The sequence below is a fragment of the Curtobacterium sp. MCPF17_003 genome, from assembly GCF_003224385.1.
GTDB classification, from domain to species: Bacteria; Actinomycetota; Actinomycetes; order Actinomycetales; family Microbacteriaceae; genus Curtobacterium; species Curtobacterium flaccumfaciens.
The window spans coordinates 396,738-509,750 of sequence record NZ_QKLC01000001.1 but is presented as its reverse complement, the minus strand read 5'-3'; the positions used below and the strand labels follow the sequence as shown (position 1 = coordinate 509,750).

Here is a 113,013-nt window from a genome sequence, read left to right as displayed (position 1 = left end):
CCCCTCGACCGACTTCGGCAGGTCGAGGTGCGCCACGAACCGGACGTCGGGCTTGTCGATGCCCATGCCGAACGCGATGGTCGCCACCATGACGACACCGTCCTCGCGCAGGAACGTCGACTGGTTGCGGGCACGCACCCGGGCGTCGAGGCCCGCGTGGTACGGCAGGGCGTTGATCCCCTGCTCGGCCAGGGCCGTCGCGGTGCGCTCGACGGAGTTGCGGGACAGGCAGTACACGATGCCGGCGTCGCCGCTGTGCTCCGTGCGGATGAAGGTGAGCAGCTGCTGCAGCGCGCCGGTCTTCGGCTCGATGCGGTACTGGATGTTCGGCCGGTCGAAGTCGGCGACGAAGTGCGCGGCGTCGTCGAGGCCGAGCCGGGCGGAGATCTCGCGGTGGGTCTGCGGCGTCGCGGTGGCGGTCAGGGCGATGCGCGGCACCGTCGGCCACCGCTCGTGCAGGACGCTCAGCTCGAGGTAGTCCGGGCGGAAGTCGTGACCCCACTGGGCGACGCAGTGTGCCTCGTCGATGGCGAACAGCGAGACGCGCGCCCGGTCGAGGAGCGCTCGGGTGGACTCGAGCCGGAGCCGTTCGGGCGCGAGGTAGAGCATGTCGACCTCGCCCTGCACCACGGCACGCTCGACCCGGGACCGTTCGTCGGGGCCCTGCGTGGAGTTGAGGAACGCGGCCCGGACCCCGTTCGCCGCCAGGGCGTCGACCTGGTCCTGCATGAGGGCGATGAGCGGCGACACCACGACCCCGACGCCGTCACGGACGAGCGAGGGCACCTGGTAGCACAGGGACTTGCCGCCACCGGTCGGCATGAGCACGAGGGCGTCGCCACCGGCCACCACCTGGTCGATGATGGCCGCCTGCTCACCACGGAAGGCGTCGTAGCCCCACACGCGGTGCAGCACGTCGAGCGCAGCGGCACGGGGTGCGGACACGGCAGCGGGAGCAGACACGGCAGCGGGCGCGGGCGTGGTGCTCATGCCACGAGCCTACGGGCGACCGGCGACACCCACCGCACTGTCCACAGCACCGTCCGTGCCGGAGTCGGCACGGTGGTCGGAACCGGCCACGTCGTCGGCGCGGGCCGGCGTGGTCGCCCAGCCCGTGCCTCCAGGCCGGGTCCAGCGAACGCCGCTCGCCCAGGCCGGGGTCACACCGCGGAACCGGGGTGCCTCGTGCCCGGCGAACCGGCGGTCCAGCTTCCGCCACCACGCCAGGAACTCGACCATGGCCCAGAACGCGAGCGACGTGCCGAGGGTGACGAGGGTCCCCTGCCACGTGCCGTTCGCGTCCGACGAGGTCAGGTCGACCTTCGACCAACCGGGCGCCTGCAGCACGAAGATCATGATGTTGTTGAAGGCGTGCTGCAGGACCGTGGCCTCGAGCCCGCCGGTCCGGAGGACGATGATCGCCGCGATCAGGCCGAACGAGCCGACGTCGAGGATGCCCCAGACGTTGTAGCCGTTCGGGATGTGCAGCACCGCGAAGACGACCGTCGAGACCGCCACGGCGATGATCGTGCCGACGCGACGCGGGATCCACGACGCGACGGTCTGCATGAGGAAGCCGCGGAAGATGTACTCCTCGGCAGCGCCCTGGAACGGGACGAGCAGGACGACGAGGACGATCGTCAGGGTGAGGGTGCCGAGGGAGACCGTCGACTGGCCGATCGCGTCGTGGTTCCAGGCGAAGCCGCCGTCGGTCGTGATCATCCCGCCGTCCCAGAACAGGCCGGTCTGGACGACGAACATGACCGCGGCGATGACGAGCGTCGGCAGCAGACACCACGCCGTCCAGGCCCACCGGACCCGGAAGCGCGTCGACGACAGGATGCCGGCCGGTCCGATCCGCGCGATCTTCACGGCGAGCAGGATCCCCGGCAGCAGGACCACGAGCGACACCAGGGTCAGCGAGAGGGTCAACGGATCGGTCGGGTCGAGGGCACCGCTCTGCAGGTCGTCGAGCAGGCCGTACAGCCCGGACGCACCCCCGACCGCGGCGACCGGGATGAAGTAGGCGACCGTGATCAGGATCTGCGACACGAGGTACCACCCCGCCAGGAACGCGAGCGCCACGAGCGGCCGCCACCACCTCCAGCGCGCGTCGATCCGGGGCAGGCGCTGGTAGGGAACACTCACGCACCGCAGGCTACCGCGCGGGGCAGGATGGGAGCCGTGCTCACCGTCCTGTTCGGCCTGTCCGGCGCGATCGTCTACGGGTTCGCCGACTTCCTGGGCGGCCTCGCCTCGCGCCGGGTCCGGCCGGTCGTCGTCGCCGCGGTGGCGGCCGCGATCGGGGTCGTCCCGTTGCTGGTCGGCCTGGTGGTCCTCGGTGGCGTGTTCTCGTGGCCGGCCGCGGTCTGGGGTGCGGTCGCGGGGCTCTCGGGCGGCGTCGGGGTGCTGCTGCTCTACGCGGCACTCGCGATCGGGCCGATGAGCGTGCTCTCCCCCGTCACCGCCGTGTTCGCAGCCGTCGTGCCGGTGCTCGTCGCGGTGCTCCGCGGCACGGTGCTGTCACCGGTGGCCACCGGGGCGCTCGTGGTCGCGGTCGTCGCGGTGGTCCTGGTCGCGGTGGTCCGGGACGCCTCGGGCGCACGGCTGACCGCCCGAGGCGTGGTCGCCGCCGCCGTCGCCGGGTGCGGCTTCGGCGGGATCGTGCTGGCCTACGACATGACGCCGTCGGACTCGGGCGTCGCACCCCTCGTGGTCGCGCGGGTGCTGCAGGCGGTGCTGCTGGGCGCGGCGGCGATCGTCGTCGTGCTCCGGACGGGAGGCCCGGTGCACGCCCCGACGGCGACGGCCCGCTCCGACGGGGCTGCCGCCGTCCGCGAGCCTCGGTCGGGTCGCGCATGGGGTCCGCGGCTGCTGGTCACCGTGGCCGTGTGCGGCGTCTTCGACGCCATGGCGAACGTCTTCATCCAGGCGGGGCTGCACAGCAGCGACGACCCGGCGACCCTGCCCGTCGTGAGTGTGCTCAACGCGCTCTACCCGATCGGCACGGTGGTGCTGGCCGGCGTGGTGCTCCGGGAACGGTTGACCGCGCAGCAGTGGATCGGCATCGTGCTGGCGTTCGTCGCGTCGGTGGCGCTGGCGCTGGCGTAGCGCGCGGCGCGGTCAGGCGTCGGGGATGAGGCGCTTGCCGAGCGAGACCGTGCGGTCGTCGGTGTAGCCGAGGGACGCGTAGAACCCGAGCACCTGCTCGTTGCCCGCACGCACCTGCAGGTTGAGCTTCGGGCAGCCGAGGTCGGTCAGGAGCCGCTCGAACTCGGCCATCAGGGTGCGACCGAGGCCGGAGCCCTGCAGGTCCGGGCGCACGGCGAGGTAGTTCACCCAGCCGCGGTGCCCGTCGAAGCCGGCCATGCCCGCGGCGACCACGTCGGTGTCGGCGGTGTCTGTGTCATCGCCGTCGGTGCCGTCCGGCTCGGCGACCAGGAAGAGCTCGGGCTGGACGGTCAGCTTGCGCTCGATGTCGCGCCGGGGGTCGTTCCAGGGGCGGACGAGCCCGCAGGATTCCCACAGTGCGACGACCGCGTCGGTGTCCTCGGTGCGGAAGGGGCGGATCCGGTACTCCATGCCCCCACGTTAACGGGGGTGGGGAGAACGTCGTCACCGGCCTGTCGTCGTGATCTGATAGACCTGTCCGACCACCCAGCCGATCAGGAGCCCCGTGACCGCACACGACACCATCCCGTCGCGCCGCAGCGCACGGGACGACGAAGCCGGCTCGCGGTCCCGGCGTTCCCCGCGCAGACGCCAGACGGTCGGCGGCGCGATCGTGTCGCTCATCGCCGAGTTGCTCATCATCGCGGGCGCCGGCACCGGCCTGTACGTCGTGTGGACGGCGTGGTGGACCGACGTGGTCGCCGTGAACGAGCAGACGAAGCTCGTGCAGGGCCTCGACCAGGTCAAGACCCCGAAGGTCGAGGGCACCGAGCACCGCGGCACCGCACCCGTGCTGGACGAACCGCCGGCGTTGTCGGACGTGTTCGGGACGATGCAGATCCCCCGGTTCGGCAACGACTACAACCGGCCGATCGGCGAGGGCACGGATCGTGAGAAGGTCCTCAACACCATCGGGCTCGGGCACTACCAGGGCACCGCGATGCCCGGTGCACCCGGCAACTTCGCCGTCGCCGGACACCGGGTCACCTACGGCAAACCCCTCAACCAGATCGCGGAGCTGAAGAAGGGCGACTCGGTCGTGGTCCGGGTCACCGACGCGAAGACGAAGTTCGACGTCTGGTACGTCTACAAGGTCACCGACAGCCAGATCGTCACGCCCGACAAGATCGAGACGATCGCGCCGGTGCCGAACAAGCCCGGCGTGGAACCGACCGCCCAGGACCGCTGGCTCACGCTGACCGCCTGCCACCCGATGTGGTCGGCGGCGGAGCGGTACGTGACGCACGCGAAGCTCGACTACTGGATGCCCGCGTCCGAGGGCACCCCGAAGGAACTCTCGGAGACGGCCAAGTGATCTTCCCCCTGGTCTGGCGGCTGCTGCCCGGCCCCACCGCCCTGAAGGTGCTCGAGCTGCTGGTCCTGCTCGCGGCGATCGTGTTCGTGCTGTTCCAGTGGGTGTTCCCGTGGATCGCAGCGGACATCCTGCCGCCGCCGGACGGCACGGTGGGGGCCACGCCGACCCCGTAGCGTCTGGTCTGGTCTGGTCAGACCGTGGTCGTCACCCGCGACCCGCCGGTCGGGGTGCGGCGCACGGCGATCCGCTCCGGGATCCGCTGCTTGAGTTCTTCGACGTGGCTGACGATCCCGACCTGTCGCCCGCCCGCGGTCAGTCGGGACAGCTGCCCGATGACGTCGTCGAGGGTCTCGGGGTCGAGTGTGCCGAACCCCTCGTCGACGAAGAGCGTGCCGAGCGACACCCCGCCGGCCTCGGCCTGCACGACGTCGGCCAGCCCGAGCGCCAGGCACAGTGACACGGTGAACGTCTCGCCGCCCGACAGGCTGCGGGGGTCACGGACGGTGTCGGTCGTGTGGTCGTGCACGGCGAGGGCGAGCCCCGTCCGTCGCGACCGTGACCCGGATTCCCGTTCGTCGGAGGTCTCGATGGTGAACCGCCCGGCGAGCATGCCGCGCAACCGGTCGTTCGCCGCCGCCACGACGTCCTCGAAGCGCCGCATGAGCACGTAGGTGCCGAGCGTGATGCCTGTCGGGTTGACCGAAGCCACGCCGTTCGCGACGTCGGCGAGCCGTACGACGGCGCGGCTGCGGGCCGAGGTCTCCTGTCGCGCACGGACGGTGCGGTCGACCTCGGTCGCACACTGCTCGACGGCCTCGGCGCGGTGCGCTGCGGTCACCGCGAGCCGGATGGCTTCGTCGAGCTCGGCCGTCGCGCGGACCCGTTCGGCCTGCGCCGCCGGCACGTCGAGCTGCTCCGGATCGTCGTCGGCGGCCTGCACCACCGCGGGGTCGTCGAGCCCTGCCCGCACGACGGCGCGTTCGGCCTCGGCTGCGCTGATGCTGCTGCGGAAGCGCGCGACGGTGTCGGGGTCGAGCAAGCCGGCGCGTGCGGCATCGACGTCGGGGAAGGCCTGCACGTCGAGGACCCGGGCCACCTCGGCGCTGCGCTCGTCGCGGGCTCGGGCCGCGGCCGCCGCACGGTCGTCGGCCTCGGCGACGGCGCGGAGCACCGTCAGCCGCCCGTCGAGCTCGTCGACCACGGCACGGAGCGAGACAGGGGCGCTGCCGTCGTCGCTGTCGAGCAGTGCTCCGAGCCGGTCGATCGCCTCGTGCACCGATCGCAGGTCGGCCTCGAGCCGCTCGGCATCGGAGGCCGCGGTTGACGCGAGCACCGTGCGCCGGGCGTCGAGATCGTTCCGCTCACGCTCGAGCGCCCGGGTCGCGGTGTCGTGCGCCGTCCGCTCGCGCTCGTGCTCCAGCACCAGCGCCGCAGCGTCGTGCGCCGCTAGGACCCGCTCGTCGGCGGCCACCGCCATCGCGTCGAGGGCGATGGTGTCGACCGTGCCGACGACGCCGGTCAGTCGGAGGTGCTCCGCACGTTCGACGGCCAGGTCGGCCGCGGCGTCGGCGAGCTGCTGGTCGGCCCGACGCGTGGCGTCGCCCGCGGACTCCACCGCTTGGATCGTCGGGTGGTCGTCCTGCGGCGCGGCCACCGACGGGTGCGCGGTCGACCCGCAGACCGGGCACGGGTCGCCGGGGGTCAGCGCGGCACCGAGCTCTCCGGCGAGCCCGGCGATCCGGCGCTCGCGCAGGGAACGTTCGGCATCGAGCGCCTCGGTGGCCCGACGGCGGGCATCGGTCACGATGCGTTCGGCATCGGCGACGCGCTGCTCGGCGCGGTCGCGCGCGGCCAGGTCGGCACGGAGCGACTGCACCCGAGCGACCTCGTGCGCGGCGGCGTCGGCGTCGGCAGCGGTCGCCGAGGCGGTCCGGGCGGCCTCGACGATCCGTGCTCGTTCCGACGGCCGTGCCTCGAGCGCGGTGTCGAGGGCGGCGAGGTCGTCGGTGAGTCGCGATGCGGTCGCGGTGGCCTCGGCGATCGCGGTGCGCCTGGCATCCGCTTCGGCCTCGACCGCGACGAGGTGCCGGACGTCGGACAGGGCGTCGGTCAGCGTGTCGCGGCGCCGGACGATCTGCTCTGCGTCGACGGCGGAGAGCGCGTGCTGGTCGCGCAGCCGGGCCGCTGCCGCGGCGGTGTCGTCCGCCCGTACGGTTGCGGCGTCGAGGCCGTCGGCCACCGCGGCGACCCGGGCGGCGCGATCGGCCGTCGCGACCGCGGCCCGTGCCTGCTCGATCGCCGGGGCGTCTTCGTCGAGGAGCGCCTGCCGCCGCAGCAGCGCCGCTCGTCGCTCGAGGGCGGCCGCACGGGCCGTCACCGATCGTTCGTGCTCGGTCGCCGCCGTCGCAGCGGCAGCCGCAGCCGTCCGGGCTGCCCCGGCTGCGTCGGCCGTCGCGCGGAGGAACGCCACCGTGTCGGGGACGACGGACTCGTCGGCATCGGCGAGGTCCGCCGCCTGCGCGAACCGGGCCAGGGCGTCGCGGACGCGGTCGTCGGCTCCCTCGACCTCGGCCTGCACGGCTCGGCGGCGAGCGGCGAGTTCGTCGGCGGTGCGGTCGTAGACCTGGGTGCCGAACAGCGACTGCAGGAGCTTCCGGCGGTCTTCACCCGGGGAGCGGAGGAACCGTGCGAACTCACCCTGCGGCAGCACCACGGTCTGCAGGAACTGCGCGCGGTCGAGCCCGACGATCCGGGCGATCTCGACCCCGACCTCGGGGATGCGGGACGACATGGGTTCGCCGGCGACGTCGGTGGGCGCGGCGAGTCGGAACAGCTGCACGGACGCCTGCTGCTTCACCGTGCCGGTCCCCCGCTGCTTCGGGCGGTCGTACTGCGGGGTGCGCCGGACCCGGAACATGCCTGCACCGGTCTCGAACACGAGCTCGACGAACGGTTCGACCGCGGGGTCGGCGTGCTGGCTGTGCAGCCGGTCGGAACTGGCGTCGGAACCGGCGAGTCCGCCGTACAGGGCGAACACGACGGCGTCGATGATCGTCGACTTGCCGGAACCGGTCGGCCCCTCGAGCAGGAAGACCCCGGACGCGGCCAGCGCCGCGAAGTCGATCGTCACGAGGTCGGGGTACGGCCCGATGGCGCGCAGTTCGAGTCGGTGCAGGTACATCAGCGGTCCCCCTCGCGCTGCAGGGCGAACGCCGCGGCCTCGTACGCCTCGGTCAGCACCGCCCGTTCGTCGTCGTCGGGCAACCCGCCGGTGGCGAAGGCCACGAAGTCGCCGGCGACCTCGACCGGGTCGGACGTGGCGGTGACGGCCCGCGCGGCGGTGGCGGCCGGCCGGTCCGCCGGCTCGTGCGTGATCGCCAGGGCGTGCGGGAAGAGGTCCTTCACGCGGGCGTACATGCGTTCCGGGTGCACGGTGTCGGTCACCGCGACGCGGACCCAGGCGTCGGCATCGGCCCGGAACTCCCCGGACTCGATGGCGTCGATGCTGCCCCGGACGTCGACGAGCCGCCGCGGCACCGGGGTCGGTACGAGCTCGACAGTGACGGCACCCACCGCGTCGAGGTCGGCGATGGTCACGGACTTCCGCTGGTGCCGCTCGCCGAACGAGAACGCCAGCGGGGACCCGGCGTACCGGATCCGGTCGTCGTCGCCGACGCGCTGCGGGCCGTGCAGGTGCCCGAGGGCGACGTAGTCGAACCCGTCGAACACGGACTCGGCCACACGGTCGACCCCGCCGACGCGGATGTCCTGCTCGCTGTCGCTCGGGTCGGCGCCCCCGACGAAGGCGTGTGCGACGACGACGCTCCGGGTGCCGGCCCGCGTCTCGAGGTCGGCGCGGATCCGTTCGGTGGCGGCGTGCACGACGGCGTGGTGTGAGCGGGCGAGGGGTTCGTCGGGGACCGCCGCCAGGGCGTACCGCGTGAGGTCGGGGTGCAGGTACGGGATGCCGTACACGGCCACCGGGCCGTCCTCGTCGGTCACGAGCACCGGATCGGCCACGTGTCCGGGCTCGGCGAGGATGCGCACGCGCTGCCCCATCACGCCGGCCCCGAAGCCGAGCCGCGCGGCGGAGTCGTGGTTGCCCGGCGTGAGGACCACCGTGGTGGTCTCGGCGAGGCGCTCGAGCACGCGGGAGAGCATGCGGACGGCGTCCACCGGCGGGATCGCGCGGTCGTAGACGTCGCCGGCGATGACGACGAGGTCGACCGCCCGTTCGCGGGCGAGGTCGACGAGCCAGTCGGTGAACGCGGCCTGGTGCTCGAGCAGGTCGGCACCCAGCAGTGTGCGGCCGAGGTGCCAGTCGCCGGTGTGCAGGATCCGCATGCGGCCACGGTAACGCCGGCCGGGGACATCCCCGGACACCTCGCGGTGCCCTGTGGACAACGGATCAGGAGTCAGTTCGCGCAGCTCAGGTTCGTGCCGACGAGCGCGGTCTGGATGCGCGCCGTCGCCGTGCTGTCGACGTGCCAGGAACCTGCCCAGTTGGTGCGGATCTTCACGATGACGACCGCACCGAGGGTCAGGATGCCGCTGCCCGTGACCCGGATCGGTGCCGTGCTGCCCGCCGGTCCGGTCGCCGCGATCGTGTTCGCGTTCGTGTTGAGCACCGAGAAGGACGTCGCGGGCGGCCCGTTGTACGCGAAGCCGATGTTGACCGAGCCGTCACCGTTCGGGGTGCAGGTCAGCGCGGTGGCGGGGGTCGCCGTGCCCGCCGAGAAGGTCGCCGTCGGTGCGACGGTGGTCCGTGACCACGGGGCCGCGTCCGCCGCTCCGGGCAGCAGGACGCCGGCGGCCGCAGCGAGCACGAGCACCGCGGCGCCCCCGCTGACGCGGCGAAGCCGCCGCACGCGACGCGCTCGTCGACGCGACGCGCGACGGGTGAGGACGGTGGACGAAGCGGTCTGGAGGCCCGTGGCGGTGCCGTCCCGCGCCTCCCGGCCGTCTTCGGCACCGTCTGCCGGACCGGCGGCGTCATCCGGACCAGCCGCGTCGTCCGGATCACCGGCTGCGCCGTCGGTGTCGTCGTCGGCCTCGACGAACCGCCGGAGCGACCCGTCGATCGTGCAGAGCGCGAGCACCGCGGTCAGGCCGAGCGCGAGCATCGCGACCAGGCCCCACTCCCCGGCGCTGATCCACCGGATCGGCGTCCCGATGAACGGGATGCGCAGGAAGGCGACGCCGTGCACGGCGGAGCGCTCGATCGGCGTGGAGTCCTGCTGGGGGTTGGCGTCGCCCTTCGTGACCATGGTGCCGCGCGGGCCGTCCTCGACGTAGCGGTGCATGCGCAGGTGGTCCGGCTGATCCGGGTCGTCGGCCAGCAGGACCTTGCCCGTCGCGATCTCGCCCGAGCCGACCGGACGCGAGACGACCACGTCACCGGGGACGATCCGCGGCTCCATCGAGCCGGTCATCACGGTGGTCGGTTGCCACCCGATGAGCGCCGGCGCGGCCGCCCAGAGCGCGAGCCCGAGCAGCGTCGCGACCACACCCCGGGCGAGGGTGGCGACGACGACGCGCCCCCAGTCGACGGCGTCACGGACCGCTGCGTGCGGTGCGGGACCACCGTGCACTGCGATGCTGCTCATGACTGCCTTCGACCGGGGGCGCGTTGCGGGGAGGGAACGGACGGGGCTGGTTCGGCCCCGGTCCCGACTCAGCTGTTCTGGGCCTCCCAGGTGAAGCCGAGGGCTGCGGTGCCGCCCTGCACGGTGTTCGGGGCGGTGCTCGAGACCGTGTAGGTGACGCGGTAGACGCGCGTCTCGGACGCGGTGCCGGTCGGGGCCCAGGTGCCGACGCCGGTCGCGTAGTTGGTCGAGGCGGCGCCGAAGCCCGCGACGGTGCCGCTGTAGAGCGAGCCACCCGTGGCGGCCGGGGTGAAACCGGAGCAGGAGCCGAAGCCGCCGCCGGTGCCCTGCTCGATGGTCAGGTTGACGTTCGCCGCCAGGTCCTTCGTGGTCGAGACGTTCGTGCCGTAGAGCTTCACGGCCGAGGGCAGCGAACCGGTCGAGGTCACCGCGATGCAGTTCGCACCGGTCGAGCCGGGCTTCAGGTTGTTCGCCGTGAACAGCGCGGTGTTGTTGTCGTCGTCGGACAGGGCGACACTGCCGGCCGTCCAGTTGTTCGTCGGGTTGACGGTGGTCGAGGAGAAGGCCGCGTACGAGGCCGTCGAGACGACGACCCCCGAGGCGACGAGGGCGGCGGGGATGGCGATCCAGGCGGCGAGGCGGGCAGCACGAGGCGTGACACGAGACATGGTTGGACTCCGTGAGGAAGAGATCTGATCGGTGGTTCGGACGGGCCCGCGGTGGTTGGTCGCGCTACGTGCCGAGGTGGTACGACGATCAAGCTACTTGGCCCTCGAGCAGCTCACAAGACCTGAGGTGTCCCCACTGATGGGGGTATCTTGACGAGTGAGTTACTTGTTGACTGAAGTTCCCAACCTGTACCCGAGAAGAGCTCCCATGACGGACACCGACCCGGTCGTCCTCCCCCCGCACGCACCTGCCGTCCCCGCGGCGCGCGTCGCCCCCACCACGCCGCCGGCACCGGTGTCGCCCGACGTCACGGCGCTCGACCCCGTCACCGCCGACACGGACCGCGACGCCGACCTGCCGCGACTGCTCACCGCCTTCCGGGTGCTCCAGACGCAGCACGCGCGCGTCCTGCACCACGAGAGCACGATCCGCGGGCTGAACGCCACGGACACCCGCTTCGTGTTCTTCCTCAGCGCCGCCGACGGCCACGGCGTGACCCCGAAGCAGGCCGGCGAGTACCTCGAACTCACCACCGGTGCGATGACGTCGCTGATCGACCGGCTCGAGAAGCACGGACACCTCGAGCGTCGCCCGAACCCGGAGGACCGCCGGAGCGTGCTGCTGCACCTCACGCCGTCGGGCACGGCGGTCGCCCACGAGGTCGGCGCCGTCTACTCCGACGCGTTCCGGCAGGTCGTCGCACCGTCGGACCGCGCCGTGGTCGCCGCCGCCTTCGAGGGGCTCGGTGCCGCCCTGGAGCGCCACCGCCGCAGCGCCGCCGTGTGACAGCGGGTGTCACGGTCCGCGCGTAGCGTGAGCGCCATGACCCCCTCTGAACTCCTCATCGAAGCGTTCTCCCGCGTCCCCGAGACGGTCGAGCGGGCCGTCGACGGGCTCTCCGAAGACCAGCTCGCGACACGACCGGCCGCCGGGGCGAACACCCTCGCGTGGCTCGCGTGGCACATCGCCCGTGGCCAGGACGTGCAGATCGCGGAGCTCGCCGGCTCCGAGCAGGTCTGGACGGCGGACGGCTGGTACGACCGGTTCGGGCTGCCGTTCCCGGCCGAGGCGCTCGGGTACGGCATGTCCCGCGACGACGTCGGGCGGGTGCGGGCCTCTGCCGAGCTGCTCACCGGGTACCTGCGCGCGGTGCACGAGCGCACGGTCGCGTACCTCGGCACGCTCGGCCCGGACGACCTCGACCCCGTCGTCGACGACGCGTGGGACCCGCCCGTGACGGCCGGCGCGCGACTCGTGAGCATCCTGGACGACTGCACGCAGCACGCCGGGCAGGCCGGCTTCGTGCGCGGGCTGCTGTTCTTCAACCGCTGAGCGCGCGCGGTCGGTCGCTCGGCCGCTTCGTGAGCAGCAATGGTCGGGTCCGACGTCGCGACCCGACCATCGGTGCTCACCATGTGACGGACGGGAGGCCCGGTACCAGCTGGTACCGTCCCTCCCGTCACGGCCGTCATGCCGCTGGCGCGTCACGCCGGTACCGGCGGGTGGGGCCCACCTCCCGTCACGGCCATCATGCCGCTGGCGCGTCACGCCGGTACCGGCGGGTGGGGCCCACCTCCCGTCCGTCGTGTGGTCGCGACTAGCGCGCGGCGAGCTCCGACACGATGCCGTCACCGGGTGCGGCCTGCACCAGGTCCGCCTCGATCTCGGCGCGCTCGAGGATGCCCTCGATCTTGCGGATGCGGCCACGCGGAACGATCGTCACGACCGTGCCCTCCTTGCCGGCACGACCCGTGCGGCCGGAGCGGTGCATGTACGCCTTGTAGTCGTCCGGGGCGTCCGCCTGCACGACGAGCGAGACGTCGTCGACGTGGATGCCGCGGGCGGCGACGTCGGTGGCGACGAGCACGTTCACCCGGCCGCTCGTGAGCAGCTGCAGGTTGCGCGTGCGGCGCGACTGGTTCAGGTCGCCGTGGAGCGAGGTCGCGCGGATGCCGGCGTCCTCGAACTGGTCGGCCAGACGCTCGGCGTAGGCGCGGGTCCGGGCGAAGACGATGGTCTTGCCGTCGCCGGCGACCAGCTCCTCGAGGAGACGGTCCTTCTCGCGCTGCTCGACCACGAGCACGCGGTGGTCGATGGTCGAGGACGCCTGGTCCTCACCCGCGACCTCGTGCACGCTCGGCTCGTGCAGGAACTGCTCGACGAGCGCCGCGACCTGGGTGTCGAGCGTCGCGCTGAACAGCAGCTTCTGCGCGCGGTTGCCCTGCGGGGTGACCTCGGCCGTGGCGGAGAGGATCTCCTGCACCGGCTCGAGGAACCCGAGGTCGCACATGTGGTCGGCCTCGTCGAGCACGGAGATGATGACCTCGCTGAGGTCGAGCTTCCCCTTGTTCATGAGGTCCTGCACACGACCGGGGGTGCCGACGATGATGTCGACGCCGCGCTCGAGCGCGCCCTCCTGACGGCCGTAGGGCACGCCGCCGTAGATCTGCGTCGTGAACAGGCCGACCGAACGCGCGATGGGCTGCACGGTGCGGTCGATCTGCAGGGCGAGCTCACGGGTCGGCGCGAGGATGAGCGCACGCGGAGCGCGGCCCATCTTGCGCTTGGTGCCGCCGCCGTGCTCCATGAGCTTCTCGACCAGCGGCGCACCGAAGGCGATGGTCTTGCCGGAGCCGGTGCGGCCGCGACCGAGGACGTCCTTGCCGGCGAGCACGTCGGGGATCGTCGCCGCCTGGATCGGGAACGGGCTCGAGGCGCCGAGCTCCTGCAGGGCGCGGGAGATGTTGCCGCCGATGCCCAGGTCGCCGAAGGTCACGCCCTCGACGTCGGCCGCGATGGTGGCCTCGGCCTGGAGCTTCTCGAGCTTGACGTCGTCGGCCGGCACGAACTTGCCGCGCTCGGGCTCGTCGAACGAGCGGCGCGGGGCGCGGTCGGTGCGGTCGTCGCGGTCGAACTTGCGCGGGGCGCGGTCGTCACGGTCGAACTTACGCGGGGCGCGGTCGTCGCGGTCGAACGAGCGACGCGGGCGGTCGTCGTTGTCACGACGGGGCGCACGGTCGTCGCGGTCGAACGAACGACGGGGGCGGTCGTCGTTGTCACGACGGGGCGCTCGGTCATCGCGGTTGAACGAGCGCGGTGCACGGTCGTCACGGTCGAAGCGACGCGAACGGTCGTCGTTGTCACGACGCGGCGCACGGTCGTCACGGTTGAAGCTGCGCGGAGCGCTGGGCCCCTGCGAGCCGGTTCCGGCGCGACGCGGAGCTTGCGGAGCGTCGGGACGGCCGTGCGAGTAGGGAGCGTCACGGTCGAAGCGACGCGGACGGTCGTCGTTGTCACGACGGGGCGCACGGTCATCGCGGTTGAACGAGCGCGGTGCACGGTCGTCACGGTCGAAGCGACGCGGTGCTCGGTCATCGCGGTCGAACGAACGACGCGGACGGTCGTCGTTGTCACGACGGGGCGCGCGGTCGTCACGATCGAAGCGACGCGGGGCGCGGTCATCACGGTTGAAGCCGCGGCCGCCACGGTCATCGCGGTCGGGGCGACGCTGCCCGCCGCTGTCACGCGGCTCCCAGTTCGGGCGGGCCGGACGCTCGCCCTGCGACGAGCGGCCGCGACGCTCCTCGGCATCCCAGCGCTGCTTCTGGCGGGGCTGCGACGGGTCGGCGGCGCGGAACCCGCGGTGCTTGCTGCTGCGGGCGGCGGGGGTGCCGTTCGGGTGGCGGACGCGGTCGGAGGCGCGGTTGTCCGCGCCGCCCTTGTTGTACGGGGCCATGGCTGCTTTCTCGGGTGCGCAACGTACCGCAGCGCCCGACAGCGACATCGGCGGGGGCTGCTTGCGGAGAGGGGGTTCATCCCGTCGCGAGTCGACGTGATTCCAGCCCTCGAGCAACACACACCCAGCAGAATTTCCGTGATCACAATGTCACGACGTCGAAGGCCGACCGAGCGAGTCTACGCGAGCCGGTGCCCTGACGCCAGCCCCGCGCGGTCCGGCGGCGGCGTGCCGGGCGCGGGACGGGCCTCCAGTCCGGTGGTCGCGCGCTCAGGACTCCGCGAGCCGACGACGCTGCTCGGCGACGTCGAAGTCGGCCTTCGGCCAGGACAGCTGCATGTCCTCCAGCGCCCGGAGCAGGAGCTGCTGCACGGCGAGGCGGGCGTACCACTTGCGGTTCGCGGGCACCACGTACCAGGGAGCCTGCGGGGTCGAGGTGCGGTCGAGGGCGATCTGGTACGCCTGCTGGTAGCGGTCCCAGAGCAGGCGGTCGTCGATGTCGGCCGGGTTGAACTTCCAGTGTTTGTCGGGGCGGTCGAGCCGGTCGCCGAGGCGCTCGCGCTGTTCGTCCTTCGAGATGTGCAGCATCACCTTGACGATGGTCGTGTCGGCGGCGGCGAGGCCGTCCTCGAAGGCGGTGATCGCGCCGTACCGGCGTTCGATCTCGTCCGGTGCGGCGAGCCCACGGACCCGTTGTGCGAGCACGTCCTCGTAGTGCGAGCGGTCGAACACGCCGAGCTGTCCGGCCGCGGGGAGCTGTCGTTCGATGCGCCAGAGGAAGTCGTGCTCGCGCTCCTCGGCCGTCGGGGCCTTGAAGCCGGCGTAGCGCACCCCGTTCGGGTCGACCGCACCGACGACGTGCGAGACGATGCCGCCCTTGCCCGCGGTGTCCATGGCCTGCAGTACGAGCAGCACCCGGCGCTCGTCACCGGCGGTCGACGCCGCGTACAGGCGCTCCTGCAGGGCGGCGAGACGGGAGGCGCCGGCGGCGAGGGCTTCGAGGCCGTCGATCTTGCGACCGGGGAAGCCCGGGGTGTCGTCCGGGTCCACCTGGTCGAGGCGGAACCCGGGTTCGACGCGGAGCAGTGGTTCGGGATCGGCGTTCCAGGCCTTGCGACTGCTCACGGGTCCTCCTGCGGTGCTCCGGTCGGCGGCTGCCGTGCTCATCCTCGCACTGCCGCTGATCGTCCGCTCGGGTGACGTGGGCGGCCGCCGGTGCGGCTAGCGTTGACGTGATGAAGTCCGGCCGCCGCTCAGTGCTCGCGCTCGTCGCCGCGGTCGTGGCGCTCGGCGCGATGGCGTCCTGCAGCACGGACCCGGTCGGCGACGAGAACGCCACGGTGACCGCGGACAGCATCATCTACCCGCTGTCGCTGCGGTACCACGGCATCGACGTGGTGGCGGACGTGCCCTACGGCACCGATCCGCTGCAGCGCCTCGACGTGTGCCTGCCGGCCGACAGCGACCCCGCGACGACGGCGACCCCCACCGCGACGCCGTCGGCCACCGCCGACCCCGATGCCCGAGCGGTCGGGGCCACCACCGGACGCCCGGCGGTCCTGATGATCCACGGCGGCAGCTGGTCGCACGGTGACAAGGCGACCGCCGCCTACCGGTCCGTGTGCAAGTACCTGGCATCCGAGGGCTTCGTGACGTTCAACGTCGACTACCGCCTGGCGCCGACCGACCCGTTCCCGGCCGGGCTCGACGACGTCCGCCGTGCGCTCGACTACGTGTTCCGTCCGGCGACGCTCGAGACCTACGACGTCGACTCCCAGCGCGTGGGCGTGTTCGGCGGGAGCGCCGGCGGCAACCTCGCCGCGATGCTCGCGGTCACCGACCACGACTCCGCCGCGTACGCCGACGGCGACCGGATCCGTGCCGTGGTCGACCTGAGCGGGCCGACGAACCTGACCACCCGGTCCACCGAGCCCGACGGGGTCTCGGCGGCCTTCCAGCGCAAGCAGCTGCTCTACCTGGGGTGCCGGTCGTACGCCAGGTGCCCGGCGGCCACCCGGGCGTCGCCGGAGTTCCACGTCACCTCGGACACCGCTCCGTTCTTCATCGGGCACTCCACCGACGAGTTCATCCCGATGTGGGAGTCGCAGGAGTTCGCCGCGACGCTCCGGTCCCACGACGTCCCGGTGACGTTCGTGGCGGTCGAGGGCACGGCACACTCGATCGCCCAGCTCGACGAGGCGATGAGCCGCCGCGTGGCCACGTTCCTGCGGACGCAGCTGGGCTGACCGCGCGAGCTGACCGGCTGACCACGCGAGCTGACCGGCTGGCCTCGCAAGGCGACCGGCCGCGTGCCCCGGGTGGGTGCCACCCGGAGTCGGGACTGCCGCTGTCGAGCCCCCGGCCGCAGACTTCGGGGGTGACCGACACCTCGACCCGCCCTGCCCGCGCCGCTGCGACCCGCTGGGACCGCCCGGCGCTGCAGACGTTCGGGGAGCTGCTGCTCGGGCTGTCGTTCGTCGCCGCGGTGGCCTTCGGCGGGTACGCCTCGGTCACCGGGCAGCTGGCCGTCGTGTCGCAGGGCGCCGCCGTGGTGTTCCTCGTGACGCTGACCCTGGTGCTCGTGTCGTGGTTCCGAGCGGTCGAGCGCGAGGAGCGGACCGAGCGTGTCGTCGTCTCGCCCCTCGCCGCCATCGACGCCGAGTACCGCCGCTAGGCAGCGCTGCCGGAACGCGCCGCCCGTCGCCGCTGCCGTTCCCGCCGGAGCTCCACGCGTTCCTGGCGTCGCTCGGCGCGCGCCTGCTTCCGGGTCTTCCCCGCGGCGATCCGGTCGTCGTTGCGTTCGCGAGCCCGCTCGACCACGAAGTACAGCGCCGGCAGCACCACGAGCGTCAGCAGCGTCGAGGACACCAGGCCACCGATCACGACCAGTGCCAGCGGCTGCGAGATGAAGCCGGACTTGCCGGTCAGCCCGACCGCCATCGGCAGCAGCGCGAAGATCGTCGCCATCGCCGTCATCAGGATCGGACGGAGGCGTCGTGTCGCGCCCTCGATCAACGCCTCGCGCACCCGCAACCCGCGCCGTCGGTACTGGTTGACGAGGTCGATGAGCACGATGGCGTTCGTCACGACGATGCCGACGAGCATGAGCAGACCGATCAGCGACGCGACGCCGATCGGGACGCCCGATGCGATCTGCAGCAGGATCGCGCCCGTCGCCGCGAACGGCACCGACACGAGCAGCAGCAGCGGCTGGAGCAGGCTCCGGAACGTCGCGACCATGATCACGTAGACGATCAGCACGGCGACCAGCACCGCGAGCCCGAGCTGCGAGAACGCGGACGACTGGCTGGCGGCGACACCACCGATCGAGGCGGTCGCGCCCTTCGGCAGGTCGAGCTCGTCGACGGCGGTCGTGACGGACTGCACGGCCGCACCGAGGTTCGTGGCGTCCGGCGTCACGGTGATCGTGGCGGTGCGGGCCGCGTTCGTCGTGGTGACCGTTGTCGGTCCCTCGGACTCCTCGACCGTGGCGACGTCGGACAGCGGGACCGTGCCGGTGCTCGTCGGGACGTCGAGGGCACGGAGTGCGGCGATGGTGGTCGGCGGCTCGGGGTCGGCGATGTAGACGTCGAGCGTCGCGTCGTCGATCTCGATGCTGCCGGTGTCCCGTGGCGAGACCGCTGCGGCGACGAGGCCACCCACCTGCGTCTCGGTGAGGCCGAGTGACGCGGCCTTCTGGCGGTCCACCCGGACGGCGAGGAACGGCTCCGCCGCGGACAGGTTGCTCGTGGCGCCCGTGGTGTCCGGGACCGACCGCATGGTCTTCAGCACCTGACGCGACGCCGTCTCGAGCTGCGCCTGGGTCGGCGCTGTGACGTCGACCTCGATGTCGCTGCTGCCGCCGAACCCGCCGCCGGAGGACGCGATGGTGACCTCGCCGACGTCCTCGATCGCACCGATCGACTTCCGGGCGTCGGCCTGGATCGTCGGCTGGTCGGCCTCGGCATCGGTCGTGACGGCGTACTGCACCGAGGCGCTGCCGCCCCCGCCGAACGCCGCCTGGATCGACTGGCCGCTCGTGCCGATGGTGGTCTGCACGGTCTCGACGCCGTCGACGTCCTGCAGTGCCCGCTCGACCTTGCGTGCGGACTCGGACTGGACGGCGAGGCTGGAGCCGGCCTTCAGGTCCTGCGTGACCGTGAAGGTGTTCTGCCCGGAGTCGCCGAGGTAGTTCGTGGTGACGAACGGCAGCGTGGCCACCGTTCCGCCGAGCACGATCACGGCGAGCAGGACGACGACGACCGGCTTCCGGACGACCCACCGGAGCACCGGCAGGTAGACGCGGCGCAGACGGTCGGCGGTTCCGGCGTCGTGCAGGTCCGCGGCGGAGGCGAGCACGCCCTCGGACCGGTCGTGATCGTGCCCGGCGACGCCCGCCGACGGCGCTGCATCCGCTTCCGAGTCCGCTGCCGTCGTCGCATCGCCCGGCTTCGCCTTCGGCGGGCGCAGCCACCAGTACGCGAGCACCGGGACGATGGTGAGCGAGACGAACAGCGACGCGACGAGCGCCAGGGTGACCGTCACGGCGAACGGTCGGAACAGCTCCCCCACGAGTTCAGCGACGAAGGCGACCGGCAGGAACACCGCGACGGTCGTCAGCGTCGACGCGGTGACCGCTCCGGCGACCTCGCGCACGGCGTCCCGCACGGCACGGCCGCGGTCGACGCCGGGGAGCATGTGCCGCTTGATGTTCTCGATGACGACGATGGAGTCGTCGACCACGCGGCCGATCGCGATCGTGAGGGCCGCCAGCGTGATGATGTTGAGCGTGTACCCGGCGGCGCGCATGCCGATCGCGGCGAGGAGCACCGACGTCGGGATCGAGATCGCGGTGACGAGCGTGGAACGCCACGACAGCAGGAACACCAGGATGACGATCACCGCGAAGGCGAGCCCGAGCAGGCCTTCTTCGGCGAGGGAGTCGATGGACTGCTGGATGTAGGGCGCCTGGTCGAAGACGACGGTGAAGCGGGGGTCACCCTCGATCTTGTCCTCGATACCGGGCAGGGCGTCGCGCACGGTCGTCGAGACGTCGACGGTGTTGGCTTCCTGCGTCTTCGTGATCGAGATCGTCAGGGCCTGCTGGCCGTCCACCCGGCTGATCGAGGTGCGCGGCGACTCGGTGATGGCGACCTTCGCGACGTCACCCAGGGTGGTGTCCGTCGGCGTGGCCGCGGTCGTGGACCCGCCAGTCGCGGCGTCACCGGTGGGGGCGGTGTCGGTCGCCCCGGTGCCGGTCGCACCCGTGTCGCTTCCGGTCGCACCGGCGCCGGTCGCACCCGTACCGGCGGCACCCGCAGCCGTGCCGTCACCGGACGACGTCGTCCCGTCGGCGGCACCCGACCCGGATCCGTCCGAGCCCGACGAGCCCGAAGAACTCGACGAGCTCGTCAGCGGCAGCGCGCGGATGTCCTCGAGCGAAGCGATCCGCTCACCCGTCTGCACCGACAGGGTCGAGCCGTCCTCGGTGATGGTGCCGCCGGGGATCAGGGTGCCGTTGTCGTCGAGCGCGTCCGAGATCGCCGTCTGGGTCAAGCCGCGGGCGGCGAGCTCGTCCTGGTCCGGCGTGATGACGACGCGACGGCCCGGGTTGCCGAAGACGTCCGCCTGCCGCACGCCGTCGAGCTTCTCGAGGTCGGGGATCGCCGAGGCCTGCAGCCGGTCGACGAGCTGCTCCTGGTTGCCGGACGCCGAGACCGCGACCTGCAGCACCGGCAGGTCGTCGAAGGACCCGGTGACGATCTGCGTCTGCACCGAGTCGGGCAGCGACAGCGCGTTCACCGCGGTCTGGATCTTGTCCTCGGCGCTGGCCAGGTTCGATCCGTACTGGAACGACGCCGACACCACGCTCTGCCCGGTGGACGAGGTCGCACTGGTCGACTCGAGGTCCGGGACGACCTGGATCGCCTGCTCGATCTTCGTCGAGACGTCGTTCGACACGACCTCTGGCGTGGCTCCGGGGTAGGCGCTGACGATCGCGACCTGCGGGAACTCGACGCTGGGGATCAGCTCCTGCTTGAGACTCGAGAGCGCGATGCCGCCGAAGACCGCGACCACGATCGTGACGAGCGCGATGAGGGCCCGGTTGCGCAGGCTGAAGACCGAGAGGAGGTGCACGTCATCGATCCTCGCAGGACCGACCGACGAACGTTCGGCTGGCAGCCAGAACCCGCCGTCGGATCAGAACCCGCCGAGCAACAGGTACGCCCCGAGCACCGCGACGGTCCCGACCACCCCGGTGCCGAGCGCCACCACGCGCGCGACGGGTGAGCGGGTGCCGAGGACCCCGATGCCGAGGAGCACCACCCCGACGACGATCTCGACGACCCAGGTGACGTGCCCGGTCGTCGCGGCGACCTGCAGCAGCCCGCGGATCCCCTCACCGACGAGCACCGCGGCCGTCACACCGAGCGCCCCCGCGCGCCACCGGGCGTCGCGGGACCGCACCGCCACGGCGACCGCCCCGGCCAGCAGCCCGGCCGGCACCCCGAGCAGCACCCACGGGTTCGTGATCGACAGCACGTCCGGGAACCCGCGCAGGACCGTCGTGGCCCAGTACCCGACGTGCATGAGCTCGAGGAGCACGACGCCGAGCACCATCGCGAGCGGCAGGGCGACGCGGCCCGCTCGTGCTCCGGCCGCCAGGCACAGCAGCGCCGCGACGAGGAACCACGGTCCGGCCGAGTTCGACACGGAGGCGAGTGCGGGCACCGCCTGCCCGAACGACGTCAGGACGCCGGCCAGGACCGCCCCGCTCAGCGCGATGGTGACCCGCACCACGGCGGGGACCGGCGCGGGCGGGTCGACGGGCGTCGGCACAGCGGAGCGGGTTCCGGCGGACAGGGTCGCGTTCATGGCTCCAGCCTCGCCGGACCCCACCGACGCCGCATCACCCCGGGGAGCGAGAACCCCGGACCCGGCCTCACCCCAGAGGATGACACCGAGCCCCCGGCGCACGACACCGAGCCGCGGCGCATGACACCGAGCCCGGCGGATGACACCGAGCCCGAGAGCCCGACGCACCTCTTAGACCACCGCCGCCAACGACCCCCGCACCCCGGTCGACTCGCCACCGACCCGCTCCCACGCACGCGACAGCACGTCGACCAACCGCCCCCGGTCGGCCGGGGCCATCGTGAACGGCACCCGCAGGAACCGCTCGAACCCGCCGTCCGGCCCGAACACCCCGCCCGAGGCCAGCACCACGCCCTCGGCCCTCGCGGCGAGCACGAGCGCGCTCGACACCGGCCGGCCGAGCCCGACCCACGTCGTCAAGCCGCCCGCCGGCGCCGGGACGTCCCACTCCGGGAGCCGCGCCCGGAGCGCCCCCACGACCGCGTCGCGACCTTCGCGCAGGGACGCACGCCGCGCCTCCAGGACGGCCGCCGTGCGCGGGACCAGCTCGCGCACGACCAGCTGGTCGAGCACGGGGGTGCCGAGGTCGCCCGTCGGGCGGGCGAGCAGCAGCCGCTGCAGCAGCGCCGGGTCGGCACGGATCCAACCGATCCGCAGCCCGCCCCAGAAGACCTTGGCGGCGGAACCGATCATCACGACCGACGCCCCCGACGGGTCGGCCGCTGCCAACGGCGGCGACGGCGAACCGTCGATCCGGAGCTCCCCCATCGTCTCGTCGGCGATGACGGTCGTGCCGACCGAGGACGCGACCGACAGCAGGAGCTGGCGGGTCGATGCGGACATGGTCGCACCGGTCGGGTTGTGGAGCTCGGGCATGACGTACGCGACGGAGGGCGCGGTGCGACGCAGCGTCGTCTCGAGCGCGGCGGCGTCCCACCCCGTCCGCGCATCGACGGGGACGCCGACCAGACGGCCGCCGGCCTCGCGGAAGGCCTCGTGCGCGTGCGGGTAGGTCGGGGACTCGACGAGGACGGCGTCGCCACGGCGGACGAGCACGCGCGCGAGCAGGGCGATGGCGTGCTGCGCGCCGATGGTGACGATGACCTGGGCGGGCTCGGTCGGCAGTCCGCGCTCGGTGTAGCGCGCTGCGATCGCGGCGCGGAGGCCGGGGTCGCCGACGGTGTCGTAGCCGATGCCGGCGAGCGCGGCGGGCACGTGCCGGACCGCCCGCTCGACCGCCTCGTCGATGCCGGGGGCCGCGTGCAGGGCCGCCTTGCGCAGGTCGAGCAGGTCCCCCTCGACGACTCCGCCCAGGCGTTCGGGGTCGGGCCGGCCGACCAGGTCACGGGGCAGGTGGACCACGCTGCCCGAGCCACGGACGGACACCAGGAACCCGTCGGAGCGCAGCCGGGCGTAGGCGTTCGCGACGGTGGTGCGTGAGACACCGAGGGCTGCGGCCAGGCCGCGCTCGGCCGGCAGCCGGACGCCCTGGGCGACCCGACCGTCGATGACGAGGACCCGGAGGGCATCGGCGAGGGCCTCGTAGGCCGGAGCGTCGGTGCTCGCGCGCCAGTCGGTCAGCAGGTGGGCGGCGGCACGGGCACTGATCAGGACAGGGGGCACGGGTCCACGGTAGCGCGATTGGCTCTCGACCAGCAGGCCAATCTGTCGGGACGATGGCCACATGCCCCGCCGCACCGCCCTCACCCTGCGCTTCGTCCAGCTCTTCGTCGGACTGTTCCTCTACGGCGCCTCGACCGCACTGCAGGTCCGCGCGGTGGTCGGCGTGAGCTCGTGGACCGTGCTGACCCAGGGGCTCGAGAACGTCGTGCCGTGGTCGTTCGGGGTCATCACGGTCGTGTCGAGCGGCGTCATCCTGCTGCTGTGGATCCCGCTGCGCCAGAAGCCGGGCATCGGGACGCTGCTGAACGCCCTGGCGATCGGGCCGAGTGCCGACCTGGTGCTCTGGCTGGTTCCGGAGCCGTCGGGGCTCGTCGCCCGGATCGGGCTGTTCGCCGCGGGACTCGTGCTGCTCGCGATCGCGACGGCGTTCTACATCGGTGCGGGGTTCGGCACGGGCGCGCGGGACGGCCTGATGGTCGGGTTGCACCAGCGGCTCGGCTGGCCGATCTGGCTCGCGCGGACCCTGGTCGAGGTCACCGTGGTGATCGTCGGGTGGATCCTCGGCGGGGACGTCGGCGTCGGCACCGTCATCGCGGCGTTCGCGATCGGCCCGATGGTCCAGCCGCTCATGCCGCACTTCCGCCGGTTCCCGTGGAGCCCCGAGCGCACCGCCGCAGCGCCCGGCGTCGCAGCACCCGCCCTGGAGGCCCGCCCCACCCCCGCCACGCCCGCTTCGTGAGCAGGGACGGTCGGGTCCACGGCGCCGACCCGACCAGTCCTGCTCACGATCGCCCGGCGATCGCCCGGCGATCGTGTGCGACCCCTTGCGGCCGTAGGGAACGCGATATAGCGTGACCTGCACAGACGCGATACATCGCGAGTTCCAGGAGGCAACATGGCGCAGGAGAAGTGGCTCGTCGACGAGCCCAAGGTCATCGACACCGGCATCGTGCGCACCGTGCGTGTCGGCCTCGTCGGCGGGCAGGTGGACGTCGTCGCGCACGACGAACCCACGGCCCGGGTCGAGATCCACAGCGTGTCCGGCAAGCAGATGCTCATCGAGGTCGACGGCGACACCCTCACCGTCGACCACCCCCAGGTCCGGTGGGACGACCCCATCGGGTTCCTGAAGTCCTTCCGCGGCAAGGCCCACGCCGACGTCAGCATCCTGGTCCCCCGCGACGCCGGCATCACGCTCGGTGTCGTCTCGGCCGGTGCGCTGCTGTCCGGCACGAACCGTGGTGCCACGCTCAACACGGTGTCCGGCGACCTGGTCGTCGACGGCGTCGCGGGTGACGTCACGGTCAACGCCGTCTCGGGCGCCACCACGATCCGCGACCTCGACGGCGCGCTCGCGGTGCACACCGTCTCCGGCGACGTCGTGGCCACCGGCGAGATCCCGCGGTTCCAGGCCGACGGTGTCTCAGCCGACGTCGTGCTCGACCTGCACGGGGTCCCCGAGTCCGCGCGCGTCAACACGGTGTCCGGGTCGGTGAGCGTCCGCCTGGCGGACGGCGTCGCCTACAAGTGCACGGTGAACACCGCGACCGGCAAGCTGCAGTTCGACGACGCCGAGATCCGCGGGGTACGCGGTTCGTACGTCAAGCAGGGCGGCGAACTGTCCGGCCAGTGGCTCGACCTGCGGGTGAACTCCGTCTCCGGCGACATCGCGGTGCTGCACGCCCCGCCGGTCGCCGAACCTGCACCCCCGACGACACCGACCACCCCGACCAACGAGAGCGAGGTGCCCGAATGAGCCCCGTCTTCGCCCACGGTCACCTGCGCCTCTACCTGCTCGTCCTGCTGGCCGACCACCCGATGCACGGCTACGAGCTCATCCAGGCACTCGGCGACCGCTTCGGCGGCACCTACGTGCCGAGCGCCGGCACCGTGTACCCCCGGCTCGCCAAGCTCGAGGACGACGGCCTGGTCACCAAGACCGCCGACGGGCGCAAGACCGTCTACGCGATCACGGACGCCGGCCGTGCCGAGCTCGCGGCGCGTGCCGACGAGATCGCCGCGGTCGAGTCCGGCGTGAGCGACTCGGTGAAGTCGTTGGCCGACGGCGTGCGCGCCTCGGTCGGCGAGGCCATGCGCTCGCTCCGTGCCGACCTGGCCGCCGCAGCCGAGAGCCCGGCGACCGGTTCCGCCGAGGAGCCCGTGTCCGTGCCGTCGGACAGCGCCCGCGCCCTGCGCGAGCTCGAGATGGCCCTGTCGTCGTTCCGGCAGCAGGTGCGTGCGGACCTGCGCCGTCGGGCGACCCGCGGCACGCTCGGTGCGGACACCGTGACGCGGCTGCGCGACGGCCTGGAGGCCCTGCGCAAGTCGCTCTGACGGCCGGCGGCCGACAGGCGGTCGCGACCACGGGCCTCCCGGCCGTCACCGGGACCGCCCGCGGAACCAGGTTCCGGACACAGCACCGTGCAGATGCGCGGTGCCGTGTCCGGAACCTGGTTCCTCACCGTCCCGCAACCGGTGGGTCGACGACCGACAGCCGCGTCGGCGCGAAGCCGGCGAACGCCTCGGCCGCAGTCAGGGGTTCCCCGTGCTCGACGCGCGCCACGGTGGTGCGCACCGCCGCGAGCTGCCGGGCCAGCCGGTCCCGTTCGTGCTCCAGCCACGTCAGGTGCGCCGTGAGCGCCGCGACGTCGTCACCCTCGTCGTCGAGGCGTCGCGCGATCTCCGGCAGTCCGAGTCCGAGTCCGCGCAGCAGCAGGATCCGCTGCAGCCGGACGAGCGCGCGGTCGTCGTAGCGCCGGAGCCCGCCCGCGCCGACGGCGGTGGCCGGCAGCAGTCCGACGGCCTCGTAGTGCCGAAGGGTCCGACTCGAGACGCCGGCGGAACGCGCCACCTCGGTGATGGCGTGGGGAGCTTTCGCAGCTGCGTCGTCCGGGCCTGTCGATCCGTTCATGCTGGCGACTGTACTGGTTGACGCTGCGTCAACGGCAAGGGGTGGGCGGCACCCAGGGTCGAGCGCCCGTGGGCACCCGGGAATATGCGGCAGGCGAACCGTGTTGACTCGCGCCCGGAACTGAGTAGGTTTGCCGCTCGTGACGAACGAGATCCGGTCGTTGAAAGCACGACTGATCGGGGATCCCCTCCCCTCTGAGAAGCTCGAAGGACAGCTCCTCCCGAAGCACCTGGCCCTGCCGATCTTCGCGAGTGACCCGCTGTCCTCTGTCGCGTACGCGCCGCAGGAACTCCTGATGATCCTGCTGCTCGGCGGCATGGCCTTCCTGACGTTCGCGCCGTGGGTCGCCGCGCTCGTCGTGCTGCTGCTCGTGGTCGTCGTCGCCTCGTACCGGCAGCTCATCAAGGCGTACCCGTCCGGCGGTGGCGACTACGAGGTGGCGCACCGGAACCTCGGTGAGAAGGCCGGGCTGGTCGTCGCCAGTGCGCTGCTCGTCGACTACGTGATGACGGTGGCCGTGTCGGTCGCCTCCGGTGTCGACAACATCATCTCGGCGCTGCCGATGCTCGACCACTTCCGCGTCGAGCTCGCCCTGCTGTTCGTCGTGCTGCTCGCCGCCGCCAACCTGCGGGGTGTGCGGGAGTCGAGCAAGGCCTTCGCGATCCCGACGTACCTGTTCGTGGCGAGCGTCTTCGTGATGGTCGTCACCGGGCTCGTCCGGGTGGCAGCGGGCAACGCCCCGGTCGCGGAGTCCGCTGCGTACACCGTGCAGAACGTGGAACACACGACGCAGGCGGCGTTCATCCTGCTGCTCCTTCGCGCCTTCGCCTCGGGCTGCTCGGCCCTGACCGGCGTCGAGGCCATCGCGAACGGTGTGCAGGCGTTCCGCCGGCCGAAGATCAAGAACGCGCAGGCCACCCTGGTCGCGATGGGCGGCATCGCGATCGTCCTGTTCATCGGGCTCATCACCCTGGCGCTCGTGTCGCACGTGCACTACGCCGAGCGTGCCTGCGACCTGCAGGGCTTCGCGAACTGTGCCACCACGCCCCAGCGCTCGCTCATCGCGCAGATCGCTGCGGCGACCTTCGGCAACAACTCGGTGCTGTTCTTCGTCATCCAGGCGACGACGGCTGCGGTCCTGCTCCTCGCGGCGAACACGGCCTTCAACGGGTTCCCGCTGCTCGGCTCGATCCTGGCGCGCGACTCGTACGCTCCGAAGGCGCTCTCGACCCGCGGCGACCGCCTCATCTACTCGAACGGCGTCATCGTCCTCGCCCTCGTCGCCGCGGCGCTGCTCGTGGTCTACCGGGCGAACGTCACGAGCCTCATCCAGCTCTACATCATCGGTGTCTTCGTGTCGTTCACGCTCGGGCAGACGGGCATGGTCGTGCACTGGACGCGGCTGCTTCGGGCCGACCGGGACCGGGACGGGTCGCCCGCTGCTGACGACGAGCCACCCGTGAACCGCGGGCAGGTCGTCCGCTCCCGAACGATCAACGCGATCGGCGCCACCTTCACCCTCGTGGTGCTCGTCATCGTCACGATCACGAAGTTCACCCACGGGGCCTGGCTCGTGTTCCTGATCATGCCGGTGCTGTACGTGCTGATGCTCGGCGTGAACCGGTACTACCGCGACGTCTCGCACGAGATCGAGGCCGACGTCGAGACGAAGTTCGGCGCCACCGGCGACCACGCGATCGTCCTGGTGAACAAGCTGCAGAAGCCCGTGCTCAAGGCGCTCGACTACGCGGTCGCCGCGGAGCACGCGAGCATCGAGGCGGTGCACGTCGCGATCGACGACGCCGAGTCCCAACGCCTGCGCGACCAGTGGGCGGAGTACGGCATCCAGGTGCCGCTGACGATCGTGCCGAGCCCCTACCGCGACATCTCGATGCCGCTGATCAAGTACATCAAGGCACACCGGCACGAGCACGGCTCCGAGGTCGTCACCGTCTACACCCCGATCTTCATCGTCGGGCACTGGTGGGAGGGCCTGCTCCACAACCACCGCGGTCGCCGCATCCGCAAGAAGCTGCTGCTCGTGCACGGCGTCACCGTGGCCCTGGTGCCGTGGCTCCTCGACTCGTCCGAGCTGCTGTACGGCCGACGCTCCCGCCCGCTGCCCGGCCAGGATCGCCGCGGCGAGCCCGTCCGGCCCCCGCTCCGCCGCCCCGCGCAGCCCGCGTCGCCGGCCGAGGCCGCGACCGAGGACCGCCTGCTCCGATCCGCGGAGCGCAACAGCATCCAGCCGCGCCGCGCGACCCGTCCGGCGGGCCCCGCCGAGGGCGTCGACCCCGCGCTCTGCACGGGCGAGATCCACGCCCTCGTACCCTCCCCGCCGCGACGGGGAGCCGACGAGTCGTAGCATGTGGCCCCATGACCATCAGTGACCTGCGGACGTTCGCCACGTTCGACGGACACGGCGGCAAGGTCTCGAAGCGCGTCGAGGTGCTCGACCACGAACCGCCGCCCGGCAGCCCGCTCGAAGGACTCGTCGCCGTGCGGGGCGAGCACCCCCTCGGCGCGCGTGACGAGCGCGCCGCCGACGACTCCGCCGCGCTCTCCCGTGGCGTCCCGAGCGTCGGGTGGGTGGATCCGGCGGCGCTCCGCGACTGGTACCGCCCGGACCGCGTCGTCCTCACCCGGCTCGAGGCGCGGCAGTCCGGCATCGAGCCCGGCGTCTACGCCGACTCCCGTGGGCGCGGTCGCGTCCGGATCGACGGCCTGGAGGCTCACCTCGCCCCCGACGGTCGACCCGCGTTCCGCGCGCTGGCCGGCCCCACCGCCGAGCCCGTCGTCGACGCGCCGCTGCCGACCGACCAGGCCGTCCGCCTGGTGGCGGTGAGCGCTGTCACCGAAGGGCTCGAGGTCGTCACCGCCCCGGTGTCACCGTTCCTGCAGCCCGGCGAGCACCCGGCGTACGGCGACGACGTGGTCGGGTTGCCGCCACGTCCGGCGAGCGGTCACGTCCGGGTCACGGCGTCGGTGCTGCTCGACGGCGAACTGCACGAGGTCGACCGGATCGACGTGCGTGCGGCGACGATCTGGATCCGCCGCGACGACCGCGTCGTGCCGATCGCCACGAGTGCCGTCGGGCCCGACCTGGTGCGGTACGCGGCGACTGCGGTCTGAGCCGCTTCGGGGGACGCCGCTGCTGCGTGTCGTGACGGGGGTGCGGCGTACCGTCGCGGACATGAGTGACGCAGACCGCGACCAGCAGCAGACCCCGGACGCACCGATCCAGGGCGAGACCCTCGGCGGCCCCCGACCCGACCCCTCCACCGACGCGAGCAAGGACCCCGAGCAGTGGGTCACCGGCGACGAGCCGATGACCGGACCGCAGCGCAGCTACCTCGACACCCTGGCCCGTGAAGCCGGCGAGGAGCTCCCCGCCGACCTCACCAAGGCGCAGGCGTCGGAGCACATCGACCGTCTCCAGCAGCAGACCGGCCGCGGCGCCGATTCCTGAGGAGCAGTCCGCCCTTCGGCGGACCGCTGCCTGGGCATGCTCTGAGCGTGTTCTGGCGAAGCGCGGTCAGTCCCCTGTTCGAGGACGATTGGTGACGCGTCACCGGCTACCTTCGTGGCCATGCGAACGACATCGACCTCCATCGGCCTGACCGCGCTCCGCATCGTCCTCGGGGTGGTGTTCATCGCCCACGGCGCCCAGAAGTTCGCCCAGGGCATCCCCGCCGTGGTGCAGGGCTTCTCCGGCATGGGCGTCCCCCTCGCCGAGGTCGCAGCACCCCTGGTCGCCGGCCTCGAGCTCGTCGGCGGCATCCTGCTCGTGCTCGGCGTCGCCACCCGTGTCATCGGCGTGCTGCTGGCCGTCGACATGGTGGTCGCCGGGTTCCTGGCCCACGGCACCGCCGGCTTCTACTCGCAGGACGGCGGGTTCGAGTACGTGCTCGTCCTCGCGGTGGCGTCGTTCGCCGTGGCGTTGACCGGGCCCGGGCGGTTCTCGCTCGACGCCCTGGTGCTCAAGTCGTCGCGCCGTCGTCGTGGCGTCGAGGGACCCCTGCCCGCCTGAGCCGCGCGGCTCGTCCGGTGCGAGGTTCCGTCGCTCGTGCGAGCTCACCGGGGCCGCACCGGGAACGGAACCTCGCACCGTTCACGCGGCCCCCTCGCACCGTGCGAGGGGCCGCGCGGCCGTTCAGCCCGCCAGTGCATCCATGACCTGGCGGGCGATGCGCCGTCCGGCCCGGTTCGCACCGATGGTCGACGCCTGGGGACCGTAGCCGGCCAGGAACAACCGCGGCTCCTCGGCCGACCGGCCGTCCTCGACCACCACCCCGCCCGCCGGGGTCCGCAGGTGCAGCGGTGCGAGGTGCCGCAGGTCGGCGCGGAACCCCGTCGCCCAGATCACCGCGTCGGCGCGCACATGGGATCCGTCGGCGGTCCACACGCCGGTCTCGTCCATCCGCGTGAACATCGGCTCGTCACGCAGCACGCCGCGGTCGATGCCGGAGCGGATCCGTCGCGACACCGGGACCCCGGTGCCGCTGACGATGCTCGGCAGGACCTCGCCGGCGCGGGCGGCACGGTCCTGTTCGTCGACGGCGGCCACCGCGGACTCGACGTCGAGCGACGCGGTCCCGGCCCAGACCATCGGGCGCCGGGTGAACCACCGCGTCGAGCGGGCGACGCCGTCGAGTTCGAGCAGGAACCCGATCGCGCTCGTCCCACCGCCCACCACCACGACGTCCTGGCGAGCGAACTCGGTGGCGCTGCGGTACTCGGTCGTGTCGACCTGCCGTCCGCGGAACACGTCGCGGCCCGGGTACCACGGCACGAACGGGGTGCCCCACGTGCCGGACGCGTTCACCACGACCTCGGCACGGATGCGCGTGACGGTGCCGTCGGCGCTCCGGGTCGTGACGCACAGGCCGCCGTCCGCCGGAGCCTCGGCCGCCACGCCGCCGTCGCCGTCGATGCGCGAGACGGACGTCACCGTGACCGGGCGCCGGACCCGCAGGTCGTAGTGCTGCTCGAAGCGCCGGTAGTACTCCCCGACGACGTCCCGGGCGGGCCGTGACCGGTCGGCGTCGTCGAACTCCAGGCCCATCGCGCGCATGCCGGGCAGGTCGTGCACCCGGTGCGCCGCTCCGAGCCGCAGGGCCTCCCACCGGAACTGCCACGCCCCACCGGTGCTCGGCGCGCGGTCGAGGATCACCAGCTCGCTGCCCGGGACGAGCCCGAGGCGACGCAGGTGGTATCCCACGGAGAGCCCCGCCTGCCCCGCACCGATCACCACCACGCGGGCGTGCTGGTCGACCGGGGTCTCGAGGGGTTCCGTCATCACTTCGATTCTGCTGTGCGGGCCAGCCGTCGCGCGACGTCCAGATCGAGGTACATGGTAGAGTGATCGGCAGATTTCAAACCACGAACCGTCTGGTTCCCCGAGTGATCCTCCGTCATTCGCCAGGACCGGACCAGAGCCGAACGAGGGGGTCACGCATGGGGCGCGGCCGTCAGAAGGCGAAGCACACCAAGGTCGCCCGCGAGCTGAAGTACTTCAGCCCGCAGACGAACTACGGTGCGCTCGAGCAAGAGCTCTCCGCCGGACAACACTCCGACGAGAACTACGTCGACCGTTGGGCGGACCAGTACGGTCCGGAACCGGCGGAAGACGAAGACGAGTTCGAGACCCAGGCAGACCAGAACAAGTCCGCCTGACTTCTCTCGCAGTCACGCCGCGCAGCCCTCGGGCAGCGCGGCGTTTCCGCGTGCCCGGACGCCGGACGCGCACAGGCACTCATCGGATCTTCCAGGGCACCCTGCAGCGCGCTCGGGTCCCGGCCGCGAGTGGTCACGACTCCCCGCGCGCAAGACGCCGTGCGGTCGAGAACTGTCGGCTGCAGGCACGCCAGGCGACGGTTCGTGACCGCTCACCGCACGCACCACAGCGAGTCCCCGGCACACCCGCGACGGAGGCAGGGGCCAGGCTGCTCGCATCACACGCACCGGTACCGCGCCCGAGTCCCGGCCTCGAGTGGTCACGACTCCCCGCGCGCAAGACGCCGAGCGGTCACGAACTGTCGGCTGCAGGCACGTTGAACGACGGTTCGTGACCAGTCACCGCACGCAGCACGGCGAGTCCCCGGCACACCCGCGACGGAGGCAAGGACCAGGCTGCTCGCATCACACGCCCCGGTACCGCGCCCGAGTCCCGGCCTCGAATGGTCACAACTCCCCGCGCGCAAGACGCCGTGCGGTCACGAATCGTCGACTGCAGGCCCGCCGAACGACGGTTCGTGACCACTCACCGCACGCTCCACGGCGCGGCGCAGGACCGCGGCGCGGCGGGAGCGGGAGCCCCCGGCCCGGCGCCGCCGAGCTGGTCAGCCCGCGTAGCTCCCGACGAGCCGGACAGCGCCGCCGTCGACACCCTTGGCACCCTGCTCGAACCCGGTCAGGTCCCGCGCGGACGTGGCGATCGTGCCGACGGGCCACGTGGGCATGCCGGCGGCACCGAGTGAGGCGATGACCTCGGCAGCGGCCCCGGCCGAGACGACGGCGAACATGCCGATGCCCAGGTTCCAGGTGCCCTCGGTGTCCTCGATCGGGGTGCCGGCCATGTCAGCCAGGACCCGGAAGACCGGGAGCGGCTGCCAGGTGGAACGGTCGACCTCGACCCAGGAGCCGACGGGCAGCACGCGCGCCAGGTTCGCGGCGATGCCACCACCGGTCACGTGCGAGAGCGAGTGCACCGCGCCCGGGTGCTGCTCGAGCAGGGCCAGGAGCGGTGCGGTGTACAGGCGGGTCGGCTCGAGCAGGGCTTCGCCGACGGAGACCGCGCCGCCGAACCCGACGCCGCTCAGCTCGGGCAGCTGGTCCGTGAAGCCGACGCCCCGCGACGCCAGGATGTGCCGCACGAGCGAGTAGCCGTTCGAGTGCAGGCCCGACGACTCGATCGCCAGGACCACGTCACCGTCCTGCACGAGGTGCGCTCCGAGCTGCGCGTCCGCCTCGACGACACCCGTCGCCGCACCGGCGACGTCGTAGTCGTCCGGGCCGAGCAGCCCCGGGTGCTCGGCGGTCTCGCCGCCGACCAGGGCGGTGCCGGTCTCCGAGCAGCCGCGGGCGATGCCGGCGACGATGTCGGCGATCCGGCCCGGCACCACACGACCGCACGCGATGTAGTCGGTCATGAACAGCGGCTTCGCGCCGACCACGACGATGTCGTCGACGACCATGCCGACCAGGTCCTGCCCGATGGTGTCGTGCTTGTCGATCGCCTGCGCGATCGCGACCTTGGTGCCGACGCCGTCGGTCGAGGTCGCGAGCAACGGGTGTGAGAAGTCCTTCAGGAACGAGACGTCGTAGAGCCCGGCGAACCCGCCGACGCCACCGAGGACCGAGGCGTTGTGGGTGGCCGCGACCGCGGACTTCATCAGTTCGACGGCCAGGTCACCGGCAGCGGTGTCCACTCCGGCTTCGGCGTACGGGTTGGGCATGCGGAGTCCTTCGCGGTGACATGGCAGACTTGTTCGGTACCCCCCGATTCTACGGTCTGGAGCACACCCGCGAATGTGCGGCATCGTCGGCCTTGTTGCGCAGGGCCCCGCCAACCAATCCATCTACGACGCACTGCTCCTCCTGCAGCACCGCGGGCAGGACTCGACGGGCATCGCCACGGTCGAGGGTCACGTGCACCACATGCACAAGACCCGCGGCCACGTGCGTGAGGCGTTCCGCACCCGCGACATGCGTGCCCTCCTCGGCACCATGGGGCTCGGACACGTCCGCTACGCCACCAAGGGCGCCGCGACGAACGAGGAAGAGGCCCAGCCGTTCTACGTGAACGCGCCGTACGGCATCGTCCTCGTCCACAACGGCAACCTCACCAACACGCGGGAACTCACGCGTGAACTGTTCGACATCGACCGTCGCCACCTGAACACGACGAGCGACACCGAGCTCCTGGTGAACGTGCTGGCGCACGAGCTGCAGGGCCAGGTCCGTGGCGCGAACCTCGACCCGGGTCAGGTCTTCGACGCCGTCGAGCGCGTGCACGAGCGGGTCGAGGGCTCCTACGCCACGATCGCGACCATCGCCGGGCACGGGCTGCTGGCCTTCCGCGACCCGTTCGGCATCCGCCCGCTGATCCTCGGCCACAAGTTCGACGAGGCCGGGCAGCCGGAGTGGGTCGTCGCGAGCGAGTCGCTCGTGCTCGAGTCGGGCGGGTACGAGATCGTCCGCGACATCGCCCCGGGCGAGGCCGTCTTCATCGAGATGAACGGCCAGATGCACGCCCGCCAGTGCGCGAAGAACCCGCGCCTGGTGCCGTGCTCGTTCGAGTACGTCTACCTGGCACGCCCCGACTCGGTGATGAACGGCATCTCGGTCTACGACGCGCGTCTTCGCCTCGGCAACCGTCTCGCCGACACCATCGAGCAGTACGCGCCGACCGGTGACATCGACGTGGTGATGCCGATCCCGGACTCGAGCCGTCCGGCGGCCATGCAGGTCGCCCGGAAGCTCGGCATCGAGTACCGCGAGGGCTTCTACAAGAACCGCTACGTCGGCCGCACCTTCATCATGCCGGGGCAGGCGGAGCGCAAGCGTTCGGTGCGCCAGAAGCTCAACGCGATGTCGTCCGAGTTCAAGGGCAAGAACATCCTGATCGTCGACGACTCGATCGTCCGCGGCACCACGAGCCGCGAGATCGTCGAGATGGCCCGGGCCGCCGGCGCGAACGAGGTCACGTTCACGAGCGCCGCTCCCCCTGTCCGGTTCCCGCACGTCTACGGCATCAACATGCCGACGCGCGCGGAGCTCATCGCGCACGACCGGAAGATCCCGGAGATCAACCGCGTGCTCGGCAGCGACCACCTGATCTACCAGGAGGTCGGGGACATGCGGGACGCCATCATCGAGGGCTCCGACGTGACCGACCTCGAGATGAGCTGCTTCACGGGCGAGTACGTCACGGGCACCGTGAGCCCGGAGTACCTGTCCTGGGTCGAGGCGAACCAGCTCAGCTAGGTCGCGTCCGAGACGCGACCACCAGACGGACTGGAGGCCCGGTGCCAGCTGGCACCGGGCCTCCAGTCCGTTGATCGGGAGCGGCTACGGCCGCTGGTCACCGTGGTCGTCGAGCTCGCCGTCGACCGTCTCGGGGGGCAGTTCGACCTCGACGCGCTCCGCCGTCAGGCGGGCCGACCGCCGGGCGTAGACCCGGTCGAACACGACGGCGACGACCGCACCGACGAAGGCACCGATCGTGACACCCCACAGGCTGAAGTAGCCGACCAGGCTGCCGAAGCTGGTCTGGTCCCGCTGGCCACCGAGGTTCATGGTGAGGGCGACCACGACGAGGGTCGCGAGGAATCCGAGCACGGCACCGCCGACGATGAACACGCCGAACTTCGGTGCACGGCGGATGGTGACCTCGTCGGGGCTGGCGACCGCGCTGGGAGCCGGTGCCGGCGTGGGGAGCGGCTGCTCGTCGGGTTGATCGGTGTTGCTCACCCGTCCATTGTCCCCCACTGTGGGACGTCCCGCGGCCTGTGCCCGGCGACCGATCCGGGAGAGGATGGTCGCTACTGGTCGGTATCCCAAGGGGAGGAGGTGTGTCGGATGCGTGAACGAACCGCACCCGCCCGCCGACGCCGACCGACCGCCCCCGCCCGCGTGGCCTGGCCCGTCGCGCAGCGCGTCGAGGAGGACCGCGCCGTCGCCGTCGTCGCCGAGCACCGGTGGAGCGTCGCACTCGTCGGCGCCCCCGGGATCGGCAAGAGCACCGCCGCGGCGCGGGTCACCGACCGCGTCGCCGGTCGCGACGGCACCGGCCGCACGGTCGTCGTGCCGATCACGGCGGTCGCCGCGAGCAGGTCGATGCCCTTCGGCGCCGTCGCCGAGCGCTTCGGCGAGCTGCCGGCGTCCATCTCGGAGCTGTCCGACGACACCGGTGCCGAGCAGCGCCTCCGGGCGATCGAGGACCTCGTCGACCGCGACGTCCTGCTCCGCGTCGACGACGCCGACCACCTCGACGCGATCTCCGCGCGGTACGTCGCCTGGCTGGTCCGCCGGCAGGGCGCCCGGCTCGTCCTGACCTGCCGCGACTTCACGGCGCTCCCCGAGCCGCTCCGCGCGCTGTGGCAGGACGACCTGCTCGAGCGCATCGACCTGCAGCCCCTGGCGCTGCACGAGACCGCGGCACTCGTGGCCGAGGCGCTGGGCTCGCCGCTCGAGAACGCCTCCGCCGAGCGCGTCCACCGCGCCACCGCCGGCAACCCGCTGTACCTGCGCGAGGTGGTCCGCGCGGCACGGGTCTCCGGTGCACTCGACCACACGGCGACCGGGTGGTACTGGCGCGGACGGGTGACCGCGTCGGACAGCCTCGCCGACATGTACCGCACGGAGCTCGGGTCGCTGCCGGAGGACCTGCGCGACGTCGTCGACATCGTCGCCCTCGCCGACCCGATCCCGCTCGCGCGCCTGCTCGGCCTGGTCACCGGCGGGGACGTCGACCGGGTCGTCGCGCTCGGCTTGGTCCGGATCGATTCACTCGAGGACGGCGCCGCGGTCGTCCGGCCGTCGCACCCGCTCGTCGGCGAGGTCATCCGGACCCTGGTGCCGGTGGCCCGGCGCACGGCACTCTTCGCGCGCGCCAACGCCTTCCGCACCGACCGGCCCGAGGGCGCACCGCCCGCAGCACGCCTGCGTGCCGCGCTGTGGTCGCTCGAGTGCGGGGTCCTGCCGTCGGTGGACCAGCTGCTCGACGCCGCGCAGGTCGCCGTGCGGCTGCAGGAGCACGAGAGCGGGATCGCCCTGGCCTCAGCAGCGCTCCGCACGACACTCACCCCGACCGAGCAGGTCACGGCGCACTGCCTCCGCTCGCTGGCGTACTCGTACTCGGACGGCCGTGAAGCCGGCCGCGCCGGCGCCGAAGCCGCTTGGGACGTGGCGAAACGGCACGTCGGCGACGTCACCGACGAGGCCGTGATCGAAGCGTGCGAGACCCTGGCGAACATCCGCCAGTTCCACGACGACGACGTCACGGCGGCGGTCGCCCTGACCGATGCCGCCACGCGCCTGGTGGAGTCCGACGAGGCCGTCGAGCGGCTGCGGCTGCTGCGGATGGCGCACCAGGGCTGGGGCGGAGACTTCGCCGAGGTCCGGGCCGAGATCGAGCGCAGCGGGATCGTGCACGCCCCGACGATGCCGATGTCGTTCCTCGCCGTCGCACCCTGCGCCGTGATGGCGTTGGCGACCGCCGGCCGACTGGACGACGCGTCCGCGCTCGGACACCGCGCCCTGGCCACCGCCGTGGCGCACGTCGAGGCAGCGCCCTGGAGCGTCGGTGAGAACTCCTCCGTCCTGCACCAGGTGCAGATGTGGCGCGGCGACCTGGACGACCTGATCATCGAGGTGCCGGCGGGGCGGTCCAGCCCGTACCTGAAGTACGACTTCACGCTCGAGCTCATCGGCCAGGGCAACCTGGCGATCGCACAGCGCCGCTGGGACGACGCGGTCGCCGCGTTCTCGGCGGCGTGCGAACGGTACGACATCGCCGACCACGGCGGGTTCGCGGCCTACCCCTGGGCACGTCTGGCCCTGGCGCACGCCTACGCCGGACGCCCGGAAGCAGCCTCCAGTGCGCTCGAGCGGGCCCGGACCACCCCGCTGCGGGCGATGCGGATCATCGGCGAGCAGGTCGCCGTGTCGATCGCCTGGACCGAGGCCGTGCTCGGCAACCCGGCCGGACTGCAGCACGCCGACGAGATCATCGAACGCAGCACGGCCAACGGCTCGTGGACGCACGTGATGTACGGGTACGCCCTGCACCACGCGGTCGGCATGTCGCAGGGGCGCGACTCGACCGGTTCGCTCGCGCGGATGCGCGAGGCCGCCACCCGCGTCGACGGACCACTCGCCGCCGCCGTGATCGAGTACGCCGACGCCGTGCGTGCCGGCGATCGCACGCGGGTGATCGCGGCGCAGGGCGTGCTCGCGGCGCACGGTGTCTCGGTGGCCGCCGCGCGCTCGAAACCGCCGCTGACGAAGCGCGAGTACGAGGTCGCCGAGCTCGCTGCGCAGGGGCTGAGCAACCGCCGGATCGCGGAGTCCCTCGGGCTCTCGACGCGGACGATCGACGCGCACCTGTCCCGTGTCTTCGCGAAGTGGGACCTGCACGCGCGCTCGGAGCTCAGCGAGCTGCTCTGAGCTGCTCTGAGCTGCTCTGAGCTGCTCAGCGTTCGGCATCGGCTGTCGCACACGCAAGAACGTTGCGGATTGCAGCACGACGCGCCGCCACGATTGACACGTTGTGTGGAACATCGCGTACCTTGGTGCCTGTCGCCGGGTTCGGACCCGTTCGGGTCGGGTCCGAATCCCGGCGACTTCAAGCTTAGGAACCCGGTCGATGCGGGCGCATCGGTAGGCACTACCTAATTCGCGCGGGAATCCTCCGCGGGCGGCTTCGGGGCGGTTCGGGCAGGCGCGATTCGGTCAGGCGCGGGTGGGTCCGGCGCCGGGGGCGGGCAGCCGGACCGGCAGGAACGCCGTCAGGTCGGCGCGCGAGCCCGAGGCGCTGACGCGCGACTGCGCGACCGCCTCGGCCCAGGTCAGCTCGCCGGACGCGAGCGCGAGCCACGTGGTGGCGTCGGTCTCGACCACGTTCGGCGGCGTGCCACGGGTGTGCCGGGGTCCGGGCACGGCCTGGACGGCGGCGAACGGCGGCACCCGCACCTCGACGCTGTTGCCCGGCACCTCGTCCGCCAGGCACTGCAACGTCCACCGCACCGCGGTCGCGACGGCCGGTCGAGCCGTCTCCCCACGACGCACCGCGGCCAGTGCCGCGCGCCCGTCGGCGTCGTCGATCCTCCTGGGTGGCATCTCCACAGGCTAGCCCTCGCATCGCGGGCGGCGAGTCGGGCTGGGTAGGGTGATCGGGTGCGAATCCTCGTCCTCGGTTCCGGTGCCCGCGAGCACGCGATCATCACGGCCCTCCTCGCTGAGCATGCGGGTCACGTCATCACGGCAGCGCCCGGCAACGCCGGCATCGCCGCCGACGTCGAGACCGTCTCCCTCGACCCCACCAACGGTGCGCTCGTCGCCGAGTACGCGATCGAGAACGACGTCGAGCTCGTCGTCGTGGGCCCCGAGGCCCCGCTCATCGCCGGCGTGGCCGACCCGGTGCGCACTCGCGGCATCCCGGTGTTCGGGCCGGGCAAGGCCGCCGCGCAGCTCGAGGGCTCGAAGGCCTTCGCCAAGCGGATCATGGGCGAGGCCGGTGTGCCCACAGGGCGTCCGGTCTACGCCGGCACGGCGGACGAAGCCGTCGCCGCGATCGACGAGCTCGGCGCCCCGTACGTGGTCAAGGCCGACGGGCTCGCCGCCGGCAAGGGCGTGCTCGTGACCGACGACCGCCAGGCCGCGATCGACCACGCCACCTACTGGCTCCAGCACGGACACGTCGTGGTCGAGGAGTTCCTCGACGGCGAAGAGGTCTCGTTGTTCTTCCTGAGCGACGGGCACGACGTCCGCGCGCTCAGCCCCGCGCAGGACTACAAGCGCCTGGCCGACGGCGACCTCGGACCGAACACGGGCGGCATGGGCGCGTACTCCCCGCTGCCGTGGCTCGCCGAGCGCTGGCCGTCCGAGCAGGCCTTCGTCGACGAGGTCACCGAGCTCGTCGCGCTGCCGACCGTCCGCCGCCTCGAGCACGAGGGCACGCCGTTCGTCGGACTCCTGTACTGCGGCCTCATCGTCACCGAGCAGGGCGTCCGCGTGATCGAGTTCAACGCGCGCTTCGGTGACCCGGAGACGCAGGTCGTGCTCCCCCGCCTGGCCACGCCGCTCAGCGAGCTCCTGCTGGCCGCCGCCACCGGGCAGCTCGGTGCCGTCCCCGCACCCGTGTTCCGCGACGAGGTCGCCGTCACCGTCGTCCTGGCGAGCGAGGGCTACCCGGAGAACCCGCAGACCGGTCGACCGATCACCGGCATCGACGACGCGAACGCCCGCGACGGCGTCTCCGTCGCACACGCCGCCACCGGCGTCCTCGACGACACCCTCGTGGCCACGGGCGGCCGGGTGCTCAGCGTCGTGGCGACCGGGTCCGACTTCGCCCAGGCCCGCGAGCGCGCCTACGCCGGGCTCGGCGACATCACGCTCGACGGCGCGCAGTTCCGCACCGACATCGCCGCGAAGGTCGCGAAGTGACCGCCGCCGCTCCGATCGCCGGCTGGCGGCACGTCTCGTCCGGCAAGGTGCGCGAGCTCTACGTGCCCGAGGGCACCGCGGACCTGGCGAGCGCGTCCGAGCTGCTGCTCGTCGCCTCGGACCGGGTCAGCGCGTACGACTTCGCGCTCGAGCCGCCGATCCCGGGCAAGGGCGAACTGCTGACCCGCCTGTCGCGGTTCTGGTTCACCCAGCTGAGCGACGTCCCGAACCACATCATCGGCCCGTCCTCCGGTGGCACCCCGGTGCCCGCCGAGGTCGAGGCACGGTCGATGCACGTCATGCCGCTGACGATGTTCCCCGTCGAGTGCGTCGTGCGCGGGTACCTGGTCGGCAGCGGCTGGGCCGAGTACCAGGAGACCGGCAGCGTGTGCGGCGTCGCGCTCCCCGCGGGGCTGTCCAACGGTGACCGCCTGCCGGAACCGATCTACACGCCGGCGTACAAGGCGGCCCAGGGCGAGCACGACGAGAACATCTCGTACGAGCAGACCGTCGACCTGGTCGGTGCCGAGACCGCGGCCACCCTGCGCGAGCTCTCGCTGCACGTCTACACCGAGGCCGCGGCCATCGCTCTCGAGCGTGACGTCGTCATCGCGGACACCAAGTTCGAGTTCGGGCAGGACGCCGCCGGCCGGATCCGCATCGCCGACGAGGTCCTGACGAGCGACTCCAGCCGCTACTGGGACGCCCGCTCCGCCGACCGCACCGACTCGTTCGACAAGCAGATCGTGCGGGACTGGCTCAGCGCGCACTGGGATCGCCAGGGCACGCCGCCGGTCCTGCCGGACGAGATCGTCCAGCGAACGGCTGCGCGCTACGCCGAGCTGATCGAGCGCCTCGGCGCCTGACGCCCCGCCCGGTCGGCGCCTGGTGTCGCACGAACGGTCACGACGCCCCGCTCAGGTCCGCCGTGCGGTCACGAACCGTCGCCCGAGGCCGCGCCGACCGACAGTCCGCGACCACTCGGCGCCCGACGCACGGCAGGTCGCGACCACTCGCCGCGCGGTACCCGGTGCCACCCGAACGGTCACGACGCCCCGCTCAGGTCCGGCGTGCGGTCACGAACCGTCGCCCGAGGCCGCGCCAACCGACAGTTCGCGACCACTCCGCGCCCGACGCACGGCAGGTCGCGACCACTCGCCGCGGTACCCGGTGCCACACGAACGGTCACGACACCCCGCTCAGGTCCGCCGTGCGGTCACGAACCGTCGCCCGAGGCCGCGCCAACCGACAGTTCTCGACCACTCCGCGCCCGACGCACGGCAGGTCGCGACCACTCGCCGCGCGACCACTCGGCGGCCCACGCACGATACGTCGCGACCACTCGCCGCGCGACCGGCCGACGAGCCGGCGACAGTTGTCGACCGCTCAGGCCCCGAGCGCGTCCCGCGCCACCACGACGACGGTCAGGTCGTCGCCCGGGTCGTGCTCGGCGACACGTGCGCGCACCCGCTGCAGGAACGTCTCGACGTCCGGGGACTCCCGGTACAGCGACCCGAGCTCCGACAGCGACGCGAGCGTGGAGTCCCAGAGCTCGAGCGCGCCGTCGGTCACGACGATGAGCACGTCACCGGGCCGGAGCACGAGCGACCCGGCGGCGCGGGGCATCCCTGCGGGGTGCAGCCCGATCGGCAGGTCCGACGACCGCAGGATCCGTTCGGCACCGTCGTCGCGGAGCTGCAGTACGAGCCCGTGGCCGGCGTCGGCGAAGTCGAGGCGGCCGGTGGACGGGGTCAGTCGGCCGTGGAACATCGTCGCGAAGGACTCGGCACGGCTGAGCTCGGGGGCGACCTGCGCCTCGAGTTCGGCGACCGCGACGCTCGGGTCCTGGTCGCCGCGGGCGAGCAGCCCACCGCGGATGTTCGCCGCGAGGAGCCCGGCGGACATCCCCTTGCCCATGACGTCCGACACGGTCAGGTGGATCGAGTCCTCGCCGGAGCGGTGCCAGTCGTGGAAGTCACCGGAGACGAGCCCGTGCGGGATCGACACCCCCGTGATCCGGTACCCGGGCACCTGCACGGCAGCCGGCTGCAGGCCGTGGAGCACGGTGCGCAGCCGGTCCTCGTCGGCACCGGCGAGCAGCTCGCGCTCTGCCCAGATGCCGAGTTCCTGCAGCAGTTCGAGCTCGTCGGCGTCGAGGGTGCGCGGCTCGGGGTCGATCAGGCAGAGGGTGCCGATCTTCAGGTCGTCGTCGCCGGCGCGGAGCCCGACACCGGCGTAGAACCGGATGTTCGGGTCGTCGAGCACCATCGGCAGGTCCGCGTACCGGTCGTCCAGTCGGGCATCGGCGACGACCACGGGGCCCTGCTCACCCAGGCTCCGTCCGCAGAACGTGTCCTGCAGCGGGATGACCGGATCGAAGGCGGCGTCGCTCTGCTGCGACTTGATCGTCAGCGTGGTCTCGCCCGCCAGGTTGAGGAACGAGCCGGAGACCCCGAGGGCCTCACGGGCGATCCGGGTGATCCGTTCGAACCGTTCCTCGACCCCGCCGTCGACCACGTCGAGTGCCGCGATCAGAGCGGCTCGCCGGACCGCATCGGCCCCGGTCGGCGCGGGCACGGACATCGCGGTTTCCGGCTGCATGCTCCCACGGTAACGCGCGGAACGGACAGGGCCTGTCCCCAGTCCGGAGGGCGCAGGTGGTCGGGCGCGCCGGCGTACCCTGGTCGTCGTGCTCCGAGTCGTCCCCGCAACCGTCCTCGGAGTGGCCGCGCTCCTGGCCCTCGCTGGCTGTGGCGCCCACGACTCCACCGGCCAGGTGTCGGTCACGGTGTCGTCGAACGCCGCCGACCACCCCTACGAGGTCAAGGTGTTCGCCTCGACCGGCAAGCTCTCCGAGCACCAGCGCGTGTTCCCGGGCGGTACGGCGGACTTCGCGGGCGTTCCCCTCGGCCAGGTCACGGTCCGCGCCGGCGACCTCTGCCCGCAGACGACCAAGGTGTCCGACGGCACCGTCGCGAGGGTCACCCTGACGACGACGGGCTGCTGACCCCGACCGCGACCGGGTGCTCGACGCGCGGTTCGCCCGGCGAGCCGGATGCCGGAATCCGCGAAGAACGCGAGAACTACCGTTCTCCGGGTGTGCCGCTCCGCGCGACGGTCTGGTGCGGCTGCTCCCCGAACCGTTCCCGGTAGTACGCCGCGAACCGACCCAGGTGGGTGAACCGCCACCGCCGCGCCACCTCGCTGACGAGCAGCGCGCGGGAACCCGGCCGCCCCAGCTCCAGGTGCACCCGGTCGAGCCGGACCTCGCGCAGGTACCGCATGGGCGTGACGCCGAGACGACGGCGGAACAGGTCCTGCAGGCCGCGCTCACTCAGGTCGCAGGCCGCTGCGACGTCCGCCACCGTCAACACCCGGTCGGCGTGGTCGTGGACGAAGCCGATCGCGCGCCGCATCCGGTCCGCGACGTCCGCTCGCGACCGGGCGAAGGTCGACAGGACGACGGTCGCGATCCGCCGGTTCAGGGCCGCACGGTCGGCGGCGGGCAGCGCCGGGTCGAGGATGCGCCCGGAGGCCTCGCGCAGCAGTGCCCGCAGCGGTTCGAGTGCGGGATCGCCCGCGTCCGGCTGCCGGAACACTGAGGACTCCCCCGTGTCGCCGAGCAGCGACGGCGACAGGTGCAGCAGCGTCGTGGCGGTCGCGTCGGTCTCGAAGGCGTACGCGACGGACGCCGAGAGCATCATCGGCCGCCCGGCGCCGACCTGCCACTGCTCGCCGTCGTCGGCGGTCAGGCTGGCCCGGCCGTCGGCGAGCCAGAACACGACGTGGTCGGGACGCGGACCGATCGTCCCGGACTGCTTGCCCGGTGTCGCGATCCGGTGGATCGACAGGTCGTCGTCCCCGCCGGTCTCGTAGCCGAAGCCCTGGTCGTCAGCGGTCACGGCGTCGGGACCCGGTCCCACTCGTCCCCGTACCGGGACAGCACCGACCACCGCGAGATCGGCCACGTGGTCACGAAGGCGCGCCCCACGACGTCGTCGACCGGCACGGTGCCGTGCACGCGCGAGTCGGCGGAGTCGTAGCGGTTGTCGCCCATCACCCAGATGCGCCCCTTCGGCACGGTGATCTCGAAGTCCTTCCCGGCGACACGGTCCGACCCGCGTTCGAGCACGACGTAGGGCTCGTCGACCGCGTGCCCGTTCACCGACAGGCGCCCCCGGGCGTCACAGCACGACACCGTGTCACCCGGCAGGCCGATGACCCGCTTGATCAGGTCGTCGCCCTGGCCCGTGCCGAGCCAGCCGCCCGGGTCCTGGAACACCACGACGTCACCACGCTGCAGCGGGACGACCCCGGGCACGAGCTCGTTGACGAGCACCCGGTCCCCGACGAGCAGCGTGTCCTGCATGGAGGCCGAGGGGATGTAGAAGGAACGGACCAGGTACGCCTTCACCAGGAAGGACGCCAACAGCGCCACGACGACGATGATGACGAGGTCGCGCAGGAACCGCAGACCGCCGCGCTTCGGCTCGGCCACGGCGTCGGCACCAGCGTCGGATGCAGCGTGGGCGTCGGTGTCGCTCAATGCGTGAGCACCACCTTGACGAGGCCGATCACGAACGCCACCGCGGCCAGCACGATGCCGCCCCACAGCCCGAGGAACGTGGGCTGCTTCCCGCTGAACCGCTGCATGAACACACCCACCAACCCGATGCGTACGACCAGGATCACCGTCGCCGCGATCTGTGCCCACTCCGCCGGCAGCCACCCGATCCAGGCAGCCGCGTAGAGGACCGCCGGGATCAGCCCGGAGGTCGCGATCGGGTTGGCGTTCCGGACGATCGTCGCGACCGAGTCGCGGCGCGCAGCGCGGTCCTCGGCGGACTCCTCGCCGTCGTCGCCGAGCCCGTGCGCGACCAGGTGCGCGAGCACGTGGGCCAGGTACGTGAGCACCGCGGTCGCCAGGACGGTCGCCACCGCGGCTCCGTGGTGGATCTGCTCCGGGTTCACCGCGATCGCGACGGCGAGCACCGTGATGTTGCCGTAGATGTACGACGACATCCGGTCGCGGACGTGCTCGAGTGGCAGGTCGCGGGGATCCGGGCGACCGCCGCGGGGTCCGCGCCCCGGTCGGGAGGGCCGTCGTGTGCGTGGCATCCGTCCATCTTGGCCCCCGCGCTCGGCCGTCCGCCGACAGGACACCGGGTGCGATGGCCACAGGGGTGGCCGGTTCCGGCAGACTGGGTGCCGATCGGCGCGACGGAGCGCCGGACAGGAGGCCCGCATGACGTCCGCACGACCACTCGCCCTGGTGACCGGGGTGGGCCGCAGAGCCGGCATCGGCGCGGCACTCGCCACCCGGCTGGCAACCGACGGCTGGGACCTCGCCATCTCGTGGTGGGGGCCCTACGACGACCGCGTGAGCGGCGGGGCGGACCCGGACGGGGTCGAGTCGGTGGTGCAGGAGTGCGAGGGGGCGGGAGCACGGGTGACGCGCCTCCCGGTCGACCTGGAGGACCCGGAGCAGGCGGCCGCGCTCGTCGGCCGCGCCGAGTCGGAAGCCGGCGCCCCCGTGACCGCCCTCGTCATGTCGCACTGCGAGTCCGTGGACTCCGACCTGCGCACCACCACGGTCGAGTCGTGGGACCGCCACTTCGCCGTGAACGCCCGCGCACCGTTCCTGCTCGTGCAGGCCTACGCGGCGGGGCTCGAGCGCGCCGGGGACGCCGCACCGCGCGACCGACGCCGGATCGTTGCGCTGACGAGCGACCACATCGCGTACAACCTGCCGTACGGGGCATCGAAGGGTGCGCTCGACCGGATCGTGTTCGGCGCCGCGAAGGAGCTCGGCAGCCTCGGCGTCAGCGCCAACGTGGTGAACCCGGGCCCGAACGACACCGGCTGGATGTCCGACGAGGTCAAGGGGTGGGCCGTCGAGGGCACTCCGCTCGGCCGACTCGGACGCCCGTCGGACACCGCCGCGCTCGTCGGGTTCCTCTGCTCGGAGCAGGGCGCCTGGGTGAACGGGCAGCTGCTGAAGTCGGACGGCGGGATCTCGAACAGCGCCTGATGCGGGCGGCCGGGCAGCCGGCGCCGAGTCTCGGCCGCCCCGCGGCGGACCGCGTCAGGCGCGACCGGGCGCAGTCACCTCGATGCGGTTCGCCCACGGGTCCTCGAACGCGACCGTCCGGCCGTCGTCGGCGGTCTGCACCCCGGTGTCGTGCATGCGTGCGACGAGGGCACCGAGGTCGTCCGACCCGGGCACCTCGATCCGCACGAGTCCCAGCCCGAGCGCGAGCTGGCGGCGCCCGGCCCCACGTGAGTTCCAGGTGTTCATCGCCATGTGGTGGTGGTAGCCGCCGGCGCTGACGAACAGGGCCTCGCCCCAACCGGCCGTCGTCGCGAAGCCGAGCTTGTCGACGTAGAAGTCCTTCGCGCTGGCGACGTCGCCGACCGACAGGTGCACGTGGCCGACCCGACCCGGCGCGTTCGGCGCGGACTCCACTGCCTCGGCCGTCAGGTGCTCTTGCAGGAACGCGTTCGGGTCGACGTACTTCGTGTCCATGTCGACCATGCCGTGCGTCCACGACCACTCCGTGCGGTCACGGTCCCAGTACAGCTCGACGCCGTTGCCCTCGGGGTCGGTGAAGTAGAACGCGTTGCTCACCAGGTGGTCGGCGCTGCCGGTGAAGGTCTGCGGGAACTTCGTTGCGACCGAGTACAGCGCGGCGGCCAGGTCGGCCGTCGTGTCGAACAGGATCGCGGTGTGGAACAGGCCGGCGTCGTGCGGGCCTGCGTGCTGCATCGACGGCGCGTGCTCGAGGATCACGATCGGCACCGCCAGGCCACCGGCGCCTGGTCGCCCGAGGACGGCGACGCCGCCCTCGTTCGAGAGCAGCGAGAGCTGGACGCCGTCGCGGTAGTAGCCGATCATCCGGTCGAGGTTCGCGACGCGGAGGGTGACGGCACCCATCCCGGTGTCGGCGGCGAGGAGGTCCTGCGTGTGCATGGCACCAGTGTGCGCCCATTTAGTTGAAGCGTCAACCAAATGGGCGTCGGTCGCCTGCGCCAAAGCGACAGATCCACGCCATCCCGGTGCGAGGTACCCGCCAAAGCGACAGATCTCTGCGAACAGTTCGCGGCAGTCTGTCGCTTTGGCGCACGGGGGCGCGCAGCGGACGGGGCGCGCAGGCGACGAGAGGCCCGGTGCGCGTCCGCCCCTCCGGCCGCGGTCAGCGGGAGCGGAAGTAGCGGTGCAGCGCGCGCTCGCGGACCGCGGCCGCGGCGAGCGCCCCACCGAGCAGCGCGCCCACGAGCCCGAGGGACGCGATCGCGATCGCCTCGCGCACGATCGGCAGCGCATCGTCGACGTCGAGGCCATGCACCGACACCACCGCGACGCTCGTCGCGACCACCGCCCCGACCGATGCCCAGACCAGGTGCTGCAGGACGACGCCGAGGACCTGCGCACTCCGCGGTACCCCGACGTGCCGGTCGTAGGCCAGGGCGAGCCGACGCCGTGCGACCGCTGCCCCGCCGATCGTCAGCCCAACGAAGGCCGCTGCACCGAACGGGACGAGCACTGGCTGCCGCGCCGCGGGGGTGAAGACCGCGCCCAGCGTCGGGTTGAGCTGCCCGGCGGTCGGTCGGTCCTCGCCGTCGGCCCCGCTCGCCGGCAAGACGGTGCGCCGGAGCATCGAGACCGTGTCGTCGCGCTGCGGCCACACCGTCGCCCAGCAGGCGTCGAACGGCGACCCGTCGTCGACCGCCGGCGCGAGGACCGCGTACTCCAGGTCGGGGTCCCGGCCGTCGTCGGGGTAGTCGTACACACCGGCGACTCCGGTGCCCGCGCCGCCCACCGTCACGAGGCGATCGCCGGCAGCAAGGCCCAGGGTCTCGTGCACCGCGGGCGAGACGATCACTCCCGTCGCCCCGTCGGCAGCCGAGCCGCCGAGCAGGCCACGCACCCCGGCGGTCACTTCGTAGGTCGGGATCGCCGAGCCCGGCAGCGCGGCGGGGACGACCCCGGCGTCGAGGCGCCGGAGCGCACCAGACGCGATGACCCCTTCGGCATCCGCGAGGGCATCGCACACGCGGCCGTCGATCCGACCCTCGGCCCGCTGGACGGTCGTCGCCGCACCGCTCGCGACGAACACCGCAGCCGCTCGGACGTCACCGGCGACCGCTACGGCGCGCATGCCCACGACGCCGCTGAGCAGCACCGCGAGGACGACAGCGGCCGTGGCTGCCCACGAGGCTCCGGAAGCGATGTCGCGCCACGCCTCCCGCCAGACCTCGGTCACCTGCATCCGGCGAGGGCTCATCGGTACCGCCCGAGGTCGAGCACTCCGTCGCAGGCGTCACGGCTCGCGTCGTCGTGCGTGGCGACGACGACGACCGTCCCCGACGCGGCGAGCGCACCGATCCCACGGTTCACCTCGATCGCGGTCGCTCGGTCGAGCTGCGCCGTCGGCTCGTCGACCAGCATCAGACCCGGCGCACTCGCGATCGCGCGCGCGAGCATCAGGCGTTGCGCCTCACCACCGGACAGTTCGGCGAATCGCGCGTGCGCCCGCGAATCAAGCCCGAAGCGCTCGAGGACCCCGAGCGCGCGGACGTCCGCGGTCCGACGATCCGCGCCCTGGGCGACGAACGGCAACGCGACGTGGTCAAGCACTCGGCGGCGGGCCACCCCGTACGGGTTCTGGAAGACCCAGAGCGGCCGACAGCCCGGCGGACGGACGGCGGCACCGCGCGTCGGACGGAGCATCCCGGCGAGGATCGCGAGCAGCGTTGACTTGCCGGAACCGCTCGGCCCGACGACCGCGGTCACGGTCCCCTCGGCGAAGGTGCGGTCGACGCGGTCGAACAGCACGGTGCCGTTCGGCCAAACGTGCCCGACGCCCTCGAGCGTCACCGACACGAGCTGGACCGGTCCGGCGCGGCACTGATCCGGTCGAGCGTTCGTCCGCCGGGCACCCGGACGAACGACTGCCCGAGTTCCGATCCGAGCACCTCGACCCGGAGTGACCGCCCCGTCGTCGGTTGCACGCATGCCTGGGCGCCCACGAGGTCCCAGAGGGCCGTCGGTGGCACCACTTGGACGGTTCGTGGCCGACTGAGCGTCCACGTCGCGGCCACGGTGGGTGCGCCGTCCGCCGAAACGACCGTCGCGGCGTACTCCGGCGGGGCGGTGATCGCGGCGAGGGCCGTCGGCGACGAGACCACCCCGGCGGCGTCGATCGGGACATCGGCGTTCCCGATCCGCAGCACGCGCTCCCCCGGCGCCGGATCGACCGGGAGCGCCTCGATGCGCGCACCGCGGAGTTCGGCCGGGAGTTCGACGAGGACACCGTCGGCGCCGACCGTTGCCCCGACGACGGCCACGCACGCCAGGACGATGTTCTCGGCGGCTGGTACCCATGCGAACGGGGCCCGCGGCACGACGTCGTCGGGCAGGTCGTCGCGGTCGACGCCTCGGTCGACCAGGAACTGCTGCGCAGCACGGAGTGTGCCCCGACCGAGGATGCCGTCGATGCTCAATCCGGCACCGAGGCGCGTGAGTTCCCGCTGCAACCCCGTGACGTCGGCCCCGCGGTCGCCGAGCTCGAGGTCGCGCCACAGCGGCTCGTCACTGGCGAGTGCGAGCACCGGCTGTCCGTCGACCCGCGCGAGGACGTCCCCGCTGCGCACGGGTGCCCCAGTCGAGCACGTCGACGTCGTCACCGTGCCGGTCCGCGACGTCACGACCAACCGTGGGGCACCGATGTCGAGTGCGAGCTGCACCTGTCGTTCATCGGCATCGGTGCGCTCGGTCACCCGGACAGTACTCGCGGGGGCAGCCGTCCGGAGTGCGGCCGGGACCTCGGCCGGCACAGCGACCACGATGGCTGCGGCCGTCGCCGCTGCGACCACCATCGCCCCGAGCGCCAGGAGCGCGGCAGATGGGAAGCGCATCACCGCCGCCAGAGGCCGAGGGGGTCCAGCCGACACTGTACGGCTGCGGGATCCCACGGCGAGAAGGAGAAGTTCCCGTCGTCGTTCTGATCACGCCAGTCACGTTCGGTGTACGTGTCGTCGACGAGTCTCGCAGCACGGAGGCACGCGACGGTGATCGTTGCCTCGTCCTGCTTCTCCGGGTTCCGCCGGACCTCGTTGAACAGGTAGGTCACGTCGCTGTCGAAGTCCTTCGCGCACTTCGACTTCGAATCGTTCATGGCCGTGGCATCTTCAGCCTTCCGCCCTGGGAGCGGCGAGGCTTCGGACGTGCCATCCTCCGCTGTCGTGTAGTGGTAGCCGAGATCTCGCATGCATGCGCTCATGCGGGACTGCGCATCTGCGACCTCCCGCGCCGAGATCGTTCCGTCCGAGAGGATCTGCCACTGGTAGGAACTGGTGTCGGAGGCCGATTCCGCGAACTCACCCGCCCACGGCCCGGCCGCGGAGAAGCCCGACGGATCGACGACCCGGGGTGCAGCATCCGCCTGGGCACAACCGACGAGCCACGCGGCGGCGATCGCCCCGACGATCGTTGCCCCCCGAAGCCTGCTCCGAATCACCGCGTCAGGCCCGGGTCATGCCGTACTGGGCGATGTTGGTCCAGCAGGCAGCCTGGTAGGACCACTTGTTGCCACCGACCACGTTCCCCCACTTCATCGTCCCGCTCCGCAGACGGTTGAAGTGCTGAGCGCGACCACACCCCGACTCGTTGAAGCCAGTGCTCTGCGTCACCTTCCGCCAGCACGTCGCCGCACTCGCCTCCGGCGCCGTCACGGTATCGACCGCGATCCCGCCGCCCACGACACTCCCCAGCACGACCGCACCCAGTACGACGTTCTTGATCGACATCGATCTCCCTTTTCATTGCGACATCACCCAGATGTCACCGTTAACGTATTACCGGTTCATACGAGAACGCAACGACCACCACCACATCCGTGCAGGATGGACCCGTGACTGACGACATCCGGTGGGAGGTGGTCGAGGAGAGCACGCTGTCGCTCCCCGACCACGAAGCGATCGCAGCGCTGCTCGGGCAGGCCTTCCCCGACTGGTCGCACTGGTACGTGGGCGGCCGCAGCTGGTCCGGCATGCAGCCGGAACGCCGGGTGCTCGCGCACGACGCCGACGGGGTCGTCCTGGCCCACGTCGGCATCCGCCGCATGTACATCTCCGTCGGCGGGCAGGACGTCCTGGTCGGCGACACGGGCCTGGTCGCCGTCGCGCCCCGCCTGCAGGGCACCGGCGTCGGCCGCGAGCTGATGAGCCGCACCGCGGCGGTCCTCGAGGGACTCCGCGTCCCCTTCGGGTTCCTCGGCGCGGGCGAGGACCGCATCCGCTTCTACGCGAAGCTCGGCTGGCACGAGTTCCCCGAGGCCGTCGGCACCTTCTCGGCGTTCACCGCCGAGGGCGCGGGCGTCAGCAACACCGAGCAGGGCGGCTGGATGGCGCTGCCGGTGGCAGCGCAGCTCGAGGACTGGCCCGCTGGCCCGATCTGGCTGAACGGCCAGCAGGTCTGAGCACGAGGACTGGGCACCCCCGACGCACCGGCCCGATCTGGCTGAACGGCCAGCAGGTCTAGACGCAACGACCGACGGACGGGAGGCCCGGTACCAGCTGGTACCGGGCCTCCCGTCCGTTGGTCGTCCAGCGGGGCTTACGCCTCGACCGCGACCTTCTCCGGGTCCTCGTTGGAGCCCGGCGCGCTCGGCGCGACCGCGGCGCGCACGCGCGCACCCAGGTCGGCGTCGACGTTCGTCCAGTAGGCGAACACACGCTCGCGCAGGTCGTCGCGCGTCACCTTCGAGACGTGGCCGGCGATGTTGCCGACCAGGCGCTCACGGGCGGCGTCGTCCAGGACCTCACGGACGAGCGTGCCGGCCTGGCCGAAGTCGTCGTCCTCCGGGTGCAGGGTCGCGGCGGAACGCTGCAGCGCACCGTCGGACTCCCAGCCCGGGGCGTCGTCGGTCGCGTTCGGGTCGGCGTGCGCACCACCGAGCGAGTTCGGCGCGTACACCGGCACCTCGGACTTCTGGAAGTCGAAGCGCATGCCGCCGTCCTTCGAGTACGAGTGGACCTCGTTCTTCGGGGCGTTCACCGGCAGCTGGGCGTGGTTCGTGCCGACGCGGTAGCGATGTGCGTCCGCGTAGCTGAAGATGCGCGCCAGGAGCATCTTGTCCGGGCTCGCAGCGATGCCGGGCACAAAGTTCGAGGGGGCGAAGGTCGCCTGCTCGATCTGCGCGAAGTAGTTCTCCGGGTTGCGGTTGAGCTCCATCGTGCCGACCTCGATGAGCGGGTAGTCCGCGTGCGGCCACACCTTCGTCAGGTCGAACGGGTTGAAGCGGTAGGTCGCGGCGTCCTCGTAGGGCATGACCTGCACCTTGAGGGTCCAACGCGGGAAGTCCTGACGCTCGATCGCGGCGTGCAGGTCACGGATGTGGAAGTCCGCGTCCTCGCCAGCGATGCGGTCCGCGTCCTGCTGCGTCAGGGTCTTGTGGCCCTGCTCGGTGATGAAGTGGTACTTCACCCAGAAGCGCTCGCCCGAGGCGTTGATCCACTGGTAGGTGTGCGAGCCGAAGCCGTCCATCTCGCGCCAGCTCGCCGGCAGGCCGCGGTCGCCCATCAGCCACGTGACCTGGTGCGCCGACTCGGGCGACAGGGTCCAGAAGTCCCACTGCATGTCGTGGTCGCGCAGGTGCGAACCGGGCAGGCGCTTCTGCGAGCGGATGAAGTCGGGGAACTTGATGCCGTCGCGGATGAAGAACACCGGGGTGTTGTTGCCGACGAGGTCGTAGTTGCCCTCTTCGGTGTAGAACTTCAGCGCGAAGCCGCGGGGGTCGCGCCACGTGTCGGGGGAACCCTGCTCACCGGCGACGCTCGAGAACCGGGCGAGCATCTCGGTGGTCTGACCGGGCTGCAGGAACGCGGCGCGGGTGAAGCGCGAGACGTCCTGCGTGACGGTGAAGGTACCGAAGGCGCCGCCACCCTTGGCGTGCACGACCCGCTCCGGGACACGCTCGCGGTTGAACTGGGCGAGCTTCTCGACCAGGTAGTGGTCGTGCAGCGCGAGGGGGCCGTCGGCCCCCACACCCATCGAGTGCTCGTCGCTCGAGACGGGTGCGCCGCTGTTGGTCGTGGTGGTCGGGGTGCCGGTCGGCGTGTTCTGGTCGGACACGGTTCCTCCTGGGGTGGGACGTTGGTTCGGTCAGGGGTGCTCGGGTGGTCAGGGTCCGGCGCGTCGTGGCGCCGGTGCGGAGGGCGATCGCCGTCAGGCGGGCGTGGGGGCGTCGGGCGCCTGCGCGCTCGCGTCGGGCGCGTCCAGGTGGTCGCGCTCCGCGTCGTCGCGCGCCGCGTCGTCGCGCTCTGCGTCGTCGCGCTCTGCCGCCGCGCAGCGCTCGCAGATGCCCCAGTAGGTGACCTCGGCGGTGGTGACCGCGAAGCCGTGGGTCTCGGACGGCGTCAGGCAGGGCGAGTGGCCGACCGCGCAGTCGACGTCCTCGATCGCGCCGCACAGGGTGCAGACGATGTGGTGGTGGTTGTCACCGGTGCGGCGCTCGTAGCGCGCAGGGCTGCCGGCCGGTTCGATGCGGCGGACGAGCCCGACGCCGGTCAGGGCGTTCAGCACGCCGTAGACGGCCTGGTGACTGGTGGTCGGCAGCTCCACGGCGAGCGCGGTGACGATGTCGTCCGCGGTGGCGTGCGGCATCGAGTCCGTCGCGCGGAGCACCGCGAGTCGTGGGGTCGTGACCCGGAGCCCCGAAGAACGGAGCAGATCGGCGTCGGCGTCCATGCTGAGCCTTTCTTTTGCAGGAATCAAGACAACGCGTTCACTGTACACGAGCTTCTGCTGCCGACCAGCGAGGGGACGCATGCCGCCACCGGAATACGAAGTGTCACGATCCGGTCGCGATCAGCTGGGACGACACTGGACCGACCGTTCCGCACGCTAACGTCCGGACATGTCCACGAGCCAGGGTCTGCCTGAACAGGCGAACAGCACCGCGGACGTCCGGGGGATCATCGCGAAGCGGGACCTGGTCGTCGACCTCATCCGGACGGCCTGCGTCGTCCTCGTCGTCATCGTGCACGTCACGATGGTCGGCGTCGCGGCCGATGACCAGGGGGTGCGGGTCACGAGCCCGCTGCAGGAACTCCCCTGGTACGTCGCCGCCACCTGGGTCGGGCAGGTGATGCCGCTGTTCTTCGTGGTCGGCGGGTTCGCGAGCGCCGTCGGCTGGCGCAGCACCGTCGCCCGTGGCGCGCCGAGTCCCGCCCGCGACTACCTGGCCACCCGCCTGGTGCGGCTGTTCCGGCCCGCGGTGCCGCTGTTCGTGTTCCTCGCGCTCGGGCTCGGGGTCGCCACGGCCGCTGGCACGCCGCCGGAGCTCCTGGCCGAGGTCGCGTTCGGCATCGGTTCGCCGCTCTGGTTCCTGGCTGCCTACGGCATCACCCAGTGCTGCGTCCCCGTGATGATGCGCCTGCACGAGCGAGCACCCTGGGCCACCCTCGCCGTGCTGCTCGTGCTCGCCGGGGCGGTCGACGCCGTCCGCCTGTCCACCGGTGTCGCCGAGGTCGGGCTGCTCAACCTCGGGCCGGTGTGGCTCTTTGCGCAGCAGCTCGGCTTCCTCTGGGCCGACGGCTGGTTCGCGCGCCGGTCGAAGGTGCTCCTGCTCAGCATCGCCGTCGCCGCGTACGCCGTGCTCGTGCCGATGACCTCGGTCGGGCTCTGGGCACCGGACATGCTGCAGGACCTCAACCCGCCGATGCTCCCGCTGGCGTTCCTCGCGATCGCGCAGGCCTGCCTGGTCCAGCTCGTGCACGCTCCGCTCACCAGGCTGATGCGCACGCGGGCCGCACTCGGGGCCGTGTTCGTCCTCGGCCGCGACGGCATGACCATCTACCTGTGGCACCTGCCGCTGTTCATCGCGCTGAACGGCATCGCCCTGCTCGTCGGGGTGCCGTTCCCGGCGCCGGGCTCCGGTCCGTGGTGGGCGTCGCGCATCGTCGCACTCGTGGTGGTGCTCGCCGTCGCGATCGGGGTGGCCAGGGCTCTGCGCTGGTTCGACCGGCCGCTCCCCCGGCTGCTGCCGTCGGCCGACCGCCCGTCGTGGCCGGTCGTCGCGTTCGCCGCCCTCTGCACGATCGGCCCGGCGTTCCTCGTGATGCAGCTGCACCTGTCGTTCGGCGTCGCGCTCGTCGGTGCCGTGGCCGTGCCGGCGGGCGTCTGGCTGCTGTCGCGGACCGTCCCGGCACGCGGGGTCGCCCGGATCTGAACCGGTTCTCACCGTCGCGGGGCCACGACGGACCCCCGGCGGACGTCGGGCGGACGGAGGATGGTTCCGGCGGCGCGAAGGACGAGTCCGCCTGATCCCCAGGAGGCTCCCCACGCCGTCGACACCCGAGTTCTGGAGCACCTGGCGGTTCGATCCCCTGGCGGCGGTGCTCCTCGTCGTCGCCGCGGTCGCCTACGGCCGGTGGGTCGTCGGCGCGGCGCGACGGGGTGCCCGATGGCCGTGGTGGCGCACGCTCGCCTTCGCCACGGCGCTCGTGCTGTTCGGCGTCCTGCAGTTCGGCATCGTCGGCGTCGACGACGAGCGGTTGCGCTGGGCCTTCGTCCTGCGGGCCGCCCTGCTGTTCTTCGCGGTCCCCACCTTCGCCGCGCTCGGTGCGCCGGTCGCACTGCTCCGGATCGGAGGCCCGGCTCGCCTGGCGCAGGTCGCCGACGCGGTCATGCGGTCACGTCCGGTGCGCCTGCTCGGCAACGCGATCGTCGCCCCGCTGGTCGCGCTCGCGCTGTTCGCCGTCCTGCTCACCCCGTTCTCGGCGGTGATCCGGGAGTCCCCCGCATGGGCCGCCGTCATCACCGTGGCCGTGCCGGCGCTCGGGTTCGGGCTGCTCGCGCCGCTGTCCGAGGTCGGTGTGCTCGTCTCGTCGACGTTCGCCACGGCCGAGTTCCTGCTGGCGTTCGTCGAGCTCGTCGTCGACGCGGTGCCCGGCATCGTGCTGCGGATCACGAACCACGTGCTCGACGGGTCCCTCGTGCCGGTGGTGGGTCGGGCCTGGTACCCGTCACCGCTGCAGGACCAGCACCTGGCGGGCGACCTGCTGTGGTTCATCGCCGAGGTGGCGGACATCCCCGTGCTCGTCGCCCTGTTCATCCGGTGGCAGCGGACCGACCGCCGCGAGGCCCGGGCCGTCGACGCCCTGACCGACGAGCAGGTGGACGAGCTCACCCGGGCGCACCTGCAGCGCCGCGGATGAGCGGTCGGCGCGACGCCACGCGACGCCCGGCTTCGCTTCGCTTCGTGAGCAGCAATGGCCGGGTGCCCGAAGGCGACCCGACCATTCCTGCTCACGAAGTACGCTCGTGCCCTACTTCGACGGGGCCCCCGCGGGCTCGGCGTCGGGCTGCGTGGTCACCGATCCGGTCTGCTGCCAGGCGACGGTCTGCTTCGGCTTCGCCAGGAACAGCGCCGCGACGATGGCCACGATGAGCACGATCGCCGGCAGGTAGAGCGACTCACCCATGGCCTTGGAGAACGGCTCGAGCAGGAAGCCCGGCAGTGCGCCGACCTGCTGCTCCGCGCCACCGGCCGTGGCCCCACCGGACGACGCCGGGAAGTTCGCGGTGATCCGGGCCTCCATCAGGGCGGCGATGCCGGCGGAACCGAGCACCGCACCGATCTGGCGCGTGGTGTTGTAGACACCCGAGCCGGCACCGGCCAGCTTCGGCGGCAGGTTGCGCGTCGCCGAGACGGACAGCGGTCCCCACATGCAGGCGTTGGCGAGGCCGAGGAGCGCGCTCGGCAGGAGCACCCAGCCCCACTCGGCACCGCTCGACAGCAGGGCGCCGAACCAGAACAGGCCGACGGAGAAGCAGGCGAGCCCGAACGAGGCGACCCAGCGCGGGTTCCAGCGGTTCAGGTTCTTGCCGACGATCGGCGCGAGTGCGGCGGACAGCACGGCCTGCGGCACGAGGAGCAGTGCGGCCTGGGTCGGCGAGAAGCGCAGGACGTCCTGGGCCCACAGCATGATCGGCAGCGCGAACGAGGCGATCGCGACACCGACGGCGGTGATGGCGACGTTGGCCAGCGTGAAGTTGCGGTCCTTGAACAGGCCGAGCGGCAGCAGCGGCTCACCCTTCTGCACGCCCTGCCAGACGACGAAGCCGGCGAGCACCACGAGGCCGACGATGATGAGCGACCACACCGAGATCGGGCCGGCGATGACGCCCCAGTCGTAGGTCTCGCCTTCCTGGATGCCGAAGACGAGCAGGAACAGGCCCGCTGCCGACAGGAAGATGCCGAGGTAGTCGAAGCGGTGTCCGTGACGCTCGAACGACGGCACGAAGCGCTGTGCGAGCACGAACGCCACGACACCGACGGGGACGTTCACGAAGAAGATCCACTCCCAGCCGAAGCCGTCGACGAGCAGGCCGCCCACGATCGGGCCGACGAGCGACGCGACACCGGCGACGGCGCCCCAGAGGCCCATGGCCGCGCCGCGGTTCTGCGGCGGGAAGATGCGCGTGATGACCGACATGGTCTGCGGGCTCATCATCGCGGCGCCGAGGCCCTGCACGACGCGGGCGACGATCAGCACCTCGATCGAGCCGGCCAGGCCGCACCACAGGCTGGCGAGCGTGAAGACCACGAGGCCGATCTGGTACATGACCTTCGGGCCGAAGCGGTCGCCGAGCCGGCCGGTGATGAGCAGCGGCACGGCGTAGGCGAGCAGGTAGGCGCTCGTCACCCAGATCACGGAGTTGATGTCCGCGTCGAGCTTCTGGGCGATGGTGGGGGTGGCGACCGACACGATGGTCGAGTCGACGAGGATCATGAAGAACCCGACGACGAGTGCCCACAGGGCAGGCCACGGCTTCTTCTCGGTCGTCCGCGGAGGCGTGACGGTGGTCATCGAGTGGTTTCCTTGCTGTTCGTGGTGGTGTCTGCGGACGCGACGGAGGCGTCCCAGGAGATGTGGCCGGCGGCGATCCGGTCGGCCGTGGCGGCGAGCCACTCGATCTGCGTCGTGAGCATGGCACGCACGTACGACACGTCGAGCCAGTACCGCTCGGGCAGGTCCTTCGCACGGACGACCCCGAGGATCTCGTCCGCCTCGTCGCGCTGGGCCCGGAGTGCGACGGCCCGTGCCCGGAGCGCGGACTCGGCCTCGTCGACCGACAGGTTCTCGATCTCGGCGACGGCCAGGTGGAAGACGGGGTACTCCTCGGCCGGTTCGGCGATCAGCCGGACGAGCCCGTCGTGCAGGGCCGTCCACCCGTCGTCCGTGATGGCGTAGGTGGTGCGTTCCGGACGGTTGCCCGCCCGGTCGGTCCCGACGACCTCGGCGAGGCCGAGCTCCACCAGGCGGCCGACCTGGTGGTACAGGGTGCCGGGCCGGACCTTGACGTTCCGGCCGTCCCGGCGGTGCGTCATCGTCTGGAACATCTCGTAGGGATGCGTCGGCCCCTCGGCCAGGAGCCCGAGCGCGGCGAACGCGAGTGGCGTGAGCGACGGCACACGTGCCTCCAGTCCGCTTGTTCGTTGTTGACTATTCGACGTGGAATATACGCGTTGGAACAGACGTGAGCAAACGCACAGCAAGGGCCCGCCTGGAGGCCCGGGGACGTCCCGGCGTGTCGCGCGCGCCCCGTAGACTGGTCGCGTCCCCCCACCCCTGAAGTGCTGGAGAGAACACGTGCCAACGATCGTCGTCGAGGTCATGCCCAAGGCCGAGATCCTCGACCCCCAGGGGAAGGCCGTGGGCAACGCCCTGGCCCGCCTCGGCAAGGCCGACCTGACCAACGTCCGCATCGGCAAGCGCTTCGAGGTGACCGTCGACGGCCCCGTCGACGACGCCAAGCTCGCCGAGGTCCGCGACATCGCGGCCGACGTCTTCTCGAACGCGGTCATCGAGGACGTCGTGTCCGTGACCGTCGAAGGCCAGTGACCCGGATGCGCATCGGCGTCATCACGTTCCCCGGCTCGCTCGACGACCGCGACGCCCAGCGCGCCGTCCGTCTCGCCGGCGCCGACCCCGTCGCCCTGTGGCACGGCGACCACGACCTGCAGGGCGTCGACGCCATCGTGCTGCCCGGTGGGTTCTCGTACGGCGACTACCTGCGTGCCGGCGCGATCGCCGCGAAGGCGCCGATCATGGCCGAGGTCATCGACGCCGCCGGCAAGGGCATGCCCGTGCTCGGCATCTGCAACGGTTTCCAGATGCTGGCCGAGGCCCGTCTGGTCCCCGGCGCGCACACCCGCAACGCGCACCAGCAGTTCATCCGTCGCGACCAGAAGCTCCGCGTCGAGACCACCTCGACCGCCTGGACCTCCGGGTTCAGCGCCCAGCAGGAGATCACCATCCCGCTGAAGAACGCCGACGGCCGCTTCGTCGCGGACGCCGACACCATCAAGCGCATCGAGGACAACGGCCAGGTCGTGTTCCGCTACGTCGGCGTGAACCCGAACGGCTCCATCGACGACATCGCCGGCGTCTCGAACGAGCGCGGCAACGTCGTCGGCCTGATGCCGCACCCGGAGCACGCGACCGAGGCCGGCTTCGGCCCGGACACCCCCGCTGCGATGGCCTCGGGCACCGACGGCCTGACCTTCTTCACCTCCGTGATCGAGCACGCGCTCGTCAAGTGACAGGGAACAACGACACCGTGACGACACCCGTTCGCCCGAAGCCCGACACCGTGCAGGACGCGGCAGCCACCCCCGACAAGGAGCAGCCGTACGACGCGCTGGGCCTGAAGCCGGACGAGTACGCCCGCATCAAGGAGATCCTCGGCCGCCGCCCCACCTCGGGCGAGCTGGCGATGTACTCGGTGATGTGGAGCGAGCACTGCTCCTACAAGTCCTCGAAGAACTACCTCCGTCAGTTCGGCAAGAAGGTCACGCCGGAGATGACGAAGAACCTGATGGTCGGCATGGGCGAGAACGCCGGTGTCATCGACGTCGGCAACGGTTGGGCGGTGACCTTCAAGGTCGAGTCGCACAACCACCCGTCCTACGTCGAGCCGTACCAGGGCGCGGCCACCGGTGTCGGCGGCATCGTCCGCGACATCATCTCGATGGGCGCCCGGCCCGTCGCCGTGATGGACCAGCTCCGCTTCGGCGCGATCGACCACGAGGACACCGCACGCGTCGTGCACGGCGTCGTCGGTGGCATCTCGTTCTACGGCAACTGCCTCGGCCTGCCGAACATCGGCGGCGAGACCTACTTCGACCCGGTGTACCAGGGCAACCCGCTGGTCAACGCCCTCGCGGTCGGCGTGCTCCGCCACGAGGACCTGCACCTGGCGAACGCGTCCGGCGCCGGCAACAAGGTCGTCCTGTTCGGTGCCCGCACCGGTGGCGACGGCATCGGCGGCGCGTCGATCCTGGCGTCCGACACCTTCACCGAGGGCGGCCCGACCAAGCGTCCCGCCGTGCAGGTCGGCGACCCCTTCGCCGAGAAGGTCCTGATCGAGTGCTGCCTCGAGCTGTTCCAGAAGGACCTGGTCGAGGGCATCCAGGACCTCGGCGCCGCGGGTATCTCCTGCGCCACCTCGGAGCTCGCGAGCAACGGTGACGGCGGCATGCACATCTCGCTCGACGACGTCCTGCTCCGCGACCCCACGCTCACCGCCGAAGAGATCCTGATGTCGGAGAGCCAGGAGCGCATGATGGCGGTCGTCCGCCCCGACAAGCTCGACGAGTTCCTGAGCGTCGTCGGCAAGTGGGAGGTCGAGACCAGCGTGCTGGGCGAGGTCACCGGCACGGGCCGACTCGTCATCGACTGGCAGGGCCAGGAGATCGTGAACGTCGACCCGCGCACCGTCGCCGTCGACGGCCCGGTCTACGACCGCCCGGTCGCCTACCCGACCTGGATCGACGCGCTGCAGGCCGACACCGCCGCCTCGCTCGACCGACCGGCCGACGGCCCCGCGCTGAAGGCACAGTTCCTCAGCCTGCTCGGTTCGCCGAACCTGGCGTCGAAGAACTGGGTCACGAACCAGTACGACACCTACGTGCTCGGCAACACCGCGCTGTCCTTCCCCGACGACGGCGGCATGATCCGCGTCGACGAGGAAACGGGGCTCGGTGTCGCCATCGCCACCGACGCGAACGGCCGCTACTGCCAGCTCGACCCGAAGCAGGGTGCACGCCTGGCCCTGGCCGAGGCGTACCGCAACGTCGCCGTCACCGGTGCCGTCCCCGCCGCCGTCACCGACTGCCTGAACTTCGGCTCCCCCGAGAACCCCGAGGTCATGTGGCAGTTCTCCGAGGCGGTCGAGGGCCTGGCCGACGGCTGCATGGAGCTCGGCATCCCGGTCACCGGCGGCAACGTGTCGTTCTACAACCAAACCGGCTCGACCCCCATCCACCCGACGCCCGTCGTCGGTGTGCTCGGGATCATCGACGACGTCGCCAAGCGCGTGCCGTCGGGGTGGCAGGACGACGGCCACAACATCTACCTGCTCGGCACCACGAGCCTCGAGCTCGACGGCTCAGCGTGGGCCGGCACCGTGCACGGGCACCTGGGCGGGCGTCCGCCGGCGGTCGACCTCGAGCGCGAGAAGGCCCTCGCGGAGCTGCTGTACGCGGCGTCCGGCGAGCAGCTGCTCACCAGCGCGCACGACCTGGCGGACGGCGGCCTCGGCCAGTCGCTCGCCGAGTCCGTGCTCCGCTTCGGCATCGGCGCCCGCGTGGTCCTCGACGAGCTCGAGACCCGCGACGGCATCGACACCGCGACGGCGCTGTTCTCCGAGTCGACCGGTCGCGTCATCGTGACCGTCCGCCGCGAGGACGACGTGCGGTTCCAGGGCATGTGCGACGGCCGGGGCTTCCCGGTGCTGCGCATCGGCGTGACCGACGCGACGTCGAGCACGCTCGAGGTCCAGGGCGCGTTCGAGGCCACGGTCGACGAGCTGCGCGGCACCCACGCCGCGACGCTGCCGGCCCGTTTCGGCGACGTGATCGTCGAGGACGTCACCGAGGGGTACGTCGGCCGCGGGCCGCTCGACTCCGACGGTGCCTTCTCGCCGCGCACCGACGCCTAGGCCCGGGTCGCGGATGCCGATCGTCACCCTGCCCTTCGCCGAGCTCGTCGACCGGTTCGGCCCCGTGCCGGACGGTATCGAGCTGGACGTCTGGGACGTCGAGTCGCCGTACGGTCGCCCGGACGACGTCGCGATCACGCTCCTGCCGTTCTACTTCGAGGGGCGGCACCGCTGGCAGTTCGTGCACGACCTGCCCGAGCTCCAGCTGCTGCAGCTGCCGAGCGCCGGGTACGAGCACGCCATCCCGCACGTGCCCGGGCACGCGCAGCTGGCGAACGGTCGCGGCATCCACGACGACGAGACCGCCGAGCTCGCGGTCGGCCTCGCGCTGACGTCGCTCCGTGAGATCTCGGCGTTCCAGGTCGACCGTGCCAACGGCGTCTGGGACTCCCGCGAGACCCGATCGCTCGCCGACCGGCGGGTGACCGTCGTCGGCTACGGGGCGATCGGGTCCGCGATCGCCACCCGGTTCGAGGCGTTCCGCACCGAGGTGACCGTGGTCGCCCGGACCGCTCGCGAGCAGGACGGCCGGCACGTGCACGCGTTCGGTGAGCTGCCCGAGCTCGCCCCGACGACCGACGTGCTCGTGCTCATCGCGCCGCTCACCGCCGAGACCGAACGCCTGGTCGACGCGGAGCTGCTCGCGGCGCTGCCGGACGGCGCCCTGGTGGTGAACGTGGCGCGCGGCAAGGTCGTCGACACCGACGCCCTGGTCGCCGAGCTGCGGTCGGAGCGGCTGTTCGCGGCCCTCGACGTCACCGACCCCGAACCCCTGCCCGCCGGACACCCGCTCTGGACGACACCGAACACCGTGCTGACCCCGCACGTCGGCGGCAACACCGACCTGAGCGTGCCGCGGTCGATCGAGCTGATGCGCAAGCAGGTCGCCGCGCTGGCCGAGGGTCGCCCGTTCGAGAACCTGATCGAGTTCTAGCGCGCGAGCGGAACCGCGGCGTCACTCGAGTCGCAGCGCCATCCCCAGGCTCGGTGCGACGTCGTCGAACCCGAGGGACCGGTAGAGCCGCTGCCCCGGCGGGTCTCCGACGAGCGTGACGTACGCGCCCGCAGGTGCACGGTCGCGGACGTCCGCCAGCAGCCACTCGACGACCCGACGGCCGAGGCCCCGCCGCTGGTGCGCGGGATCGGTGGCGATGTCGGCGATGTGGAAGTACCACCCGCCGTCGCCGATCGTGCGCCCCATCGCGACGGGCGTACCGTGCTCGTCGACCACGTGGCACGCCGACCAGCTGCCGGCGATCGCTCCGGCACCCTGGGCGGGGTCCTTCGGGGACAGACCGGAGTCCCGACGCAGCCGCAGGTAGTCCTCGAGCGGCGGCGGACCGACGACGATGCGGTACTCGGGCTGTGCCTTCGCGGAGGTCACGGTCAGAGCGGGACGACGCAGGTCGGGGTGCCGACCGGGATCTGCGCGACGGCTTCGCCGGGCATGCCCTCGGCGTCGAGCGGCAGCACGGCGACGGCATCGGACATCTGGTTCGCCACCAGGACGAACCCGGGCACCCGCGCGAAGTGCCGGGGCCAGACACCACCGCAGGGCACCGACCCGACGACGGCGAGCCCGCCGTCACGCGCGTCGAGCACCACGAGCAGGTCACGCCCGCGCACCGCCACGTACGCGCGGCCGGCGTCGTCGACCTCGATGTGGCTGAGCAGCGACTCCCCCACGGCACCGTCGAACGTCGGCACGGCAGCGATCGTCACGAACGACCCGGAGTCGTCGCGGCGCAGGCGGTGCACACGCCCGTCGAGTTCACCGGCGACGAGCAGGTCACCGTCGATCCAGGCCATGTGCCTGGGGCCGGCGCCGGGTGTCACGTGGTGCACGCGGAGCGCCTCGATGTCGGGGACCCCGTGGGCCGACACCGTGACGCGGAACTCGTGCAGGGCATCGCCGCCGAGGTCGGCGACGAGCACCGTGCCGTCCGGGGTGGCGATCGACTGGTGGGCGTGCGGGCCGTCCTGGCGGTCGTCGTCAGGACCCGTGGCGTCGGGCAGCGCGGCGACCGCGACGGCCTCGGCCGGCACGGAGCGCTGGGTGGCGTCCCCGTGCAGCACGACGCCGTCACTGGCGGTCACCGAGGCGGCGTGCGACTCGGCCGGGGCGAGGGAGATCGCCGCGACCGTGCCGGAGACGTAGTTCGTGACCACCAGCGCGCCCGAGGGGTCGACCCGCACGTGGCACGGGGCGTCTCCGCCGGCGGGGGCATCCCACAGGTGCTCGAGCGCGCCGCCCTGCAGCCGGAAGGCCGACACGGCGCCGTCGTTCGTCTCGGAGACCGCGTAGACCCGGTCAGCCGAGACCGCCAGGAACGAGGGGTCGTCGAGCACTGCGACGGTCCGGGGTGCCGGAACGGCTCCGGCCGGCCCGGCGTCGACCAGCGAGATGCCCGTGGCGTTCCCCGCGCCGGTCGCCGTGTACGACCCGATGAGCAGCGACGGCAGCTCGGCGCTCATTCGTCGCGGCCCGCGATGCGCTCGTGGTGGTGGATGACCTCGGCGACGATGAAGTTGAGGAACTTCTCGGCGAAGGCGGGGTCGAGGTGGGAGTCGGCGGCGAGCGACCGGAGCCGTGCGACCTGGACCCGTTCGCGATCCGGATCGGCGGCCGGCATGCCCGACTCGGCCTTCAGGTGCCCCACGCGCTGCGTGTACTTGAAGCGCTCCGCGAGCATGTGGATCACGGCGGCGTCGATGTTGTCGATGCTCTGCCGGATGCTCCGCAGTTCGGCGACGGCGCTCGCGTCGGCCTCGGGCGGGGTGACGTCGTCGTTCATGGTCCGAGCCTACTGGCGGACGTGCAGCGGAACCCGGTCCGCTGCTGCGAGAATGTGCACATGTCGGTCCTGCTGGTGATCTCGGGTGTCTGTGCGGTCCTCGCGGGCCTCGTCCACGTGTACATCTTCTTCCTCGAATCGATCATCTGGACCAGTCCGCAGGCACGCCGGATCTTCGGCATCGCTTCCGAGACCGAAGCCGTGGCGACCCGTTCGCTCGCCTTCAACCAGGGCTTCTACAACCTGTTCCTGGCGATCGGGGCGATCCTCGGCGTCGTGCTCGTGCTGGCCGGCAACACCGTGAGCGGCTGGACCCTCGTGGTGTTCTCGACCGCGAGCATGCTCGGTGCCGCGGTGATCCTGCTCGGCACGGGTCGCAAGTACGTCAACTCCGCCTTCAAGCAGGGCACGCTCCCCCTGATCGCGCTGCTCTTCGCGCTGCTCGGCTCCACCGTCGGCGTTTAGTCGGACGCCCCCGAACTGCGAAAGCGACAGGGTGCCACCGAACATCGGCGGCACCCTGTCGCTTTCGCGTGAAGGTCGTGAAGGTCGTGAAGCTCGAGACCCGCTCTAGCCGAGCTTGTCCTCGAACTGCGCCGGCAGCTTGTCGAGCGCCCACTCGATCGCGGCCGTCGTGCCCATCGAGAACGCGGACGATACGTCCTTGTCGTCGAAGACGATCGAGTGCCCGGCCTCGACCGACGGCACCTTCTGGAACAGCTTGTTCGACGAGGCCTCTGACGCGTCGACGTAGATCGGCAGGATCAGCGTCAGGTCGGCGTCGAGCAGGTCGAGGTTCTCGTCGGACAGGTGCACGGAGAACTCCTTGCCGGCCTGCTCGTCGATGGCCTTCGGGATCTCGAAGCCCAGGTTCCGCATGAAGGTCGAACGGCTGTCGGTGGAGGCGTACGCCCCGAAGCCCTCGGAGCTGTAGGCACCGACGACAGCCGTCTTGCCGTCGAAGTCCGGGTGCGCCTTGCGTGCTGCGGCGTAGGCGTCGTCGAGGCCGGAGAGCAGCTTCTTGCCCTCGGACTCCTTGCCGAGCGCCTTCGCGATCATGGTCGTCTGCTGCTCGGTCGAGGCGAGGTAGTTCTCGCCGCCCTTCGGGATCGCGACGGTCGGCGCGATCGCCGACAGCTTGTCGTACCGCTCCTTGTCACCCGAGGACTTCACGTCGAGGATGACGTCGGGGTTGAGCTTGAGGATGTCCTCGTAGCTCGGCTCGAGCGTCTGGATGATCTTCGGTGACTCGTCGTACGCACCCTTGAGCCACGGACCGACACCGTCGCCGCCGAAGGCGAGCCAGTCGCTCGCCCCGACCGGCTGGACACCGAGCTCGAGAGCCGTCTCGGCGTCGCCCCACCCGAGCGCGACGACGCGCTTCGGTGCCGACTCGATGGTGGTGGTGCCGAGGCCGGTCGTGATCGAGACCGGGAACGCGGCGTCGGACGACCCCGACGACGCCGAGTCGGTCGAGGAGCCGGAGCCGGACGCGCAGCCGGCGAGGACGAGGGACGCTGCGACGACGGCGCCGGCTGCGGCGAGCACGCGTCGGAGACGCAAGGGGAAACGGTTCACGAAGGGTAGCCTAACCTAACGGGGCACTCAGGAACACGGCTGGCTAGGCTGGGTGACCGTGGCGTTCACCGATCCAGGCCGCACGCACCTCGCGGTGCTCGGCTCCCCCATCGCGCACTCGCTCTCGCCCACGCTCCACGCAGCGGCCTACGATGCGCTCGACCTGCCCTTCACCTACGGGAGGCACGAGGTCGCGTCCGGCGGCCTCGCCGCGTTCGTCGCGGGGCTGGGTCCGGAATGGCGTGGGCTGAGTCTCACGATGCCGCTCAAGCGCGAGGTCCTGCCGCTGCTCGACCGCACCACCCCGCTCGTCGACGAACTCGGGGTCGCCAACACGGTCGCGTTCCGCCTCGAGGGTTCCACGCTCGTCCGAGCCGGCGCCAACACCGACGTGCAGGGGCTCGTCCGCCCGGTCGAGGCGCTCGGACACCTGCCCGGCGAGGCCACCATCCTGGGCGGCGGAGCCACTGCAGCGAGCGCCCTGACGGCTGCCGTGCGGCTCGGGGCGTCGCTCGTCCGGGTGTTCGTCCGTGACACCGCGAAGACGCGCGCGCTGGTCGACCTGGCCGTCCGGCTCGGGGTCACGCTCGAGGTGCACCCCCTGACCGAGCTCGCCGGCACGCACCACGGGTTCGTCCTCTCGACGCTGCCTGGCGGTGCCGCCGACCCGCTCGAGTTCCGTCCGTCGGGGCCGGACGCCGTCCTGTTCGACGTCGCCTACGAACCGTGGCCCACCGTGGTCGCCAGCCGCTGGACCGATGCCGGGGGCCGCGTGCTGAACGGCCTCGACATGCTCACCGAGCAGGCGATCGGGCAGATCCGGTTCTTCCTGACCGGTGACGAGGACGAACTGCTCCCCGACGAGGCCGGCGTCCGCCGGGCCATGCGCACCGCGGTCGACCTACCCGCCGTCATCGGTTAGGCGACCCCTCGCGGACCGCGAGTCGTCAAAGACCGATAGTCGCGTCACACCGTTCGATCAGGTCGCGATCGTGCGTAGCGGTCAGGACGGTGGAGCCCGCATCGGCGAGGGAGCGCAAGAGAACGTGAATTTCGTTCGCGTTCTCGGCATCCAAGGCAGCCGTTGGCTCATCCGCGAGCACGAGTGCAGGCTTACGCACGAGCAGACGAGCGAACGCCACACGAATCCTCTCCCCGCCGCTCAGAGAATATGCGGGCGCATCGAGGACTCCGTCGATGCCAACGGCGTCGGCCGCATCCTCGATTCCGAGCTGGTCACTCGCCGGAGAGGAGGGGAGAGCCTTCAACGCGATCGAGATGTTCTTGCGCGCACTCCAATGCTCGACGGGTCCTGCATCTTGAAACACGAATCCCACCTGCTCCCGTAGGTACTTTCGCTGGGCCCCGGCCCCAAGAGCGTTGACGGTCAAGTCCCCCACCTGCACAAGCCCCCGAGTTGGGCGCTCGAGTCCACCGACGACACGGAGGAGAGTCGACTTGCCCGATCCCGACGGACCGACGACGGCGGTGAGAGCTCTGGCATCGGCGTTCGCGTGCAGGTCCCGGATCAGCGACCGCCCCGCCACAAGGTGGGTGAGGTCGCGGAGCATTACGCCCAGACCTTCTTGCGTCTCAGTAGGCATATGCCCTCACTTGCTTCCTCGAGAAACGCCTCGTGAAACCGACCAACGCGACCCCGGCGGTGACAGCAGTCACGAAGATCGGGCCACCGATGAAAGTAGCGTTGGTGACGTCCGTTGCCTGCAGCCCCGCTTGTGCCGTGATCCAGAGCAGGACGCCAGCACTGAACCCGATGGCAATGCTCGGCAGAATATTAGCTTTTACATTGAAATGGAAGTCCTCTAGCCTCCGGGTAAGCGCACCCCCAAGAGAAGCTGCATCGGGCACCCTGCCGAGTGGACGGCCATCGCGCTCCGGCCCCGTGTCGGGCGGCGTCAGGCCCGGGTCTGCGGGTGGTGCTTGGCGAGCAGGAACACCCCGGTGATGGCGATGCCCGCGGCGACCACGAACCCAGCCACCGCGAACAACGGCGCCCCCGAGGCCTCGCCGAGCACGATGACGCCGATGCCGACCGCGACGATCGGATCGATCACCGTCAGCCCCGCGATCACGAGGTCGGCAGAACCGCTCGAGTACGCGTTCTGCACGAAGTACCCGCCGAGCGACGCCGCCACGACCACGCCGGCGATCGCGAGCACGGTCAGCCAGTCGAAGGTGCCGTTCACGAACCGGTTCAGCACGACCTTGGCCAGTGTCGCCACGAACCCGTAGAGCACCCCGGCCCCGACGATGTAGTACAGCGCGCTGCGACGCTTGGCCACCAGGCGGAACGACACCAGCACGAGCACCAGCACGACGGCCAGGATCACCAGCACGGTGACGAGCTGCTGGCGGGTGATCGCGCTCTCGTGCCCGACGAACGCCGCGATCCCGACGAAGATGCCGACACCGATGATGCACGTCCACACGGCCCGCCGCGCACGACGACCGAGCGGCACACCCGACGACCGCGACGAGAACCACGTCGCAATGACCAACGCCACGGCACCCAGCGGCTGCACGACGATCAGGGGCGCGAACGTGATGCTGACCAGCTGCAGGACCACCGCGATGCCGAGCATGAGTGTGCCGAGCACCCAGTAACCGCTCGAGACGAGCCCGACCACGTGCCGGACGCTCAGCCCCTTCGACTGCCGCCCGAGACGCGCCTCGACCCGCTGCACCCCGCGGCTCTGGAACTGCGCCCCGAGCGACAGGAACACCGCACTGATCAGGGCCACCGGGATCATCAGCCCAGCGAGCGCGCTCGCGCTCATCAGAGGCCAGACTCGATCGGCGGATCCGGGAGCGGTCGGTGAAGCACCAAGTCAGCCGCCCCTTCACCAACGCGTTACTTGTGGGCGCTAGCGCTGAAACTCTACCGGTCGTATGCGATACAGAAAGTCAGCTGCCGATGAGTCTGAGGGGCCTGGCGTTGACGGTCAGGCGACCACGCCGTCCACGTAGAACCATCGTCCCTGCTCGCGGACGAAGTCGCTCGTCTCCTCGAGCGTGCCGCGCTCGTCGTCGGAACGCCACCACGCGCGGAACGTGACGGTGCCGTGGGAGTCGAACGGGCCTCCCGAGGTGGTCGCCAGCACGTCCAACCGGGTCCAGCGCTGGGTCGGGTCCAACTCGAGACCCGCCGGGCGGGTGCGCGGGTGCCAGGTGAGCAGCAGGTACTCCGGCAGGCCCAGCGCGAAGGCGCTGAAGCGGGAGCGCATGAGCCGTTCCGCGGTCGGCGCCACGGCCCCGGCGTGCAGGGGGCCGCAGCACTCCCCGTAGGGGTTGCCGCTCAGGCAGGGGCAGCGCGTCGTGTCGGTGACCACCGGCCGAACGCTAGTCGACGATGGACAGCGTGACGGTGATGTTGCCGCGGGTGGCGTTCGAGTACGGGCAGATCTCGTGTGCACGCTCGGCCAGGCGCTGGCGCTGCTCCTGCGGGGCGTTCGGGGCGTAGACGTCGAGCTCGACCGCGAGACCGAAGGCGCCGTTGCCGGTGCCGCCGATGCCGACCTCGGCGGAGACCTCGGCGCCGGTGGTGTCGACCTCGAGCTCCTTGCCGGCGGCGTGCAGGGCACCGAGGAAGCACGCGGCGTACCCGGCGGCGAAGAGCTGCTCGGGGTTCGTGCCCTCGCCGCTGCCGCCCATCTCCTTGGGCGGGCGGGTGTCGAGGTCGAGCCGGTCGTCCTCGCTGCGGACGTGTCCGTCGCGGCCGCCTCCGGTGGCGTGGGCGGCCGCGGTGTAAACGATGTCGAGACTCATGCTCCGAGGTCACCGTGCCCACCTGGACGAACCCTGAGCGGCAGCACCACGTCGCGGGTGCGGCGGCGCCGAGCGGAAGTGTTCGGGCGTGTCCGGGCACCCCGCACCCCCACCGGGTAGACATGACGCGTGTTCAAGACCGGGTGGCAGGTGTTCCGGGAGCGGGCTCCCGCACTCATCGGGCCGCAGTACCGCCGTCGCGTCGTGATCGTCGCCGGCGTCGTCGCGCTGGTCGCGTTCATCGGGCTGCAGTGCCTCGCGCTGCTCGTGGACGACGGTTCGGTCCCCCTCGCGGTGTGGCTGGTCGCATCGGCACTGTTCGCGGCCGGCGTCGGCGGGATCGGTTCGTGCTTCGTCCCCATCGGCCCGAAGGGGTGGGCGGTCGCACCGATCCCCGGCATCGGATGGCGCACGCAGGAGGCCGTCGCCCGGTACTACCGCCGCAACGCACCTCCGGTCGACCCGAAGCACCGTGACGCTGTCCTCGACCGCATGCCCGAGACCCGCGACCTGATCGTCCGTGGAGCGTTCCGTGGCTTCCTGCTGCTCGGCGGCTGGGCCCTGGCACTCGTCGCCACCGTGGTGGTCAACGTCGCCACCGTGCCGGCCGGCGACGGACTCGTCGGGCTGTCCGCCTTCTGGTTCGTCGTGCCCCTGAGCGGCGCCGTCACCGCGATCGGAGGACTGCGCACCCTCGGCCGTCAGGAGCAGCTCCGCGTGGAGGCCGAAGCGCTCCCACCGGTCCCCCCGCCCGTACCACCTCGCGGCCGTCCCGGCGCGCGGAGCGGTAGCAAGCTCGCCCTGCCGGAGGAGTGACCGTGTTCACGCTCGGGTGGCAGGTCTTCCGTCGGCGCGTCACGGACGTGCTGGGTCCGGCACGCGTCCGTCGCGCTGCCCGGTGGTCCGGGTTCGCGGCGGTCGTCGCGCTGGTCGGCATGGCCGTCCTGGAGGCCCGGCTCGACTGGACGGGGGCAGCCCCGGTCCGCAGCGTGGCCGCGATGGTGCTGCTGGCGCTCGGGCTGTCGGAGTACGTCGTCAAACTCGGCCGCTCCGAACGAGCCCGCCTGGCCGCCGAGTCCCTCGACCCCGCACCGGAGACGCCCGCACGCCCCACTTCCTGACACCGTGACGCGCACCACTGTCGGCGGCGACGGGCACACTGGGCGCATGTGTGGAAGGTTCGTCGTCTCCGACACCACGGCCGATTTGTTGCCCGAGCTCATGGGCGAGCTCGCCGCCCGGACCGAGCACGTCGACGAGGACACCGGCGAGGTGCACCCCGGCCTCGCCCCGAGCTGGAACGTCGCACCGACCGACCCCGTGTACGCCGTCCGCCAGCGGCACGGCGAACGCGAGCTGCCGCAGATCAGCTGGGGCTTCGTGCCGAGCTGGGCGAAGGACTTCCAGAAGCAGCGCCCGAAGCCGATCAACGCCCGCATCGAGACGGTCGCGACGAGCGGCATGTTCAAGCGGGCCTTCGCCACGAACCGCTGCATCGTGCCGGCGCAGGGGTACTACGAGTGGGTGGTGCGCGAAGACGGCAAGGAGCCCCACTTCGTGCACGAACCCGGCGGCGCCCTGGCGATGGCCGGCGTCGTCAGTGCCTGGCCCGATCCCACGAAGCCCGAGGGCGACCCGGACAAGTGGCGGCTGTCGCTCGCGATCATCACCCGTGACGCCCACGTCGCCCCGGGCGAGGTCCACGACCGCATGCCGGCTTTCCTGACGCCCGACGGCTACGACGACTGGCTCGGCGGCGACCTGCACTCCGACGATCTGCTGGCCCTGCTCGACCACGAGTCGCTGACGGTGGCGGCGGGCCTTGCGCAGTACGAGGTCTCCCGCTCGGTGAACAGCGTGCGGAACGACGGACCGCAGCTCATCGCGCCCGTCGCGTAGGCGGTCGCGCCCCGCGCGCGGACAGGAGGCCCGGATCACCGCAGCGGGTCTGCTGCGGTGATCCGGGCCTCCAGTCCGGTGCCGTGTTACGGACGTGCGCTGCGGCGGATGCCCGGCGCGACGCGGACCGCGATCCGTCGTCGGGTCACCAGGAGCACGCCCGCCAGCATGAGCGCGAGCGCCGCGAGCCCGAGACCGACCAGTCCGGTCACGCCCGTGAAGGCGAGCTGGGTGCCGTGGACGATCGCGGCGAGCCCGGTCGGGAACGTGACCGTGACGGTCGCGGTGACCGTCTGACCCGCGCTGTCGGTGACCGTGTAACCGACGAAGGTGGTTCCGGTGAAGCCTTCCTCCGGGGTGAAGACGACCCGGCCGTCGTGGATGGTCCACGTGCCCTGGTCGGCGACCACCACGCGGTCGGTCGGTGTGCCGGACTCGGGGTGGAGCAGGTGCAGCGTGCCCGGCTCGAACGCGGCCCCACCGGTGGCGGAGTCGTTGTCGAGCGGATCCACGACGACCCGGTGTCCGACGATCCCGGTGGCGGAGTCGTCGGTGGCGACCGCCGCGGCGACCACGGTCATGGTCGCGGTGGCGGTGGCCTTCTGCCCCGAGGCGTCCGTCACCGTGTACGTGAAGGTGTCCGTGCCGGTGAAGCCGGCGGCCGGGGTGTAGACGTACGCGCCGTTCCGCTGGATCGAGACGGTGCCGTGGGCGGGCTTCCGGGCCGGGGCGGCGGTGAGGCCGGTGCCCTGGTCGTCGGCGAGCAAGCCGTGGCGGGCGTCACGGGCTACGGGCGTCCCGGATACGGTGTGCCCGGTGTCGTCCGCTGCGGCGATGCCGACCGTGATCGTGACGGTGGCGTCGACCTGCTGCTCCGTCGAGTCCTGGGCACGGTACGTGACGGTGTCGGTGCCCGAGAAGCCCTTCGCCGGGGTGTAGACGAACGTGCCGTCGGCGGCGATGGTGGCCTTCCCGTGACGGGCCTTGCCCACCGCGACGACCGTCAGGGCGTCGCCGTGGTCGTTGCCGAGCACGCCGTGGCCGGCGACCCGGACCGTCTTGCCGGCCGTGGTCGTCGCCTTGTCGTCCTTCGCGACCGGGGCGACGTCGATGACGACGCGCGCGAACGCGGCGGTGCCGTCGGCGTCGTTGGCCGAGTAGGTGAACCAGTCACGTCCGGACCAGTTCGACGTGGGCGTGTAGACGTACGAGCCGTCCTTCTCGAGCGACAGCGTGCCGTTGAACGGCTTCGTCTCCATGGCGGCCCAGAGCCCACGACCGGAGTCACCGACCAGCACGCCCTCGTCGGCGGACATGCGCATGCTGCGGTTCGTCGACATGGTGTGCCAGTGGTCGACCGCGGCGACGCCGACGAGGACCGTGACCGTCGCGGTCGAGGTCCGTCCGGCGCCGTCGGTCACCGTGTACTCGAACGTGTCCGCGCCGGAGAAACCCTTGGCCGGGGTGTAGACGAGCGAGCCGGGCTCGGTGCCGTCGGTCACGGTGCCGTGCTCGGCGCGGCCATGCGCGGTGACGGCGAGGCCGGTGCCGCGGTCGTTGCCGGTCAGGGTCGCGCCGCTGATCGGCAACGCGGTGTTCGCCGCGGTGCGCAGGGCGTCGGCGACCGCGGTCGGCGTGACGGTCACGGTGACCGTCGCCGTCGCGGTGCCGCCGGTCGGGTCGGTCACCGTGTAGGTGAACGTGTCCGTGCCGGAGAACCCGTCGGCGGGCGTGTACGTGACCGAGCTGCCACCGGCCGTCGTGCTGCCGGTGATCGTGGCGGTTCCGTGGCCGGGCTTCGACACCGCGGTGACGGCGAGCTCCGTGCCCGAGTCGTTGCCGGTGACGGCGACGTCGACCGGGGTCGCGGCGCTCGTCGTCGCGGTGTCCGCGGCGGCCTTCGGGGCGACGACGATCGTCACGGTGCCCGTGGTCGTCCCGCCGGAGCCGTCGGTGACCGTGTAGTCGAACCCGTCCGGGCCGGAGTAGCCCGGCTCGGGCTTGTACGTGTACGAACCGTCCTCGTCGACCGTCACGTCGCCGTGCTCGGGCTTCGTGTGGTCGGTGACCGCCAGGTCGGTGCCCTTCGCACCGTCGAGCAGGCCGGTGCCGGCCGGCACGGTGGTGGTGGCGTCGGCCTCGGCCGAGGTCGACCCGCCGCCGGCGACCGGGGTGACGGTGACCGTCACGGTGCCGGTGTTCGTGGCGCCCGACGGGTCCGTCACCGTGTAGGTGACGGTGTCCGTGCCGGAGAAGCCGTCTTTCGGCGTGTAGGTGATCGTGCCGTCGTCGTTGCGGGTCGCGGTGCCGTGATCGCCGCCGGAGACGGACACGACGGTCAGGCCGGTGCCGTGGTCGTTGCCCGTCAGGGCGCCGGAGGTGACGGTGGTGCTGCCACCCGCCGCGACGGTGACGGTGTCGGGCTCCGTGCCGGGGCGGACCGTGACCGTCACGGTGCCGGTGGTGGTGCGGCCGGCGGGGTCCGTCGCCGTGTAGGTGAAGGTGTCCGTGCCCGAGAAGCCGTCCTTCGGCGTGTACGTGTACGAGCCGTTCCCCGCGAGCTCGATCGTGCCGTGCGCCGGCTGCTGGTCGACGGCCGCGGTCAGACCGGTGCCCCGGTCGTTCGCGAGCACGCCGTCGCCCTTCGCGACGGTCAGGGTCGAGCTGGCCGTGGCGGTGGCGGTGTCGGCCGTGGCGCGGGGGCCGACGACGACCGTGACCGTGCCGGTGGTGGAGCGGCCGGCGGTGTCGGTCACCGTGTAGGTGAAGGTGTCCGTGCCCGAGAAGCCGTCGGCCGGGGTGTAGACGACGCGGCCGGTGGCACGGTCGAGGGTGACCGTGCCGCGGGCGGCGTCGCCGGTGCCGGCGGCCGCACCCGCGGTCACGTCGGTCACGGTCAGCCCCGTGCCCCGGTCGTTGCCGGTCAGGGCGGCGGCGTCGATCGTCAGCGCCTCGTCGGCCCGGGTCGACACCGTGTCGGCCGTCGCGACGGGTCGCACGGTGATCGTGACGGTCGCGGCACCGGTGGTGACACCGCTGCCGTCGGTCACCGTGTAGGTGAACGAGTCGGTGCCGGACGACCCGGCGGTCGGCGTGTACTCGACCGAGCCGTCCGCTGCGACGACGGCCGTGCCGTGGGACGGACCGGTGACGATCGTGGTCTCGAGGTCCGAACCGCGGTCGTTGGCCTGCACGTCGATCGCCACCGGGGTGCCGGCGTCCGTCGACGCGGTGTCGGCGCCGATCGTCGGGTCGACGGTGATGGTGACGGTCGCGGTGCTCGGCGAGCCGGAGCCGTCGACGGCCGTGTACGTGAACGCGTCGGGGCCGGAGTACCCGTCGGTCGGGGTGTACGTATACGTGCCGGTGGCCTTGTCGAGCGTCAGCGCACCGTGCGAGGGGGACGTGTTCGACGCCACGGTGAGCCCGGTGCCGGAGTCGTTGCCGAGCACGCCGGTCGCACGGGTGCCGGCGGTGGCCGTGCCGCCCGCGGCGACCTTGACGGTGTCGTTCTGTGCGGCCGGGGCGACCTGCACGGTGACGGTGACGGTGTCGGTCCCGCCGCTGCCGTCGGTCACGGTGTAGGTGAAGGAGTCGGTGCCGGAGAACCCGGCTGCCGGGGTGTACGAGTACGAGCCGTCCGGACGCACCGTCGCCGAGCCGTGCGCGGGGACGCTGCTGCCGGTGACCGTCAGGCCGGCACCCAGGTCGTTCGCCAGCACGTTGCCGGTCGTCGTCGACCCGGCCGTCGCGGTGACGGCATCGGCCGTCGCGGTGGGCAGCACGGTGAGGCGCACGGTCGCGGTGACGGTCGCGCCGGCGCCGTCCTTCGCGGTGTACGTGAAGGAGTCCGGCCCGGAGAAGCCCTTGTCGGCACCGTAGGAGAACGACCCGTCGGGCCCGATCTTCACGAGACCGTGTGACGGCTGGCCGTGGCCGGTGAGGGTCAGGTCCGACCCGCGGTCGTTCGTCAGGACGCCGTCCACGGCGTTCACCTTGAGCACGGTGCCCGCGTGCACGCTGTACGTGTCGTCCGAGCCCTTCGGTGCGACCGTGACGGTCACGGTGCTGGTCGAGGTCTGCCCCGACGAGTCCTTCGCCGTGTACTGGAACGTGTCCGAACCGGAGAACCCGCCGGCCGGGGTGTACGTGTACGAGCCGTCGGCGGCGACCGTGGCGGTGCCGTGCGCCGGCGTGGTGTTCGAGACGACGGACAGGCCGGTGCCGCTGTCGTTCGCGAGCACGCCCGAGGCGGCCGGCACCTTCAGCGTCGTGCCGGTGGGGGTCGTGGCGGTGTCGCTGCTGGTGGTGACGTGCGTGGCCTTCAGCGTGTTCGTGAAGGTGACCAGGACGTCCGTGCCGTCCGCGGTGGTGGCTGCCGGGAACGTGAAGGTCCCTGTGGTGCCGGTGCCGCTGGCGACGAGGGCGCCGCTGTTGAGGTTCACGGCCTTCCACGAGGTCGTGTAGTTCGACAGGTCTGTGGTGCCGGCCGCGGTCTGCCGTGCGGTGTACGTCTTGTTCGGCGTCGACAGGACCGCGCCGGCCTTCTGCGGCTGGGTGCCGGCGGCCGTGCCGTCGGTGGTCGCCGTGTTGCCGGTCGAGACGCCGCCGCCGGTCACGGCGAGCCCGAACTGGTCGGACGAGCTCCACCGCTGGTCGACGCTCGACTGCGCGGCCACGGTGTTGGCGTAGTTGCAGGACGCGAGGTCGCTCGGCGAGTAGCCGTCCGCGATCGTGAACGTGCTGACCTGCGCGCCGGAGCCCGGGTCGATCTTGTACATGGTCGACCCGACCGAGGCGAACAGGTAGCCGTCGGACGAGAACGCGATGCCGGGGCTGCCGTTCGTGCTGGCGTCGATCGGAAGGGTCGCGACCTTCGACGTGGTCAACACCGCGGTGCCGGCGGTCGCGGGGACCGTCTCGGTGTCGACACGGCGGATCTCGTTGCCGGTGACGACGAAGAGCAACCCGCGGGTGCTGAACGCCATGTCGCCGTTCTTACCGGTGAGCAGGTTGCCGATGGTACCGACCTGCCCGATCTTCGCGCCGGTCTTCGTGTCGTACGCCCCGAGGTAGGCAGGGTTCGCACCGCTGGCGTAGTAGTAGACCCCCGTCGCAGGGTTGATCGCACCACGGAGCAGCTGGTGGTCACCGTTCGGGTCGGCAGCGGTCACGTCCGTGATCGGGGCACCGGCGACGGCGTCGTACCCGGTGATCGTGTTGCCGTTGTTGACCGAGGCGTAGGCGGCGACACCGTTGCGGGCGACCGCGAGGGCGTTGTTGCCCGGCGCCATGCTCGTCACGTTCGTGACGGCACCGGTGGTGGCGTCGATGGCGGCGAGCTGGTTCGCGGCGGTGTTGATGCCGTACAGCGTGTTTTGGTCGCACGACAGCGCGCCGGCTGCAGCGGCGGGGTCGGCCACGACGGCCTGGGTCAGACCGACGCCGGCGAGGAGCGCGGCGCCGAGCATGGCGACGGCGCGCAGGCCGGGACGGCGTCTGGGCACAGCGGTGCCCGGGTTCGTACGCTGCATGATCACTTTCGGGTCGAGACGATGCGGGCACCGAGACCGACCGGAGGATCAGGGAGAACGGTCGTTGGCGCCAGGTTGATCCTGGCAGTTCTTCGAGTTCGGATGGGGACAAACCGGGTCCCCAATAGGGGGGACCACTCGTTCAGGGGGTACGCCGCAGACGCGAAGAACCCCCGCCGGCAGGCCGGCGGGGGTTCGAAGATCAGGGGGCGATCAGCAGTGGATCAGGCGGTCGGACGGATGACGTCCGGCAGCAGCACGTGCAGGCGCTCGGCCAGGCGCGCCTTCGCCTCGTCGAGGGAACGGAAGTCCCCGACGTACTCACCGAAGGTGTCGGCGACGAAGAAGTGGCTGCCCTGACGGTCGACGGTGCCGCCGTAGTAGCCGCCGTAGTTCGCGACCCACAGGCCCGTGTCGGCCTGGGCCCACGAGATGCGGACGGGGGCTGCCTGCACGGGAGCCACGACCTGGGCCTCGATCTCGGCGATGACCTCGATCGTCTGGGTGTCCAGGGTCACCTCGGCCTGCTGGCGGTGGGCGACGGTCGTGCTCATGGTCCTGCTCCTTCGTGCTGTGCTGCGTTCTGGGTGGTGCCGGTGGTTCCGAGTGGTGCGGGCGTCGCGATCGACGCCGATGGTGCTGGTGTCCGCTGTCGTCACTCGACCGGCCGGATCACCGGCGGGAGCATGACGTGCAGCTGGTCCTCGAGCTTGGTCTGCGCCTCTTCGAGGGAGGAGAACTCGCCCACGACGAGCCCGAAGGTGTCGGAGGCCACGTAACGGTCGTCGCGCTTGTCGACGCTGCCGCCGAAGTACCCGCCGTAGCCGGCGATCCACTCGCCCTGGTCTTCCTGCACCCAGGTGACCTTGGCGCGCTTGGGACGCGTCGAGAGCGCTGCATCGGCTTCGAGGATCGCGATGGTGTCCACGGTGTCGGTGTCGAGGGTGACCTCGGCCTGCGTCGCGTTGTTCACGGTGATGCTCATGTCGCTCTCCTTCACGATCCGGGGTACATCTGCTGACACCAGAACGCTACGAGAAGTGCGGAGGGGATCGCCAGCGAGGCCCGTGGATTCACGGGTTCCGTCAATGCGACCCTTCGCCTAGCCCCGGATTTCCGGGCAGGTGCGTCACACTTCCGGGGTACAGCGTCAGGATCGGGGTACTCGTTTTCCGGATCGCCGCGAATCGGGGGACGAGACGGTGCGGACACCGGCCTGGAGGCGCGACTCGCTAGCGTCGGCACGTGACCTCCGACAAGCCCCGCGTCGACGACCGTGCCCCGGCCACCTGGCGCAGCCGTCGGTTCGCGACGGGGCTGGCGATCGCCTACGGCGTCGCCTTGGCGCTCGTCGGATTCTGGGGCTCCCCCGTCGATGCCGCAGGAGGTCCGTGGCTCACCCGCGTCCTCGCGGCCGCGCACCGGCACGGGCTACCGGAGCGCATCGACTACGCCGCCGTCGAGTCCCTGGCGAACGGGGTCTACTTCGTGCCGCTCGGACTGCTCGTGGTGCTGCTCGCCGGTGCGCGGTGGTGGTGGGCCGCCATCGCCGCGGGGCTCGTCGTCAGCGCGTGCATCGAGACCGGTCAGGCACTGTTCCTGCCCGCCCGCACCGCGACCGTCGACGACGTCGTCGCGAACGGCGTGGGGGCGCTCCTGGGGGCCGTGGCGGGCGTGCTGCTGCTCAGCCGGGCGGCTCGGCGGCGAGCGTGACTACCGTTCACCGCATGAGCACACAGACGGACCCGTTGGAGCAACACGTCGCCGTGTTCGGAGGGAGCGGGAGCGGGAAGACCGTGCTGCTGTCGTCGTTCTACGGCGGTGCGCAGGAACCGAGCTTCCGTCGAGCGAAGGGGTACGCCGTCCGGGCCGTGGACAAGGCGCAGGGCCGGAAGCTGCACCAGAACTACCTCGGCATGCGGGATTCAGCGTCAGCCCCGACGGCGAACCGCTTCGCGTCGACCGAGTACGCGTTCACGATCGAACCGACGGCCGAAGCCACGTCGAAGTCGAAGGTCCGGGGGAAACCGCAGGCCGCGAAGACACTCCGGGTCGTCTGGCACGACTACCCCGGCGAATGGTTCGAGCAGGACCCGAGTTCAGCCGAGGAGGCGGAGCGGCGAGTCGAGACGTTCCGTTCGTTGCTCAGCGCCGACGTGGCCATCCTGATGGTGGACGGACAGCGTCTGGCGGAGCACTCGGGTGAAGAGGAACGGTACCTGAAGGCGTTGCTGACGGACTTCCACAGCGGGCTGTCCGAGCTCCGCGACGACGTGCTGAACGGCGGGCGACGGCTCGCTCGCTTCCCACGCATCTGGGCGCTCGGGCTGTCGAAGGCCGACCTGCTGCCGGACGTCGACGTCGAGCGGTTCCGGGAACTCGTGCTCGGCAAGGCCGGTGAGGAGCTCGGGGAGCTCGAGACCGTCCTGAAGAGCTACGTGCAGGACCCGGACGCGCTCGACGTCGGCGAGGACTTCCTCCTGCTGTCCTCGGCGCGCTTCGAGCCGGGCAAGATCGACGTCGGCACCCGCACCGGCATCGACCTGCTCATGCCGATCACGGCCATGTTGCCGTTCGAGCGCTTCGCCAAGTGGGCCACGAACAAACAGCGCGCAGCAGTGGTGGCCGAACAGCTCCTCAGGTTCGCGGGGCCGGCCCTGGGCTTCCTGGGGAGCAAGCGCCTGAAGCTGCCGACCCCGGTCGGTGCGCTCGTCGGCCTCATCGCCGGCGAGGCGGGCGTCCGCGGAGCGAACTACGCCGCCAAGCGCGTCGGCAAGCTGAAGAAGGCGGCGACCGCTGAGGCGGACTTCGTCACCACGGTGCTCGAGCGGTTCGCCGACGACCTCGACCGAGGTGTCGAGCAGCGGATCCTTCGCCGAGGCGACGCATGATCTGGGCCACGCGTGGCCGGACGTGGGGTTTCAGATTCCTGATGCACGACGGAAGCGGGGTTGATCCGCTCCGCACCTACGACGAGGCGTTCGACGGCGTCGGTGATGCGACCGCGGTCCTCCGACACAAGGACGGGTGCGCAGCCCTGCGGTTCAACGACCCCGAGGGTCGGCGTGACCGTGCAGGTCGGCCGATCCCCCACGAGTTCGTGCTCTTCCCACCCCTGAGCGAGCGCATCCGTTCGATGGACGCCGCCGTGGCAGAAGTCTGGCCGCTGGTGCGTGATCAGTACGCCGCAGTGTGGGACCAGCCGACCCCACCCGATTCCTGACGTCGGCCCTGGCGGACGGACCCCGAGCACGACGAAGCCCCCGGAGCAGTTGCTCCGGGGGCTTCCTTCAGTGTGTCGAGACTCAGACGGACTCGCGCTGGCGGCGGACCGAGCCGCGGACCAGCAGGAGGCCACCACCGAGGACGACTGCGCCGCCGGCGACCCAGAGGGCCAGGGCGGAGACGGTCGAACCCGTGAAGGCCAGCGTGCCGTCGGTGCCGGTGCCAGCGCCCGCGCCAGCGGCGGGGACAACAGCAGCGTCAGCCGGGGCGACGGTGAAGGCCGCGAAGCCGACGACGCCCGAGGTGGCGCCGGTGGCGGTCAGGTTGTAGGTGCCCGAGGCACCCTGGGGGAACGTGACGTTGACGTCGAGCGAACCGTCCGAAGCGGCCGTGTAGGTCTTCGAGACGGTCGTGGTCGGCAGCGCGCCGAGCGTGACCGCACCGGCACCGGTGACCTGGACGTTGACCGTCTCGTTGTCCTGGAACGCGCCCTCGGTGAAGTTCACCGAAGCGGTGCCACCGGCGACGGCGGTGCCGGAGACGGAGACGTCGGAGTCAGGCGTGTAGCCGGCGGCGTTGGCGACGGCCGGAGTGGCGAGCAGTGCGGCGCCAGCCAGCACCACCGCTGCGATGAGCTTCTTCATGAATGGTTCCCCTAAAGATCTGAAAATCCAGACCCTGACACCCAGAGCCCGCTGTTCGCCGATGGTTGACCCCAGCCACAGAGATGGCGGTTGTTATGGCGAAGTTGTCTCAATCTAGCGGAGTTTCACAGCTTGGTACCAGATCACGTCGATTTTGGTCATTGGTCGACGTGTGTTCAACCGCGTCAGCCCCGGCCCCCACGGCCTTACCGTCGGCCGATCGAGGCTCCAGACGCCAGAAACCCCAGGTGAGAGGCCCTCATGGTCGGAACTAGAACACGCTGTGCGTCAGATCAAGGCCCTTTGGACCCGGACAGGTTGGTCGCCTACCCCTCGGAGTGGGGGCACAGTTCCGGTTCGCTTTGCGGAGCTTTCGACGTCAGCCAGCGGCGAGAGGCTGCTCGCAATCGAACGTGAGCGGCTTCGTCTCGCTCTGGCGGACACCAGGGGTCGAGGTCGCCTGCACGGGGGACTTCGCGTACTTCGACTCCCCGAGGAACGCGACGCGGTACGTCAGGCTCTCTCCCGGTGCGAGCAGCGTCTGCAGCTGGGCCACCGGGTGCCCGCCGTCGGTCGCCGTCTGCACAGCCGTCGTCTTGCCGTCCTTCGTGGCGCCGAGGAAGATCGCGTCCTCGGGCGCGTACGCGGCGAGCAGGGTCTTGATCTTGCCGGGCTCCACACCGAAGATCCCACCGCCGGTGACGTACTCGGGCAGGCTGGTCGCGGCATCCGCTGGTGCCGTGTTCTTGATGGTGATCTGGACGACGGACGTCGGTCGTCCGTCCTTCCGGCACACCGAGCTGCCGACCGAGACGCTCTTGTCGAGGTAGTAGTCCATCTTCGCCCCGGTGCCGTCGTTCAGGTAGACGGCGAACCGGCTCGAGTCGGCGGTCGCCGTCGGCAGTCCGCCTGCGATCGGCGTCCCGCTGATGCGGCGCTGCTCGGCCTTCTCGGCGCTCCAGAGACGCAGCCGACCCTCGTCAGCGCTCTGGGTCAGGGCCGACACGAAGGCCTTCGTGTCGAACCCGCCCGACGCGACCTTGTCGAACACCGCGCTGGCGGCGGACGCGAAGAACGCGTCCTGCACGACCGGGTCGGGGTACTTGGCGTACACATCGCTCAGCAGCAACTGGACCGCGTTGTCTGCGGTCAGGGTGTCGCCGGTCGGCAGCTGCACCGGGCCGGTCGCCCTGAGCAGGTAGCTCAGCGTCACGGGGTCCATGGCGAGCACGCCGTCGACCTGCTGCGCGAACCGCTGCCTCCACATCTCCCGCGCCAGCTTCGCCGACACGTCGAACCGCGGCGTGAGCGTGACGTCTTGCATGTACTCGCCGGTGATGTCCCCGTAGAGCCCACGCGTGTCGTCGGTCAGCGGCAGCACCGGCTCGTCGTACGGTCCGAACGAGGACCCCGACGCTTGGCTCCCCAGGCTGATGGCGCCGTCCTTCACCTGTAGGAGCGCCACTGCGCCGGGGATGCCCCCGCCAGCACGCAACTCGGCGTTGTTCTGGAACAGCAGCAGGTAGTCCCGGTCCCCGTCGTGGCCGAGCATGGCCGGCGCGAGCTGCACGATGCGGTTCGCTGCGACCGCCTGCTCCGATGCTGACGACAGCGCGTTCCGAAGCTGCCCCACGGCGGTGGTGACCGGCGACAGCGTTCCACTGGTGTCGATCCGCGCCGCGTCGCTGCGTGCCTGCTGGAGCGTCTTCGTCGCCTCGGCGACCGCCGGCTGCGCGTCCTCGATCGGCTGGAGGTCGATCCTGCCGTTCTTCGGCGCGAACGAATCCGAGCCGAGCCCTCCGAGGGCGCCGGCGACCGGACTGACGGCGTCGCGGGCCACGTCGTCGACGATCACCGAGACGTCCCGCACGGCCCGCAGGTTGGTCCCGAAGAACGGTACGGACTGTGCCGCGCCCCAGACGGGGTCACCGGTCAGCGATCGCGCCGACGCTGCTTCATCCTCGAGGTGGCGCGCCGTCTTCTGGGCGGCAACGGTGTCACCGTCGGTCAGCTGGGACCGGAGCGTGTCGACATCCCCGACGGCCCGCTCCAGGTGCCCCTTAGCGAGCAGGCCGCGGACACCGACCCAGGCGACGGCGAGGATCAACAACAGGACAAGGGCGAGGACGACCCACAGGACTATCCGGGCCCTGGACCCCCGGCGTGCTGCAGTGCGTCGCGACTCGGGCGCGTCGGACATGAGGCGATCCTACGGTTTCGTGCGTCCGACACCCGTCACTGACGGACGGAATCCGCGTGTTCGCGGTACCAGTCGATGGTGCTGCGGAGCCCGTCTTCCAGGCCGATCTGCGCCGTCCATCCGGCATCCGCCAGCTTCGACACGTCCAGCAGCTTCTGCGGTGTGCCGTCCGGCTTGGTGGTGTCCCAGACCGTCTCACCCTCGAACCCGACGATCTTGCCGATCGTCTCGGCGATCTCTCTGATCGTGACGTCCGATCCTGTACCGACGTTGACCTGGTCAGGACCGTCGTAGTGCTCCATCAGGTGGAACACCGCAGCAGCCATGTCGTCGACGTGCAGGAACTCCCGACGGGGTGACCCGGTCCCCCAGTTCTCCACCGTCGATGCACCGCTGCGAGCGGCTTCGTCGTACCGGCGGATGAGCGCCGGCAGGACGTGGGACCCGGTCGGCGAGAAGTTGTCACCCGGGCCGTAGAGGTTGGTCGGCATCGCCGAGATCCACGGACGGCCGAACTGCCGACGGACGGCCTGCACCTGCAGGATTCCGGCGATCTTGGCGATGGCGTACGCGTCGTTCGTCGGCTCGAGGTGGCCCGTGAGCAGTGCGTTCTCGTGGATCGGCTGCTCGGCCATCTTCGGGTAGATGCAGGACGAGCCGAGGAACACGAGCCGCTCGACACCGTGCTCGACCGCGGCGTCCATCACGTTGACCTGGATCTGCAGGTTCTCGCTCAGGAAGTCGTGCGGGTAGGTGTTGTTCGCCATGATCCCGCCGACCTTGGCAGCGGCGAGCACGACGTGCTTCGGCTGCTGGTCCGCGAAGAAGGAGAAGACCGCGCCACGGTCCTTCAGGTCGAGCTCGGACGAAGTCCGACCCACCAGGTCGGTGAAGCCCTCTGATTCGAGCTTGCGCAGGACGGCCGAGCCCACCAGGCCCCGGTGTCCGGCGACGTAGACACGGTCAGACCGGTCAATCGGACCGGGGTTGAAGTCGGTCGTGGCCATCAGGAACCCCAGCTCTCGAGTCGAACGGTGTCGATCCACGGACGGCCCTCGTGCTCGAGCGCCGAGATGTCCGCGTCGACCATGATCCGCGCCAGCTCGGCGGTGTCGACCGTCGCCTCCCAGCCGAGCTTCTCCTTGGCCTTCGAGGCGTCCCCGACAAGGGCGTCCACCTCGCTCGGTCGCAGGTAACGCTCGTCGAAGCGAACGTGGTCTTCCCAGTTGAGCCCAGCGTGCGAGAAGGCGGTGGCGAGGAAGTCCTTGACCGTGAAGTTGCCGCCGGTCGCCAGGACGAAGTCGTCCGGCTCGTCGACCTGCAGCATTCGCCACATGCCCTCGACGTACTCGGCGGCGTACCCCCAGTCGCGGACGGAGTCGAGGTTGCCGAGGTACACGTGGTCCTCGAGGCCAGCCTTGATCCGGGCCACCGCACGGGTGATCTTCCGCGTGACGAACGTCTCACCGCGACGCGGCGACTCGTGGTTGAACAGGATGCCGTTCACCGCGAACATGCCGTAGGCCTCGCGGTAGTTCCGGGTCACCCAGTAGCTGTAGACCTTCGCGGCGCCGTACGGAGAACGCGGCCAGAACGGCGTCTCCTCGTTCTGCGGCGGTGGGGTGGCCCCGAACATCTCGGAGGAGGACGCCTGGTAGAAGCGCGTGTGGATGCCAGACACCCGGACCGCCTCGAGCATGCGCATCGTGCCCACACCGGTCACGTCCCCGGTGTGCTCCGGCTCGTCGAACGACACACGGACGTGCGACTGCGCCGCGAGGTTGTAGACCTCGTCGGGCTTCAGCTCACTGAGGAGGCTGACCAGCCGCGCGCCGTCACCGAGGTCCCCGTAGTGCAGGAACAGCTTGGCGTCGGGGTTGTGCGGGTCCACGTACAGGTGGTCGATCCGCGAAGTGTTGAACGTGGAAGCACGGCGGATAAGTCCGTGCACCTCGTACCCTTTCCGGAGCAGCAGCTCGGCCAGGTACGAGCCGTCCTGTCCGGTGATCCCGGTGATCAAGGCCTTCTTGGGCAACTGGTTCCCGTCCTCACGTCGTTTTAGTTCGACCGGGCGGCTGTCAGCCGCTCGGTCTTGATCTTGCTGCGGAGACCGGTGCTCGGTCCGGTCACGATCTTGCGAATGAAGAACTTGTCCGAGGACGCGACTTCCAGCCAATCCTCCTCGGTGAACACCCGGATGAGAGTCGGATCGATCAGGTGGAGGTTGGCGTAGCGCCAGTTCCCCGGGCCCACGTAGTCCTCGAAGCCACTCGCCGGTGTCGCCGAAGCGAAGCGGGTGCGCATGATCAGGGACTGGTAGAACTTCTCCTCCGGGCAGAAGATCGCTGCGAAGTACCGCTCGACCTCCGGCGTCACCAGCGCTTCCATCTCGCGTAGACACGCCGCTGTCACCGCGAAGTGCGTCCCGCCGTGACCGATGCGAAGCCCGTTTGGAGGAACCGGGGAGCGTTTCGTGCTCATGGGGCCGTCGATGAGTCGGATGATGCCGTTGCGGGCCTTGCGGAGGACTCGGTTGCCGGTCCGGGTCGACAGGAAACGCATGTCGCGGTGATGCCGTCGGTCGACCTGTCTGCGGTACTTCTCTTCGCTCGTGGAGATCTCGAACGCGCGGATGAACTGCCGCCCCCGGTACTCCTCGAGGTGAGCGACCAATTCGTCGACTGCTCGGAGCGGGTAGTCCGAGCCGGAGAGCAGCACGAGGTAGTCGTCGTCGTTCGCGAACTCGAGTCCGTTCCGCACGAGGGCTCGGATCGCACGGACCTGCGAGTATCCGCCCCAGTTGACCTGCACTCGGTCCTGCAGCATCCGGACGTTCGTGCAGTGCTCGACCGCGGCTGCGAACGGGGACAGATCGACCTTCGCGTCGACGTGGACGATCACTTCGTACGGTGACAGCGCTTCGACGAGTTCCCGGAGGTGTTCCGCGTCCTGGAAAGTGTAGACAAGGAAGATCGGTTGCACGGCCGCCCCTTCGTTGTCCAGGGGTTCAGACCGGAACATCCGCCCTCCCGGCCCCTGATCGGCTGAATCTACCGTACGAGCGTCAGCGCCGTCAGCCGGACCGAGCTCGCTTGCGTCCTGCGGAGGTTCCGAGCCTCATGACAGCATCTCGCCGCGACGCCCGAGGATCCCCCGGCGACGGAGGATCTCCAGTGGCGGGAAGAATCGACGCGTCGCGCCCACCCACACGACGAGGACGGCGAGGCCGACGAGGCCTGCGGCCACCCGGACCGACCCGAAGCCGAAGTCGTGGAAGAGCACCACGAGTGAGCCGTAGAGCACAAGGGCGAATCCCGCTGGCTGTGCGTACCCGAGCACGAGTTGCCGGAGGTCGAGCGCTCGGACGCGGTGCGCCTGGATGATGTGGACCACGTGCCGACCGATCATCGCCGCGATGAGTGCGAGGAGGGCGAAGACGTACTGCTGGTGGACCACGACCATCGCGACGCCGACAGCACTGAGGACGAAGGCGACGGCTTCGGCCAGCCAGATCGCTTTAAACAGCGCTGCGGACTCGAGGGCACCGGCGAGGAGGATCATCAACGGTTGCACGCCTCCCAGTACTGCGAGCAGCGGCAGGATCTGGCCTGCGAGTTCCCACCCCGGTCCGAGCGCGAGGTAGACGACTTCCGGTCCTACTCCAGCGATGACGGCACCGAGTGGCAGGGTGAGCCATGCGACGAGGCTCAGCATGTCCAGCCACACTGCTCTCGCAGCCAACGTGCCGACCTCGTAGCGACGGAATTCCGGGTAGATCACCTGCATCAGCGCGTTCTGCAGCTGCGAAAAAGGGACTGTTGATAGGACGTCGGCCCGGTTCCACGCTCCGAGCACGCCAGCCCCGACGAACTGGCTGACGCTCCACCGCGGAGCATTGCCGGAAATGTACTGGAAGACAGATACCGCGACGAGCTTGGTGCTGAACCGAACGTTGTCCGATCGAAGGGCGAGCCGCCCTGGAACCAGAGCGCCGCGGAGCCGGGTGACCGCCCAGAGCAACGTGCCCCACTGCCCGACGATCGCCGAAACAGCGAGGGACTCGGGGGTCCGGAAGACGAGAACTGCGCCCGCGCCGACGATCATTCCCGCGACATTGGCGCCAAAGGTGGCTATCGCCATTTGACGGAAGGCCCCTTGACGGCGGAGGAGGCCGGTGCTCAGGCTGAGAAACGGCATTACCAATGCACTCGCGGCGAGGAGACGAACAGCACCGGCTGCCTGCGGAGCGCCCCAGAATGCGCTCCAGAGATCTGCCGTGACCAGGGTGAACAGCGCCGCTGCCATGCCGAGGAGCAACGCGTAGGTGGCGAGGGGCCGTGTCGATGACCGGTCCGCGTCCGGCGCTCGGGCAGCCGTCTGCGACAGTCCACCGGAACCCAGCAGGTTGACGAGCGCCGCGATCGACAGCGCAACGCTGTAGGCGCCAAATACTCCGGGGACGGCGAGCCTTGATGTCAGCGCTGCGTAGGCGAGTTGCACGACGACCGTCAGGAGCTGCATCCCGTACACCCATGACGCCCCGGCAACGAGGCGCCGTCCGTTTGACGTCACGAAGCGGCACCCGAGATCAAGTCGCCGAGTCGGGAGCCATCGAGGCCCCGACCCTCGTGGTACGCCAGCCACCGACAGGTATCCGGGATACGGTCCCACCAGGGGACGCGTGCGATCACGGGGCCCTCGAGACGAGCGCGGCGAGGAATCCGAAGGGACTCGGCGCCGCCACGATTACTCGTGCGGCTGCGATCTCGATGAAGTCCTGGTCGCGCTCGCCGGCATCGGAGATCGAGACTCCGATCGCTTTCAAGTGCCGCAGGTCTGCGGCATCGCCCGAGGTGAAGAGCCTGATCGGCATTTGCGCGAGCGCGGTAACGGTCCTGATCTCGGCGATCAGCCGTCGATAGTAGGCGAGACCGATCCAGCGGTCTGGATGCGATTGCGGCGAGATGTCCCCTCGTCGGGCGTGGATCGCGATGTGGTCCGCGTTCGCCTCGATCTGGCGAAACCGTTCTCCGAGGTATCCGCCGAGGAGCGCTCGGCGCAGCGGCTCGGCCGCAGGCGTCTGGTCCCAGCGACGCTGGTTCAATGCCAAGCGCCCGACCCATGGGCGAGCGGAGCGGGACGCGACTCGGTTTGTCGCGCGCTGGAGCGCAGGAAGCGCCCAGTCCTCGTTCTCGAACCCCGTCGCGGCGATGCGCCGCTCGGCCACACTTCCGGAGGGCGCATCAGCCGTCAACTGCGACAGGTCGAAGAGCCCCTTCGAGTCCTTCGTCACGTCCCCGCCGAGGTATGGCACTCCCAGGTCTGCGGACCAGAGGTAGCCGGCGATCCACGTCGACAGCTGATGCCCGAGATCCGGGTAGGGGTCCACACGGACGCGGAGTCCGAGCAGGTTCCGCGGCGGCACCAATCCGTCGAGTGGCGTCGAATCACCAATGACCCGCCGCAGGTCTCGGGCATTCATACCACGTTCGATCCGGAGGGAAGCGCGAAGTGGAAGCGTCCTGATCGGCCCGATCTTCACTCCCGACCTCCCCGTTGCCCGGCCCACACGGAGCGAGCATCAGCGGGATCGATCCACCGGGTGCGCCAATTCAACATCTGGACCATGAGGTCGTCCTGTCGGAAGTGCTTCGCTGCGAACTCACGCCCAGCTGTGATCGCCTCGAGCCGGTCATTTGTCGTCGTGTCGGCCAACACGCGCTCGATGGAACCGATGAGCGCTTCGGGGGTCCGACCGCGCACCAGGAATCGGCCGGTGTGCGCGGGAAAGAGCTGGTCGTAACCGGGGTGGTCGGTCGTCGCGTGGATGGATCCGGCGGCGAGCGATATCGGCAATCGGTTGGAGAAGTACGACGCTTCGGACGCGAAGTGATCCCAGTTCGCGCTGACCCAGCCCGAGGTGATCGCCTCGTCCTGTGCTTCGAACGGCACGGGCCCCTTGGCCGTCGGGCCGTCCCAGCCTCTTCCGTACACAGCCAGTCGTTCTCCGAAGTGCTGCTGCATCAGTTCTACGAACCGGATCCGCTCGCGCCAGTCCGGCAGTCCCCTGAACCGAGGTCGGTTCCGGTTGGCGACGATGACGACGTCGTAGGGACGGTCCTGGCGAACCGGACGGTCGAAGTTCGAGGTCCTGGTCGGTTCGTAGGCCGACGGGATCCAGCGGACGTTCGTGCTCCCCGCTCGCCGGAAGTTGTCGCTGAACACGCCGCTGCCGACCGTGAAGACGACGTCCGCAACCCGTGCTGCTGCCCGCGCCTCGGGAGGGATCGGATGGAGGTACCTCGAGTAGGGGTCCGCCTCGTGGTAGATGAAGTCCCGCGGGCAGGCCTGACGCAGCGATGCGAAGTGCTGTCGCCGTAGGCCGGTGTGGCCGAGGTGCTGCATGAGCAGGATGTCCGGCTGGAAGTCCGTCACCCGTCGGACGAGCTCCTTCCGATGGGCCTCGGCGGCGCCGCCGTTCCGGATCGCGTCGAGAACGCTGAAGGTCGCGAGCTCGGCGACCTGGCCGGCTCGTACCAGCGATTCCAACGGGTCACGGAAGCCGAGTTGGCGGAAGCCCCCGAACTCGTTCGGCACGTAGAAGATCCGTGGGGAGAGGTCAGCCATCGGCCCCACCCATCGCCGGGTCCTCGGCGAGCCGGACGCCCCGGCGGCGCAGCGCGTCCCAGTGCACGGTCAGTTCTCCTTCGCCGAACCGCGGTCCGAGCGCTCGCGCCGGGTTCCCCGCGACGACGGTGTTCGGCGGCACGTCCCGAGTCACGACCGAACCAGCCGCGATGATGGAGCTGTCGCCGATGGACACACCGGACAGCACGATTGCGCCGAATCCGATCCAGACGTCACTGCCGATCGTGGTGGCGGCGCTCAGGGCGGGGGTGTCTCCGACCCAGGGCGTCGCAGTGATCGGCACACCCACGACTGACATGTCGTGATCGCGTCGGCCGACGATCGCCGCTCGGTTTGCGATCAGGACACCGTCCCCGATGCTGCCGTCGACCTCGATGCGCACGTCTGAGCCGAGGTGGACGTCCGAGCCGATCGTCAGGGACCTCGGAGCCCAGAGTCGGACCCGTGCGCCGAAGCGCAGGTCCTCTCCACAGGACACGGTGGTTGGGAGGGAACTGAACCAACGTCGCCGTCTGATCGATGCAAGTGCCCGTCGGATCACTGCGCAGCCCTTCTTCGTCGAGTGGTGACGGCTCGGTAGACCTCGGCGTACTCGGATGTGCCCCTGGCTGCGCGGAAGTCGATCGTCGGAGCGCTTCCCGCTCCGACTGGCTCGCGGAGCCGTTCGGTCCACTCTGCCGGTTCCCGGCTCCCGAGCGCCACGACGCTTCCCTGCCCGGCAGCCCACCGGAGTCCTGGGACGTCGGACACGACGGCGGGGAGGCCGACGACCAACGCTTCGGCGAGCGCGACCGGCATGCCCTCGTGACGGCTCGGCATCGCGAAGACACGTCCGGCGAGGAGTGCCGCTGCCGGATCGCCGACCCCGCGACCGGCCAGGAGGCCCGCCTGGTCGAGTCGCTCGAGGAGTTCCCGTTCCGCCGGTGCCACGTCGTCCTCGGAACCCACGTGCACGACGCTGAGGTTGCCAAGGAGCGCGGCCTCGAGGACGACTTCGTGGCTCTTGATCTTCGAGCAGTTCCCGACGATCACGATCGGAGCCGTGGACGGCACCGTCGCCTGCGCACGCTGTGCGGCGAGCTCGAAGAAACGGTCTTCCACCCAGTTGTAGATCACTCGGACTCGTCGCCCGAAACGCGCTTCGTTCGCCGCCACGTCCGGGCTCGGCGCGATCAGCGCATCGACCAGACGATCGGCGATGAGCGCTTGCGCGGCGCGCCGGAGGAACCATCGGCCGCGCGCGTCGAACACGTTGTGGATGGTCCGCACGACGGGCAGGCGCCTGTTCGACCTGCGGACCGCGAGCACGGTCTGCAGGTAGCGGCCTTCGGTGTGGATGTGCACGACGTGGGGGTCGACCTCGGCAAGGAGACGGTGCAGGACCTGCCGCCCTTCCGGGGTGTGCAACGCGCTGTCGGTGGTGTGCACGGAGTAGCCGGCATCTCTGATCGCACGCTCGAAGGGATGGTTGCGGCCGACGCCGAAGACATGGCCCTCGACGCCTGCCGAGTCGAAGCCGCTGGCCCCGGAAACGAGCATCCGTTCCATGCCGCTCGGCCGGAGTTCACCGAGGACGTGCAGGACTCGCGTCCCGGGCGTCATCCGTGCACCGGGAGTCGACGGGAGCGGCCGACCACGGGTGTCTCCGTCGAGATCGCCTCTGGGAAGTCGCGGTCCAGGAACACCAGTGCCAGCGGCAGACACGTCCACCACTGCCACGAGTACGTCCACCCGTAGACCAGGAAGCACACGAGCACGGCGGTCAGGAAGACGTCTCGGTTGGCCCGCAACCCGGCGAAAAAGCGCGGCAGGAAGATGATCAGCATCGCGCCGAGACCGACGAGTCCTTCTCGCAGGTACACCGTGACGTACCAGTTGTGCGGAGCGAAGACCACCCAGCGGCCGACGCCCTCGAACCTGCCATACCCGTGGCCGAAGGGTGCTCCGAAGAGGACGGTCATCGCACCTTCACCCACCGATTGCACGATGAGGCCGATCCAGCTCGTGAGACGGGCCGAGTACGTCCCCGTGTTCGATGCCGATCCGGCGAACTCGGCGACGATGCCGCTCGACGACGATTGCACTGCCGACACCAGGATCCCCCCGATGAGCAGCGTTCCGAAGAGCAGCGCGAGCGTATGGCGAAGTGCACGCGGTCCACGCATGAGCAGCACGAGGGCGACCGCGAGGGCGGTGAGCCAGACCGTTCGTTGCTGGCTGACGATCACGAACACCATGAAGAGACCGAACAGCCAGACCCAGCGCGCGCGGGCGTCGCGCTGCCATAGCCGGAGAGCAAGGACCGCACAGATCGTGAGGAGCAGCGCCTGCCCCGACACCAACGGGCGTCCGGTTTGACTGAGCTCTCCGCTGACGAGCACGAAGTCCGCGGTCCCACCGAGCCCGTACCGCGCGACGTGGTAGACGCCGACGACGCACAAGCCGATGCCCTGCACGATGACGAAGAACTTTTCCGCGTAGACGATCTCGGTTTCTGGCCATGGACGGGTCACCGCCCAGAACAGGATACCGAGCACGTACAGGAACCCACGGGCTTCGTTGACGGCCACGCCGAGTCCGAAGGTCGCAATGCCCTGCACGAGCGAGAGCGCGAGCACCGCGACGAGCACTGCGCCCGCCACCACTGCGACGGGGCGGAAACGTCGGACCACAGCCCGAGCGTCGAGGAGCCCCGCGGCGATCAGGCTCACCGCGAGCCCGTCGCCGAGCGTGATGGTCGTGCCGCCGAAGGTGCCGATCGTCCCGAAGTTCGGGTACTCCCACGCCGTCACGGCATAGAGAGACACGATCCAGTACACAACGCGCGGCTGCATCCGCACGAGCCCGATCGCCAAGACCAGGAAAATGACCGCGACGACGAGGAACAGCAGAGTGGTCATCGGCGTACCCCTCCACGTCTCGCTGCCCGACGAAGGGTGCGACCCCACCAGAGCGCGTAGGACGCGGTGTAGAAGAACCACCAGGACCGCGCGTTGTGTCGACGAAGGTAACGCCGCAGCGAGCGAGGATTGCCCGCGCCCTTCTGTCCGGTGTACGAACGCCAGGCGGCCACGAGGGAGTGGTGCGACACGGCAGGGTTCCGGCTGCAGTAACCCGCTGTACCTCCGAGGACCCAGATGGGCACGCCCTTCGAGGTTGCCCGCATCCCGTAGTCGACATCCGCGTACGCGTGGCTGAAGCCTCCGTCGATCGGGCCAACCGCGCGGGCGATGTGGACGGGCATGAGCACGATGTTGCCGTTGAAGGCATCGGCCCGCTCGGCTTCAGTAGCACCGTTCGGGGGCTGGACGAGTGCGAACGCCAACGGGTGGGGCCCCTCGCGTCGAAGGCCGCCGTACGTCAGTGCTCCCGAGGCGGGGTCCACGGTGCTTCCGACGAGGATCCCCGCCTGCCGCTGCCGTGCCGCTTCGATCAGTGAGCGGAGCCCGGAGCGCTCGAGCAAGACGTCGTCGTTGAACCAGAGCAACCAGTCGTCATCCCGGACCTCGTCTCGGCCCAGCACGGCGGCTTCCGCCGTGGCCATCGACCGGGCCCAGAACGCCGAACCGTCCCCTCGCAAGACCGTCAACTCCTCCACGACGGCGGTGGCCCGCGCGATCGTGTCGTCCGACGAGCCGTCATCGAACAACGTCACGTCGTACTCGACGCCAGCCTCGGAGATTGCCTCGCGGAGCGATTGCAATGCGGACTCTGTGGTGCGGGCGCGGTTGTGGCTCGCCACGATCACGTGCAACTTAGTCATTGTCGTCCTTGATCGCTGCGTTCAGACCGTCCTGGAAATGATGTGCCATGTTCTCGACGGAATACTCCTCGGACGCTCGGCGACAGCGTTCCTGCATCGTCAGGAGCTCCTGCCGTTCGTGGAGGAGTCGCACGAGCGACCACGCAGCGTCCTCCACCCCATCGGCCACGACGCAGGTCCGGCCGGGCTCGAGGTACCCGAACTCCGGCCCGTGGAGCGACGAGGCGAGTGTGACGATGGGTCGACCTGCGACGAGGCTGTCGAGCGCGACCAGTCCCACGCGACCGGGGAGCAGGAGCAAGTCGCTATCGCGCAGCAGCGCCGCCTTCGCGGCTCCGGACACCGCGCCGCGGTAGTCGAGCCACGCGAATCGGGCTGCCGCGGACTCGACCGTCGGGCGAAGCTCTCCGTCCCCGCCGATCACCAGGCGGAAATCAGGATCCGCGCGGTGAGCGGCCTCTCCGATCGCGATCAGCTCGGCGATATTCTTGCTGCCGTCGAGGCCGCCGATGAAGGCCACCTGGCGCTCCGACTTCGTCGATTCGACGGCCGCGAGCTCCTCTCGGAGCAGCCGGACGTCGGTGCTGTTGTACAGGACGGTGGTGCGCTGCGGGTCCCGGCCAATGCCGGCTGCCCACTCGGCGCCTGCCGGCGTGTAGGCGAAGAACCACGTAGCCTTTCGCGTGATCAGGCGGCTGTACAACCGCTCGAAGCGGGACGGAACCTTCACGACGTCAGCTCCGTGACCCCATAACGCCGTCTTCCGCGCGGTCCGGTTCCAGAGCAACAGCAGCGGGAGGTCGAGGTTCCGCCGGGCTTGCTCCACAACGATCAGATCGGCTCGCCACACGTCAAGCGGCAGGACGCGGACGGTCAGTCGTTTCCCGAACAGCCGAAGCTCTCGCTGTCGGATCCTCCGCAGCCACGGCCGCTCCTGCACGCCGTCTCGACGCTGCGCGAGCGCGCCAGCTGGGTCCCCGGCGAAGACGATGAGTTCGTCGCCCGTGTGCGACAGCGCCTCGGCCAGCCGGTCGAAAAGTGGCGCTCGGTACGCGGGGACGTACTCCTGCACGATCGCGAACGTTCGTCCTGTCACGTCACGCACCTCGCTCGAGGAGTTCGGCCCACGCCGCGCTGTACTGGGCGAGTCCGAATCGATCGCGGGATGTTGCGAGGGCTCCTGCTGCGAGGCGGTCGCGGTCGTCTCGTGATGACACGATCGTCCGGCAACGCTCAGATGCCGTCTCCCAGTCACCGCTCCTAACAAGGAACCCGTTCACGCCGTCGTCGATCACGTCGCGGAGGCCCCCGACGTCGTAGGCGACGACCGGAACGCCCAACCGCATCGACTCCAGGACGGTCAACGGCTGTGCCTCGTAGCGGTAGGTGCTCGGGAACACGAGCACCTCCGCGGTCGCGAGCAGATCGTCACGAGCCTCGTCGAACAGCGCGCCGACGAAGTCCACCCGGCCTCGCACGTCCGGATCGAGGATCGATAGCAGACCCTCCGCGTACTCGCCGGAAGACGCTCGCCCGATGACGATCGCTCGCGCGTCCGGGGCGTCGCCGAGGCACCGGTTCACGATGAGCATGAAGTCCTCGGCGCCCTTGCCCGGGATCAGGTTCGACACGAAGGCGATCGTCGACGAGCCGCCGAGCCGTGTGGCGCGCCGCTCCGGTCCGCCGACCGCGTTCGGGATGATCCGGCGGGAGTCATTGAACTGCTGCACGTCGGCGAGCATCGACTCTCCGAGGACGACCAGGGAAGCAGCACCGCCGAGCAGGAGATTGACCCCGCAACGATGGATCGGCCCTCGGTCCGCTAGCTCTCGGTAGCCCGACGTGTGGACGTACGCTACGTAGGGACGACGCATCACACGCAATTCCACGCTCATCACCACATCGACCCAGAATGACGGCGGCCGGTTCGTGGTGAAAAAGACCACCGCCGCTTGCCTGTGGTTGCGGAGCGCCTTTCCGAGTCGGAACAAGAGCGAGATGCCGCTGAGTGCCTTCTTGAGGCTCCTAACGCCGATCTCGTCGACTGACCTGCTGAAGCGCCGGTCCACGAGGACAGGTCGCCGACCAGAACCGACGAGGACTTCCATGAAGGTCCTCGTCATGACCGTCGACCCGTGAACGGGTGGAGGCAGCTGACTGATCACGATGACGTCGCCGTTCAACTCAGCCACGTCGTCTCCTGACGGCAAGCACGAGGAACGTCAAGTTGCCCAGGAGGTAGCGGCGCCACAGGCGCCGCGGCTCGCGGAGGAGACGGTACATCCACTCGAGACCCGTTCGGCGCCACAATGAAGGTGCTTCGACGACGTCTCCGGACACGAAATTGAAGGCAGCACCGACAGCCAGCACGACCGCGGGGTGCAGCGCAGCGAGTCTGACTACTTCGTAGTCCTGCTTCGGGGTTCCGATGCCGACCCACACCACGTTCGCGGCGCACTCCCGGATCAATGAATCGATGTGGTTTCGATCGCTGTCTCCGAACTCGGTGAAGGGGGGACTGAATGCTCCCACCACGACCGCGTCGGGGTGGTTCCGAGCGATGGCCGCCTCGAGGCGTGCCAGTGACTCCTCGTTCCCGCCGAGCAGGAAGTGCCGGAGACGATACGCCGGCTTGGATGAGAGGATCTCGCGGAACGCGTCCGGACCCCTCAAATGTGCGACCTGGCCGCTCATCAGACGCGCGATCCACGCCAGGGGCGTCCCATCGGCGATATTCACCCCGCCTGACTGGAACAGGCGCAAGTAGCGGGGTTCGGTCGTCAGCGACACCGTGTACGCGTTGACGAAGTGGACGGGGATCCCCCCTCCATCGAGCCGCTCGGCGACGGACCGCAGCTGCTCAAGGACTTCCGAGCCCGGCACTGCGACCAGCGGCACGCCTGCCGCACGGACCGTTGGGAGGGTGATCACGGATTCGCGGATGCCCGGCTCCGCCCCATCGAGATTGTTGTTACCGGTCATCTAATACGCACCTTGGCTCGTTGCAATCGCCTTGAACGTCTTCCAGAGGATGAGGAGGTCTGCCACGATCGACCAGTTCTCCACGTAGTAGAGATCCAGCCGCACGGAATCCTCCCACGACAGGTCGGATCGACCGCTCACCTGCCAGAGCCCGGTCATGCCCGGCTTCACCAGGAACCGACGGTGGACGTGGGTGTCGTAGCGGGCGACCTCGCGCGAGAGCGGCGGCCGGGGTCCGACGAGCGACATGCTGCCGGCCAGGACGTTGAACAGCTGCGGCACTTCGTCGAGGCTGTAGCGGCGCATGAACCCGCCGACCCGGGTGACCCGGGGGTCGTTCCGCATCTTGAACAGGACGTCGTTGCCCTCGGCCCGGTCGAGTGCGCTGAGCTCCTGCAGGCGTTCCTCGGCGTCGACGACCATCGAGCGGAACTTGATCATCCGGAAGGTGCTGCCGTTCAGCCCGACGCGCTCCTGCCGGAAGAAGACCGGACCGGTCGAGGTGGTCTTCACCAGCACGGCCAGCACGAGGAGCAGCGGAGACAGGACGACGACGAGCAGCCCTGCACCGATCAGGTCGAAGGCGCGCTTCGTGTAGAGCTTGCGCCCCGAGTACGTCGGTGTCTCGACGTGGATGAGCGGCAGGCCCTGCACCGGCCGGGTGTGGATGCGGGGGCCACCGATGTCGGTCAGGCTCGGTGCGACCACCAGGTGCTGTCGGCCCGGCTCGAGCGACCAGCTGAGTTGCCGGACGCGCTCCGGCGGCAGGTCGTCGGAACTCGTGATCACGACGGTGTCGGCACCGGTCTCGCGCAGCGCGGACCCGACGTCGTCCAAGCCGCCGTGGCTCTGGATGGTCGACCCGGCCAGCAGACCGCGGTGGTTCGTCGACACCACGGCGCCGACCACGCGGTAGCCGGCTTCGGGGGAACGCGCGAGTTCGCGGCCGATGTGCAGCACGCTCGCCGGTGACCCGACGAGCAGCACCGTCGCGGAGTAGGCGCCCCGCTGACGCTGGGCCACGAGCCACTGGCGCCACATCCACCGGGACAGCAGGAGGACGAGGATCCCGATCGGGAACGCGATGAGCACGTAGCCGCGGGCCAGGTCGACGTGCAGCAGGAACGCCGCGATGGCGAGCAGGCCGAACACGCGGACGCTGGAGTCCGCGACCAGGCGGTACTCGGTGCTGCCGACGCCGATCACCCGGGCACCGCGGGTGTCGTACAGGGCGAGTGCGCTCATCCACACGACGATCACCACGATGGAGATCGCGGAGTAGCTCAGTCGCAGGTCGGCGGTGTTGGTCGCCAGGTTCGACTCGAGTCCGAGCCAGGCGATCTGCACGCCGAAGACGACCCAGATCAAGGCCAGCAGGTCGGTGAAGAGCACGCGGCGCGAGTACGTGCGGCTCCACTCGTCGGTGGCTCCGATGGCGCGCGGTGCGCGGAGCGCGTCCGCCGTCACGAGGATGACCCGGTCACCACGTCGCCCCACCGTCCGACGAGACCCGGACGGTCGTGCCGTCCCACAGCCACACGTCCTGGCCCGCACGGTCGATGGTGACGGTGTCGTCGGTGTCCGCGCCGTCGGCGCAACCGACCGGCGTGACGGGGGTGCTCGGCGTCACCCCGGCGGCGGGCATCGTCACGAGCTGCACGCCGTCGCACGACGCGACCCCCACGCGGGCCAGTGTGTAGTCGCTGCCGTCGACGGCGATCGAGCGCACGCCGCCCATCGGCACGTCGACCCAGGCTCCCTCACCGGTGCGCCACTCGAGTTGGCCGTCGCAGATGACGACCGCGGTCTGCTGCCCCTGGAACGCCTCGATCGGGTCGGTGCACGGCGCCTGGACGGTCCCCTTCGAGAGCACCACGCCGTCGGCACTGATGCCGGCGCCGGCGGCGCCGGGCGCCCCGGCTTCCCACGTCACGCCGGCGTCGGTGCTGGTCCGCGCCGTCGTGGTGCAGTCGTCGCCGACACCCGCCAGGATCGAGAGCTCCGCACCGGAGGCCCGGATCGCCATGAGCGATCGCACATCCGTCCCGAGTCCCACCGGAACCCACGTCGCCCCGCCGTCCACGGAGTGTTCCAGAACCGGCCGCGGGCCGCCGCACGACCCACCGGACGCACGCCACGCCTCCTGGCCGTCGACCGCTGCCAACAGACGGCGACCCTGCTGCTCGGTTGACGCGGCGTCCGCGTCGGCAGACGCACTCGGCCGCGGTGTCTCGCGCCGGTCGGGCGTCCCCGTGAAGGTGGGGATGGGACCCGCGGGTCCGTTCTCCTCGGGCGCCGTGCGACCGAGGGCGAGCGCGACGAGCACCACGTCGATGACGACCAGCGCCGCCACCACGACGGCCACCAGGATGAGCGTGGTCCGAGGCAGTGCCCGGCCGAGGCTTCGGGTCCCCCGGCGAGTCTTCATGTGAGTGTCCCCGTTCAGCGTCCGGCGCGGCGGAGCACGCTCAGCTTCTTGCCGACCCGCTTGGGCGGGTTGACCGTCGCGGCGGCGTCCTCGTCCTGGCCGTAGCCGTACCCGTAGCCGTACCGGCCGTAGCCGTAGGCGCCGGGGCCCTTGAGCGGCATCTTGGTGATGACGAAGCCGGAGACCGGAGCGCCGACGTTCTCGAGGGTCGCGACGGCAGCGGCGAGCTGGCCCTTCAGCGTCTGCCCCGAGGCGACCGCGACGATCGCGCCGGAGGCCTTCTTCGCCAGGATCGCCGCGTCGGTGACGGGCAGCAGCGGCGGAGCGTCGAAGAGGACGTAGTCGAACTGCTGCTCGAGCCGTTCGATCAGGTCCTGCATGGCGCGCGACCCGAGCAGCTCTGACGGGTTCGGCGGGATCGGGCCGGCGGGCAGGACGACGAGCTTGCCACGACCCCAGGGGTGAGCGACGTCCTCCAGGTCAGCGCGGCCGATGAGCACGTCCGTCAGGCCGGCGTTGCCCTCGACGTCCATGTACTCGGCGACGCGGGGGCGGCGCAGGTCGGCGTCGATCAGGATCACGCGGAACCCGGCACTGTCCAGGGCGATCGCCAGGTTCGCGACGGTGGTGCTCTTGCCCTCGGACTGCATCGACGACGTCATGACGAAGGTGCGAGCACCGCTGCCGATGTCGAGGAACTGCAGGTTGGTGCGGAGCGTGCGGAACGACTCGGCTCGGGGACTGCGCGGGTCGACCTGCACGATGAGCGGGCGCTCGGCGGCCTTGGCGTCGTAGGCGATCCCGCCGACGACGGGCTTGTCGCTGATCTTCTCGACGTCGAGTTCGGTACGGACCCGGTTGTCGAGGGTCTCGCGCAGCACGGCGATCCCGATGCCCAGGGCGAGCCCGACGAGCAGCCCGAGCGCGACGTTGACGGGCACGTTCGGGCTGACCGGGACGCTCGGCACGTCGGCCTGCTTCACGCGGGTGAGCTTGACCGTGCTCTTGCCACTCGCGTCGGTGGCCTCGATGTCCTGCACGACGTTGGTCAGGCTCTGCGAGGTCGCGTTCGCGATGTCGGCAGCCTGCACCGGGTCGGTGCCCTCCACCGAGATGGAGATGAGGGTGGTGCTCGTCGGCGCCGTCGCCGACACCATCGTCGCGAGCTGGTCCGCGTTCATGTCGAGCCCGAGCGACGAGATGACCGGCAGCAGCACGATCGGCGTCGACACCAGGTTCGAGTACGTCAGCACCCGCTGCTGGGTGAAGGTGTTGCCCTGGGCCAGGTCGCTCGCACTGCCGGACGTCTCCGTGGAGACGAAGACCTGCGCCGATGCCGAGTAGACCGGCTTCTTCAGCAGGGAGAACCCTGCGGCTGCGGCCACTCCCACCAGGGCGAGTACGACGATCAGCACCCATCCCTTGCGGAGCACCGTGATGTAGTCGCGGAGTTCCACGCCTTTGCCTTCCCCGATCCCAACCGTCCCCGTGGTCCCGACACAGGCACGCCGGGGTACTCCCAGCGCACGGCATACAAATAGTGCCACAGGAACGAGCACTGCTCGGGGGAAGTCGCCATCCGGCGCGCGGTGTCCTCTACGGTGGCCCCATGCGCTCCGAGTCGGCCAAGACCACCACCGAGCCCAGCGTGCGGCGACAGCGGGACCTCATCGTCATCCTCGTCGCACTCGGCGTCGCCGTGATCCTGACCCGGATCGTCGGACAGGTCACCCGGACTGGGGGCATCCCCTCGCCGGTCCTGCAGGTGCTCGCCGCGGACGCCGCCGTGTGGCTGCCGCTCGTCGTCGCGGCCGCCGTGGTGCTCCGTCGGACCCCGCGTTCGGCGATGGTGTCCCGCCTGCGGCTCGACCTCGGGATCGTGGTCTTCGCGATCGGCATCGTGATCGTGTGCCGCGCGGTGGATGTTTTCCTGTCGATCGCGTTCACGGGGTCGACCGGGCTGGTCCCGGCACCGACGCTCGGCACGCCCGACGTCGGGCTGCTGCTCGTGTCGGCGATCGGCATCGTCGTCGTCAGCCCCGTGCTCGAAGAAGTGGTGTTCCGCGGGCTGTTCCAGCGCCGGCTCGCCGCCGAGCTCACGCCACGCACCCGGTTCCTCGCGGTGCTGGTCACGGCGTTCCTGTTCGCGCTGCTCCACCTGCTGCTCGGTGCGGGTGGCACGTCGCTCGGCGGGTTCCAGGTGTTCGTGACGACGTTCCTGCTCGGCCTGCTCACCGGCACGCTCGTCGCGATGACCGACCGCATCGGCGGCGCGATCCTGGCGCACGTGCTGTTCAACGCCGTCGCGGTCGTCGCCACCTGGCCGCGCTGAGCGTCCGGGGCTGCTTTCCCAGACGAGGGCGGGACCGTCACCGGGCAGCGACGACCCCGTTCCACTAGCCTGCACTGAGCATGATTCGCCCAACCAGCATCGTCGACAACCCTCTCGTCCGTCAGGCTCCGATCAGCGGCCTGTTGGCGCTGTCGGCGTTCCTCAGCGTCGTGATGCCGTCGCTGGTGATCACCGAGCACGACCTGTTCGTCGCGAGCGTCGTCGGCATGGTCGTCGCGACCCTGCTGAGCGCGATCCCCACGCTCGTGCGCCGCGCGGCCTGGGTGGTGCCGATCCTGCTGACCGTCGACTTCCTGACGATCGCGCTGCTGCGCACCGGGACGGGTGCGGGTGCCTCGGTGTTCACGGCGCTCGTGGTGCTGCCGGTGATCTGGTGGGCGTCGCTCGAGGGGCGTCGGACCGTGGTGTTCGCGGTGCTCGGTCTGCTGGTCGTGATGCTCGCCCCGTACGTGCTGACCCCGACCGACCCGCCCGGCCCGAGCGAACTCGTCCGCGTCGGTGCCGTCGTGATCGTGTTCGGCACGGTCGCCGTCGTCGTGCACGAACTCTCCCGTCGTTCGCGCCTGAACCTGCGGTCGGCCGAGGCCCGCGAGGGCAAGGTCCGCGCCGAGATCGACCGGGCAGCAGCGGTCCAGCGGTCACTGCTCCCGACGACGACCGGCCGCATCACCGACGACGTCGTCGTCGCCGGTGCCTGCCTGCCGGCCCGGAGCGTCGGCGGTGACTTCTTCGACTGGTACCCGACCAACAGCGGAGTGGCGGTGAGCCTCGGCGACGTGATGGGCAAGGGCGTCGGTGCCGGCCTGATCGCCGCGGCGGTCCGGTCGACACTCCGGAGCGCCCGGACGGTCGACGATCCGGCCGAGGCGCTGAAGCGGGCCTCCGACGGCCTGACCGCCGAGGGCGTCGGACCGGACCTCGCCTTCACCACGTTGTTCCACGCGCGGATCTCCGACGACGGCACCCTCCGGTGGTCCGACGCCGGGCACGGGCTGAGCTTCGTGCTGCGCGCCGACGGGCACGTCGACCGGCTCCGGTCCGGGGACATGCCGCTGGGGCTCGGTATCCGCGAGGAGTGGGCGACGACCGAGGGCACCCTCGAACCCGGTGACCTGCTCGTCTCGTTCAGTGACGGCGTGCTCGACCTGTACGACGACCTGGACCAGACGATCGAGTCCGTCGCCGAGATCGCCCGCGCCGGCCGCGACCCGCACGCGGTCGTGCTCGCGCTGTCGGCCCGCGCCGACGAGGTCCCGCACGACGACGACGTGACGGTGATCGCGATCCGCCGGCAGCCGGTCGAGGTCGACACGGAGCGACCGCTCGCGATGCGCGCCGACTGACGGCGCGGAACGAGCCACCGCCGACTGACTGCGCGGAACGAGCGCACGCCCACCGACGGCACGGAACGAGCGCCCGCGGCCGACGGCGCGGAACGAGCGCCGCCTGCCGAGATTGGTACGCGCCGCCGCTCGAACCCGAATCGTGCGGCGGCGCGTGCAGACGGTGAGCGTCTGCCCTCGGACGCCCTAGCGTCCTCGGTCTGTGGGGGCGGCCCGACGGGCCACCGGAGGGTCAACCGACCCGGTCGAGGTCCCAGAGGGGCGGCACGTACGCGCGGGACCAGCCCTCGCGCAGGCGCGTCACGGCGCGGTCGAAGGCCTCGAGCAGGTCCATCTCCGGCCGCACCATGGACTGCAGCTGCAGCCCCTCGTAGGTCGCGAGCAGCTGCTCCGATCCGCGGGCCGGCTCCATCGTGCCCGGCTCACGGCCGAGCAGGACGTCACGCTCCAGGGCGTGCTGCACGAAGGCGTGGAACCGTCGCCACCGGGCGTGCAGCATCGGCGCGAGCGGGTGCTCGGGCGACGCCGCGATGTTCAGCGTCGCCGTCAGGAACCGCATGAGCGACGGGTCGGCCACGTTCGCGGTGACGATCGCACGCAGGAACCGGATGGTGCCGTGCTGTTCGGCCAGGGGCATGAGCGGCACGGTGCGCTCCTCGTTCCACCGGTCGATGGTGGCGAGCAGCAGACCGTCCCAGCTCGGGAACGTGCGGTCGACGACGTCGGTGTCCACACCGGCCGCAGCCGCGACGACCTCGGGGGTCACCTCGTGCAGCGGACGGGAACGCAACGCCGTGATCATCCCGTGGATGACCTCGCCCCGCAGGGAGGGGTCGTCGGAGGTGGTCACCGGCGGCGCTTCGATGTGCATGCATACACTCCAGCAAAGTCCCGTGACCGTGCACAGTCCCCCGAACGGGAACGCGCGTTCCCCGGACAGGCCCTACGGCTGGTCCGGCACCGTCACGATCCGGTTCTGGTACGCCCACACCACGGCCTGCAGCCGCGACCGCACCCCGAGCTTCGGCAGCATCCGCGCCAGGTGCGACTTGACGGTCGACACCTCGAGCACGAGCGCAGCGGCGATCTCCTCGTTCGACATCCCCTGCGCCAGCAGCAGGAGCACCTCGCGCTCGCGGGCGGTCAGCACGCCGTCGGCCCGGTCGCCGGAGACCGGCTGCAGGCTCCGCCGTGACACGAACTCCCGCAGCACCCGCCGGGTCAGGGCCTGGTCGAGCGTGCCGTTGCCGGCGGCGACCTGCCGTACGGCGTCGATGATCGTGTCCGGCTCGGCGTCCTTCAGCAGGAAGCCGGAGGCACCGGCCTCGAGCGCCCCGAACACGTAGTCGTCCAGGTCGAACGTCGTCAGCATGAGCGCGGGGATCGCCGGATCGGCGTCCGGTGCGCAGAAGATCCGGGCGAGTTCGATGCCGTTCATCACCGGCATCCGGATGTCCAGGCAGGCGACGTCGGGTCGCGTCTCGCGCGCCAGCGCGAGCGCCTCGCCGCCGTCGGCGGCCACGCCGACCACCTCGATGTCCGGCTCCGCGCCGAGGAGCGCGGACACCCCGGCGCGGACCAGGGGCTGGTCGTCCGCGACCAGCACGCGGATCACGCGACCACCCCGGTGCCGTCGGCGGCCTGCGCGGGTGCGGTAGGTGCCTCCCGGCCGAGCGCCAGCTCCACCAGCCATCCACCGGTCGCGGTCGGGCCGGTCTGGAGGCGCGCCCCGACCAGGTCCGCCCGCTCGCGCATCCCCCGCAGACCGTTGCCGCCCGAGGGAGAGGTCCCCGCTGCCGGGACGGTGGCGGGTGCGTTGTCCACCCGGATCACCACCCGGGTCGCGTCACGGTCGTCGATGGTGACGGTGCACGGGGCGGACGGGGCGTGCAGGGCGGCGTTCGCCAGCGCCTCCTGGACGGTGCGGTAGGCCGCGAGCTGCGCGAGCGGGCCGACGCCGTCGGCCAGCGGGCGGTCACCCGGCAGCACGTCGAGGCGGACGTCGCTGCGGAACCGGGCACGTTCGGCCAGGTCGACGATGCCGGCGACCGTCTCGACGGCGCGCTCCGCCGGGGTGTCGTCGCGGAGCAGGCCGACCAGGCGGCGGAGGTCCTCGAGCACGGCGGTGCTCTGCTCGCGGACCTGGCGGGCACCCTCGTGGGCACGCTCCGGGTCCGCGTCGATCTGCCGGTCGATGACGGCGGCCATCAGCGCGATGCCGGACAGGTGGTGGGCGGCGATGTCGTGCAGCTCACGGGCCATCGCGGCACGTTCGCGGGACACCGCGGCGTCGACCAGGGCGTCCTGCTCGCGGTTCACGGCACTGGCCTCGGCGGTGCGGGCGACGCGGACCTCGCGGCGGGACTGCACGAGCAGGGTGACCAGCAGGGGCAGGCCGACCGCACCGATCGCCTGCAGCGCGCCCTGTCCCAGCGACCCCGCCAGGCCCGTCGAGAAATCACCGCGGAACGCACCACCGGCGATGGCGAACAGCACCGCGCTGCCGACGGCGACGAGCGCACCGGCGACCAGGAGCGTCGGCCACAGGCGGTCCAGCGGGACACGGAGCGCGGCGAGGACGACGGCGACGACCACGGGCAGCGCGGTGAGGCCGAACAGGTCGGACGACTGCGGAGCGAGCGTCGCGACCACCACCGGCAGGGCGGCGATCACGATCAGCACGGTGCGCGGTGCCCGACGGGCGGCGAGCAGGGCGGCCGACTGGACCAGCAGGGCGAGGGCCAGGACGCTCCACGCCAGGGTGAACGGTGCGGGCGCCCGCAGCGCCAGGGCGGCACCGTCGGGCTCGAGGGCGTCCAGGGGCGGCAGGCCGAGCAGCAGGCCGAGGGCGACGACGGCCGTGCCGAGGGCGACGAAGGCGTCGGCACGGCGGGCGCGCTGCGCGGGCTGGGCCGGTTGCGCGGGCTGGGCCGGTTGCGCGCGCTGCGCTGTCGGCTCGGGCTGCGCTGCCGGCTCGGCCGGTGCGCGCAGCGCGTCGTGCTCAGCGGGTGCCATCGTTGGATCCTACGAGGCGGGCGCGGGTGGGGACCGGTGCGTCGAGGGGCAGGGCGCGTCGGGCGGGGTCGTAGCCCAGGCGGCCACGGGTCGCGACGAGGAGCACCACGGCGGCGATCGTCGACATGATGGTCAGGCCGATCATCAGCGTGCCGGCGGTCATGCTCGGGTACATCTCGGGGAAGAGCGTCGAGATCGTGTTGTTCACGCCGACGTGCAGCAGCAGGGCCAGGGGCAGGCTCTCGCGGGTCTTGTTGAAGACCTGGATCATCACGACGTTGAAGGTGATGGTGAACAGGGCGAACACGACGGGCTCGCTCCAGTGCGCGTTCGGCCAGCCGCCCCAGTCGCTGAAGTACAGCGGCATGTGCCAGAGCGCCCAGATCGGGCCGAGGATCGCGGCCGCGCCGAGGCCCCCGAAGCGGTGCTGCAGGCGGGGCAGGGCGAAGTCGCGCCAGCCGGGCTCCTCGCTCAGGCCGGTCGAGAACAGCTGGATGACCAGGCCGGGGACGAGCATGGCGAAGGCGAGGGCCGAGGGGGCCCGCACGTCACCACCGGCGAACGGCAGCGCGGACACGACGATCAGGGCCGGCACGACGACGAGCGCCAGCGCGTACCAGTACCAGGCGACCCGCCAGCGGAACAGCCGTCCGACCCAGCGGCGGAGCCCCGCGCGACCGTCGGCGACCGCGGTGACGATGAACGCGCTGCCCAACGGGCCGAGGAGTGCCCCGGGCAGGACGCCCGTGAACTGCGCGCTGCCCAGGACCTCGGGGAAGTGGATGTCCCACACGCCCATGCCGTGCGGCGACAGGATGTACGGCACCCACGCGAGCCAGCTCAGGCCGAGTGCCATGGTGAAGAAGGACACGAGCGGGTGCCGGGCGATGAGGCCGCGGACACCCCCTCGCTCGCGGGCTGCGGTGCCGGCGGTGGGCCGGACTTCGGTGGTGTTCGTCATGCACACGACGCTAGGAACCTGCGCGCTCGGGGACGACCGGCTTCGGGATGCACCTGCGCGAGTTCCATCGAAGGATGCAAGCGCCGTTCGGGCCGTCCGTCCGTCGTTGCAGGGGTGGTGGTCGCCTGCCGCTCACGCTGTGGTCACACTCAGGAAACCACCGCGACAGACGTCGCCACCAGCATCGTCGCGTGACCGCACACCGCTCTCGCCATCGATCCCCCGCCCTGGCCGCCACCGCCCTCGCCCTCGCCGCCGCCGTCGGCGTCCCCGTCCTGACCGCCGCGCCGGCTCCGGCCGCGGCGGCTCCCGTCCCCGCCGAGGACCTCGCGTCCCGCTTCACCCTCGCGGTGCTGCCGGACACGCAGTTCTACTCGCGCTACTCGGCGTCGCAGTTCCTCCCCCGCTACGGCGACGACCCGTTCCACGTGCAGACGGAGTGGCTCGCCGAGCACGCCGACGAGCTGCGCATCCCGTTCACCACGCACGTCGGCGACGTCGTCGACCAGGTCGGCCAGGCCGGCGAGTGGCAGGCGGCCGACCGGGCGATGTCGGTGCTCGACGACGCCGGGCTGCCGTACAGCATCACGACGGGCAACCACGACGTCCGGAACTCCGCCGACACCGTGTTCGACACCTCGTACGACCTCGCCGCCGAGCCGTACCTGCAGACCTTCCCGGCGTCCCGAGCCACCGGTCAGCCGACCGTCGAGTCCGGCACCGACCACACCGGGCTGAGCCAGTTCCACGTGTTCGAGGCCGAGGGACAGCGGTTCCTCTCGCTCGCGTTGCCGTGGCGTGCCTCGGACGAGACCCTCGCGTGGGCGAACCAGGTGATCGCGGCCCACCCGACCCTGCCGACGATCCTGACCTCGCACGAGGTCATCAACATCGCCACCGACGGCCTCACCGCGGTCGACACGGCCTACGGCGAGCGTCTGTGGAAGAACGTCATCGCCCCGAACGACCAGGTCTTCCTGACCCTCAACGGGCACTTCCACGGCTCCACCTGGAAGAGCCGCACGAACACGGCGGGGCACGCGGTGACGCAGGTCCTGATCGATCACCAGATGGACTACGAGGGCGGCAACGGCTACCTCGGCCTGATGGAGTTCGACCTGACGAACGGCACCCTCGCGATGCAGACCGCGTCGCCGTGGGTGACCTGGAAGCCGTCCTCGACCCTGACGTCCTACGACCAGCCGCTGCTCGACGCCGCCAACCAGCGGTACACCGTGCCGGTGGACTTCCGTGCACGCTTCGCCGGGTTCGCACCGGACTTCCGCGCCGGATCCGCCGACGAGCCGCCGCTCATCGACCGGGCCCGCCAGATGCTGCTCGACGGGTTCGAGGGCGCTCCGCCGGTGACGACCGAGCTGCCCGGCGGCCGTGCCGACCACACCGAGGTCGACGGCACGCTGGCCTGGTGGCGTCCCGGTGCGCAGGAGCCCGGCACCCTCGCGCCCGGTGCGACCGTGGACGACGTCGTCGGTGACGCCGACCTCACCCGCATGACCCACGCCGAGTCCGGCTCCCCGACCGCGCAGGACACCGACGTCACGATCGTCGACGAAGCGCACCCGCTCTCCTCCGACGGCGCCGGGCTCTGCTTCGCGAACGCCGACAAGGCCGCGAAGCGCTTCAGCGCACTGACCTCGCCCGGCGACACGACGGTCGACCGTGCGACGTTCCCGGACGGCTACACGATCGAGACGTTCCTCGAGGTCGACCCGTCCTGGACCGACGGCGCGAACGCGTGGTCGAAGGCGATCGTCCGGAGTGGCAACCGCTCCCAGATCGGCGTCCCGCAGACCCGCTGGGACTGGACCGCGTCCCCGGCCGCGCTCGGCATCTCGAACCTCAAGGAGTTCCAGTGGACCGAGATCACCGCGGACGCCGCGAAGGGTGACCGCACCGCGTGGTCCGGCGAGATCATCCCCGGCCGCTGGCTGCACGTCGCCCTCGTGAACGACGCCGACGCCCACACCACCACGATGTACATCGACGGCGCCCCGGTTCTCCGCAACGCCACCGACACCGGTGGGCAGACCGTGCAGGACGGCATGCCGTGGCTGTTCGGCAGCGACTGGGTCGACGACGCCGCCACGAACGGCTGGAACGGCTGCATCGGTGAGACCCGCGTGGTCGACCACCCGATCGGAGCCGAATCCTGGCTGACCGCCCGCGCCGACCTCGACGCGCTCACCGTCGACGAGCCCGGCACCCAGGCCGTACCGACCGCGATCACCGGTGACGGGCACCCCGGTGCCACCGTCACGCTCTCCGGCGCGGTGACCGGCACCACCGAGGTCCGGTCCGACGGTGGTTGGACGGTCGAGCTGGCCGGCGACGACTCCCGTCGCGCCGCCGCCGTGCGCGCGGTCGAGACCAGCTCGGCCGAGGCGGTCCAGTCGATCGGCACCCGGAGCGGGACGGCGGTCGCGTTCGCGGTCGCGGTGCCAGCCGAGGCCGAACCGGAGGATCCGGACGCACCCGCACCGGGCACCCCCGGCGACGAGACGCCCGGCGCGGGCGACAGCGGCACGGGCGACGGCGCTGCGGACGCTCCCGCCGTCCCGGTCGGCGACGTCCCCGGAGCCGGTGACCGCCCGGTCGCCGACGGCGAACTCGCCTTCACCGGCGCACACGGGCTCGGGCTCCTCGGGGTCACGGCGCTGCTGCTGCTCGTGACCGGCGCAGCGGTGCTGCTGCGGCGCCGCCTGGGCGGTCTGCCCCGCGTGACCGGCCCCGCAACGGACGCCGGCACCGGTCGGTAGCACGACAACGACGCCAGGCCCGGTGCCAGCTGGCACTTGGCCTGGCGTCCGTCAGGGGGTCAGACCACCGCGCGCAACGCGTCCGCGATGCCGGTCAGGGCCACGTCGAGCTCGTCGGCGACGCGCTGGTGGGTCGCCGTCGAGCGACGGTAGGGGTCGTCGACGTCGTCGTCGGCCGGGTCGGCGGGCGGCGGGACGGTGCCGCGCAGGCGGGCGACGCGCTCCACGAGCTGCTGCGGGCTCGTCACGTCGGCCAGGTCACCGGGCTCGAGGCCGGCGAGCACCCGCGCGAACTGCTTGATCGTGAACGTCCGCTTGGACGCCCGGGGCGCCAGGGAGACGGCGGCTGCGCGGTGCGATCGCTCGGCGGTCAGCACCAGGTCGGCACGCTCGACGATGTCGGCCGTCAGGTACCGCGACCGGTGGGCCGTCGGCTCGCCGCCGAGTCGCACGGACTGCTCGGCCGCGGCGGCGTCCATCGGGGCGCCGTCGTCGGCGATGGTGCCGGCCGACTCGACCACGAACGCCGGGGCGTCCGGGCCGAGCCGTGCCGTCAGGACCTGCGCGCCGAGCGGGGACCGGCAGATGTTGCCGCTGCAGACGAACAGGATCCGCATCGTCACGCTGCGTCGGTGCGTTCGCCGGCGCGCTCGTCGGCACGTTCGTCAGCACCGAGCAGGTCGTGCCGAACGACGATGGCGTCACGGCCGGGACCGACACCGATCGCGGAGATCCGTGCGCCGGACATCGCCTCGATCGCCAGGACGTAGTCCTGCGCGTTCTTCGGCAGGTCGTCGAAGGTGCGGGCTCCGGTGATGTCCTCGGTCCAGCCGGGGAACTCCTGGTACACCGGCTTCGCGTGGTGGAAGTCGGACTGGTTGACCGGGACCTCGTCGACGCGGACGCCGTCGACCTCGTACGCGACGCACACCGGGATCGTCTCGAGCCCGGTCAGGACGTCGAGCTTGGTGAGCACGAAGTCGGTCACACCGTTGATGCGTGCCGTGTAGCGGGCGATCGGGGCGTCGTACCAGCCACAGCGGCGCGGGCGGCCGGTGGTGGTGCCGAACTCGAAGCCGTTGGCCCGCAGGAACTCGCCCGACTCGTCGAACAGCTCGGTCGGGAACGGACCGGCACCGACGCGGGTCGTGTACGCCTTGACGATGCCGATGATCCGCTCGAGCTTGCCCGGGCCGATGCCCGAACCGGTCGCAGCGCCGCCGGCGGTCGCGGACGACGAGGTGACGAACGGGTAGGTGCCGTGGTCGACGTCGAGCATCGTGGCCTGGCCGGCTTCGAACAGGACGGTCTCGCCACGCTCCAGGGCACGGTGGATCTCGAGGGCGGTGTCGGCGACCATCGGGCGCAAACGCTCGGCGAACGAGAGCAGCGACTCGACGACTTCTTCCGGGTCGATCGCGCGGCGGTTGAAGACCTTGACCAGCAGGTGGTTCTTCTGGTCGAGCGCGGCCTCGACCTTCTGGCGCAGGATGTTCTCGTCGAAGATGTCCTGGATCCGGATGCCGACGCGGTTGATCTTGTCGGCGTAGGTCGGGCCGATGCCGCGACCGGTGGTGCCGATCTGGCGCTTGCCCAGGAACCGCTCGGTCACCTTGTCGACGGTGCGGTGGTAGTGCGTGATGACGTGGGCGTTGGCCGACACGAGCAGCTTCGAGACGTCGACGCCGCGGGCGCGCAGGGCGTCGAGCTCCTGGAACAACACCTCGAGGTCGACGACGACGCCGTTCCCGATGATGGGGGTCACACCGGGCGTCAGGATGCCGGAGGGCAGCAGGTGCAGGGCGTACTTCTCGCCGCCGACGACGACGGTGTGGCCGGCGTTGTTGCCGCCGTTGAACTTCACGACGTAGTCGATGCGGGAGCCGAGGAGGTCGGTGGCCTTCCCCTTGCCCTCGTCGCCCCACTGGGCGCCGATGATGACTGCTGCGGGCATCTGGTTCTCCTCACGTTGGCGGAGGACCGCACACGGCCGTCCGGGCCGGTGGTCCACCCGAGTCTATCGGCTGGTCACCTGCGCGTCACCCGCTGTGACGCCCTGTGGACGGCACGCTGCTTGTCCACATCCAGCGCACCTGGGTGTCCGTCCGGATCGGTCGGAGCACGGTCGGACCCGTCCAGATCCACCAGGGAAGGAGCACGACATGAGCGGCATCGGAGACAAGGCGAAGGACTTCGCCGACAGCGACAAGGGCGAGAAGGCCACGGACACCGGCCTCGACAAGGCGGGTGACGCGGCCGACAAGGCGACCGGCGGCGGGCACGGCGACCAGATCGGCAAGGCCGAGGACGCGGCCGACGGCAAGATCGGCAAGTGACGTCCGAGACGTCACCGGCAGACAGACGGGAGGCGCGGTGCCAGCTGGCACCGCGCCTCCCGTCTGTGTGTCGGTGCGTCCCGGATCGCCCGGCCGACCCCGGATCAGCTCCGGAAGAAGTCCTGGTACGACGGGTCACCGACGGGCTGGGAGTGCCCGGGCTCGGCCAGGCGCTGCTCGATCATGGCCTGGATGACGTCCGGCGGAGTGAGTCCACGACGGCGCCACTCGACCGGGTTGGACCGGAGCTGGTTCAGCGTGTTCTGCATGGGAGCAACACTGGCACCACGTAACTAGTTTGTCTAACTACCTGTCCCGTACACGCACCGACGAGTCGAGACCCCTGCACGAAGAGGAGGTGCCGGGCCCGATCCGGGCCCGGCACCTCCTGGTCACCGTGTCGAACGGCGGATCAGCGCGCCACCTTCACGGTCGGCTTCGACGTCGCCGTGCCGTCCTGGTAGCCCGTCGCCTTCGCGACGACCGTCACCGACATCCGGTGACCCGCGTCCGCGGAGCCGAGCGTGTACGACGAACCCGTGGCGTTCGTCACGGCCTTGCCGTCGCGCAGCCACCGGTACGAGTAGGTGACGCCCGTGCCGCTCCACTTGCCGTGGCCCGCCTTGAGCTTCGACCCGACCTTCGGCGTGCCGGCGAT

General features: G+C 71.0%; 108 protein-coding genes and 1 pseudogene (2 of these 109 running past the window's edge). 40 read left to right on the top strand and 69 right to left on the bottom strand.

Annotated elements, in window-relative coordinates:
* A protein-coding gene (gene recQ / locus DEJ30_RS02405) for a DNA helicase RecQ (protein WP_110858873.1) crosses the window boundary here: on the bottom strand, positions 1-990 show its 5' portion. Its footprint begins 879 nt before the window's first position; the window shows 990 of its 1,869 coding nt (coding positions 1-990); the start codon lies at positions 988-990; its stop codon lies beyond the left edge, outside the window.
* A gap of 9 nt (positions 991-999) precedes the next feature.
* Complete coding sequence (locus tag DEJ30_RS02400; RefSeq protein WP_146238483.1) at positions 1,000-2,148, bottom strand: CPBP family intramembrane glutamic endopeptidase; 1,149 nt, start codon at positions 2,146-2,148, stop codon at positions 1,000-1,002.
* Positions 2,149-2,184: 36 nt separating this feature from the next.
* On the opposite strand from DEJ30_RS02400, the gene DEJ30_RS02395 reads away from it, so the two are divergent.
* Complete coding sequence (locus DEJ30_RS02395) at positions 2,185-3,111, top strand: EamA family transporter (protein ID WP_146238482.1); 927 nt, start codon at positions 2,185-2,187, stop codon at positions 3,109-3,111.
* A 12-nt stretch (positions 3,112-3,123) separates the two neighbouring features.
* Here DEJ30_RS02395 and DEJ30_RS02390 read toward each other — a convergent pair whose 3' ends face one another.
* A complete protein-coding gene (locus tag DEJ30_RS02390) occupies positions 3,124-3,582 on the bottom strand; it encodes a GNAT family acetyltransferase (protein WP_110858870.1) in 459 nt (152 codons plus the stop codon).
* A gap of 94 nt (positions 3,583-3,676) precedes the next feature.
* Between DEJ30_RS02390 and DEJ30_RS02385 the strand changes: the two genes are divergently transcribed.
* Together DEJ30_RS02385 and DEJ30_RS18025 are read left to right on the top strand one after the other, a co-directional pair.
* Positions 3,677-4,486, top strand: a complete 810-nt coding sequence (locus DEJ30_RS02385) for a class E sortase (protein ID WP_258369776.1) — start codon at positions 3,677-3,679, stop codon at positions 4,484-4,486.
* A complete protein-coding gene (locus DEJ30_RS18025) occupies positions 4,483-4,659 on the top strand; it encodes a hypothetical protein (RefSeq protein WP_181419972.1) in 177 nt (58 codons plus the stop codon). Before DEJ30_RS02385 ends, DEJ30_RS18025 begins: the two co-directional genes overlap by 4 nt.
* A gap of 17 nt (positions 4,660-4,676) precedes the next feature.
* Here the strand turns inward: DEJ30_RS18025 and DEJ30_RS02380 are convergent, their stop codons facing one another.
* From DEJ30_RS02380 to DEJ30_RS02365, 4 genes are all read right to left on the bottom strand, one after another.
* Positions 4,677-7,667, bottom strand: a complete 2,991-nt coding sequence (locus DEJ30_RS02380; RefSeq protein ID WP_110858869.1) for an AAA family ATPase — start codon at positions 7,665-7,667, stop codon at positions 4,677-4,679.
* The gene (locus tag DEJ30_RS02375) at positions 7,667-8,830 is read right to left on the bottom strand and encodes an exonuclease SbcCD subunit D (RefSeq protein WP_110858868.1); all 1,164 of its coding nucleotides are present in this window, start codon (positions 8,828-8,830) and stop codon (positions 7,667-7,669) included. Before DEJ30_RS02375 ends, DEJ30_RS02380 begins: the two co-directional genes overlap by 1 nt.
* 71 nt (positions 8,831-8,901) lie before the next feature.
* The gene (locus DEJ30_RS02370) at positions 8,902-10,092 is read right to left on the bottom strand and encodes a S24/S26 family peptidase (RefSeq protein WP_110858867.1); all 1,191 of its coding nucleotides are present in this window, start codon (positions 10,090-10,092) and stop codon (positions 8,902-8,904) included.
* A 68-nt stretch (positions 10,093-10,160) separates the two neighbouring features.
* Positions 10,161-10,760: a hypothetical protein gene (locus DEJ30_RS02365; RefSeq protein WP_110858866.1), complete on the bottom strand. Its 600-nt coding sequence runs from the start codon at positions 10,758-10,760 to the stop codon at positions 10,161-10,163.
* Positions 10,761-10,968: 208 nt separating this feature from the next.
* On the opposite strand from DEJ30_RS02365, the gene DEJ30_RS02360 reads away from it, so the two are divergent.
* A complete protein-coding gene (locus DEJ30_RS02360) occupies positions 10,969-11,547 on the top strand; it encodes a MarR family winged helix-turn-helix transcriptional regulator (protein ID WP_110858865.1) in 579 nt (192 codons plus the stop codon).
* 36 nt (positions 11,548-11,583) lie between these two features.
* Positions 11,584-12,093: a DinB family protein gene (locus DEJ30_RS02355; protein WP_110858864.1), complete on the top strand. Its 510-nt coding sequence runs from the start codon at positions 11,584-11,586 to the stop codon at positions 12,091-12,093.
* A 265-nt stretch (positions 12,094-12,358) separates the two neighbouring features.
* Here DEJ30_RS02355 and DEJ30_RS02350 read toward each other — a convergent pair whose 3' ends face one another.
* Both DEJ30_RS02350 and DEJ30_RS02345 read right to left on the bottom strand, forming a co-directional pair.
* Complete coding sequence (locus DEJ30_RS02350) at positions 12,359-14,497, bottom strand: DEAD/DEAH box helicase (protein WP_110858863.1); 2,139 nt, start codon at positions 14,495-14,497, stop codon at positions 12,359-12,361.
* A gap of 270 nt (positions 14,498-14,767) precedes the next feature.
* Positions 14,768-15,622 (bottom strand): PPK2 family polyphosphate kinase, encoded by an 855-nt coding sequence (locus tag DEJ30_RS02345; RefSeq protein WP_181419960.1) that lies wholly within the window; start codon positions 15,620-15,622, stop codon positions 14,768-14,770.
* A 110-nt stretch (positions 15,623-15,732) separates the two neighbouring features.
* Between DEJ30_RS02345 and DEJ30_RS02340 the strand changes: the two genes are divergently transcribed.
* Both DEJ30_RS02340 and DEJ30_RS02335 read left to right on the top strand, forming a co-directional pair.
* Positions 15,733-16,743, top strand: coding sequence for an alpha/beta hydrolase (locus DEJ30_RS02340; RefSeq protein WP_110858862.1), 1,011 nt, complete (start codon positions 15,733-15,735; stop codon positions 16,741-16,743).
* Positions 16,744-16,874: 131 nt separating this feature from the next.
* A complete protein-coding gene (locus DEJ30_RS02335) occupies positions 16,875-17,171 on the top strand; it encodes a hypothetical protein (protein WP_110858861.1) in 297 nt (98 codons plus the stop codon).
* On the opposite strand, the gene DEJ30_RS02330 is transcribed toward DEJ30_RS02335, so the two are convergent.
* The 3 genes from DEJ30_RS02330 to DEJ30_RS02320 all read right to left on the bottom strand — a co-directional run bounded on the left by DEJ30_RS02330 (position 17,168) and on the right by DEJ30_RS02320 (position 22,996).
* A complete protein-coding gene (locus DEJ30_RS02330; protein WP_110858860.1) occupies positions 17,168-20,635 on the bottom strand; it encodes an efflux RND transporter permease subunit in 3,468 nt (1,155 codons plus the stop codon). The genes DEJ30_RS02335 and DEJ30_RS02330 overlap by 4 nt on opposite strands.
* A gap of 63 nt (positions 20,636-20,698) precedes the next feature.
* Positions 20,699-21,373 carry a DUF6518 family protein gene (locus DEJ30_RS02325; RefSeq protein WP_110858859.1) on the bottom strand — a complete coding sequence of 225 codons (675 nt, stop codon included), beginning with the start codon at positions 21,371-21,373 and terminating at the stop codon, positions 20,699-20,701.
* A gap of 171 nt (positions 21,374-21,544) precedes the next feature.
* Positions 21,545-22,996 (bottom strand): PLP-dependent aminotransferase family protein, encoded by a 1,452-nt coding sequence (locus DEJ30_RS02320; RefSeq protein ID WP_258369775.1) that lies wholly within the window; start codon positions 22,994-22,996, stop codon positions 21,545-21,547.
* A 61-nt stretch (positions 22,997-23,057) separates the two neighbouring features.
* Here DEJ30_RS02320 and DEJ30_RS02315 point away from each other — a divergent pair, with 61 nt between their 5' ends.
* The 3 genes from DEJ30_RS02315 to DEJ30_RS02305 all read left to right on the top strand — a co-directional run bounded on the left by DEJ30_RS02315 (position 23,058) and on the right by DEJ30_RS02305 (position 25,330).
* The gene (locus DEJ30_RS02315) at positions 23,058-23,735 is read left to right on the top strand and encodes a YitT family protein (protein ID WP_181419959.1); all 678 of its coding nucleotides are present in this window, start codon (positions 23,058-23,060) and stop codon (positions 23,733-23,735) included.
* A 156-nt stretch (positions 23,736-23,891) separates the two neighbouring features.
* Positions 23,892-24,752, top strand: a complete 861-nt coding sequence (locus DEJ30_RS02310; RefSeq protein ID WP_110858858.1) for a DUF4097 family beta strand repeat-containing protein — start codon at positions 23,892-23,894, stop codon at positions 24,750-24,752.
* Complete coding sequence (locus DEJ30_RS02305) at positions 24,749-25,330, top strand: PadR family transcriptional regulator (RefSeq protein ID WP_027465044.1); 582 nt, start codon at positions 24,749-24,751, stop codon at positions 25,328-25,330. Before DEJ30_RS02310 ends, DEJ30_RS02305 begins: the two co-directional genes overlap by 4 nt.
* 124 nt (positions 25,331-25,454) lie before the next feature.
* On the opposite strand, the gene DEJ30_RS02300 is transcribed toward DEJ30_RS02305, so the two are convergent.
* Complete coding sequence (locus tag DEJ30_RS02300; RefSeq protein WP_110858857.1) at positions 25,455-25,907, bottom strand: MerR family transcriptional regulator; 453 nt, start codon at positions 25,905-25,907, stop codon at positions 25,455-25,457.
* A 130-nt stretch (positions 25,908-26,037) separates the two neighbouring features.
* Here DEJ30_RS02300 and DEJ30_RS02295 point away from each other — a divergent pair, with 130 nt between their 5' ends.
* The 4 genes from DEJ30_RS02295 to DEJ30_RS02280 all read left to right on the top strand — a co-directional run bounded on the left by DEJ30_RS02295 (position 26,038) and on the right by DEJ30_RS02280 (position 29,937).
* Positions 26,038-28,272 (top strand): APC family permease, encoded by a 2,235-nt coding sequence (locus DEJ30_RS02295; protein WP_110858856.1) that lies wholly within the window; start codon positions 26,038-26,040, stop codon positions 28,270-28,272.
* An 11-nt stretch (positions 28,273-28,283) separates the two neighbouring features.
* Complete coding sequence (locus tag DEJ30_RS02290; protein WP_110858855.1) at positions 28,284-29,039, top strand: hypothetical protein; 756 nt, start codon at positions 28,284-28,286, stop codon at positions 29,037-29,039.
* Positions 29,040-29,100: 61 nt separating this feature from the next.
* Positions 29,101-29,376 carry a DUF3072 domain-containing protein gene (locus DEJ30_RS02285; RefSeq protein WP_017886246.1) on the top strand — a complete coding sequence of 92 codons (276 nt, stop codon included), beginning with the start codon at positions 29,101-29,103 and terminating at the stop codon, positions 29,374-29,376.
* Positions 29,377-29,496: 120 nt separating this feature from the next.
* Positions 29,497-29,937 (top strand): DoxX family protein, encoded by a 441-nt coding sequence (locus tag DEJ30_RS02280; RefSeq protein ID WP_110858854.1) that lies wholly within the window; start codon positions 29,497-29,499, stop codon positions 29,935-29,937.
* A 123-nt stretch (positions 29,938-30,060) separates the two neighbouring features.
* Here DEJ30_RS02280 and DEJ30_RS02275 read toward each other — a convergent pair whose 3' ends face one another.
* Complete coding sequence (locus DEJ30_RS02275; protein WP_110858853.1) at positions 30,061-31,206, bottom strand: NAD(P)-binding domain-containing protein; 1,146 nt, start codon at positions 31,204-31,206, stop codon at positions 30,061-30,063.
* A 158-nt stretch (positions 31,207-31,364) separates the two neighbouring features.
* On the opposite strand from DEJ30_RS02275, the gene DEJ30_RS02270 reads away from it, so the two are divergent.
* Positions 31,365-31,583, top strand: coding sequence for a DUF3073 domain-containing protein (locus DEJ30_RS02270; RefSeq protein ID WP_017886249.1), 219 nt, complete (start codon positions 31,365-31,367; stop codon positions 31,581-31,583).
* Between the two features lie 665 nt (positions 31,584-32,248).
* Here DEJ30_RS02270 and purM read toward each other — a convergent pair.
* Positions 32,249-33,364 (bottom strand): phosphoribosylformylglycinamidine cyclo-ligase, encoded by a 1,116-nt coding sequence (purM, locus tag DEJ30_RS02265; protein WP_110858852.1) that lies wholly within the window; start codon positions 33,362-33,364, stop codon positions 32,249-32,251.
* 73 nt (positions 33,365-33,437) lie between these two features.
* Between purM and purF the strand changes: the two genes are divergently transcribed.
* Positions 33,438-34,895, top strand: a complete 1,458-nt coding sequence (gene purF, locus DEJ30_RS02260) for an amidophosphoribosyltransferase (protein WP_027465037.1) — start codon at positions 33,438-33,440, stop codon at positions 34,893-34,895.
* An 84-nt stretch (positions 34,896-34,979) separates the two neighbouring features.
* Here the strand turns inward: purF and DEJ30_RS02255 are convergent, their stop codons facing one another.
* Positions 34,980-35,381: a hypothetical protein gene (locus tag DEJ30_RS02255; protein WP_110858851.1), complete on the bottom strand. Its 402-nt coding sequence runs from the start codon at positions 35,379-35,381 to the stop codon at positions 34,980-34,982.
* 108 nt (positions 35,382-35,489) lie between these two features.
* Between DEJ30_RS02255 and DEJ30_RS02250 the strand changes: the two genes are divergently transcribed.
* Positions 35,490-38,078 carry a LuxR C-terminal-related transcriptional regulator gene (locus DEJ30_RS02250; RefSeq protein ID WP_146238481.1) on the top strand — a complete coding sequence of 863 codons (2,589 nt, stop codon included), beginning with the start codon at positions 35,490-35,492 and terminating at the stop codon, positions 38,076-38,078.
* 285 nt (positions 38,079-38,363) lie between these two features.
* Here DEJ30_RS02250 and DEJ30_RS02245 read toward each other — a convergent pair whose 3' ends face one another.
* Positions 38,364-38,750, bottom strand: coding sequence for a sterol carrier family protein (locus tag DEJ30_RS02245; protein ID WP_110858943.1), 387 nt, complete (start codon positions 38,748-38,750; stop codon positions 38,364-38,366).
* A gap of 57 nt (positions 38,751-38,807) precedes the next feature.
* Here DEJ30_RS02245 and purD point away from each other — a divergent pair, with 57 nt between their 5' ends.
* Positions 38,808-40,076 (top strand): phosphoribosylamine--glycine ligase, encoded by a 1,269-nt coding sequence (gene purD, locus DEJ30_RS02240; RefSeq protein ID WP_071248345.1) that lies wholly within the window; start codon positions 38,808-38,810, stop codon positions 40,074-40,076.
* Positions 40,073-40,942 carry a phosphoribosylaminoimidazolesuccinocarboxamide synthase gene (locus tag DEJ30_RS02235; RefSeq protein WP_110858849.1) on the top strand — a complete coding sequence of 290 codons (870 nt, stop codon included), beginning with the start codon at positions 40,073-40,075 and terminating at the stop codon, positions 40,940-40,942. The genes purD and DEJ30_RS02235 overlap by 4 nt, the downstream gene beginning before the upstream one ends.
* Before the next feature lie 520 nt (positions 40,943-41,462).
* Here DEJ30_RS02235 and DEJ30_RS02230 read toward each other — a convergent pair.
* A complete protein-coding gene (locus DEJ30_RS02230) occupies positions 41,463-42,677 on the bottom strand; it encodes a PP2C family protein-serine/threonine phosphatase (protein WP_110858848.1) in 1,215 nt (404 codons plus the stop codon).
* 88 nt (positions 42,678-42,765) lie between these two features.
* Between DEJ30_RS02230 and DEJ30_RS02225 the strand changes: the two genes are divergently transcribed.
* Positions 42,766-43,083 carry a hypothetical protein gene (locus tag DEJ30_RS02225; protein WP_146238480.1) on the top strand — a complete coding sequence of 106 codons (318 nt, stop codon included), beginning with the start codon at positions 42,766-42,768 and terminating at the stop codon, positions 43,081-43,083.
* 76 nt (positions 43,084-43,159) lie between these two features.
* Here DEJ30_RS02225 and DEJ30_RS02220 read toward each other — a convergent pair whose 3' ends face one another.
* The 3 genes from DEJ30_RS02220 to DEJ30_RS02210 are packed head-to-tail and all read right to left on the bottom strand — an operon-like array spanning position 43,160 to position 45,194.
* Entirely contained in the window at positions 43,160-43,978 is an 819-nt protein-coding gene (locus tag DEJ30_RS02220; protein ID WP_146238479.1) for a helix-turn-helix transcriptional regulator, read from the bottom strand.
* Positions 43,975-44,622, bottom strand: coding sequence for a signal peptidase I (lepB, locus tag DEJ30_RS02215; RefSeq protein ID WP_110858845.1), 648 nt, complete (start codon positions 44,620-44,622; stop codon positions 43,975-43,977). The genes DEJ30_RS02220 and lepB overlap by 4 nt, the downstream gene beginning before the upstream one ends.
* Positions 44,619-45,194: a hypothetical protein gene (locus DEJ30_RS02210; RefSeq protein ID WP_146238478.1), complete on the bottom strand. Its 576-nt coding sequence runs from the start codon at positions 45,192-45,194 to the stop codon at positions 44,619-44,621. Before DEJ30_RS02210 ends, lepB begins: the two co-directional genes overlap by 4 nt.
* Positions 45,195-45,321: 127 nt before the next feature.
* Between DEJ30_RS02210 and DEJ30_RS02205 the strand changes: the two genes are divergently transcribed.
* Positions 45,322-46,107: an SDR family oxidoreductase gene (locus DEJ30_RS02205; protein WP_110858843.1), complete on the top strand. Its 786-nt coding sequence runs from the start codon at positions 45,322-45,324 to the stop codon at positions 46,105-46,107.
* Positions 46,108-46,161: 54 nt separating this feature from the next.
* On the opposite strand, the gene DEJ30_RS02200 is transcribed toward DEJ30_RS02205, so the two are convergent.
* From DEJ30_RS02200 to DEJ30_RS02175, 6 genes are all read right to left on the bottom strand, one after another.
* Complete coding sequence (locus DEJ30_RS02200; protein WP_110858842.1) at positions 46,162-47,046, bottom strand: VOC family protein; 885 nt, start codon at positions 47,044-47,046, stop codon at positions 46,162-46,164.
* 223 nt (positions 47,047-47,269) lie between these two features.
* Positions 47,270-48,361, bottom strand: a complete 1,092-nt coding sequence (locus DEJ30_RS02195; protein WP_146238477.1) for a hypothetical protein — start codon at positions 48,359-48,361, stop codon at positions 47,270-47,272.
* The gene (locus tag DEJ30_RS02190; protein ID WP_110858840.1) at positions 48,358-48,960 is read right to left on the bottom strand and encodes an ATP-binding cassette domain-containing protein; all 603 of its coding nucleotides are present in this window, start codon (positions 48,958-48,960) and stop codon (positions 48,358-48,360) included. Before DEJ30_RS02190 ends, DEJ30_RS02195 begins: the two co-directional genes overlap by 4 nt.
* The gene (locus tag DEJ30_RS18370; RefSeq protein ID WP_110858839.1) at positions 48,951-49,994 is read right to left on the bottom strand and encodes a peptidoglycan-binding protein; all 1,044 of its coding nucleotides are present in this window, start codon (positions 49,992-49,994) and stop codon (positions 48,951-48,953) included. Before DEJ30_RS18370 ends, DEJ30_RS02190 begins: the two co-directional genes overlap by 10 nt.
* Positions 49,994-50,596 carry a hypothetical protein gene (locus DEJ30_RS17740; protein ID WP_146238476.1) on the bottom strand — a complete coding sequence of 201 codons (603 nt, stop codon included), beginning with the start codon at positions 50,594-50,596 and terminating at the stop codon, positions 49,994-49,996. The genes DEJ30_RS18370 and DEJ30_RS17740 overlap by 1 nt, the downstream gene beginning before the upstream one ends.
* A 4-nt stretch (positions 50,597-50,600) precedes the next feature.
* Positions 50,601-50,885 (bottom strand): hypothetical protein, encoded by a 285-nt coding sequence (locus DEJ30_RS02175; RefSeq protein WP_110858837.1) that lies wholly within the window; start codon positions 50,883-50,885, stop codon positions 50,601-50,603.
* A gap of 104 nt (positions 50,886-50,989) precedes the next feature.
* Here DEJ30_RS02175 and DEJ30_RS02170 point away from each other — a divergent pair, with 104 nt between their 5' ends.
* On the top strand, positions 50,990-51,556 hold the full coding sequence (locus DEJ30_RS02170; protein WP_181419957.1) for a GNAT family N-acetyltransferase: 567 nt from the start codon (positions 50,990-50,992) through the stop codon (positions 51,554-51,556).
* Between the two features lie 137 nt (positions 51,557-51,693).
* Here DEJ30_RS02170 and DEJ30_RS02165 read toward each other — a convergent pair whose 3' ends face one another.
* Together DEJ30_RS02165 and DEJ30_RS02160 are read right to left on the bottom strand one after the other, a co-directional pair.
* Positions 51,694-53,211: a catalase gene (locus tag DEJ30_RS02165; protein ID WP_110858835.1), complete on the bottom strand. Its 1,518-nt coding sequence runs from the start codon at positions 53,209-53,211 to the stop codon at positions 51,694-51,696.
* Positions 53,212-53,406: 195 nt separating this feature from the next.
* Positions 53,407-53,826, bottom strand: a pseudogene (locus DEJ30_RS02160) (Fur family transcriptional regulator); the annotation flags it as partial.
* A gap of 169 nt (positions 53,827-53,995) precedes the next feature.
* Between DEJ30_RS02160 and DEJ30_RS02155 the strand changes: the two are divergent.
* Entirely contained in the window at positions 53,996-55,309 is a 1,314-nt protein-coding gene (locus DEJ30_RS02155; RefSeq protein WP_110858834.1) for an acyltransferase, read from the top strand.
* 166 nt (positions 55,310-55,475) lie between these two features.
* Positions 55,476-56,297 carry a cytochrome c oxidase assembly protein gene (locus tag DEJ30_RS02150; protein WP_110858833.1) on the top strand — a complete coding sequence of 274 codons (822 nt, stop codon included), beginning with the start codon at positions 55,476-55,478 and terminating at the stop codon, positions 56,295-56,297.
* Positions 56,298-56,408: 111 nt separating this feature from the next.
* On the opposite strand, the gene DEJ30_RS02145 is transcribed toward DEJ30_RS02150, so the two are convergent.
* Together DEJ30_RS02145 and DEJ30_RS02140 are read right to left on the bottom strand one after the other, a co-directional pair.
* Positions 56,409-57,953 carry a DHA2 family efflux MFS transporter permease subunit gene (locus DEJ30_RS02145; RefSeq protein WP_027465025.1) on the bottom strand — a complete coding sequence of 515 codons (1,545 nt, stop codon included), beginning with the start codon at positions 57,951-57,953 and terminating at the stop codon, positions 56,409-56,411.
* Positions 57,950-58,558, bottom strand: coding sequence for a PadR family transcriptional regulator (locus DEJ30_RS02140; RefSeq protein WP_051596619.1), 609 nt, complete (start codon positions 58,556-58,558; stop codon positions 57,950-57,952). Before DEJ30_RS02140 ends, DEJ30_RS02145 begins: the two co-directional genes overlap by 4 nt.
* Before the next feature lie 178 nt (positions 58,559-58,736).
* Here DEJ30_RS02140 and purS point away from each other — a divergent pair, with 178 nt between their 5' ends.
* Genes purS through DEJ30_RS02120 form a run of 4 tightly spaced genes read left to right on the top strand, consistent with a single transcriptional unit; the run spans position 58,737 to position 63,022 of the window.
* A complete protein-coding gene (gene purS, locus DEJ30_RS02135) occupies positions 58,737-58,988 on the top strand; it encodes a phosphoribosylformylglycinamidine synthase subunit PurS (protein WP_017886272.1) in 252 nt (83 codons plus the stop codon).
* A gap of 5 nt (positions 58,989-58,993) precedes the next feature.
* A complete protein-coding gene (purQ, locus tag DEJ30_RS02130) occupies positions 58,994-59,689 on the top strand; it encodes a phosphoribosylformylglycinamidine synthase subunit PurQ (protein ID WP_110858942.1) in 696 nt (231 codons plus the stop codon).
* A 17-nt stretch (positions 59,690-59,706) separates the two neighbouring features.
* Positions 59,707-62,088 carry a phosphoribosylformylglycinamidine synthase subunit PurL gene (purL, locus tag DEJ30_RS02125; RefSeq protein WP_258369774.1) on the top strand — a complete coding sequence of 794 codons (2,382 nt, stop codon included), beginning with the start codon at positions 59,707-59,709 and terminating at the stop codon, positions 62,086-62,088.
* Positions 62,089-62,101: 13 nt separating this feature from the next.
* Positions 62,102-63,022: a 2-hydroxyacid dehydrogenase gene (locus DEJ30_RS02120; RefSeq protein WP_110858830.1), complete on the top strand. Its 921-nt coding sequence runs from the start codon at positions 62,102-62,104 to the stop codon at positions 63,020-63,022.
* 21 nt (positions 63,023-63,043) lie between these two features.
* Here DEJ30_RS02120 and DEJ30_RS02115 read toward each other — a convergent pair whose 3' ends face one another.
* Genes DEJ30_RS02115 through DEJ30_RS02105 form a run of 3 tightly spaced genes read right to left on the bottom strand, consistent with a single transcriptional unit; the run spans position 63,044 to position 64,883 of the window.
* Positions 63,044-63,472, bottom strand: coding sequence for a GNAT family N-acetyltransferase (locus DEJ30_RS02115; protein WP_110858829.1), 429 nt, complete (start codon positions 63,470-63,472; stop codon positions 63,044-63,046).
* Positions 63,473-63,474: 2 nt separating this feature from the next.
* Entirely contained in the window at positions 63,475-64,563 is a 1,089-nt protein-coding gene (locus DEJ30_RS02110; RefSeq protein ID WP_110858828.1) for a beta-propeller fold lactonase family protein, read from the bottom strand.
* Entirely contained in the window at positions 64,560-64,883 is a 324-nt protein-coding gene (locus DEJ30_RS02105) for a chorismate mutase (protein WP_110858827.1), read from the bottom strand. Before DEJ30_RS02105 ends, DEJ30_RS02110 begins: the two co-directional genes overlap by 4 nt.
* Positions 64,884-64,943: 60 nt before the next feature.
* On the opposite strand from DEJ30_RS02105, the gene DEJ30_RS02100 reads away from it, so the two are divergent.
* A complete protein-coding gene (locus DEJ30_RS02100; protein ID WP_110858826.1) occupies positions 64,944-65,348 on the top strand; it encodes a DUF1304 domain-containing protein in 405 nt (134 codons plus the stop codon).
* A 105-nt stretch (positions 65,349-65,453) separates the two neighbouring features.
* Here the strand turns inward: DEJ30_RS02100 and DEJ30_RS02095 are convergent, their stop codons facing one another.
* Positions 65,454-66,461 (bottom strand): iron-siderophore ABC transporter substrate-binding protein, encoded by a 1,008-nt coding sequence (locus DEJ30_RS02095; protein ID WP_258369772.1) that lies wholly within the window; start codon positions 66,459-66,461, stop codon positions 65,454-65,456.
* A gap of 58 nt (positions 66,462-66,519) precedes the next feature.
* Between DEJ30_RS02095 and DEJ30_RS02090 the strand changes: the two genes are divergently transcribed.
* Complete coding sequence (locus tag DEJ30_RS02090) at positions 66,520-67,383, top strand: shikimate dehydrogenase (RefSeq protein ID WP_181419956.1); 864 nt, start codon at positions 66,520-66,522, stop codon at positions 67,381-67,383.
* Between the two features lie 25 nt (positions 67,384-67,408).
* Here DEJ30_RS02090 and DEJ30_RS02085 read toward each other — a convergent pair whose 3' ends face one another.
* From DEJ30_RS02085 to DEJ30_RS02070, 5 genes are all read right to left on the bottom strand, one after another.
* On the bottom strand, positions 67,409-68,032 hold the full coding sequence (locus tag DEJ30_RS02085) for an ABC transporter ATP-binding protein (protein WP_181419955.1): 624 nt from the start codon (positions 68,030-68,032) through the stop codon (positions 67,409-67,411).
* A 22-nt stretch (positions 68,033-68,054) separates the two neighbouring features.
* Positions 68,055-68,330, bottom strand: coding sequence for a hypothetical protein (locus DEJ30_RS17735; RefSeq protein WP_146238474.1), 276 nt, complete (start codon positions 68,328-68,330; stop codon positions 68,055-68,057).
* 47 nt (positions 68,331-68,377) lie between these two features.
* Complete coding sequence (locus DEJ30_RS02080; protein ID WP_110858822.1) at positions 68,378-69,259, bottom strand: DMT family transporter; 882 nt, start codon at positions 69,257-69,259, stop codon at positions 68,378-68,380.
* 165 nt (positions 69,260-69,424) lie between these two features.
* Positions 69,425-69,811, bottom strand: a complete 387-nt coding sequence (locus DEJ30_RS02075; RefSeq protein ID WP_027465017.1) for a YchJ family protein — start codon at positions 69,809-69,811, stop codon at positions 69,425-69,427.
* A gap of 10 nt (positions 69,812-69,821) precedes the next feature.
* Positions 69,822-70,247 (bottom strand): organic hydroperoxide resistance protein, encoded by a 426-nt coding sequence (locus tag DEJ30_RS02070; RefSeq protein WP_027465016.1) that lies wholly within the window; start codon positions 70,245-70,247, stop codon positions 69,822-69,824.
* 129 nt (positions 70,248-70,376) lie between these two features.
* On the opposite strand from DEJ30_RS02070, the gene DEJ30_RS02065 reads away from it, so the two are divergent.
* The 3 genes from DEJ30_RS02065 to DEJ30_RS02055 are packed head-to-tail and all read left to right on the top strand — an operon-like array spanning position 70,377 to position 72,146.
* Positions 70,377-71,063 (top strand): hypothetical protein, encoded by a 687-nt coding sequence (locus tag DEJ30_RS02065; RefSeq protein WP_110858821.1) that lies wholly within the window; start codon positions 70,377-70,379, stop codon positions 71,061-71,063.
* Positions 71,064-71,065: 2 nt separating this feature from the next.
* Positions 71,066-71,368: a hypothetical protein gene (locus tag DEJ30_RS02060; protein WP_146238473.1), complete on the top strand. Its 303-nt coding sequence runs from the start codon at positions 71,066-71,068 to the stop codon at positions 71,366-71,368.
* 46 nt (positions 71,369-71,414) lie between these two features.
* Positions 71,415-72,146, top strand: a complete 732-nt coding sequence (locus tag DEJ30_RS02055; RefSeq protein WP_110858819.1) for an SOS response-associated peptidase — start codon at positions 71,415-71,417, stop codon at positions 72,144-72,146.
* An 86-nt stretch (positions 72,147-72,232) separates the two neighbouring features.
* Here the strand turns inward: DEJ30_RS02055 and DEJ30_RS02050 are convergent, their stop codons facing one another.
* The 3 genes from DEJ30_RS02050 to DEJ30_RS02040 form a co-directional block, all read right to left on the bottom strand.
* Positions 72,233-77,680, bottom strand: coding sequence for an Ig-like domain-containing protein (locus DEJ30_RS02050; RefSeq protein ID WP_146238472.1), 5,448 nt, complete (start codon positions 77,678-77,680; stop codon positions 72,233-72,235).
* Between the two features lie 224 nt (positions 77,681-77,904).
* Entirely contained in the window at positions 77,905-78,234 is a 330-nt protein-coding gene (locus DEJ30_RS02045) for a hypothetical protein (RefSeq protein ID WP_027465012.1), read from the bottom strand.
* 101 nt (positions 78,235-78,335) lie between these two features.
* Entirely contained in the window at positions 78,336-78,665 is a 330-nt protein-coding gene (locus DEJ30_RS02040) for a hypothetical protein (protein ID WP_027465011.1), read from the bottom strand.
* Positions 78,666-78,925: 260 nt separating this feature from the next.
* Between DEJ30_RS02040 and DEJ30_RS02035 the strand changes: the two genes are divergently transcribed.
* From DEJ30_RS02035 to DEJ30_RS02025, 3 genes are read left to right on the top strand one after another with little or no spacing between them, the layout of a single operon-like run.
* Positions 78,926-79,393, top strand: coding sequence for a VanZ family protein (locus DEJ30_RS02035; protein ID WP_110858816.1), 468 nt, complete (start codon positions 78,926-78,928; stop codon positions 79,391-79,393).
* Positions 79,394-79,407: 14 nt separating this feature from the next.
* A complete protein-coding gene (locus DEJ30_RS02030; RefSeq protein ID WP_110858815.1) occupies positions 79,408-80,571 on the top strand; it encodes an ATP/GTP-binding protein in 1,164 nt (387 codons plus the stop codon).
* A 41-nt stretch (positions 80,572-80,612) separates the two neighbouring features.
* Positions 80,613-80,903 (top strand): hypothetical protein, encoded by a 291-nt coding sequence (locus DEJ30_RS02025; protein ID WP_258369771.1) that lies wholly within the window; start codon positions 80,613-80,615, stop codon positions 80,901-80,903.
* An 82-nt stretch (positions 80,904-80,985) separates the two neighbouring features.
* Here DEJ30_RS02025 and DEJ30_RS02020 read toward each other — a convergent pair whose 3' ends face one another.
* The 18 genes from DEJ30_RS02020 to DEJ30_RS01935 all read right to left on the bottom strand — a co-directional run bounded on the left by DEJ30_RS02020 (position 80,986) and on the right by DEJ30_RS01935 (position 101,027).
* Positions 80,986-81,549 carry a hypothetical protein gene (locus DEJ30_RS02020; RefSeq protein WP_110858813.1) on the bottom strand — a complete coding sequence of 188 codons (564 nt, stop codon included), beginning with the start codon at positions 81,547-81,549 and terminating at the stop codon, positions 80,986-80,988.
* 379 nt (positions 81,550-81,928) lie between these two features.
* The gene (locus tag DEJ30_RS02015; protein ID WP_110858812.1) at positions 81,929-83,749 is read right to left on the bottom strand and encodes a DUF4012 domain-containing protein; all 1,821 of its coding nucleotides are present in this window, start codon (positions 83,747-83,749) and stop codon (positions 81,929-81,931) included.
* Between the two features lie 35 nt (positions 83,750-83,784).
* Positions 83,785-84,756, bottom strand: a complete 972-nt coding sequence (locus DEJ30_RS02010; protein WP_110858811.1) for a GDP-L-fucose synthase — start codon at positions 84,754-84,756, stop codon at positions 83,785-83,787.
* Positions 84,756-85,784 (bottom strand): GDP-mannose 4,6-dehydratase, encoded by a 1,029-nt coding sequence (gene gmd, locus DEJ30_RS02005; protein ID WP_110858810.1) that lies wholly within the window; start codon positions 85,782-85,784, stop codon positions 84,756-84,758. The genes DEJ30_RS02010 and gmd overlap by 1 nt, the downstream gene beginning before the upstream one ends.
* A 23-nt stretch (positions 85,785-85,807) precedes the next feature.
* Positions 85,808-86,650: a beta-1,6-N-acetylglucosaminyltransferase gene (locus DEJ30_RS02000; protein ID WP_181419954.1), complete on the bottom strand. Its 843-nt coding sequence runs from the start codon at positions 86,648-86,650 to the stop codon at positions 85,808-85,810.
* 216 nt (positions 86,651-86,866) lie between these two features.
* Entirely contained in the window at positions 86,867-88,321 is a 1,455-nt protein-coding gene (locus DEJ30_RS01995) for an oligosaccharide flippase family protein (protein ID WP_258369784.1), read from the bottom strand.
* Positions 88,322-88,436: 115 nt separating this feature from the next.
* Complete coding sequence (locus tag DEJ30_RS01990) at positions 88,437-89,231, bottom strand: hypothetical protein (protein ID WP_110858807.1); 795 nt, start codon at positions 89,229-89,231, stop codon at positions 88,437-88,439.
* Positions 89,232-89,287: 56 nt separating this feature from the next.
* Entirely contained in the window at positions 89,288-90,376 is a 1,089-nt protein-coding gene (locus DEJ30_RS01985) for a hypothetical protein (RefSeq protein ID WP_146238470.1), read from the bottom strand.
* Positions 90,369-90,875 (bottom strand): acyltransferase, encoded by a 507-nt coding sequence (locus DEJ30_RS18590; protein ID WP_309146754.1) that lies wholly within the window; start codon positions 90,873-90,875, stop codon positions 90,369-90,371. The genes DEJ30_RS01985 and DEJ30_RS18590 overlap by 8 nt, the downstream gene beginning before the upstream one ends.
* A gap of 59 nt (positions 90,876-90,934) precedes the next feature.
* Positions 90,935-91,999, bottom strand: coding sequence for a glycosyltransferase (locus tag DEJ30_RS01975; protein WP_110858805.1), 1,065 nt, complete (start codon positions 91,997-91,999; stop codon positions 90,935-90,937).
* Positions 91,996-93,297, bottom strand: a complete 1,302-nt coding sequence (locus DEJ30_RS01970; protein WP_110858804.1) for an O-antigen ligase — start codon at positions 93,295-93,297, stop codon at positions 91,996-91,998. Before DEJ30_RS01970 ends, DEJ30_RS01975 begins: the two co-directional genes overlap by 4 nt.
* On the bottom strand, positions 93,294-94,160 hold the full coding sequence (locus DEJ30_RS01965) for a glycosyltransferase family 2 protein (RefSeq protein ID WP_110858803.1): 867 nt from the start codon (positions 94,158-94,160) through the stop codon (positions 93,294-93,296). The genes DEJ30_RS01970 and DEJ30_RS01965 overlap by 4 nt, the downstream gene beginning before the upstream one ends.
* Entirely contained in the window at positions 94,153-95,232 is a 1,080-nt protein-coding gene (locus DEJ30_RS01960; protein WP_181419953.1) for a glycosyltransferase, read from the bottom strand. The genes DEJ30_RS01965 and DEJ30_RS01960 overlap by 8 nt, the downstream gene beginning before the upstream one ends.
* 25 nt (positions 95,233-95,257) lie before the next feature.
* On the bottom strand, positions 95,258-96,352 hold the full coding sequence (locus DEJ30_RS01955) for a glycosyltransferase family 4 protein (protein ID WP_110858801.1): 1,095 nt from the start codon (positions 96,350-96,352) through the stop codon (positions 95,258-95,260).
* On the bottom strand, positions 96,345-97,142 hold the full coding sequence (locus DEJ30_RS01950) for a WecB/TagA/CpsF family glycosyltransferase (RefSeq protein WP_110858800.1): 798 nt from the start codon (positions 97,140-97,142) through the stop codon (positions 96,345-96,347). Before DEJ30_RS01950 ends, DEJ30_RS01955 begins: the two co-directional genes overlap by 8 nt.
* Positions 97,143-98,639: a sugar transferase gene (locus DEJ30_RS01945; protein WP_110858799.1), complete on the bottom strand. Its 1,497-nt coding sequence runs from the start codon at positions 98,637-98,639 to the stop codon at positions 97,143-97,145. It lies immediately after the preceding gene.
* Positions 98,623-99,570 carry a hypothetical protein gene (locus DEJ30_RS01940; protein ID WP_146238469.1) on the bottom strand — a complete coding sequence of 316 codons (948 nt, stop codon included), beginning with the start codon at positions 99,568-99,570 and terminating at the stop codon, positions 98,623-98,625. Before DEJ30_RS01940 ends, DEJ30_RS01945 begins: the two co-directional genes overlap by 17 nt.
* A gap of 14 nt (positions 99,571-99,584) precedes the next feature.
* A complete protein-coding gene (locus DEJ30_RS01935; protein WP_110858797.1) occupies positions 99,585-101,027 on the bottom strand; it encodes a polysaccharide biosynthesis tyrosine autokinase in 1,443 nt (480 codons plus the stop codon).
* Positions 101,028-101,179: 152 nt separating this feature from the next.
* On the opposite strand from DEJ30_RS01935, the gene DEJ30_RS01930 reads away from it, so the two are divergent.
* Together DEJ30_RS01930 and DEJ30_RS01925 are read left to right on the top strand one after the other, a co-directional pair.
* Positions 101,180-101,902 carry a type II CAAX prenyl endopeptidase Rce1 family protein gene (locus DEJ30_RS01930; RefSeq protein WP_110858796.1) on the top strand — a complete coding sequence of 241 codons (723 nt, stop codon included), beginning with the start codon at positions 101,180-101,182 and terminating at the stop codon, positions 101,900-101,902.
* 80 nt (positions 101,903-101,982) lie between these two features.
* Positions 101,983-103,266 (top strand): PP2C family protein-serine/threonine phosphatase, encoded by a 1,284-nt coding sequence (locus DEJ30_RS01925; RefSeq protein ID WP_110858795.1) that lies wholly within the window; start codon positions 101,983-101,985, stop codon positions 103,264-103,266.
* Positions 103,267-103,498: 232 nt separating this feature from the next.
* On the opposite strand, the gene DEJ30_RS01920 is transcribed toward DEJ30_RS01925, so the two are convergent.
* From DEJ30_RS01920 to DEJ30_RS01905, 4 genes are all read right to left on the bottom strand, one after another.
* Entirely contained in the window at positions 103,499-104,137 is a 639-nt protein-coding gene (locus tag DEJ30_RS01920; protein ID WP_110858794.1) for a TetR/AcrR family transcriptional regulator, read from the bottom strand.
* Between the two features lie 72 nt (positions 104,138-104,209).
* Positions 104,210-104,881 (bottom strand): response regulator transcription factor, encoded by a 672-nt coding sequence (locus tag DEJ30_RS01915; protein ID WP_110858793.1) that lies wholly within the window; start codon positions 104,879-104,881, stop codon positions 104,210-104,212.
* Entirely contained in the window at positions 104,878-106,281 is a 1,404-nt protein-coding gene (locus DEJ30_RS01910) for a sensor histidine kinase (RefSeq protein ID WP_110858792.1), read from the bottom strand. Before DEJ30_RS01910 ends, DEJ30_RS01915 begins: the two co-directional genes overlap by 4 nt.
* Positions 106,268-107,242 carry a CPBP family intramembrane glutamic endopeptidase gene (locus tag DEJ30_RS01905; RefSeq protein ID WP_110858791.1) on the bottom strand — a complete coding sequence of 325 codons (975 nt, stop codon included), beginning with the start codon at positions 107,240-107,242 and terminating at the stop codon, positions 106,268-106,270. Before DEJ30_RS01905 ends, DEJ30_RS01910 begins: the two co-directional genes overlap by 14 nt.
* Before the next feature lie 191 nt (positions 107,243-107,433).
* Here DEJ30_RS01905 and DEJ30_RS01900 point away from each other — a divergent pair, with 191 nt between their 5' ends.
* A complete protein-coding gene (locus tag DEJ30_RS01900) occupies positions 107,434-110,019 on the top strand; it encodes a LamG-like jellyroll fold domain-containing protein (RefSeq protein ID WP_220032913.1) in 2,586 nt (861 codons plus the stop codon).
* A gap of 59 nt (positions 110,020-110,078) precedes the next feature.
* On the opposite strand, the gene DEJ30_RS01895 is transcribed toward DEJ30_RS01900, so the two are convergent.
* Together DEJ30_RS01895 and DEJ30_RS01890 are read right to left on the bottom strand one after the other, a co-directional pair.
* Positions 110,079-110,636 carry a low molecular weight phosphatase family protein gene (locus tag DEJ30_RS01895; protein ID WP_258369783.1) on the bottom strand — a complete coding sequence of 186 codons (558 nt, stop codon included), beginning with the start codon at positions 110,634-110,636 and terminating at the stop codon, positions 110,079-110,081.
* A gap of 2 nt (positions 110,637-110,638) precedes the next feature.
* Positions 110,639-111,973 (bottom strand): adenylosuccinate synthase, encoded by a 1,335-nt coding sequence (locus DEJ30_RS01890; protein WP_110858789.1) that lies wholly within the window; start codon positions 111,971-111,973, stop codon positions 110,639-110,641.
* A 208-nt stretch (positions 111,974-112,181) separates the two neighbouring features.
* Between DEJ30_RS01890 and DEJ30_RS01885 the strand changes: the two genes are divergently transcribed.
* Positions 112,182-112,355, top strand: coding sequence for an antitoxin (locus DEJ30_RS01885; protein ID WP_110858788.1), 174 nt, complete (start codon positions 112,182-112,184; stop codon positions 112,353-112,355).
* A 104-nt stretch (positions 112,356-112,459) separates the two neighbouring features.
* Here DEJ30_RS01885 and DEJ30_RS18020 read toward each other — a convergent pair whose 3' ends face one another.
* On the bottom strand, positions 112,460-112,624 hold the full coding sequence (locus DEJ30_RS18020) for a hypothetical protein (RefSeq protein WP_155896763.1): 165 nt from the start codon (positions 112,622-112,624) through the stop codon (positions 112,460-112,462).
* A 143-nt stretch (positions 112,625-112,767) separates the two neighbouring features.
* Positions 112,768-113,013, bottom strand: the final stretch of a protein-coding gene (locus DEJ30_RS01880; RefSeq protein ID WP_146238468.1) for a S8 family serine peptidase. 3,396 nt of this gene lie beyond the right edge of the window; 246 of the gene's 3,642 nt are visible here — the last part of the coding sequence; the start codon falls outside the window, past its right edge — the gene reads right to left on this strand; it ends in the stop codon at positions 112,768-112,770.

Coding starts and splice junctions, on each gene's coding strand:
- DEJ30_RS02175 (WP_110858837.1), bottom strand. CDS start 50,885: ATGTCGATCAAGAACGTCGTACTGGGTGCGGTCGTGCTGGGGAGTGTC.
- DEJ30_RS01910 (WP_110858792.1), bottom strand. CDS start 106,281: ATGGCACCCGCTGAGCACGACGCGCTGCGCGCACCGGCCGAGCCGGCA.
- purM (WP_110858852.1), bottom strand. CDS start 33,364: ATGCCCAACCCGTACGCCGAAGCCGGAGTGGACACCGCTGCCGGTGAC.
- DEJ30_RS18020 (WP_155896763.1), bottom strand. CDS start 112,624: ATGCAGAACACGCTGAACCAGCTCCGGTCCAACCCGGTCGAGTGGCGC.
- DEJ30_RS02070 (WP_027465016.1), bottom strand. CDS start 70,247: ATGAGTCTCGACATCGTTTACACCGCGGCCGCCCACGCCACCGGAGGC.
- DEJ30_RS02275 (WP_110858853.1), bottom strand. CDS start 31,206: ATGACGGAACCCCTCGAGACCCCGGTCGACCAGCACGCCCGCGTGGTG.
- DEJ30_RS02390 (WP_110858870.1), bottom strand. CDS start 3,582: ATGGAGTACCGGATCCGCCCCTTCCGCACCGAGGACACCGACGCGGTC.
- DEJ30_RS02380 (WP_110858869.1), bottom strand. CDS start 7,667: ATGTACCTGCACCGACTCGAACTGCGCGCCATCGGGCCGTACCCCGAC.
- DEJ30_RS02030 (WP_110858815.1), top strand. CDS start 79,408: ATGAGCACACAGACGGACCCGTTGGAGCAACACGTCGCCGTGTTCGGA.
- DEJ30_RS02200 (WP_110858842.1), bottom strand. CDS start 47,046: ATGCACACGCAGGACCTCCTCGCCGCCGACACCGGGATGGGTGCCGTC.
- DEJ30_RS02250 (WP_146238481.1), top strand. CDS start 35,490: ATGCGTGAACGAACCGCACCCGCCCGCCGACGCCGACCGACCGCCCCC.
- DEJ30_RS02040 (WP_027465011.1), bottom strand. CDS start 78,665: ATGAGCATCACCGTGAACAACGCGACGCAGGCCGAGGTCACCCTCGAC.
- DEJ30_RS01895 (WP_258369783.1), bottom strand. CDS start 110,636: ATGCGGATCCTGTTCGTCTGCAGCGGCAACATCTGCCGGTCCCCGCTC.
- purQ (WP_110858942.1), top strand. CDS start 58,994: ATGCGCATCGGCGTCATCACGTTCCCCGGCTCGCTCGACGACCGCGAC.
- DEJ30_RS02210 (WP_146238478.1), bottom strand. CDS start 45,194: ATGCCACGCACACGACGGCCCTCCCGACCGGGGCGCGGACCCCGCGGC.
- DEJ30_RS02020 (WP_110858813.1), bottom strand. CDS start 81,549: ATGAAGAAGCTCATCGCAGCGGTGGTGCTGGCTGGCGCCGCACTGCTC.
- DEJ30_RS02085 (WP_181419955.1), bottom strand. CDS start 68,032: ATGCTCCGCGACCTCACCCACCTTGTGGCGGGGCGGTCGCTGATCCGG.
- DEJ30_RS18370 (WP_110858839.1), bottom strand. CDS start 49,994: ATGCGCTTCCCATCTGCCGCGCTCCTGGCGCTCGGGGCGATGGTGGTC.
- DEJ30_RS01890 (WP_110858789.1), bottom strand. CDS start 111,973: ATGCCCGCAGCAGTCATCATCGGCGCCCAGTGGGGCGACGAGGGCAAG.
- DEJ30_RS02080 (WP_110858822.1), bottom strand. CDS start 69,259: ATGAGCGCGAGCGCGCTCGCTGGGCTGATGATCCCGGTGGCCCTGATC.
- DEJ30_RS02205 (WP_110858843.1), top strand. CDS start 45,322: ATGACGTCCGCACGACCACTCGCCCTGGTGACCGGGGTGGGCCGCAGA.
- DEJ30_RS02010 (WP_110858811.1), bottom strand. CDS start 84,756: ATGGCCACGACCGACTTCAACCCCGGTCCGATTGACCGGTCTGACCGT.
- DEJ30_RS02375 (WP_110858868.1), bottom strand. CDS start 8,830: ATGCGGATCCTGCACACCGGCGACTGGCACCTCGGCCGCACACTGCTG.
- DEJ30_RS01975 (WP_110858805.1), bottom strand. CDS start 91,999: ATGACGCCCGGGACGCGAGTCCTGCACGTCCTCGGTGAACTCCGGCCG.
- DEJ30_RS02105 (WP_110858827.1), bottom strand. CDS start 64,883: ATGAACGACGACGTCACCCCGCCCGAGGCCGACGCGAGCGCCGTCGCC.
- DEJ30_RS02360 (WP_110858865.1), top strand. CDS start 10,969: ATGACGGACACCGACCCGGTCGTCCTCCCCCCGCACGCACCTGCCGTC.
- DEJ30_RS02100 (WP_110858826.1), top strand. CDS start 64,944: ATGTCGGTCCTGCTGGTGATCTCGGGTGTCTGTGCGGTCCTCGCGGGC.
- DEJ30_RS02055 (WP_110858819.1), top strand. CDS start 71,415: ATGTGTGGAAGGTTCGTCGTCTCCGACACCACGGCCGATTTGTTGCCC.
- DEJ30_RS02290 (WP_110858855.1), top strand. CDS start 28,284: ATGACCATCAGTGACCTGCGGACGTTCGCCACGTTCGACGGACACGGC.
- DEJ30_RS01905 (WP_110858791.1), bottom strand. CDS start 107,242: ATGACGAACACCACCGAAGTCCGGCCCACCGCCGGCACCGCAGCCCGC.
- DEJ30_RS02350 (WP_110858863.1), bottom strand. CDS start 14,497: ATGGCCCCGTACAACAAGGGCGGCGCGGACAACCGCGCCTCCGACCGC.
- DEJ30_RS02340 (WP_110858862.1), top strand. CDS start 15,733: ATGAAGTCCGGCCGCCGCTCAGTGCTCGCGCTCGTCGCCGCGGTCGTG.
- DEJ30_RS02325 (WP_110858859.1), bottom strand. CDS start 21,373: ATGAACGCGACCCTGTCCGCCGGAACCCGCTCCGCTGTGCCGACGCCC.
- DEJ30_RS01925 (WP_110858795.1), top strand. CDS start 101,983: ATGATTCGCCCAACCAGCATCGTCGACAACCCTCTCGTCCGTCAGGCT.
- DEJ30_RS02230 (WP_110858848.1), bottom strand. CDS start 42,677: ATGCAGCCGGAAACCGCGATGTCCGTGCCCGCGCCGACCGGGGCCGAT.
- DEJ30_RS02300 (WP_110858857.1), bottom strand. CDS start 25,907: ATGAACGGATCGACAGGCCCGGACGACGCAGCTGCGAAAGCTCCCCAC.
- DEJ30_RS01885 (WP_110858788.1), top strand. CDS start 112,182: ATGAGCGGCATCGGAGACAAGGCGAAGGACTTCGCCGACAGCGACAAG.
- DEJ30_RS02120 (WP_110858830.1), top strand. CDS start 62,102: ATGCCGATCGTCACCCTGCCCTTCGCCGAGCTCGTCGACCGGTTCGGC.
- DEJ30_RS01965 (WP_110858803.1), bottom strand. CDS start 94,160: ATGACTAAGTTGCACGTGATCGTGGCGAGCCACAACCGCGCCCGCACC.
- DEJ30_RS02310 (WP_110858858.1), top strand. CDS start 23,892: ATGGCGCAGGAGAAGTGGCTCGTCGACGAGCCCAAGGTCATCGACACC.
- DEJ30_RS02050 (WP_146238472.1), bottom strand. CDS start 77,680: ATGCAGCGTACGAACCCGGGCACCGCTGTGCCCAGACGCCGTCCCGGC.
- DEJ30_RS02245 (WP_110858943.1), bottom strand. CDS start 38,750: ATGCCACCCAGGAGGATCGACGACGCCGACGGGCGCGCGGCACTGGCC.
- DEJ30_RS02305 (WP_027465044.1), top strand. CDS start 24,749: ATGAGCCCCGTCTTCGCCCACGGTCACCTGCGCCTCTACCTGCTCGTC.
- DEJ30_RS02155 (WP_110858834.1), top strand. CDS start 53,996: ATGTCCACGAGCCAGGGTCTGCCTGAACAGGCGAACAGCACCGCGGAC.
- DEJ30_RS02315 (WP_181419959.1), top strand. CDS start 23,058: ATGCCCCGCCGCACCGCCCTCACCCTGCGCTTCGTCCAGCTCTTCGTC.
- DEJ30_RS01970 (WP_110858804.1), bottom strand. CDS start 93,297: ATGACCACTCTGCTGTTCCTCGTCGTCGCGGTCATTTTCCTGGTCTTG.
- DEJ30_RS02270 (WP_017886249.1), top strand. CDS start 31,365: ATGGGGCGCGGCCGTCAGAAGGCGAAGCACACCAAGGTCGCCCGCGAG.
- DEJ30_RS02370 (WP_110858867.1), bottom strand. CDS start 10,092: ATGAGCAGCATCGCAGTGCACGGTGGTCCCGCACCGCACGCAGCGGTC.
- DEJ30_RS01950 (WP_110858800.1), bottom strand. CDS start 97,142: ATGACCGGTAACAACAATCTCGATGGGGCGGAGCCGGGCATCCGCGAA.
- DEJ30_RS02285 (WP_017886246.1), top strand. CDS start 29,101: ATGAGTGACGCAGACCGCGACCAGCAGCAGACCCCGGACGCACCGATC.
- DEJ30_RS02110 (WP_110858828.1), bottom strand. CDS start 64,563: ATGAGCGCCGAGCTGCCGTCGCTGCTCATCGGGTCGTACACGGCGACC.
- purF (WP_027465037.1), top strand. CDS start 33,438: ATGTGCGGCATCGTCGGCCTTGTTGCGCAGGGCCCCGCCAACCAATCC.
- DEJ30_RS02280 (WP_110858854.1), top strand. CDS start 29,497: ATGCGAACGACATCGACCTCCATCGGCCTGACCGCGCTCCGCATCGTC.
- DEJ30_RS01930 (WP_110858796.1), top strand. CDS start 101,180: ATGCGCTCCGAGTCGGCCAAGACCACCACCGAGCCCAGCGTGCGGCGA.
- DEJ30_RS02015 (WP_110858812.1), bottom strand. CDS start 83,749: ATGTCCGACGCGCCCGAGTCGCGACGCACTGCAGCACGCCGGGGGTCC.
- DEJ30_RS02045 (WP_027465012.1), bottom strand. CDS start 78,234: ATGAGCACGACCGTCGCCCACCGCCAGCAGGCCGAGGTGACCCTGGAC.
- DEJ30_RS01920 (WP_110858794.1), bottom strand. CDS start 104,137: ATGCACATCGAAGCGCCGCCGGTGACCACCTCCGACGACCCCTCCCTG.
- DEJ30_RS01985 (WP_146238470.1), bottom strand. CDS start 90,376: ATGGCTGACCTCTCCCCACGGATCTTCTACGTGCCGAACGAGTTCGGG.
- DEJ30_RS02025 (WP_258369771.1), top strand. CDS start 80,613: ATGCACGACGGAAGCGGGGTTGATCCGCTCCGCACCTACGACGAGGCG.
- DEJ30_RS02145 (WP_027465025.1), bottom strand. CDS start 57,953: ATGACCACCGTCACGCCTCCGCGGACGACCGAGAAGAAGCCGTGGCCT.
- DEJ30_RS01990 (WP_110858807.1), bottom strand. CDS start 89,231: ATGAATGCCCGAGACCTGCGGCGGGTCATTGGTGATTCGACGCCACTC.
- DEJ30_RS01940 (WP_146238469.1), bottom strand. CDS start 99,570: ATGAAGACTCGCCGGGGGACCCGAAGCCTCGGCCGGGCACTGCCTCGG.
- DEJ30_RS02365 (WP_110858866.1), bottom strand. CDS start 10,760: ATGTCTCGTGTCACGCCTCGTGCTGCCCGCCTCGCCGCCTGGATCGCC.
- DEJ30_RS02355 (WP_110858864.1), top strand. CDS start 11,584: ATGACCCCCTCTGAACTCCTCATCGAAGCGTTCTCCCGCGTCCCCGAG.
- DEJ30_RS02195 (WP_146238477.1), bottom strand. CDS start 48,361: ATGAGCCCTCGCCGGATGCAGGTGACCGAGGTCTGGCGGGAGGCGTGG.